Raw genomic sequence first — 115,343 nt, forward strand, 5'->3', positions numbered from 1 at the left:
AATACTCCAAGATCTTGTTAACAAAGGTGTTTTAAAGATTGAGGGAAACGATTATGTATTGACCTTTAAACTAGAAAATCAAAAGATGATTATAAATGGTCAGCCATTCACTCCCGATATGTTGAAATAATTGATACTTATTACCTTAAAGGCCCCTATTATAGGGGTCTTTAGTTACATTACAGGGAGATGTTTCGCAACGGGATATTCTGAAGTATTACGATTAACGTAGGTATCTACAATAGATGTTAACAAACCAATCTTATCTACCATAGGCATATCAGCTGCTAAAACTCCTTGGGTTATACCCTCAAATATTTGAGTCAACTCAGGTGAAGATTGGTTTGAATTTGATTTTTTCTTAGCAAGGTATTCTTTCTGAAAAGCCAGATAAATTCCCTGTATTATGTCGGACACATCTTTTTGAGGTACAAGTTCCATACCCTGTTCGTCTTTTGTTTCCGTATCCTTTAGCCCGTTAAAGGTTATTGCTGTAGGTGTTGTTTTAGGAGCGAAAAAAGTAATGTTCTTATTAGGTCTTACTTGCATTTCAGATTTTTTTTCCTCGCTTCTTTTAAAGTTAACTTCTAACCAGTTGACATAACGAGAAGGATCCTCAACATGAAGGCAAAATTTATTATGAGTACATTCCTTTTTAATATTCTCACCTTTTTCAATGCGAGCCACATGATTTTGAACCACAAAGTATTCTCGAGTTGCTTCAAACGGAGGTAAGATACTACCTGGATATATAACAAAATTATAACCTAAGCTAGCCCCTAACAACATAATAGAAGGACTTTCTTCAGTAAGGTAATGTTGAGAACGGAGAAGGGATGTTTTGGGGTCATTCCCTTCTTGGGAATGACGACTCACAAAATCGGCACTTGTTTTGTCAATGGTTATTTTGAGCCCTTCTACAGTGCTATAAAGAGGCATTATTTCTTCTAATACTTTCTCAAAATTATTTTGTGCAATCCAAGTACGCCAACGCATTATTTCAAAATTTTTGCCTTGCTCCGCTGCTAGCTTATTGATAATTTGAATTTTTTCATCCATTGTAGAACAAGGATAATTATTATTAAAACTTTCTGGAGTCAGCCCTAAAGGTTCTAAAAAAGCACTAAGATTACTTTTTAAATATTGCTCACCCAACTCTATGGCTTTCTTTTTAAGAGTATGTTCATCCTCGCCGAATGGGGATCCCTCCATATTATGCCAATAAATTTCATCAGCTATCAAAAATGTTGCTTTACCTTGAGTACCTGTATAATTAACACCCGTTTGGTGCACAGCAACAGCTTGTTGCACAATGGCTTTTAAATATTCACCCGTACAATACTCGTTTCCTTTAATGCTTAAAAGGATTAAATCTTTTGTAGTCTTTAATGAAGGAAAACGACTTTTACTGTTATCTTTTGAATCAAAACTTGCGGTAATAATTTTGCCGTGTTTTGGACCTTTAATTTTTGGCATCTAAATATTTCCTTAGCGTTATTTCTCACACTTCTGTACGCTAGTACTTCACTCTATTACTTTAAATAATTTAAATCATGATGTTACGTACTTAAATTAATTTTTTTTATTTTTATAATCAAAGTTTTTTACTGATCAATCAAAAAATTATAGACATAGTATAATGCATTTTGAAAAAAAAATAACCAATTTTTTTATAAATAGTTTATAATATCCTCACTAATTACTTATAAGAGCCAGATTATTTGGAGATTACTATACTCTTTAAGAGTGAGTCCATTTAATATACTGTCGCTCAGCAATATTTTACTTAATAATGCAGCTATTTTGATTATTAAGTCATTTTATATGGTGGATAATGGATTCAGAAAAAATAAAAGAATTGTACAAAATTATTAATCAAAAAGACGAAGAAATTCAGAAGTTAACTCGTTCTCTCGAAGATGAAAAACTGAAATTCAAAAATGAATTACAAGCGGTTCACGATTATTATGAAAATATAATTGCATTAATGCCTGGACATGTTTATTGGCTTGATAAAAATAATGTTTTTTTAGGTTGTAATGATCTCCAGGCCAAAAGCGCTCGTTTACAATCCAGGAAAGAAATTGTTGGAAAAACCAATTATGATATGCCATGGAGAGATCAGGCGGAAGAATTGAATAAAGTCAACACCTTAGTTATGGAAACGGGCATACCTCACACCGCAGAAGAATATGCAATTATGGCAAATGGAATGGGCATTTATTATTCCCAAAAAGTTCCTTTACGGAACCAAAAGAATGAGACTGTGGGGGTTTTGGGTATTTCTCTGGACATCACGGAACGCAAAAAAATGGAAGTTGCCCTGCGTCGTGCCAAGGAAAACGCTGAGGTTGCAAATCAGGCGAAAACTGAATTTATTGAAAACATGAGTCATGATATCCATACCCCATTAAGCGGTATTGTTGGGATGTCACGGCTTTTAGAAGAGAAAGCAGAGGATCCTGAAAGAAAACAATATGCGCGTTGGATCCACGAAAGTGGAGAACAATTATTAGACTTATTAAATGGTGTAATGGAAGTTGTTGCGGCTGATAATCTCAGGGAAAGTGACGTCCACGAAGAATTATTTGAACTACGCAAAAGCATTAACGATATCGCATATCTTGTGCAACCCAGTCTGGAAATGAAAAAAATTCAGCTGAATATCGAAATTGATGATACAGCACCAAATAGTTTTATTACTGATGGAACAAAATTACATCGAGTTTTATTAAATTTAGTAGGAAATGCAATTAGGTTCACTGATGCAGGGATTGTTACCATTAAAGTTGAGACACTTACTCATGAAAATAGTTATGCCCAGCTGCGATTCAGTGTAATCGATACCGGAATTGGTATCCCCCATGAATTAAAGGATAAAATCTTTGACCGCTTCTTTCGAGCTATGCCTTCTTATAAAAGTCAGCACGGTGGTTATGGTGTGGGGCTTCATGTTGCCCAAAAATACTTAAGCCTACTCGGCGGAGAGATCCATTTAGAAAGCGAAGTAGGAAAAGGCTCTTCTTTTTATTTTAACCTCACAATGAAAATTGGATATAACGAGATCAATAACCTCACCTATAACGAAACAAAATCACCGCAGAATCAATCTGCATCGGATACCCCGCTTATTCTTCTCGTAGAAGATAACATCATCTCCCTACACATGATTGAAAATGTTGTTGAACAAGCAGGATATCCATTTTATTCGGCAATCGATGGCGAACATGCTTTAGAGTTGTTAGAAACGAACAACTTTGACTTAATAATAACGGATATAGGGATATCCGGTATTTCAGGTAGAAATCTAGTTCAGTGTGTTCGGGATAGGGAACAACGTGATAAAAAAACTCCTTTACCAATTATTGGATTAACTACTTCCGGTGAAACAGGAAATAATCCCGCGTGTGCAGAAATGAAGAAAGTATTAACCAAACCGATTCATTTAAAAATGCTTCAGGAAGTAGTTAATGGACTCAATTTAGTCACTTCAAAAGAAGGAAAATAAGTGGGTCGAGGCTCTTTGATTCTAGCCTGGCTGAAGCCCGCATCTTCTTCCCTATCGCGCAGATTGTCCAGGGATCTATAATCCTCCAATATAATGCTCCCGCAGACAAATCGTGGAACAATAGGTAAGAAATTTAGAGCTTAAACAGTGCGTAACATTTCGTAGCGCTATAAGATTTTTATCGAGTTTCAAAATAATTAGTATCCAATGGGTAACAAATCCAACTCAACGTTGAGCCGATGTAATTTACTTCAAGTGTCGTATGATTCAAGGCAGATAATTCAGGTTGCTTGTCCATATAGCATACCTGCCGTGCTCCATTTAAATTGACATAATAATATGATTTAGTCGATTTATAATCATTAGGTACATAGTAAACATCACCTTGTTTTTCCAAAAAAATAGGAGTACCGGTAATTACAATTTTACTAGCATGGGAAACCACGTTGATCATCGTTAAAGAAAAAATAAATAAGAATAATTTTTTCATAATAATTTCACTCCTTGAAATGAACTTAAATGATCCTGATTAAGTATAGGACAATAAATTCACTTAATATCATTGCATTACGATGACGGAGCGGAATCGAGCTTTATTGGACATCATATCGTTAAAAGCTTTTTCCGCTTGTGCAAGTGAATATGTTTGAATCATGGGACGAATTCCGGTCAATGCACAAAACTGTAATGTTTCTTCTATATCTATTGCACTACCAGATGGCCAGCCTTTAATCGATCGATTATTACCAATAAGCTGAGTTGAAATAACTTCAATTGGATCATTAGAGGCTCCCACAATAATAAGCTCTCCTTTATTTCCTAAAGCATTAATTAAAGGAGTAATTGATTTTCCACTAGGAGCAGTAGCCAGAATAACTCGAGCACCGCCTAATTTTTGTAACTCGAGAACGACATCTTGCTCATCAGAATTTAAATAAATATGAGCACCTAACTTTTTAGCAAGTGTTTCTTTGTCAGCACCTGAAGAAAGAGCAACTGTTTTAAATCCTATTTTATTAGCAAATTGAATTGCTAGGTGCCCAAGGCCCCCTACTCCTTGTATTGCCACTAAATCACCCGCACGAGCAACGCTATGTCGCAGTGCATTAAATGTTGTTATCCCTGCACACATTAATGGTGCCGCTTCAGCAAAAGAAAGCTCATCGGGAATCGATGCCAGGGCTTCCACAGGAGCTATCATATATTGTGCATAGCCACCATCATAATGTAATCCGGTAATCTGATGATGTTCACAGAGAATAAAATCACCATGTCGACAAGGGAGACATTGTCCACAACGTGCTCCAGCCCAACCGACGCCAACCCTTTGGCCTGGTTTCCATTTGGTGCAATTCGGCCCAATTTCGTCGATTATCCCAGCTATTTCATGCCCTGGAATTCTAGGTAATTGAAGATCCGGCCATAAATTTTCTTTCACAAATAGATCTGAATGGCATACCCCACATGCTTCAACTTTAATACGTACTTGATTTGCTTCCGGCTTTACTAAGTTTTTTTCAACAGTTTCCCATTCTCCAGATTGATTCACCTGAACTGCGATCATTCTTTTCATTGCTCATATCCTTATGCCAGTCAAAAATGGATGGCTACCTTGCAGGTTAAAGCCCTACTCTCCTGATTGTAGACAATTCATGCAGAATTTCACGATGAACATCTATTTCGCATATATTTATAGCGAATTATCCCTAAAATCTAAGAAAAATTTGAGCGCGGATTTTTAGATGTTTTACCCCTTGAGAAGGATTATAATGCTTAAATATGCTTGAATGACAATTGCTTACTTCGATACGGGAATATTATGAATACTCTGGATTGGCTAACAAAACTTATCGCTTTTGATACGACCTCACGCAATTCCAATTTATCCCTAATAGAAACGCTAGCTAATGCATTAAATGATTATCATATTAATCCCATTTTAATTCATGACAATAAAGGTCTTAAAGCAAATTTACTTGCAACCCTCCCTGATCGGCATGGTCACCTCGATGGGGGTCTTATTTTGTCTGGCCATACCGACGTAGTACCCGTGGATGGACAATCATGGGATAGCCACCCATTTCAAGCAACGCTCAAAAACGAGAAAATATATGGTAGGGGAGCGTGTGATATGAAAGGATTCATTGCTGTAGTTATGACTCTCATTCCACAGTTGAGGGCGCTTAATCTCGATTTTCCCATACACTTCGCTTTTTCTTACGATGAAGAAATTGGTTGTCTTGGCGCGCCAAGCCTTATTGAGAAAATGACTCATTTAAATTATAAACCCAAAGCATGTATCGTAGGTGAACCAACCTCAATGCAACCGGTGATCGGGCATAAAGGCATACAATGCTATCGCTGCCAAATTCACGGAGTGGCGGCCCACTCTTCACTCACCCCTCAGGGATGTAATGCGATAGAACATGCTGCATCATTCATTACTTATCTTCGCCATATGGCGGATCAGTTCAAAACTCAAGGACATCATGATACCACTTACGATGTACCCTACACTACAATTTCCACCAACCTCATTCAGGGTGGAAATGCTTATAATACAATTCCCAGCCTGTGTGAATTTGTTTTTGAAATTAGAAACTTAGTGGCAGATAACCCAGAACAACTATATCAACAAATCATGAATTACCTAAATGCCCAACTAATTCCTGCTCTACATAAAGATCAAGTGAGCGCACATCTGAGTCTAGAAACACTCGCTAAAGCACCAGGACTGGATACACCCTTATCGGAACCTGTTGTGCGTGTTGCCCAGGCCATTTGTAAGACCGAAGAACAATTAAAAGTCGCTTATGCTACAGAAGCAGGATTATTTCAACAAGCAAAAATACCCACGATTGTTTGTGGCCCCGGTAGTATTGAACAAGCACATCGTGCTAATGAATTCGTGGAACTGGAACAATTAAATCGATGTGAACAATTTATTCTCAAACTGGTACAATCACCTTTTCTTAGACGCTCTGTATAAAAAAATGATAATTCTATATATCCCATTCCATGAACATAATGATCTCGTTTCCAACGCAATCCATTGGCAAAAAACACTTAAAGATCAAAAAATACTCATCTTACAACATGGCAATCCAATCAATTATAAATCCATAAAGCAGGAGCAGCTCACCATTTATATACTTGCACATGGGGTTGATTATTTATTAGAGAATTTTCATTTGGCCAGCACTTATCCTATTAGCAACCAAACATCCTACTTGAGTATTGATAAAATAGCAGATCGTTTTAATTGTGATTTTGTCTATGTACATTCTAAAGTTAATGATATAAAGCTTTATTTTTGCAACAATCAAGGCAATCAGAAAGCTATAGCAAAACAATTTCACAAAAATTTACTCTTATTTGACGCAAATATTAGTTATTATACTGGCACTCTTTTTAGTCCTTCCGAGAATAATAAAAAGTATTCTTTTTATCAGGGTCAATGGTACACCAGTTCAACTGTACGGGAAACTTTATATAAAGAATCTTGTAATGATCCAGACGAAAAAATAAATATAAAAATCCAAACTATGCTCAATTTTTTTTCAGAGGCCAAACAAAAGCGCATTGATTTAATCGTTCAAAGGCGAAAAAAAGCATATCATGAACTATTGATGCAAAAGAGAAACAAAGAGTTGGAAAATCAAAAGCTAAATAATGAAGAAATGAACGATAGAGGAGACCACCTTCTGTCCTTAGGATAGCCTAGGATATTGATAATTTAGCGAAGTTGAGAAATCATTCAACCTAGTGTTTTCAGGGTAAAAATTAACCACGTAATGCCAAACATACAATTGGCATATATGTTCTAACTCTATTAAAATAACATGGATAAACCAAAAGTAAGCGTATTTTCACTGGCCTCCTGCCCTAAACTGTTAAGAATCGTTTTATAAGAACCATAGGCTTGCTCACGCTCAAATTCAACGGTAAGATTTAAACCTGGGGTTAAGCGATAATAAGGTCTGATCACATAGCGCATTTGATTTAATCCGCTTCCAACTGCTCCATCTACCGTTTTAGTGGCTAGAATACTACGGACACCTAAACGCAAAAAGAAATTATTCGTTATTTGTGTATCTCTAGATAATTCCAAATCGAATTTAGCACTTCCCTTGTAGTAATAGTTACGTAGATTGGTCGCAATAAAATAAGGCATAATCCCTTCTACACCAATACCTGGTTGCCAATAAGGTGAAACAGCCGGTCGATTAAAATAATTTGCCCCGCCTTTTATTGCCCAAAATTGACTGATTTGATGCCAGTAAAAAATGTCTATATCTGCATTTTCCACCTCTCCTTCACTAAGTTCCGCATCATTGGCAAATAACTCTAACTTATTATAATCGGGCCCATATAAGCCAAGATAGGTCAACCGTTGGACATTATTGAAAGGATCTTCGCCAATATCAAGTGAACTAGCAAAATAAAATCGTGCATGATGACCTGCAGGATGAGAAATTAAAGACTTGTTTATTGGAACGAGTTCATCGACTCTAACAATCGGTCTATTATAATAACCAGTCTTTGCAATTTCGTATTCGGGCTTTTTAAGTCCTTTTGCTACTTCTAAAATCGTTTCATATTGAAAAGCTCGTGCCATTCCGGCCATCATATGATAGAGATGATGGCAATGAAAAAACCACTGACCACTCGCATCGGTGTCGAAGTCTGCTACCGCAGTAGCGCCGGGTGGAACATTAATGGTATGTAATAAAGGGTCATAAGCCCCATGGCCATTACGCAGTATAAACCAGTGACCATGAATGTGCATGGGATGGCGCATCATAGAATTATTGGTAAAAATAATTCGATAACGCTTCCCAGGTTCAATTAAAATGGGTTTGGCTCTGTATTCAGGCAATCCATTAATAAACCATATAAAACGGTCCATATACCCAAATAATTCCATCCGAATAACCCCATCCACGCTTCGGTTTGGGTTATTGGTTTTTACAGCAGCTTTTAAATCTTGATATTTGGTTCCTAGTGTCTTAGAAGATGTTTTTTTATCTATAGGAGTTATGGCATCTCCAATAATGGTTGACTCTAAAGGCATACTCATGGGTTTATCCATGGCCATCTCCCCTTCCATACCCATTGAGGTCTTATCAATGTCAGAGAAGTTCCTCAGCGGATGCCCCATAGATGACATATCCATAGATGACATATCCATAGATGACATATTCATTGAATGGTCCATCGGCATCCTATTTTTTTCCATTCCCTGCATCTTAGATTCTGTTTGCCCATGCTTCATCCTGGCATGCGATGACATCGAATCATGATTCATCCCTGACATCATCATATTAGCCATCATTTGGCGTGTAGTGGGCTCAGGTTCGGGAAAAGGAGGTATTGCTTTATAATCTATGGCTTGGTTAAATGATGTGACTAAAGCGCCAACCGCTGCTCCTACAGTATCAATAGATTCAGCATAAATAATATGAGGCGTATTTTTTTTAATCGCGACCAGAACATCATATGTTTCTCCAGGAGCAATATCAAAACTTTTCAGCGTAAAAGGCTTAACATCATTGCCTTGCACATGCATCATTTTCATTGTTGTATCATGAATTTTCACCCGAAAAATGGTACTGGCACCAGCACCAATAAATCGAAGACGAACAACATCGCCCACCTTAACCAGCGCCTTCCAGGGATTGGTTTTAGGGTGACCATTCAATAAAAACGCGTCATAGGCTACATCGCTGATGTCATAAATGCTCATACGCATTTGCTGCATCATTTTATAGTCATTCATAAGGGCTTTGCGCTCCTTAACATTAGCTCTACGATAATCGTGAATAAATTTAGCTAAGGAAGGCTGCAGGGGAAGGTTTGGTGAAAAATAATCCCCATCCTTCTTTAAATTAGCAAAAATTTGGTTGGCGGGATAATTGCTCCAATCCGATAAAACAACCACATAATCCCTAGTATAAGAATAAGGAACCGGTGTTTTTGGAGCAATGAGAAACGCCCCATAAAGTCCTTCTTGTTCTTGCACATCTGCATGGGCATGATACCAGTAGGTCCCTGCTTGATGAAGTGTGAAGCGGTAATGGAACACTCCGCCGGGTGGGATCGCTTTTTGACTAATATTTTCCACTCCATCCATTTGCCAAGGTACAAGAAGCCCATGCCAGTGAATTGATGATCCCTGATCTAATTTGTTGTAAACGTTGATCCTAACGTGTTCTCCTTCCTTAAAATGAAGTGTCGGTGCTGGAATTTGATTATTTACAGAAATAGCGCGTCTCATCTTCCCTGCATAGTTCACCATTTTATACTCTATCACTAAATTGATAGTACGCTCTTTATTGACAGCGGGAAGCATAGCCCCATGAATTACTTTTTTTCTTATGTCTTTTTTTATCTTAGAGGGAATATTTGGGGTTGATAAAGTGATGCTGGGTGGTGCATTCGTATGATGTTCATGTTGTGCTAATAAAAAACTAGGAAATAAAAATAGAACAAATGAAACAATGATTAATTTTAAATCTCTTCTTGGCATATCACTGTATCCTTGATGATTATGTTCCATTTTTCTTTTGGTGATAACGTCTTTCACAGATACTCACTTATCTCAGTGATGATATGATAGGCGGTAATTATTTTATTTGATTGAAGATCTTTATCGAACCAATTTTCTATAAAAATCACTTTTTTTACCATAGACTTATGTTTATAAGCAAATGAATATGAATTGGTTGCCAATTCAAGTATATCCTACATGCAAACTCTTCTTGGACTCGCTTCAAACACAGCCCTGACTCGCTTAGGGGATACTAACCCAGATAAAGTGTATGTGCATATGTTAAAAAAAATTGGGGGCGGTGGCTTAGAAACTAAAGTAGTTTAGAAATAAACCATCTTCATTTTCTTACATTGATTTTGGTAGGCCGTATAGGGTTCGAACCTATGACCAAGAGATTAAGAGTCTCCTGCTCTACCAGCTGAGCTAACGGCCCTTATAAATGGAACGGTTAACATTAGATTATTAACTGTTAAAATACTAGCTGATATTGATAAATTTTCCAACTACTTGAGAGACCATATCAAACAACATGTTTCCTAGATCTTATACGAACTCGAAGAGAAGCAAGGGAATCCCGCAGACTTGCCACGGGATGAGGATTAGGGTCCCACACATTAATCAGCAAAGCTCTATTTACGCTTAACTCGGAGACTCTACAGGATAGAGCTTTGGGAGGGAATATTTTTCTCGATACGCAAGGAATAGAAAACCGAGAACACCCATTGCCAGAGTCACAGGGATAACCCCTATTCCATAAACAAAGGCTCCTGCTTCACGAATACCCCCATTTTCATTGACTACAAAACCTATAATCGTGTGGAACGCATAACCAAAAATCATGATTATCATATTCGCGATTGCCGTAGTGAGGCCAGCAAGATGCTCTGGAACATAGGTAGACACCTTATAAATAGCCAGAATCTGATAAGCACAACACATTCCGACCAATATAAAAGACATCGTGATACTGGATACATTTAACATACCTGTAACAAGCGCAGTAAAAATTAGACACATCGTTATTCCTGCTGCGATGATTGTACCTAGGTAATATCCTGATTTTTCGGCAATCAAACTTAAAACTGGGGAGCCAAAACACATTCCTATAAAAATCATTGAAGGTAAATAGTTTGCTTTTGAGGCATCCAAACCATATACCTGTTTTAAAAAACCAGAGCCCCAGACATCAGAAAAACCTTCAAGAGGGCCTAACATAAACCCTGCAAAACAGCACATAAGAATTACTTTTTTGTTGGTAAAAACTGTTTTGATGTTAGCAAGAACGGATGTATGAAAAGTTGGTTTCTCATCAGGGACAATAAAATAAGTTACACAAGCAAGGACGAGGCCAAGAGCAATAAATACTTCAACGACCATTTTATAACCCACAGCATGACACATATAACTAACAGGACCGCCACCATAAACAGCACCTATAAGCCCGATCATTACTGAAAAACTAAGCATTCGAGAAAAGTGCTGCTCTTTAAATGTCATACGTATTATTTTAAATGTTCCCAAAATTGCCGCGGAGGACCCTATACCAATAAGCGCTCTTCCTATAAGTGGATACATCCAATGATCCGCAAAGATAAGCGGCAACAAGCCAATAACTGGAAGCAAAATGCATAAAGTCATTACTTTTCTCGGCCCAAAACGATCCAGCATAATACCGATTGGCAAATGCATTAAAGAGTAGCCAAGATAATAAACCCCAGAAAATTGCCCAAATACTGTCGCATCAATATGGAATTGCGAAGTAATATCATCCATCATAATATTGGGCATAACCCTAAGAACATATTGATATGCATAAAATATTGACGCAATAAGCCAGACAAACCAGGCAACAACTCTTGATGTAGACATATAAATCCTCAAAAAACAAGCAGCTAATAGAAGCACTTTGATTACAACCTATGCATTAGAAAATCATTTTAATGCATTTGTTTTGAAATTTTATTGCAAATATAGGGAATTATTTCGATTATTTGGATTTTAATTTTAAATTATTAACATTTATTGGATAAAAATGCTAATATTTAAAATATTCATGTTATTTTTAAAAAATTTATGGATCGTACTGATAAAAAAATATTAGATATCCTGCAGTCGAATTGTCAAATTAACAATCAAGAGCTTGCCGATATGGTAGCGTTATCCCCCTCTCCTTGCCTTCGTCGCGTCAAATTATTAGAAGATAATGGTTATATTAAGAAAAAGGTTGCTCTTCTTGAGCCCGAAAAATTGGGTTTAAAGTTATCTGTGATTGTGTTAGTTGGATTAAATAGCCACCAACCCGCAGTCATGAGTCAATTTGAGGAAGCAGTTCGTTTTCTACCGGAAGTAGTACAGTGTTATTTAATAACCGGCCAATCTGCAGATTACGTTTTAAAAGTAATCGTACCGGATCTCAACGCATACCAATCGTTCTTATTAGATAAATTGACACGTATCAATGGGGTGACGAGTGTACAATCAAGCTTTATATTAAGAACTATTTGTGAAACAACCACACTTCCACTCGATCATCTCGATTAAATTGTTCCTCTATGCATTTTGGAAGAATTAAAAGAGATATATTCACCAACTTACTTTTTAAAAGTGTTATAGTTTTCTACTTAACCAATTGAAAATTAAAATTTTCTCATAATTAGCTCTCCTCATATTCCCAAGTTATATAATTTAAGGTAATACTTAATTCAAAGCTTCATTGTGTATTTATAAAAAAGAGCAGGTAGCAGGTGTTCGCTGTTTTAAACTGCATACTTGTCATTGGTAAAAGGAAATAAAATGACAAAAACAGTCGACTATCTACTTCTTGGCGGCGGCCTTTCTTCTGCATTTGCAGCCGACACATTAAGAAAAGAAGGCGCTACCGGCAACATTACTATTATCTCGGAGGAACCTTTCCTTCCCTATCTGCGTCCTCAGCTTGCCAGAGGGTTTCTGACTGGAAAACGAAAAAAAGAACAATTTATTATATTCAATGAAAGCCACTATATAAAAAATGATATTGATGTCTTGCTCCATACCAAAGCTTTGTCTGTTGATCCGAAAACCAAAACAGTGAGAACAGATCATGCTGGAACTTTTAGTTTTAAGCATTTACTTATTGCCACAGGCTGTGCCCCTAAAATAGTTGACCTACCAGGAAGCAAGCTCGATAAAATCTATTATTTGAAGACGATCATGGATGCACAGCCACTCATTCATGAAATAGAACAAGCAAAAAATGTAGTGATTGTCGGAGGAAGCTTTATTGGCATCGAGATCGCATCTTTGTTGGTTAAAAACAATGTAAAAGTCACGATTATCGCAGAAGAGTTTCATTTATTTAATGTAAGTTCCTCTGCGGAAGTAGCTGCTTTTATAACTAGCAATGGTGTCGAAGTACTTCTTCATGAAACAATAAAACAATTTAATGGCAAGAACAAAGTTCAGTCAATAGAGACCAATACCGGAAAAAATTTAGCATGTGACTTTGTACTTATTACCGACCAATATTTTCCTTCTATTGAGTTTCTTCAAGACAGTGGAATTCAGATCGATGATGGCATTGTTGTGAATCAATACCTGCAAACCAATAAAGAAGGAATTTACGCTGCCGGTGATGTTGCTAATTTTTTTGATCCTGTATTTAGAAGATATCACCGAAACGGAGGGGTTGATAATGCAATCAAGCAAGGAAAAATTGCAGCATTAAATATGATGGGAATGAGAAAAAGCTATAACAGCGCTTCTTATTTTTATCTCCACGCATTTGATAATTACATTGAGATAATTGGTGATACAGCTGATGCTACGGAGCGCATAGTAAGAGGCTCAATTAAAGAAAGAAACTGTGCCTTGTTTTATCTAAAAGATGGATTATTACAAGGGGCTTTTTTTTCCGGACGTCCAATCGAAGAAATTAAAGCGGCCGAATCCCTGATCATCAATCGAGTTAATATAGAGTCTCATAAGAAAAAGTTATTTGATATTAACTACCCCCTGGAAGAAATTGCAATTCAAACAGTTCTTACCCTACAAGGTGGTGGCGCTCTTGGTGCTTTTGAGTGCGGAGTGGTTAAAGCAATGGAAGAACATGGAATTTACCCAGATATTGTTTCTGGGATTTCTATTGGTGCCTTTAATTCTGCAATTATCGCCGGAAATCCCAAACATGCTACTGAAGCCTTAGAAGGTTTTTGGAATGATCTCGCTCAGGATATGTTCAATGTTTCTGATGAACAAATACGACGTTTTCTCGCTTCCTGGCATACAATAATTTGGGGAGCACCCAACTTTTTCCTCCCAAGATGGTCTATGCCGATTTTTAGCGTGGATCAATTACCCATTCACTGGACAAGTTTTTACGAGACCTCGTACGTTAAGGATCTTTTACGCAAGTACATTGATTTTGACAAGTTAAAAGACAGCCCGGTTCGATTATTGGTAATGGCGGTTAACGTTGAAACATCTGAATTTGAAACTTTTGATAGTTATACAGATGACATTACCCCGGATCATATTTTAGCCAGTGGAAGCTTACCCCCTGGATTTCCATGGACAACCATTAATAATAAACATTACTGGGATGGTGGCATCATAACTAATACCCCTATTGATTCAACACTTGAGGTCTGTGGTCAATCCAACAAAAAAATCTATATTGTAGAACTCTATTCACGAAATCGGTCGCTTCCAAAAAATATGATTGAGGTTCTTTCAAGAAAAGATGAGATTTTATTCTCAGAAAAAATAAGGAAGGACATACATACTACTGATCTTATCAATAATTACAAAAAATTAATTGAGCAAATTTTAAGCTATTGTGAACCTAGTCTAGCAGAAGAGATTCGACACTTCCCCACTTATATTCAAACAATGGGTGATCCAGGGATACAATCCATTACGAGGATTATACGAGAAGTAGGCAGAGAAGATCCCTGTGCATGGGATTCTGATTTTTCAAGGGAAACTATAGAGCAACATAAAAAAAATGGTTATAAGGCTATGAAAAATGTATTAAAAAAAGAGGTCTTAGTCCAGCGTAAACAATAAGGATCATCATGCTCTGGGCCCTAATTTCTTTATTTTTTTTCTGGCTTGTTTTCCGAGAGCTCACGGGTCGCTTACCTATATCTCGAGGTTATCTTATCGTATCGTTGAGCCTGGCTTTGTTGTTTGCATGGCCTCCATTTCACCACTGGCGTTTCGAGCGTTTTTTAACTCATGTAGCCAACCAACTCACTGAAGGGCGTCCTGCAAAAGTTCATTGTAATACCTTATTTGATACACTTTTTGATGAACAACCTAGAGTGTACGGCCATGCTGATCCTAAAACCGGATACATTGTCATCCAATACCCCAAATGCTCCTTATTGATGAGTTATGTAAAGCATCCTCAACGTGCAACACTAGATGAACTGATCAGTTTGAATATTTTAACTCATGAAAGCATGCACGCGCGCGGAGAATATAATGAAGCAAAAACTGAATGTGAAGCAGTACAACGAAATTATCGCACTGCCAAACTGCTGGGAGTACCCGCCAATATTGCGAAACAAAATGCTCTTGATTATTATAAAAATTTTTACCTTGCACGCAATGATGGTTATTTCTCAAAAGAATGTGCTCCGGGTAAAGCAATGGATGATCATTTAAAGGATTCAACTTGGGATGAATCAGTGCCTTAATGTACCAAGATGACCCTCGGCAAACAACCGCGGTAATATCTGTTGCCCCAAAATTGAAGCAAATTGATATCCGCTCGTCTTGAAATGAGCATCTAACCATACCAAATAATCTATCTCATTTCCTGGAATAGGCGTTCTTTCAATACTGACAAAATAAGTTCGCATCACTAACAATGCATCTTCATAAATGGCCTTTGCTTGGAATTCTTCATAAGGCCTAATCGATCGAATACTCACATTTAACTCTTCTGATAATTCCCTTCTCAATGCCTCCTCATCCGTTTCTCCAGGCTCAATCTTACCTCCTGGCACAATATATTCATTGGGTGGTTTTCCTCGTTTATGCACTGCCAATACCCGATGCTGGGCATCAAAAATTAATGCTCCCGCTTTAAAGATCGTTTTTATTAATTGATGCATTTTCTATCCTCCAGTGAACTATTTAATTCGTTTAAAATGGCTGTCGAAGGATTACTAATCGCACGCTCGGATGTAGTAAAAACCGCATCACAGTGTTCACATTGATGTTGTTGGTGTGGAACTACTGCGAGTAGCTCCTTATCAAAATGAGCATGGAAACAACTAGGACAATGGATGCTGGTTAAATAAAGTCGAAGTTCAGGAATTGCTTTTTGTATTTGCAATGTACGGACCATTTCAATATCCAAAAGCATCCCATTTACCCAAACCTCGCTATATGTATTATCAATAACTCGCTTATTTTCACCATTGTAAGCATGAACATGGATAGCGCTTTCTTCCAAGCGTTTTGCAGTCCAAATAATCGAAGGATTAGATCCCCAAATCTGAAATCCACCTGGATATTGGGTATTATCTAAATTTATTTTTCGTTGGGGCATTGTTGAGGGTCTTTTTACTTGATCATCAAGCATCTCTTTGAATCGAATAAGCGGATTTACAACACAACGCGTACTAGACAAGGTTGAATTTCCACAAAAACTACAATAGTGTTCAAAAGAAGGACGAACCGAAGCTAAGTCCTGATCAAGCAATTCCGAACCACAATGAGTACAATTCAAACTTACGGTTTCCACATCAAAAATGGAGCTCATGGTGTAGCTCAAGGCACTCGCTTCGGTAATTATCACATTTTTTTCTTGCCAGACTAGCTCAACTTCAGGGTACGATTGATCAATTATTTTTTTACCCGAATGAGTCATTCTTGCATGAATATGGACCCCACGATCAAATTTCTTACTATGGCAATCGAAAACAGCAGGTAAAGCACCCCACGCCGCTACACCACCGGGAAAATTATCCAGATTTATTGAAATAGGTCGATGTCTTAAAATTGAAGTGTCATTTAGCATATGAGATACCTTAAAAAAAATAAATTAAAGTATCCCTCGCCCTACAAGTTGAATAAAACATTACAAATCGGGAGGAATCGAGAATAGATGTAATCATCAACTTGCGTGGATAAACAGAATATAAGGAAAAGTTTTTTGCCTGTCAATAAAAGACAATTCTAGAATGGGTTGACTAACACTAATCATTTCAAGGAATATAAGGTATTAATATTTCACGATAAAAACCGCAAATAAATAATAATGATAAAAACACCCCCACTCCATACGATGATCAATTCATGTTAAAGAAAATACTGTGTCTTTTGTCATTAGGCGTAGGGTTGTTAAGCTGCAATAAAAATATTGAACAGCAAATCGCTGTACCACCTAAAAAATTTCCTTCCAGCACCAAGGATTATAAACCTGTTGATGATTTGCCTTACATTGCTTGGTGGCAACAATTTCATGATGTAGAATTAAATCAATTGATTGAGGCTGGTTTGAACAATAACATGGACATTCATATTGCCATAGGAAATTTACAACAAGCACAAGGCGAATTACGACAAATCAAACTCAGTTGGATTCCTATCGTACAAATATTTGCAGGCTACTCCACCAACCCCGCCCTTGGAGCGCCTGGTGCATTTTATGGGGTCTGGCCCTATTATTTTCTGAACATTATGAAACTTTATACCCAACAAAAAGAAGCCACATTTAATGTTCAATATCGTGTCGCAGCAATTGAAGGAATGCGTTTGGCATTAATTGGCCAGGTGGCGTCTGCTTATTTCACTTTAATCGCTCAAGTAGAACAATTAAGATTATTAAAACAATTAGACAGAGACTTAAAAACCTTAATTAAATTGGGCAGCGGAGACATCAAAATCGGTTTGGAGAATGAGATTATTTTGGCTCAATTGCAAACTGATGAGCGATTGATTGCGGCTCAAATAAAACCTATTTTGCATAATATTGTATCCAGTGAGAATGCAATTCGATATTTGCTCAATGAAAATCCCGGTAGAATAAAAAATAAAAATAATTTTGCCAAAATAGACTTTTCCCATTTTAAGCCGGGCAGCTTACCCGCTACGGTATTAAATAATCGTCCAGATTTGAAAATGGCGCAATATGCGTTAAATGCCTCGCGAGCAGCCATTAATGTTGCCTATAGTGATTTCTTTCCCGGCTTGCAGTTAGATGCCTTTCTAGGCGAAGTAGATTTGCCCAGCAGTAATTTTGCTGAAACAACCGATGCCTACGTCAATTGGACACTTAGACCCAGTTCTTTAGGAAAAATTGCAGCTCGTAAAGGGGCCTACAATACAAAAATTGCTGAATTTAATAAAACAGTCCGACGTATTTTAAAAGAAGTGGATACCGATTTTTCTGCCAATAAACGAATGAATGAAAAATTTATGGCTTATATACATGCTGAAGAGGATTACCGACGTAAATACAATTTACAAAAAGGATTGCTAAAAACCGGATTAATTTCTTATAAAGAATTAATACAAAGCAAAATCTATTTAGATAACCTGGCCCTCTCAACAAATCAAGTTAAGTTGGAACTCGCAATGTCCTTGGTAATTTTGTATCAAGACTTAGCAGGGGGATATGCTAGCAATAAGTAGGGTATTGAAATTCATTGTAGCTGGAAAAGCTCAGTTGGGATAGGGTTTCGATCCACGATTCCCAGAGGCTTCAGGCTATATAATTAATGGTAATTTGGATTTATGATCAATTTAGTCAGATATCGCGAACGCATGAGAAATGGATTTGTCCGACTGAAACGTTGGAGCACCATAGCGAATGTCATCATTTTTATTGGTATTCTAACCACCATTATTTATATTTTTTCTTTTTTATTTCCTTTTACGGATAATGCATTTGTCGTCAATAATGTACGCCCAGTTGCAGCACTTACTAATGGCTATATTACGAATCTTTATGTGCATAATGGCGATGTAGTCAGAAAAGGTCAAAAGCTTTTTACTGTATTTCAAAAACCCTATATCTATGCAGTGGAACAACTTCAAGCTGATTTAGCTAGTGCAGAGGCCAAATTAGAAGCCGTAAAAACGACTTACGAACGCGATCTAAAACTTAGTGAGAATGAGCAAAAGAATTACATTAAATTCAAGCAAGACGACCAAAAATATAACAAAGGTTATTTATTGAAATCTGTTTCACTCATCACCTTACAAAATTCACAACAAGAAACGAAGGCAGCTAAAGATAAATGGGACGCCGCATTAAAACAATTGGAAATTGATCAGCATCAAATAAAAGCACAAGAAAATGAAATTAAATCCTTGGAGGCACGATTAAAAAACGCTCAGGTGAATTTGGAACAAACCGAAGTTTATGCACAAACAAATGGAATTATTCAAAATTTATTTTTTAGTGTTGGAACCCCCGTGAACATCAATCAGCCTCTATTTTCCTTAGTTGATATGGATAATATTTTCATTCAAGCAAATTTTAATGAAACGGATCTAGGCCATGTCCATAAAGGCGCTGAGGTATGGATATTTCCCCGAATGTATCTGGGAAGAAAAATGTTTCATGGGGTGATTGAGTCAGATTATTGGGCGGCAAATCGACAATTGGTAGATAATCGTACTCAGTTACAAAACGTCATCAATGAAAATCAATGGATCTTATTACCCCAAAGACTCCCTGTGATTATTCGCATCACCGATCCTGATCCTTATTACCCGCTACGCCTAGGAACAAGTGCTTATGTCTATATCAAAGTTTAAGCAATGGCTTGATGAAGTCGATCCCTATGCATTACAACGGATTACCCTTTATAAGTGTCTCTTTGTTGCTACTGTAGAGGTTTATGTTTATTGGTTATTTCAACCCGTCAGTTTCCTTGCTTTTATCTCACCCTTTTTTTTGGTCGCTCTTTATGAGGCACCCGTTCTCTCCACATTTAAAGAAAAAGAAGGTTTACTAATTTTTATCACTGTTGCCGTCATTTTCATCAGTGTTTCCTATTATCTTGTTTACCCCTTTCGTGGTGTTTTTTTCTTTTTTTCAGTATTTGTGTTAGCAGTAACCTATTTTTACGTTTTAAAATATTTTTATGCTTTAAAAAATTTAACTATGCTACTTATCGCGACAGGAGCAGTTGTTTTAAGTACTGAACCCCCTGCTAATCTTGAGGTTGCATACGGTTTGATTTCATCAACGTTATTATCAATGACATTTGCACTGATTAGTTTGAGATGTTTCCCTAATATGTATTTGATCGTATGGAACAAAGGTTTGCAAAAATTCATTCAATACCTTGAAAAAGATATTGAAACGGCGTTCAATCAGGATCAAAAAAGTCCTATAGGGGAAGAAATTCTCCATTTGGGAATGGTGCGAAATTACCGACGAATGCTCCCCAAGAAATATTTAATGCAAAGTTATCGTGTTTCAATAAACATCAGAAATATTCAACATGCATTAGACAATTTATATTATGAGACAAAAAATGAGGTGTTTTGGAACGGTGTAAAGAATAATCTATTTAAGCTGAGAAAAAACATGGGGACCTATACGCCCTGCGGAACCCCATCACTTCCTATAGAACCTCAAACAAAATTACAGCATCATATTGTACGTTGTTTACAGCAAGCGTTTATCCATTGGAATAAATTATGCTCTCTGCGGCAAAACTGAAAAAAAAGCTTGATTATGCACGATTTACGCAATTGGCAATCATGTTTATGGTTGCCATGTGGATTTATTTATTTACAACAATCCCTCATAAATGGTGGGTTTTACTGACAGTCATCGTCATCAGCGCAGGAATTGAACCTGGCTTTATTATCAGACGGGCAATTCATCGCATTGGAGGTACTTTTGCAGCCTTAACGATTTTAATTCCCCTAATTTATCTAATGCAGTTGAATTATCGATTAATTCCTGTCGTATTTATTATCAGTATCATAGGACTTGCGGTTTCTTCATTAAATACCAGACGCTACGACATTAGTGTTTTTTTTATCACTTTAGTAGTCTTTTTACTCTTAGCACAAACCACTGAAGCAAATTCTCCTCAAGGACCATTTGAAATGGTACTAAATCGTGGTATTTGCACATTAATTGGTATCTTTATTGTTTTAGTTGGTGATTATTTTTTATTTCAAGCTTATCGTTACTCTCAAAAACTTTATTTATTTCATCAATTAATGGTATACAATTTTTTTAACGATATGATGCAAGAAATAGTCAAATGTCGGGAACAAAAAATTAATACTTTTCTTTTTGTTGAAAAATTACGTAACGAGGTAATCAAAAATTGTACCCCGATCGCGATAAGCTCTGAAAATTTAAAACTTGAAGTTAAAATAAACCAAGAGACCAAAAAACGAGTGGATATCTTTCAGGAAACAATTTGGGATATACGCAGGCTTTTATTTGCATTGTGTGTTTCGGAGTTTGTTTTACACTCATCCTCAACTACTGAAAAACATTTACAACAGTTTAAAGTCCTAATGGATAAGGCAAAAAAAAATTTTATTTATACGGAAGATACAGAGTGACCATCTCTTTGATTCGAAAAGTTTAGACAAAGTACTTGAGTGTACTACAACAAGTACCTTGCCCACCTCTTTTGTGTACCTTCAAAAAAAATTACTTGCAATCACTAATTGGGTTTACATGCAAACATTGGTTCTATTCTTAAGGCCCGTCTCTTTTCCTCAATAACCTTATTTAAAATTTTTAATTCACTCACGGCAGCAGTTTTCCTTTGCTCCAAATCCGCAATACATTGATTCAAGCCACTTACTCTATCAGAAGTTTGTGCAATTTCAGTGAGTAGAGTCAGTGCATGATGTTCATAAGAAGTCAGGGGAGAAAAACCTGCCGCTTGTCTTCCAAGATATCGGTCAGTTTGATCCGTGTCACAAAGCACTCCCTTAAGGGTTTGTTGAAACCCAGCCTCCGCTTCTACGACCTTTTCAAATGTTAGCTCATGTGCTCGTTGATTCTCTTTAAGCTTTGATAAACGCTCCGATAAAATTTTTATTGTCGCCTTGTGTTGATCAATTCTATCTTCAATCGAAATAAAATGAGGTCCATATTCTCGATTAATTTTGATTAATTGGGGCAAATCTAGGCTCTTAAAATATTGACGAAGCTCAAAAGCTGTTTTATTTGGAAATCTTGCCATAATACATTCCTGATATCTAAAAAAACAAGATAATATCACTTTTTAGCCAGATTAAAACTATTTTATCATTATGGTTATTTAAGAGTCGTATTTTAACAAACTCATACACATTATGACGTTTCGATTAAGGAGTTAGAATGCTCAGTAACCACCAGAGTATGGAGTAAATTAATTTTTATAAGCTCAGCTAGAGTCTTAGTTCCCATTTTACGCATCACGTTCGCACGGTGAACTTCTACTGTAGATATAGAAATATCAAGGGTATGAGCTATTTGTTTATTTAATTTTCCTTCAATTACTAAATCCATCACCTGGCGCTCACGTTTAGTCAAACGTTCTAACCGTTCATAAAAATCAGATTGCGGTTGAAGAGAATGGGAGTGGATTTTTTTAAGGCATTTTTGAGTAATTTCCAGTAAATGCTGATGATTTACAGGCTTAAGAATAAAATCAGTAGCCCCTGCTTTCATCGCTCGTACGGCCATTGGAATGTCCCCATAGCCCGTGATCATGATGATTGAAAGCTGATTTCTGGATGCATTAAGATGCTCGAGCAATTCTAAACCACTCATAAGCGGCATCCGCACGTCGATAATCAAACATCCTTTTTGCATGGAATCATAACTATCAAGAAATGCTTCAGCATTTTCATAAGTGCGTACTGGAATATTTACAGACTCAAATAACCACCGGAATGATTGACAAATTTCTGGATCATCATCCACTACAAAAACAGCCGAATTAGCAAAATCCATCTTTACTTCCTTGAAATAAAAAATATAAATACTGGAGCAAAAATCATCACGTTTCCCACATAGCAAAACAAAATGATTTAAAAGTGATTAAAACTCCTTATTCTATTTCGCTTTCTAATCTAGGGTTTACCCCAGCTTCAGCCAAGGTAAAGGCTAACTAGTCATTTTACGATAAATTTTTGAATAATATCGAACCCACTTAATCTAGCATTAAAAAGAAGTAATATCCAATTCACCAGGAGAATCATGCATGGAGAAAAAGATAGCAGTTGTTACAGGAGGAACCGGAGGAATAGGTACTGCAATTTGTAGACGTCTCGCAACGAATTATAAAGTAGTTGCTTGTTACTTTAAAAATGGTAAACATGATGAAGTATTGCAGTGGCAAACCCTTCAAAAAAAATCCGGACATGATATCGAAATTCTCTTTGCTAATCTGGTTAATTTTACTGATTGTGAATCACTCACCAGTTCAATTATTGAGCGTTTTGGCCGTATTGATATTTTGATCAATAATGCCGGGGCTACCTGTGATGTGAACCTAAAAAAAATGGAACCTCACCATTGGCAACAAGTAATTGATGCGAATTTAACGAGTACGTTCAATATTACACGGAATGTGCTTCCCTTCATGATTGAGAAAAATTATGGGCGTATTGTTTGTATTTCATCAATTAATGGTCGGAAAGGTCAATTTGGTCAATGCAATTATGCTGCTACAAAATCTGCTTTATTTGGGTTTGCCAAGAGCTTGGCTTTGGAAGTTGCAAATAAAGGAATTACAGTAAATACTATTTCTCCTGGCTATATTGAAACATCGATGATTACTACGTTAAAAAAAGAAGTACTCGATAAGATTACAAGCGGTATTCCTGTTGGACGACTAGGTAAACCAGAAGAAATAGCCAATGCAGTTTCTTTTTTAGTCGGTGAGGAAGCAGGATTTATCACTGGGTCGAACTTGGATATTAATGGTGGTCAATACATGGGAGCTTAGTTCTTCATAGCTATCATTTAAATCGCATTCGAGTGAGGATGCGATTGATTTTAAGTATTTTTTTGGGGAGATCAATCATGCCAAAGCTTCCTCATAATATCGAACTCATAGAAGTAAATAAAGAAGAGTTACCCCCTCTAATTGCTTCATCCTTATCCAAGGGGATTACCGAAAAAAAAATATTATCTGACTCATTTGGTGCTTATTATCTAATCAAAAAACCGGATGCCTTAACTGTAAACGATGTATTCAAAGGGTATCTTTCTCATGAAGAACTAAATAATCCTTCTTTTGATGCGATGGAACATATTTTTTCAATAAAGCTTGAAGGTGCTTTCCTCGAAGTTTTGATTCCACGTTTGGCAAAAAAAATGTTTGCCGATATTCTAGTTGTCCCCGAAAACCATCTACATATTGATAAGGACCGATCAATTGGGGTCATCTCCAAATTCATCAAGGGTTTCTCTGAATTTTTATCACAAAAAGAAACAATCAAGACCGCCCCATTATTTGATCGCAATTACTTGCCTACACGAGCAAATTTATCACTCACCTTAGAAGAAGCAAAAATTCTTGGCCAATTATATGCAGTGGCGTTAGTTTTTAACTTATGGGATATATTAAACTCCAAACTACTTAACTCAGGCTATTGTGTGGAAAGTGATGGAAGCAAACGCGCTGCAATTGTGGATTTTGGTTGTGCGGGTATTCTGAGTTACAAAGGGCGTCATGCTGATACGTTGGCGTTGGATGATCCCAGTTTTTCTCCGACTAAGAGCATCAGTTATTCATTTTTTGGACAAAACTATCGTGATCATTATCGCCACGGTTATGCCCTGCCCTTTGATAAATTGGTAGGACCCCTTTTACCGCATACAATAATCCCTGATTTATTCAATATGTCTGGGGAGGATATGATTAGTCGTACTATGCTCGATGGCTTTTGTCAGGCCATTACTGTCGCAGAAAAAAATATGGCACAAAATCCTCATTTATTGGAAGAGGTATTAATGCAATCAGAGAACGCATTCACTCTAGACTCCACCTTACAAGCTCATGAACTAAAAACTCACTTGAATACCGAGTTCTATGGAAAACCGAAACAAAACGCAGATACTCTGATAACCCTGATTCAACAACGTCTTATCAGTACTAAAATGCTTATCGCTCCATTTCGGGCCGGGATACCGGCGCCTTTAATCCAAGAAGAGATCCGAGACTGTTATTATTATGCTCAGTGTTGGTCGAAAAGTTAGCTCTCGTAAACGGATATAAAATAGAAAGATTTGCTATTTTATAATTTTGTGTATATTAATTTAGTATTGCGTTGCACCATCCTAAAATATGCGAGGTACGTACATGTTTTTTAATCCTCTTGATAATCGTTATCTTTACAATATCTATGATTTTAATATGCGCTTACTCCAACCTTATTCAGATTATTTTGACACTGTAGCAAAACGTTTGCGCAGAATTTCTGACAATATTAATTTACCCGTTAACATTCCCTATGCTTCTGTTGATGATCAAAAAGCGTTGAAAAAAATTATAGAGGCAAGTTCCAGCCATTTCCGCAGACTATCGGGCTACTCTTATATTTTTCACATTATTACTAATGTATACGACAAACCCAAATTTGAAATTAATGACGTCAAAATTCAAGATGAGTATTACGATGTTCAAGAGGAACTTATTGATAGGAAAAGTTTTTGTAATCTAATTCGTTTTAAAAAAATTAATGCGGAACATTTGAATTTGCCTAAATTACTTGTGGTTGCGCCCATGTCAGGACACTATGCAACTCTGTTACGCGACACCGTTAGAAATTTACTGCCTTTATACGATGTTTATATTACGGATTGGAAAAATGCTCGTGATGTACCCTTAACTGAAGGTTCGTTTGATTTAGATGATTTCATCAATTACATCATTTCTTATTTTAATTTGCTCGCACCCAATTTAAACGTAATGGCAGTTTGTCAGCCTACAGTTCCTGTTTTAGCTGCCGTGGCACTCATGTCTACTAATAATTCACCCAATCTTCCCCGCACAGCAATATTACTGGGAGGACCAATTGATACGAGTCAATCCCCTACCTTACTAAACGAGTTAGCAGCTTCCCGAGGAGATGACTGGTTTCAACAAAATGTAATCTCGATTGTACCCTCTCGTTTTCCAGGGGCGATGCGACTTGTCTACCCTGGCTTTATGCAACTTGCTGGTTTTATGAGTATGAATTTTCAGCGTCATATGGAATCACTCCAAAAGGCAGTTGATCGCTACGCAGACAATCAAAAAGAAGCCGCCTTTAAGATAATAAAATTTTATCTCGAATATTTTTCAACCATGGATCTGACTGCTGAATTTTACATGCAAACAATAAATACAGTATTTCAAGAAAAACTGCTCACCACGGGTCGCTATAAATCGCGCGGTCATAATGTGCGTTTACACGATATAAAAACCACTTCCATTCTGGCAATAGAGGGTGAGCGAGATGATATAACGGGAGTCGGACAAACAAAATCGGTACTAGGTTTATGTAAAAATTTACCTGACTCCATGAAAAAATATCTTCTTGCGGAAGGAGTGGGACATTATGGATTATTTAACGGCAAGAAATTCCGCAACATTATTATTCCCGAAATCCATAACTTTATTGAGACACATAGTTCTTAAAATTCATAAAAAATATACCCTTTACGTCGAATAGGCTAAAGTACATTTTTGGAAACTAATTGAGGTAAAAGGACACCCGATGAATCATATTCTTATTGTGTATGCGCAAGGGATTGAAGAATACAAGAAGCATTTTATCAGTATGCTTGAAAATTTTTTAATACAAAAAAATTACGAGATTACCCTATGTACTTCATTAAAAGATGCCTACGATGTAAGCAGCTTAAATCCACGAATTGTTACCATTCTTTATGATTGGGATGACTTTGGATTCGATGATTTACATCATTTTTCAAATCATAATAAGTTATTACCTGTTTTTGCCATGACCAATAAGCATGCATCAATTGACATCAATCTCAGTGACTTTGTCCTTAATTTGGATTTTTTGCAATATGATGCTAATTTGGCACATGATGATTTCAAACGCATATTGCTCGCCATTGAAAAATACCGGCATGCAATTTTACCCCCTTTCACTAAAGCACTTATGCATTATGTGCAAGAATTAAATTATGCATTCTGCACTCCAGGACATTTAGGTGGAACTGCATTTCAAAAAAATCCAACCAGTGCTGCATTTTATGATTTTTATGGTAAAAATATTTTTCGCGCCGATCTTTCAGTATCAATAGAAGAACTCGGAAGCTTATTGGAGCATTCCGGCCCTCAACGTGAAGCCGAGCAATTTATAGCAAATGTATTTAAAAGCGATCGTTCATTAATTGTAACCAACGGTACATCAACATCCAATAAAATAGTAGGTATGTATTCGGCAACTTCGGGAGATACCGTCATTGTGGACCGGAATTGTCATAAATCGATTGCCCAGTTCTTAATGATGGTCGATGTCATTCCCATTTATTTGAAACCTACACGAAACACTTATGGAATACTGGGAGGAATTCCCAAATCGGAATATACTGAACAAGCAATTCACGACAAAATTCTAGAACATCCCCAAGCAGTAACCTGGCCTACTTATGCTGTAATCACGAACTCTACTTATGATGGTTTACTTTATAAGGTTGAACAAATTCAAAATGAGCTCAAAGTAAAGCATTTACATTTTGATAGCGCCTGGGTTCCATATACCCATTTCCATCCTATCTATGCTGGAAAATTCGGGCTCAGTTTAATGCCTCAAAAAGATCAGGTCATTTTTGAAACCCAATCAACCCATAAGCTATTAGCCGCTTTTAGCCAATCATCCATGATCCACATTAAAGGGAATTATAATGAACACATTTTGAACACAAATTATATGATGCATATGAGTACTTCTCCTTTCTATCCTCTTGTTTCAAGTTGCGAGGTTTCGGCTGCGATGATGGCAGGAACCCATGGTTATGATTTAATCAATGAAGCAATTGAATTGGCATTAGATTTTCGAACAGAAATAAAACGATTGAAAACACAAAGTCCCGATTGGTTTTTTGATGTATGGCAACCGGCCTTAGAAAACAAAGCATCTTGTTTCCCCTTAAAACCCAACGAAAAATGGCACGGTTTTCATGAAGTCGACGAAGATCATTTATTTTTAGATCCAATTAAGGTGACCGTTCTAGTACCAGGAATCAAGAATGATGAACTCGATGCTTGGGGTATTCCCGCTGCTATTGTGGAAAAGTTTCTTGCATCTCATGGAATCATTGTTGAAAAAACGGGTCCCTACTCGATGTTGTTTTTATTTAGCCTAGGAATCACTCGAGCCAAATCAATGGCTCTATTGGCAGCTTTAAATAAATTCAAACAACTTTATGATGAAAACGCGCCAGTTAAAATCGTTATCCCGCAACTGCATCAAGCACATCCTGATTTTTATGAAACAATGTCCATTCAAAGCCTGGCTAACACCCTTCATAATTTGATGTTAAAGCATCATTTACCCAAGGTGATGTACCATGCTTTTGACACACTACCTAAAGTAGTTATGACCCCTCATCAGGCATATCAAAAGCTTATTCGGCAAGAAACACAACTTATACCTTTAGCACAATTAAAAGATAAAATTTCTGCTGTCATGATCTTGCCCTATCCTCCTGGTATTCCTTTAATTATGCCCGGAGAACAAATCACAGATGATTGCGAATTGATTCTTGATTTTTTACTTATGTTAGATGATATAGGAAAAGTGCTTCCAGGTTTTGCCACTGAAATCCATGGGGTAGTCGTTGGTGAAGATGGAACAAATTATGTGCAAATAATCAAACAGTCCTAAAGTTCCTTACATTTCATGGGTTCTCTTTGAGAAGAAGATCATCAACAGATTTTCTAAGAGATCGTACCTTGGTTTGTTTTTGCTGAGGGTATCCGATTCGACCAAGAAATAAGACGGTATTTTCATGAGAAAGTACACGTAGATTTTTGGAGATTTTAAGAGCTATATTCTGTGAGAATTTTAATTGTGAAAATTCGGTTTGGGCATCAGCATAATATTGAAACATGAGTGGTGCAAAGTTAGGTTGCATGACTAAACCTAATTGAGTAGCAGTTAACCAAAATCGTTGCATAGCAGCACCCACTTTAAGAAAATACTCGTTTTCATCAATTGAGCTTTTGGGAATAAGAAAAAAATGAGCGCTGCAAAATAAGCTTGGAAGGAGGTCTAATTCGAATTGATTGGTTTGTATTGCACCTAATTTATTTAAAGTCGAAATTCGAGACCATGATTTAAGGGCCCATTTCATGATTCGTTGAGTTAAAGGATTAATACCTGTAGCAGCTATCGGTATGCCTTGTTGGGCTCGATTTTCGGGGGAGAATACTTGCTGATGAATGGGAAAAAGTTCTGGCATTGTCATCCGTAATTTTGTAGCCAACATGGTGAGTTTTGCTATAGAAATTTTCTCTCTCAGCGATTCTAGCCATATAATATCAAACTCATTTCCTACTGATTCGATTAAAAGCTTTTTGGCATTACTGGTTAATTTTAATCGCTTATAAATACCCCGATCCACCGATCTTATTTTGATGCAATAAGCTAATGGGTCTGGTTTTATTTTAGATTTCTTATGGAATGTAACTGAAATTTGGTGTTGTGTACTTGAGTGAGATTCGATTTGATACTTAATCTCCAACCCAAATAAACTCGCAGCAATTTTTAATGTCTCAAGCAAGAATCCACCTGAAATTAAGGTAGGTATACCTCCATAATCATAACAATTGGTTGACGTTTCATTATTAATTACCACTCTAATTTGTGAAGGACTAACCAGTATAAATCGCCAGGGCTGTGAATTGTCACCGCTAGGTGCCCAACGAGCAAGCTCTAAAATTTTTTCAACTGTTGTGGAGGTTTCTGATAAAAAATCGCCCTTTTCTAGACTCGAAGAACTTAAGCGTTTTTTCATTAGAGCAATTTTCAATCTTTGTACTGGATTTCGATTTCCCCAAGGCATCCACCCTATACGATGTTTGCATAGATACGGGTCAAATATATGATATCTTGGTAATGCATAAATAGTACCTCGGTGAAGTAATATTTTCAACGCTTCAGCACCCATAACGCCGGCGCATAACTGACAGGCAATTATCGTTGAGGGCCCCCTTTCTAAATCGAAATTAACACGGCTCGGATCAACTAAGTAATGGCGATTAAATAGCTTGGGGTTGAGTCCAACTAAAAATCGTACTGGAAGGTCTTTGAGATGATACCCATTAAATTGAAAGTACTCTTCAAACGTCATTTGACCTGGCATTATCACTAAATAACACGTCCCCATTCCTATAGGCCCCGCAGTAATTGCCGGAATATTCATTTCATAAGCGCGTTTAAATACTTGGGCTCTTATATCTAAAACAAAAAAATCCAAACCATCTACATAGAGATCCACCCCACAGAGAAATTCATTGATATTATGTTGATTAATACCTTCTTTAAAACAGGTAATTTTTACATTGGGGTTGATGTTTTTAGCCATTTCGACAAGTACATCCATTTTTGGCTGGTGAAGAGAATCAACGGTCGCTCCAACTTGTCTATTAAAATTCTGGATTTCAAAAGTATCCATCTCGGCAAGATGAAATTGTTCAATGCCTAGACGAATTAAGGTGAGTAAATGAATTCCACCCACTCCACCAAGTCCTGCGATAGCAATTTTTTTTGTTCTAAGAAAAACTTGCTCTTCTTCAGTAAGCCAACCGATGTTACGAGTAAAAGCGTTCCGATAATCAAACTGCTCATGCTCCATAATTAGTTCCTTGTCATTTCGATATTCCTCATCTTTTTAAATTATATTCCTTTTTTATTTAATTAATTTGATTTTTATCATTGTTATAGTTAAAAGAACAATCGTATAAAGAGGTTTCGTAGCCTTACATTTCATGATTTTGTGATAAAGTTTGGGGTGTTTTATCAAATGGTTATGAAATCCCCGTACTGCAAGATTCACTGTATTTTGGATCGTAATTGGATTTAGGAAAAAAACCTGCTCCCCTTGTTCAGAATGAGGATTAATCTTATTGAAGTACTTATCCATTTTAGAAGAAGAACGTGCTTGTTTGTGAAAGGTAGAATTTATTTTTTCAGATAAGTTGTAGGTGATTACATTCCCATGTTCTAGTCGATATCTGTCAATGTTTAGTTTTTTTAAGGTATCGAGCATTAATTGTATGACATGAGGGGGTGTTTTTTCTTTTGGATTGGGCCATGAGGGAGGGTATTTTAGAGAATATTCCAAGGTACCCGACGATGAAGCCAAACCGCAACAATATTTATTCTTAAAAGGGTATAATAAAAATAATTTTAAAACGTGTTTTGTCATGGCATATGAAATAATACCCGAGTGCTTATAAGAGGTATCAACAACCACGTTTCCAAAATAAACCAGCACATCCTTTTTAAAATGTATTATAGAAACACCTATGGTTGAAACGAGTTTTTTTGTTTTCTTATCGTAAAATAAAAGTACATAATCTCTTGGAGCCACATAATCCAGCAAAGTCTCCTTGTCTAAAAATAAATACTCTTGATGAAGTGTTACATAATCGGATTTTTGCTTACTACTTAAATGGGCGGGCTTTACCACAACCAAATCTATTTTTTTCATAAGACACCAAAACAAATTTTTTCACTAAGTTCTCCTTTCCTTGGGTAAAAATTCTCTGTCCTATTTCATAAATAAGAATATATACTTCAGCCAAGTATCACTTTACAAACCTTAGACTATTATAGTATAATATTTGAGCAATATGATTAATTTATGATGCTATTTTTTTATTCTGGTTTGTTTAAAGATACATTTCAATACCGATTCATGGGCTTATGCAATATAAAATTACCGCCCAATTTGCTCGAGGCGAAGAAAAAGTAATTGCCGAATTTAGTGACTTAAGTGACACACGCATTTTTATCGCAAAGAAAATTGCTCACTCTGAGCTTGGAAAGCAAAGAATTATCTTCAGGCTCTATGATGATTCTGATTTATTACAAGAATTTAATAGGGAAAATATCTCTGTTTCCTATGCAAAATATGCGGAGGGAAATGGGGATCTCAATTTCATTCAGTTTACATTCCACGTACTCATTAAAATAGAGAATGCATTAACAAAGAAAAGAATCGCCAATTTTAATGATAAAAATGATGCGAATTTATTCATGGTGGGTAAATGCGAACTAGATTACACCCTAGGAAATGACGATCTGTTATTTTTATTTAAAGAACAATACTTAATTGATACTTTAAATAAAACGATCGCTACTCATCGGAAAAAAGAAACTACTCGTATTACAGGAAATGAACAAGCAGCAAAATTTCATCCTACCCCCATGCCAAGACGTCCTACACCGCCAGGTGGCCCTAGTGATTATTGGATTGAGGAAGAAGATATTCCTACTTAAAGAAATGGAAAAAATTCAGTAACTTTGCACGTAACCACTTTTTTCAAGCGTGTGCTCCGGGCCTAGTAGCAACTACTTCTTCGTTAATCTCAAGGATAAAAGTCTCTAAAATTTCTTTAACTTCAGCACAAATATTTATTTTACTTTGAGTATTTATATTCTTGATATAGTGTTCTGGATGATTCAAAAGATCCTCCAAAAGCGCAATTTCTCCCGATATGAAATCATGCGATTTCCCATCAATAATAACCTGAATTGAATTAATTACATTAGGATCCTTTTGTTTTCTCAACCGATTGAGTATGGATTCAACGTGGATCTTAAACGTATTGATTTCTATAAAAAATTTATAATTCGATTTAAACATAATAAATATTTAATTAATTAAAATTCTTGCCACAAATATCAAAAAGTTGCAATATTGTATAACAATATATAACTTCATTCCATTTTCATGCAAAGCAAACCTGCTTTTTTCGCACCGTCCAACTCCTATTCTCCAGATCACTTTGATTCCACGTTTCGTAAACTAGTATTGGACGCATATGAAAAACGATTTAATAGCGCAGCAGATGCTAAACTCTACTTAGCTCTTTGCGGTGTAGACTTGGAATCTACAGTTAAAATTCTGTTAACAATGGAAAAAAATAATTTACTCGATATCTCCATAGAACACGCTATTTTTGCCCCTGTTGGCTGTGGTGATATTGCAAATGCATTTTGTACTTTAATGACTGGGGATGCAATGATTATCTCCAAGAACGAAAAAACCACTCTTCAGAGTCTGGACAAAGAGCTCGAGAAGGACTTACCAACCGTTGTTCGCATTGAAATACCAGGACATTCCTATGTCATGCTGGCTTGTGAAAAAACATCTCAAGGAGTTTGGGGGTATGTATATCAATCCAATGTAGCCTATCAGATGGAAGATAACTCGTTTTCTCTTGCGGCATGGTTGAAGGACGCAAAGTCCTTAAAAACAAATCTATCAGAACATTTGCGAAAATTGGCTCGACTGCTTAACCCCAGTGTTCCTAATTTAGAGAAAGAAAGCATCTATATGGAATTATATACCGCCCAACCCATCGTCGAGGTAAAAGTCCCTGCAAACATGGAGGAAATGATCTCATATATTAATAAGAATCCTTTATTCAAATATAAAGTCAACACAGTTTGTGCTCAAGATATGTTATTAATTGCAGAACGCATCAAAAACCTAATTATCCAAAATACAGAAGAACAAGATCTGCCTCTGGATGTCTATATTGCCAAAATGAAAAAGGAACTGGAAGTTTCTTCTGAAGTAGAATATCAAATTATAATGGAACCCATCTAAGTAAGGGATCAAATAAAATCGGTTAATAATAGGGTTTAGGGCTTTCATTTTTTATTGATGTACAATTATGTTACAATGTGGGCAACAATCAATTTGGAACTAACCCGTGTTTTCCTCAGTATCTAACAATTACCAATGGATAGCCAGTCTCTATTTTTTTCAAAGTATACCCTATGTGGTTGTTACCTTGATTGCAACCATTATGTACCAGCAATATGGAATGAATAATACCCAAGCAGCATTTTTAACAAGCTTATTCATGCTACCCTGGACAATTAAGCCTCTTTTTGCTCCTTTTCTTGAGCAGGTTGCTACGAAAAAAAAATTAACATTGTATGCTCAAACCTTTATATCTCTAATTTTTATGCTATTGGCATTTTGTGTCGAAAATCCCTATTTTCTAGTGATTAGTTCAATCGGTTTTGCGGGTCTTGCTTTTATTTCTTCGCTCCATGATATTGTTTCTGACGGTATTTACTTGCTTAATTTAAATGATGAAGAGCAAAAAAAATATGTGGCTTTCCGCAGCTTTTTTTATCAAATGGGTCGATTACTGATTAAAGGTGGATTGTTAGCTCTTATGGGCGGTTTAGCTGTATATTATAAAATTAATGCATGGCAAATATTTTTCTTTACCTTATTCATTATTGGATTTTTACTTACCTTTTTTCATAAAATCCAAATCCCGGAAATCCAGAACAAAGTGGACTTGTTTCATCTGAATTATTGGACAATTTTTAAAACACTTTTTTTCGATACTCAAATTTATTCCATACTGCTCTTTATCTTTTTATACAATTTTTCCGAAGCGCAAATGCAAAAAATTATTCCTTTATATTTGTTAGATAAAGGAGGATTAGGACTCAATATATCTCAAGTTGGCCAGCTCTATGGTATATTTGGCAGTCTATTTCTGATGTTGGGGATCTTTGTTTCAGGCTGGCTTATTACACGTTATGCCCTCAAAAAGTGCCTAAAAAATGTGACATTATTCCTCCTTCTAGGCCATTTGCTTTTTCTTTTATTTCCTTTTTTTCGTGTACATCAAGTACTAATCTATTTAGTCATTTTGTCGAGTCAATTTACAGTAGGCTTAGCTAATGGGACTTATATGGGCTATCTCTTAATGATTGCCAATAGAAGTAATTATCCAATGTCTATGTATACTATCTGTACTTCAATCATGGCTTTAAGTTATGTATTTTTTGGCGCTTTTAGTGGTTGGATAGAACAAAAACTAGGTTATTCCGGTTTTTTTCTCTATATTTTTGCAGCCAATCTAGCGCTCCTTTTTATTACCCATAGAGCGATGAATCGATATGAGTAATTTGCTTGTATTATTAGAAAATGAATTGGTGCAAGCTTCCTCCCTATCTGAATGTGATCATGCCTTGGGTTCTTATTTAAGCAAGAAAGATATAACAACCTTTTCGTTCACTTATTATGCCTATCACCCCAATTCAGCGAATCGTTTAAAATATGATATGTGTTCTGCCAATTTCAAATCCTGGCACCAGCATTATCTTGCGGAGCAATACCAAAATATCGATAGCACACTGAATTTTGTTTATAATAATCACTTGCCTATTTATTGGAATTTAAAGCAACAATTAGCACAGGCAACAACTTTCTCAGAACGAAAAATGCGAGAAGACTCGATCGCCTTCGGTGCGGAATCAGGTTTATCAATTCCAATTCATGGTCCGCATAATAATTTTGCAATCCTATTATTAGTACAAATGCAAAACCAACAATGTCATTTGAAAGACAACCGAGCTCAATATGAATTCTTTGTCGCAGCACATCTTTACTATCACTACATTCAGACGCATCTATTAGATCAGGTGAGCGAAAAAGAATCCTTTCACTTAACTCAACGCGAAATTCAATGCTTGTTGTTAATTGCTGAACAGTGTTCTGTTAAAGAGATGTCGCAACGTCTTGAGATCAGTGAGAGAACGATTAATTTTCATATTCAAAAAATCAATAGAAAACTAGGAACCAAAAATAAATACCAATCTTTGGCAAAGGCATTGGAATTCCAATTATTAACATTATGACCCCTGTCATAATTGACAGTGGTTATTTATTAATCATACGGATTAAAATTTAACTTCCTGTCTCATTGGAGGAAGATAATGACTTTAAAGAAAATTATACAAATAATCACTCTCTCTGTGTTTCTTATTCCCGCTGTAGCAAATGCTGCTTTAACCTTATACACCACCAATTGGTCCATGTATGGGCAAAACCCTTATGAATATGACGGTGCTTATAAAATTGGTCGCCCCTATGGACAATTGGCTTATGTTTCTAATCCTGAAATGGTTGCTCAATTTAATAAGGCTGATGTCATCGCCTGGAGTTTTCTACAAGTTTGGAATAGTAAGGATCCCAATCAAGCCCTTTACCAAATTCCCTCCAGTTGGGATGGTTTAATGCATTTTGCTGATCTCTGGGGTGAGTTGCCTCTTGAGGGTTCATGGATATCACCTTTGCCTCCGGAGACTAAAGATTTTCTTAATTTTTGCACCGCGAATCAAGGAAGTTGTGCTTCGGTACAAATGAATGGCAATACAGGCCAAAAAGAATTATTTAATTACACGGACCAAAAAGGTGTAGGGCAACTTAACAGCTTTGGTGCTTTTATAAATTCCAATAAATATACCGCAAAACGAATTATTGCCATTGGTGGAGCAAATACCCCCGATAATAAAGGAATTAGTACTGCCACATTTGCAGCCATATTTGCTAATCAAAATAAATTCCTAAATCAATTCAAATCATGGATGAATCATTTTAAAAATTTAAAAGGAATTGATTATGATTTCGAACCCCCTATTGATCTACAAACAGGTGGTCAATTACCTCCTGATGCAAATACATTGGCTGACTACAAACACCTTTTTGATTTAGTCAAAGCCAGTCGTCAAACTTTAGGAAAAGATGCTTATATTTCAGTAACCATTACCGTAAATAAAGAGTATTTGGAAAAGATTAACCAATCAGTAGATGGTGGTTGGTTTAAACAAATCGCAAATTATGTTGATAGCGTTAATTTGATGACTTATGATTTACATGGTCCCTGGTCACAAAGCAGTGATCCTTATACCGCAGTTCATGCTTATCTGAAGCAACCCGATACCAGCCGTAAAGATGAATTTGCGATTAACTATGCAACGGACTCCATCACCGAACAAGTTCTCGCATATGGAATGCCCAAAGCCAAATTACAAGTAGGTTTAGCTGCCTACGGACGTGGTTTTTCAGGGGTAAATACAGGCGACAACACCGCCCTTCCAGGTTTTGAACAACCTTGGACAGGTGCCAGTCATTTTGCTTCTGAATATTCAATTCAAGATGGTCTATTGCCTTATAAATCCGTGGATAAATTGGTGAAACAGCTGAATTACAAGATTATTCATATAAATGCCATGGATCAAAACAATAATTCGTTCATTACTGGTTCTTACCTCTACAATTCAACAGCCAAACAATTTGTTGGCTATCAATCACCAGAGGTAGTTAAGTCTGTATGTAGATTTATTAAGAGTAAACAACTTAAAGGCGCCATTATGTGGAGTGCGGATACAGACTTACCTGTTTCCAATCCAAACAGCTTGGTTGCTGCTTATAAAAGTCTATGTAATTAATCCTCGGCAGCCTGGGTGAAGCGTAGCGAAGCCCAGGTTTTCCTAACACAGATTTCTCGGATCATGCCTAGATTACCAGACACCCAGGCTTGAATACTTACTTCCCATTAACTATGATTGAAGATATAAAATTTTAAAATCAGAAACAATGGACCTCTCCAGTCTTACGACTTCAAAATGGAAAATGATTTTGGTTTTCCTATCCCTCGCTGCAATTTCTCTATATATCATAATGAAAATAATGGCTTTTCCTCGAGCAGAAATCCCTTTATTGATTATTATATTCATCGGTGGGATACCCTTATTGTTACAAATTATATTCAAATTGATTCGAGGAAATTTAGGGGCCGACTCCTTGGCAGCAATTGCACTCGTCGCCGGTACTTTTCTGCATGAATATTTAGCGGTGGCGTTGATTATCCTGATGTTGGCTGGCGGACAAACATTAGAACAATATGCGATGCGTAAAGCTTCTTCGGTATTGATGGCTCTTGCACAGCGTATGCCTACTAAAGCTCATCGAAAAGTTAAAGACCAAATTGAAGACATCACATTAGCTGATATTCGGGTTGATGATAATATCGTGGTATATCCTTATGAAATTTGCCCGGTTGATGGTACCGTTCTCGAGGGTCATGGGGTTATGGATGAATCTTATTTGACTGGTGAACCTTATATGATGTCCAAAGCTCCGGGAACCGCTGTAATTTCCGGTGCAATTAATGGGGATTCCCCTCTAACCATTAAAGCGACGAGATTATCTTCTGATTCACGATATGCAGCGATTGTCGAAGTCCTTAAAGAAGCAGAACAAAAAAAACCTTCTTTACGACGATTAGGAGATCAAATTGGAGCAATTTTTGCTCCTTTAGCCTTGATTTTTGCATGTGTTGCTTGGTACTTCTCGGGAGAAGCAATGCGTTTTCTTGCTGTGGTCGTCATTGCTACACCCTGTCCTTTACTCATTGCAATTCCTATTACCTTAATTAGCGCCATTTCAATGGCTGCAAAACAAAGTATTATTATTCGTGATCCCACCGTTCTTGAACAATTGCCTACATGTCAGACTGCAATTTTTGATAAAACCGGCACTCTAACCTATGGGAAACCTACGTTGTCAGAAATTTATCTTGCCAAAAACACACATCTTACTGCCGATATCATTTTACAATCCATAGCAAGTCTTGAGCGTTATTCAAAACATCCCCTAGCTCCCGCCATTCTTAAAGCAGCTCAAGAACGCAAACTACAATTTCTTGAAGCCTCTCATGTTTCCGAAAAACCGGGGCAAGGATTGTCCGGCATCATAGCGAACCATAATATATATGTTACTAGTCGCAATAAATTTCTACTCAAACAGCCTCAATCTGCTAATGAACTTCCACCAGAATTTCCAGGATTAGAATGCCTTGTTCTCTACGATGAGCAATTCGCAGCTTCATTAATTTTTCATGATGCTCCTCGTAAAGAAGGCAAATCCTTTATCAGCCACTTAACCCCGTCACATCAATTTAAAAAAATAATGGTCGTTTCTGGTGATCGGGAATCCGAAGTACGATATTTAGCGGCCCAGTTAAATCTAAAAGAAATTCGTGCCTCACAAAGTCCTGAGCAAAAACTCGCCATTGTTCGAGAGGAACGAAAAAAAGCACCTACAGTATTTATGGGCGATGGCATTAATGACGCACCTGCCCTTACAGCGGCAACCGTAGGTATTGCCTTCGGACAATGCAGCAATATTACCTCTGAAGCAGCAGGTGCCGTAATTATGGAAAATACATTGAAAAAAGTTGATGAATTAATTCATCTGAGTTTGAATGTCCGTAAGATTGCCTTACAAAGTGCTGTTGGGGGTATGCTCCTTAGTATAATTGGGATGAGCTTCGCCGCTCTTGGCTATATTACTCCAGTGGCTGGTGCAATTCTTCAAGAAGTAATTGATGTGCTTGCTATTGCAAATGCGCTAAGACTTGCATGGGGAGGAACTATTAAAATTGATTTACCACCTGTGTCTGTTTAACACAAACCATCCATTCCATTTAGACACAGTCTAAGCTCCTGGAAACAGCTTAACAAAAGAGATTGGAATTTTTCCTAAGTGCCGAAGAAGTTTGCACTATAATGTATATAGTGGGTATGATATTGGAGGTAGGGGAATATGGACTCAGCTAAAGATAGCGATCCTTATGAAGCCAGGATTAAAATTGAGGATACAATTATTTCCTCAACAACTGGAGCAAATATTGAATCTTTAACGATACTTCTGACTGAAAAATGTGATTTAGAGCATTCAGGGGCAGAAGGAGAAATCATTGAGATTGCTACAGGAAAAATTATATATAGATGTCATAAACAAACCATAATAGATAAATAATCTTCTTGAAAATACGTTCAAAATTCATCTGAACTCTTCGTCCGACTAAATTGTTCTTTTCTTTTTATAGATAACCGTGATGCTTTAAGGTCTAATTTCATTAGACTATAATTAGACTAAAATTTCGGGTAGCAAGGAGCCGCCATGAAAATCTATCTCGTGCAGCATGGAGAAAGTCTAAAAAAAGAAATTGATCCGCAACAGTCCCTGAGTAAAACAGGAACTGCTGATATTGAGAACTTAGGTCATTTTATTGCTCGACAAAAAATAGAAATCGCCCATTTATTTCATAGTGGTAAACATAGAGCAGAACAAACTGCAGCAATATTAGCTTCAAATCTTTCCAAAACAATTGAATTGCACCATGGACTATCACCACTTGATGATGTAAACCCTATAGCCAACGAAATAAATCAACAAACTCATGACCTCATGCTGGTCGGGCATATGCCTTTTATGGGCAAATTAATTGGTAAACTAGTACTTCTAGATGAAGAACGGTCTATTATTGCCTTAATACCAGGAACAATCGTCTGTCTTGAAAAAACCAATGAAGGCAAGTGGCTCATCAATTGGGTTAGACGGCCTGACTCATAGAGGGTATAAACACGATATAACTGCAAAAAATTATAAAGAATTAAAGATAAACAAGAGGAATGATTGCAAGCAAGCAAAGCTAATGTATTATTAAATATATAATACTGGTAAGAGTCTCAGATATGTACAAAAAAATTATAGTACCCGTTGATGATTCTAATTCATCCACTCTAGCATTAAAAGAAGCCATTAAACTTGCGAAGAATCAAAATTCCAAGCTATGTGTGGTTCATATCATTGATACTCTGTATGAAGGGGATGTTGATCGGGACTCCTTTGTTGAGTTAACAAAAAAACAAGGACAGGAAGTTTTAAACTCAATGAAAAAAATTCTTAGTCGTTCGAAAATTGAGTTTGAAATGAAACTCACCCAATTAACTCCTTCTAAATCACAAATTGCGGAAAAACTTGTTGAGGAAGCAACTGCGTTCTCTGCTGATTTAATTGTAATAGGCACTCATGGTCGTAGTAGAATTCATCATTTGCTAACCGGAAGTGTTGCAGGGGATGTCATGCGAATTTCCAAAATCCCCGTCTTACTCATTAAACAGTAGCTTTTGATAAGCACCGCAACCTATTGAACCACAATCTTTTTTACCAACTCCTTTAGCCATTGCCTCTACTCCTCGAAAAAGGTCTATATTAATAAAATCTTAATAATATTATGCTAAATTGTTAGTCTATTAATTGCACACGTTGGTAGAATTATGCCGAGAATATACTCAAAGCAACGTATAAACTTCGACTCTTTGACTTCTAGCGACCTCCCGCGATATGAACATCATCGTACTTTACGCAGTGCAATTGGTTTATCTGCTACGAGTTATTCACAGCAAATAAGAGAAGCGATAGTCTACCAATGGGATAATATCGCTCCAGAGGTTGCTCTGGCCATTCTTCAAGATGCTCAAAACCAAAAAATTGATATTCAAAATGAAATAATTCAGAGCATAGGAGAAGATGTATTTCATCAACAGTGTTTACAAAATGCTATTGAGAAATTACAGAATAATCCACGTTATTCCCTTTTTGTACAAAAATTTGCACTACATATAACCCGTAATAAATCGAAAGAACTAAGTCTAGAGCATTTAAAATTGGCAGGAATTATCACTGTTGAGCAATTCGATGAATTATTTACTGAATTCTTATATGTACAAAACAAATTAGACACAAGCTTTCCTGATTTCAACAAAATAACGGAAGAAGATGATTATTATCAGCTCATAACGTACATGGCAAATGAACCATTATATGAATCTTTTCTTCAGTCATTTACCCAATATCTTGCCGCAGAGTACAATAATGGCAGGATAAAAAACCATCACGTTGAAGTACCTAAAGAAATCGAAAGTAAATCCCTAGCAAATTTTTTCCAAGCAATAAGCTATGATCTAAGTTTACAGCCACCGAAAAAACCATTACAAACAAATATATTGTATGTCACCTTACTTTCAAATGAGTTGAGCTATACGGTCGTTGATCTCGCCGGGAATGAACTGACTGCATCAATCCCTTTCAGTGAGTGTCCTTTTACTTTGGACGAACAAACCACTGAGGAAGAACTAAAAAGTCATTTACCGGAGCTGTTGAAAATCACATCTCAAAGGGGTCATACCGGGGCTATTGCACTGAATACTGGATCATTAAAAGAGAAGGGTATCGCTTTTTTAGAAAGTGATGTCGGTACAAGCTTATTTTTATCTCATTTACCCGCGGCCGATTTGGTTAAGGATGAGCGATATAAATTTAATCTTTACCAATGGTTAAATCAAGGAAATTTAGATCGCTTAAAAGATCTCTTGGTCTCAGGAGCATGTCAACGTTATAACCACGCCATGGATAGCTGGATTAAACAATTGACAAAACATGAAGAAATAAATGAGGAATTTAAAAAAGAAATTGAGGATGTTGGTGCTTTAATGAAGGAAATGACAGCACTAATCGCTACCCTTGATGAGAATCCAAATGCAAAAGACCAGGAACTAGATAAAAAAATAGAGCTTTTACAAGTGCATTTAAAAAAGCTTAAAAGTCTTTATAACAGCACGCCGCTTTTAAAACCGGGAGATGATTTCCCTTCGACGGCAGGTAATTTTGAACAGTTCATCAAAAAGATCATACTCAACTCTTCTGGAGAAAAGCTAACTCAATACATTGCCGACAGTAGTGATGGAGAAAAAGTTTGGAAATTGCATTTGATGGAGTTAGTCAGTGGATTAGTTAATGATAGAGATTTTGTTTCAGTCCGCGATATAAAAAATAAAAATGATCGTTCTTTTCTAACCGATAAATCAGGTTTTATTATTCCTGCCCATATTGTTTTTAGAGAGCAGCTTAAAATGCGACTTACAACGTCTCTCAAAAATGATGTTCATCATTATTATACAGTGCGAAGTTATCAAAATGATAAATTATTTATGACTCAAGCCCCTGTGGTGTTTAGAGGAGGTTATTTCTCTGACTCTGTAGAGGAAACGGTTCTTTTTGCAAAAAAAATGACCCGTACTGGTGAATATACCGCTGACAGTCATTTATTATCTGGCCAAGAAAATAATATTAAGAAACATGAAATACGTTCTGGAACAGCTTCAACATTAGCAACTACAGGCGTGGACGGAACACGCTCAGTTACGGATAAATTTGATGTCGCACTTAAATTTGGTGGTATGAACGAGGTAAAGATTCTCTATATTGTTCGTGGTAAGGAATCATTTCATTCACAACCTTTTGCAGAAATTGTAGGAAAGACAAAGTTGGGTGAAATAGCTTACACCCATGTCAATCCTCAAGACTATGTCATGACCATCCTTTATAATCGTAATAACGAAATACTTGATGTTATTCCTGGGAACTTAGATGAAGAAGTTCAAAGAGTTAGTGAGTTTACTCGAGAAATAATTAGCTCCGGCATTAAATTTTATAACAAAAAGCATGATGGATCTTCGTCTAAAACTACAGTGAAATTACCCACTCCGCTTAAACAGGAATATACCACACCTCATTCATCCGAGGAAAAGCCATTACTTGATATTTTGCATTCTCATCAATTGAAATCCGGTTCAGCCGCTCAATTAAACCCTTCAACAAAACTCCCCAGCATAAGAATCACACGACACGTTCGTTCAGGTCATAAAATGCTTTCCTTAGAATCATTAAGACCAGAAGTGGAATCCCCTAAATTATCTGGTGAAAAGCTACAACTTCCTGAGGGTTCATTTAAGTTGGTTCCTGGGCGATTAAGTGAGGTAAGGGAAGCTGCTTTAGCTCACTTCAATATGAGGCATATTTTAACACTGAAGGATTTTAATCGATGGAGCCCTCGGGAAAGAGTGTTGCAGGAAACGTACAATCGTATATTACAACCTCATTTTATGGAAGGTGACATTCAGGAACAATTAAGACATGCTAATATCGCTCATGAAGAGTGGCTGACTGATGTGCTAGTCCCCAGAATGCAAACCGCTTTGATGCTTCATCTTGCTGCGCGATTAATTACCGATTATCGAGTGGATACCGAAGAGGTAAACACCCTCGCACAAAAATTATTTCATGATATCATGGATGCAGACCTAAGCTATTCGCTCATAATCGATTGGTCAAAAATTTCTGAGTCACTTAATGAGAAAGAACTACATCAAAATTGTATTAATAAGGCTCAAAAAAGAATACAACAATTACACCCTACTTTAAGCACGGACAGCATTGAATACGAATCCAAATTCGAATCTTTTTTAATAATGGAAAAAAATAAAGTTCAAAAACAACTGGTCAATAAAAAAATGTCCATGTTTTTGGATAAGAACTTAGACCCTTTTGCGCAAAAGTATAAACTGGAGAAAAAATCCGTTTATTCATTGAGTGATAATCGTGATTTTGTTTTTTTGGGCCCAGCAGCGAGCGGTAAAAGTACTATCTCCAATCTGTATATTACTAAAGAAAACCGAAAGGATTATGTGTCCTTGGCTACAGATGATTATCGAGGTATATTTCTACCATTTACAGAAGATTTTGAAAAACAGGAAACAGAACAGGCCTTTATTCGCACCCAAGACAGCGCCTACTTAATTAGTGAGCTTGTAGAAGAACGTATATTAGCTCAAAAAGACAAACGACCCAATGTAATTATTGATGGCGTGACCTATAAATCCTCACAAAAGGCTTTAGTAGAAAAAAATAATAATTCTGTTGTAGTTTGTGCTTGTTTAGATGATGTTTCCCAAGTTGTTAAACGCTCTTATGATCGAGCAAAACAAGAAGAAAGCGGTTCAGCAGATAAAGGAAGATATGTTAACACAACCAGCTTACTCCATATGCACAAAACCGCAAGTCTCAATTTAGTAATGGGTTGCACCCCCAATTCTACCATTGCTTTTTATAATACTAATGTACCCCGTGGCGTAACTCCTCCTTTGATTGCTACTGTAGATACACATGGAGAAAAGACACTCACAATTCATCATGATCAAGGTTCTTTGATGTATTTAGCTTCTTTTTTCAATAAAGCACGAGTTAACGTTAGAGCTAAAAACGATCAACATCTTTTTTTAGATAGATTAAAACAACCTGAATTTCAGATAGATTCATTATTTGCTGTCATGGATCATGGCTTTAAAATTGTCCTACAAGGTGAAAATAAATTGCCTTGTTTAGTGGTCAAAAAAGAACCCATGGGTCAGATCAGGATGGAAATTCTTGACCCCGAACAACTCAAACATAAAATTGAAGAAAATAAAACCGAGAAAACCTTGTTGCAAATGCTTATATTGTATGGGCAACTTGGAACTTTGAAAACAGTTCAAAAAGAGTGTTTGATTCATGAAAACATTGATTTGATGGTCGAACATATCATCTCTGAATCCGAAACCAAACAGATAAAAACCCATTCAACGGAATTCATTTAATAAACAATTTGCAACTATAATGTATAGAGTGCAAAGTTAATGCGATATAATTCGGTCTTTTTAGATCAGGAGGAACCATGAACACTCGTTTGCTGAAAAAAATCACACGAGAGAGAAATAAAGTAGAACAATTTATCGATCATACGCGGGAACTCTTTGCAAAAACTCCGGATATCTCCGAGAGAACAAATCGTCTTGATGTATTTGATACCTTATTACTCTTAGCAACCTATGCAAAAGCTGAAGAGCTTGAAAATGAATTTCAATGTGTATTGCCCAATAATGAAAATGTAAATTCCATCGTGTACTTGAAAGAACATCTTCGAGAAATCAATGGCTTTTGTCAAAGTACCCATAGCGATGAGCATGAAGTGTATAAAGATTTGTTCACTGACCTTGCTTCAGAAAAAAAACAAGGTGTTCGTGACCTGTTGAGTAAAACAATTACCGAACTTATTTTGGAGAAAACACATACTCCATCCGCGCGATTAACAGTATAAATCTTTCCGTTATACCATTTTGTCCGGAATAATAAGCAATCAATTTTATCTACTTTAATACTGGATTTCTTTCGAAGTTTCCTTCGTTTAAGTACTTGTTTCAACTTGTAAAAAAAAGTTTATTACGTGGAAGCAAACAGTAGCGCCCTAATGAAAAATGGGATAAGATGGGCGCCTGTTGTCCCTCAGGAGAATCATTCTGAGCACTTTTTTTAACGCTACACGAACGGCAGCTGCCGCAATTTATGCGGAATTTAAATTTTATCCTTATTATAATTTAGGTTTTCATCTCGATGCCTTTACAAGCTTTTTCTGTCATGTACTACGCGCTCTATATGACTTCACCGCATTCTTAATCCGTGTGTTAATTACCCCTTTTTTTCTTTTAAATCCCTTTTTTTGGTTCAGTTTACCAGAGCATGTTTTAAATCTAGTTGATGATATAGTCGGTACTGCACTTAGCTTAGTCAGTATTGCCATTCATCCGGTTATTTTTATAATCCGTACCTTGGGTTCCATGTTTCTAGGTTATCATGAAGGAACAGATTATGATTGGGGTGCAGAACCAGAAGAAGAAGCTTTGAACATGGCTATGGCAATCTGGTAACTTTATACTATGCTAAATTATCGTTTAGCAACCTCAACAAAAGTCCCTGTCTTCAAAAAACTCATAATTAATTGTCTTGTTTTTGTGTTATTCATAATAAAAGTATGATTGGAGTTCACGATAACCGGTTCATAGCCTTCTAAACGAGCACACTCAGGGGGAACTTTCGCATCATATCGCCCTGCTATTATTCCTATTTTAATGTTTGGCACAGGCACATGATGAACATATGACGATCGATCTGAACTTAATTCAGATAATGGCTTTATTGGAGAAGTGAGCATGGGAAACATCGTTATAGACAGTTTTGCCAATTTTGATCCTTGATTGGGTGGTGCCAACATAATGAGACTACCTATATTTTTTAATTGTTTTTTGGATAAGGTAGATAATGCTTCTCGGGTAATAATCCCACCAAGACTATGAGTAACAAAATTGATTCGAACACCTGGATTTTTTTCTAATAAGTTTTTAATAAATCGACTTAAATAGCTACCATGTTCTTGAATGCTGTATTTTGGAGAGGGATAACTATAGGAATAAACTTCATAGCCTTGTCGAATTAGATAATTTTTTAGTGGCCACATACTAAGCGAGGTACGCATTAAACCATGGATTAATACAACAATTTCACGATGGGGTTTGAATTGAATAGAAGGAGCTAATGCTCGAGTGGGTTGCTGATGATTAGGTAAAACCGCATATGCTGGAATGATACTCGTCATTCCAATAATAATCATCAGAATAAGTGGAACAAATTGTCGGTTTTTAGAAATGGTCTGTGTCATTATTTCTCTTTATTTATTCTATCCCACACATTCTAATTTAACTTCAGGAGCAGGTTCAAAAAAATTACTGGTTTAAAAGCATTTTATTCATTAAGCGTATGAAGTTTCCTCTCTAATTGCTCTTAAAATTAACTTTTCATTGTTTTTTTCTCTAAATTGATAGATTTTTCACCTATGTTATGGTACATGTTATTTACATTCGTACAGGTATCTTTTAAAAATAAATCATTCTAACAGCCTGTTCAATTTAATAGCTCATCAATAAGTCTCAATTCTATTCAAATTAGGAGTTTTTATGTTGAAAAAAATAATGATGACCAGTCTTTCTCTCATCAACTTATTTGTTTTTCTTCCTGCTTATGCAGATGGAGATATGAGTTGTAAGGTGCAAGTTGCCGTTGCAACACCACCAATACCATTTGATCAAAATGTTGCATTTAATGTAACTTCTAATGAACTTGGATTAAATAAATCGCTTACCCTGATGGGTGGAAAAGGACCTCAATTTATAGACAACATACCTTGTACTCCGGCTCCTTTGACAATCAGTGCAACCGTATACTCGACACCCTATTATGCCTTGCAAACCTCACCCATCGGCCAATGTGTTTTAAAAGCAGGATATGTTGTTTTAAATGGCCCAGAAAACAGTGCTTCTGTGGTTTTTCCCTACGATTTTTATTGCACAAATTAATGAGTGCCTTTTGCCTATATTGTTTGAATATAGGCAAAGCAGTGTGATGCACACCTTTTTGACTAGCTATCATCCCTCTTACAACGCATTCCCCAACTGGCGCCCACACAACTGAATAAAGCACCCAGTAAAAATAACGCGAAGGCAATGTATGCTCCTGAAGCAAGATTTGTCGGAGTTACATTAACCTCTACTATAGCCTCTTTTTGACCATTCTTTGTGGAAGAAGAAATTTTGGTAGTACCTACAGGGGTGGAGATTTGATTCACTGTAATTGGAACTGCCACTACAGTACGAGAAATAGAATTCGTGTAAGTCACTACATATTGACTCAAAAGTCCTATCAAAGCGGCACCCAAGATTAAAGCCATAACCCAAGTAATAAAACCATAAATAATTCCCAAATTATGTTCGGGACAATATAAACGACCTAAATAACCTGCGGCATAACCTGATATCAACGTAGAAATTATCACCCCAATAATGATTCCCAACAAACCGCCGATAACCACTATAACTGAGCCATTACTCATCGTTTTAAAAGCACTTAACCCGATAGCAACTCCTAAAAGATTCAATAAAAAACTAAGGCCTAGGGCGGTTAAGGCCCCAACAAAAACGGCCGTCCAAGAAATCCTTTTATTTGGATGTATAGCCCAGTGTTCTTGATCCGATGTTACTTTGTGTGTCATTTGAAACTCCTTTTCTCTTATCGAATATAGCTTCAGGAATATAGATGAAGTTGTTTTTGGGACTGTTGCGTTCAATTTATATTAAATTGTAACGTATAGGAATTGTTACTATTCAAAAATTAACCTATATATTTTTATTTTTCAAGAGCATAAGTTGAATTCATGTACTCTTATTTTCTGCTATTTGCTCTATATTTCTAGAAATATTTTTGGCAATTGTACTTAAAGGTAAATCATTATCATCTTTTCCAAAAGGATCTTCCAATTCCTCGGATAATATTTCCAAACCCAATAAAATATATACGATCATTACCATCATCGGAATAATCAAAAATCCGAATGTGTCTACCCAACCAAAAGGGAACATGATGGCATAAAAAAGCATTGCTTGTTTCACAAAAAAAGCAAATGCATAAGGTACATGAGTATTGGCAATTCGTTCACAACCTCCAGTCATGTCGATTAAATTAGCTATATGAGTATCTAAAGTCAGGTATTGCTCAAACTGCAGTTTATTTTCTTGACGCAATTGATTCAGGATACGATACATTTTTTGCGTTACTAAAAGAACTGGATTTTTTTCTTCAAATTCATGAATACATAAGGAAATTAGCTCTGTTTGAATCTCTTTACTTTCTTTGCGTAAATGAGCCTTGATAATTAGAGGTAATTTTTTTAACAATTCATAAAACTCAGGATATTCATGTAATCCAATAAAAGCCTCGAACTTTAAACCTAAATTTCTACAATTGTTATTGATTGATCCCCATAAAATACGACCCTCCCACCAACGCGCATAACTCGTATTTACCCTAAAACTAATAATTATCGTTAAGATGAAGCTAAAAATCAGATGAAATTGGCCAACGCTATAACGCGTCGCGTTTTCAAAAAAACAAGCGATTATTACCGCGTATAGGATAACAATTATGGTTATTGGTAATAATTTCTGAAACACTTGTTCTTTATAAAACAAGAAAAGATGAGGTACCCACGTTAAAAGATTATGTGATCTCGGTTTCATCAATGCCCACTCAATGTAAAAAATACAGTGTAACTTGAGTAGGATTCTGAAGCAAAAAGTCTTCCTCTCGTGACTTAAATCATAAAAAGAGTTTATTATGCGCACTCAACTCAAATAAAAGGATGTTCTAACTATGCTTACCTATATTACCGCGCTTTTAGATAGGGGTCTTGAGGGATTTGATGAAACGTTTAAAGACACCCCTGCTCATCAAATTGTTTTCGCTACCGCTGCTCTTTATTTTCTTTGGCAACAATACCCCGCCCTTGCCCAGGCATATCGCTCACGAAATAACACCACATATAAGCAACGAGTGATCGATGTAGCCTATAGTCTGGGTAAAAACTTACCGCAGGTAAAAGCCTATTTGGACAAAGAGCTCAATAAAGATCTCCAGTCAACTAAAGATAAATTAAAAGATTTACGCTCCTCCATGGGATTGCAAGATAAGATTCCTGAAGAACGCACCGATCCAAATTTGATTTTAAAAGAGTTTGATATCAATCCTCAAAAATGTCTTTTTAATTTTTCTGAAGTAAAAGATAAGGATGAGGCTCGAAATTTTACCGTCCAGCAAGGAGATGGCCAGGATTCAGGAGCGCTGTATGCTGTTCATCCTCAAGAACTCACAGAATTGCTGAAAGAAGTATATGCTAAAACTGCCTTAACTAATCCTTTGCATGACAAATGGCCACGCATTACAGCCATGCAAGCAGAAATTATTCGATGGTGCCAAAATTTATTTGGTGGTTCTAAAAACGGTTATGGTTTAATCACACATGGAGGCTCTACCAGTATTATTGAAGCCATGGCCGCATATGTAATTCATGCACGAGCCAAAGGAATTAAATGCCCCGAGATTGTAATTCCTGAAACAGCACACGCAGCTTTTAAAAAAGCAGCGGATCTGACAGGAGCTCGACTCATTACGGTTCCAGTTGATCCTAAAACAGGTGCGGTAACTGCAAGTGAAATGAGAAAATATATTTCGAGCAATACCGCTGTAATCGTTGGCTCTGCACCATCATTCATGAATGGCATCCATGATCCGATTAGTGATTTGGGTCAATTAGCACAAGAAAGAGGAGTTCCATTTCACGTAGATGCCTGTTTAGGAGGTTTTTTAACTGCTTTTCTGGATACATCCAAAAATCCTATGGACTTTCGCGTTAAAGGAGTTACCTCGATTTCCGCCGATTTACATAAATATGGATGTTGTCCTAAAGGAACTTCAGTTTGCTTATTTAGTGAGGACTCCCCAGCTTTATCAGTATATGCGGCTTTAAACTGGTCAGGCGGACTTTATACTACTCCAGGTATTTTGGATGGCTCAACCAGTGGCGCACGGGTTGCAGAAATATATACCACCCTTTCATATTATGGACGTAAGAAATATCAGGAAATTTCCGAAAGCATTGTAGCAATGCGTCAACGGCTGCAAGATCGAGTGGAACAAGTATATAAACCAAATGAAACGGGTAAACGAGATGTTGCTATTTTTGGAAATCCCCAATGGTCAATACTCGGATTTCGTAGCGATACGTTAAACCCACATTTAATTGCTGATCAATTAGAAAAAAAAGGTTGGAAATTAAATTTATTACAAAAACCTGATGGATTTCATTTGTGTTTAACCCATGTTCATACATTAATTGAACACTTTGAAGATAAGTTCATGAGTGACCTCCAGGAGGCGGTAAACAACGTAAAAGAATACCCGGCAGATAAAAAGCCCACGGGTAAAGTAAAAGTTTATGGAACTATAGGAGTACTACCCACCGCAGTACAAGAAATGGTATGCAGGCAATATCAAAAAGCTCGTCTTTATTATGAAGCAACTTGTAGTAAATTGGGAATATTTGCAACAAACAGCAAGCAGGAAAAAGAACCCGAAGAGCAAGAAATTAAAAATGAAATAAGTTGCTAAGGTATGTTTCATTCGGCTTGAACTGCATGAGTAGTTAAATTTTTCCCTCCCCTAAATGGGAGGGAGGGCTAGTCGAAAATTTAATTACGTTACACCCATTGTCTGATTTGATTTTCCACTTCTAAGGCTAAAGCATGATGAGCCATATCGGTTGGGTGGACGGAATCTGCAAAGAGGTAATTATTTGAGGTTTGTTGACATAAAATAGCCAAAGGAGCAGTACACACGGGAGTGGTCACATTCTGGAATAAAAAAGACATCCCGCTAATGACTGTAGGCTCCCCTGCTTGCGCATTGCTGATTAAGTTATCCAAAGCAGTATAAGTATCAAAATATAAAATTTTTACTTTATGCCGTTTAGCAACAGCACCCAATTTTTGATTTAACAGTGAATTAAACATAAAACTAAGATTTTTTATAGCTCCAGGAAGCGAGGGATCCCCGATTGCTACTGCCAGTTGGTTTATGAACGGAGTAACACCAATATTAGGAAGAGATAAGACCACGACTCTTTTAGCACCTCGAGCACTAAGCACTTCAATCTGCTGCACAATCTGAGTAGTAGTCACGTCAATCAATTGCATGAATGCAATTGGATTCAGCTGTGCAGAAATTCCATAAAGCATATCGTTCGCACCAGACCAAATAAAGTACATTGCATTAGGATCCAATTTCTTGGGTGCTGAAGATAGGTAATTTTGAACTTGGCGCTGAACGGATGGAGCCCAATAAAAGTCTATCCCAGGTTCTGCCACTGTTCGACTTCCTCCGCAAGCAAAATTAAACCCATTGGGTAGGGGTACAATCGGAGGCGCAGGAGGTTTAGAGGGATCAACAAAAATAGGAGTTGTATTATTCGTCATCTTATCATTTGTTGTGGGAAATAGAGTACCGGGAGGCAAAAGAGGTGTACCCATAATGTCATGTGCTACATACTGGGCCCAAGTATAACCATTAAACGTTGTAAACGTAGGTGCTTTGTCAGGTATTCCATTTATGAGTGTAAACGTATTATTAAACCCACTATCTGATAAACTATCACCAAAAAAATAAACTTTAGTAATTTTATTCAGTGGAATAGCTAGAGCATTCTGAGGAAGCATCCAGCATAAAGAAAACATGCTCATCAACACAACTAATTGTGTTTTGGCATGAAATATCATTTTTCTTATTTTTGTTACCATTAAACTATCTCCTTATAATGACTTAGCAGCTGTATCGTAATCCCAGCGATACAATATTCTCTGTACCTTTATAGTCGGCACTTACTTGATTGACTTCTAAGGGGGCTGCCAGGCCGGGAATCCCTTCATTGGTTTGAGTAATGTTCACTGATTGTTTACGAATAAAAATATGTGAGTACGCACCATCAACTGAGAAATGATCGTTTATAAAATAGCTCAATCCAAAATTTAACCAATATTGATCGGACTCAGGAATAAGCGGGGTACGATTTTGTAAATTGAATGGAGTCTGATTATAAGCAAATCCTCCCCGTAAAGTAAGGGAAGAGTTATAACGATAATCAGCGCCAAGAGCACCAAAAAATGTGTTATGCCATTTCATGGGCACAATATAAATTGTTTCATAAGCATCTGGAGTTGAAATAACAAGATCGCCTAAATAATCCCAGAAAGTAACCTGAGCTGTTGCTTTAAGGGTCCACTCATTTATATCGTGGGCAAGACCAATAGTTAATACACCTGGTGTCCTAAAATTATTACTCACGGCGGTTTCACTATTAAATAAAAAAGTAGTTGCAGGCGAAGGTACTATATCTCCGATAATCGTATATTGTTCGCCATGGCCGCTTAGATTTGTGGAAATTTCCGAGCGGTAACTTACCCCAAAACGAGTAAATTGGTCCCACTGATATAAAGCGCCAATTGTATAACCATAACCCCATCCATCACTTTTTAAATGGGTAGGCTGTGTGGATGCGATAAAAAGGTCAATAGAAGGAACCCCTGTGTTTACTCCATCAAAATGCGAAAAAATTGTTTTTAGATATTGAGCTTGAAAACCAACCCCTAAAGATAATTTCTCACTAACTTGATATGCGAGAGATGGATTAATATCAACCGAATTTATCTCACTTTTGACCGTTGCATAACGCAATACAGAAGCTTCGGAATATTTATTATATAAATAGAATGGTTCCACAACCGCTAAACCCAGGGTTAACTTATCAAGAGGTGTGCGCCAACCGATATAACCTTGTGGGATAAAAACTGCGTTGCTGATGTTATGTTGGGAAGCTTTCCCTTGAACAGGTCCGGCAATAGTTGATGGCGGCATACCTGGCACATTGAAAGTATGAGCAGCCTCTCCATTAATCATACTAATTTGGGGTATAAACTCACTTGCGCCGACGTAAATCTGGTTTTGCTGTAAAGTTGACAATATTGCTGGATTGTTAAACAAAGCAGAAACATCATTATTTGCTACGGCGGAACCCGCCATTGCAGAACCTTGCAAGCTTGGACTCGTCTCATTGATTTGCAAACCCGCAGCCGATGCTGAAGCTCCAACAAAAAATTGAGAAATTAAAGCAGCAGTTGCAAATTTCTTATTTAAACGTGAATAACTCACCTTAGACTCCTTTCTTCATTTCATTGCACTACATTCTAAAATCCAGCGGTTACCTTGTCAGATTTGGGAGGAAAGTTCAAATCTATTTTTATTTTCTTACCAAATTTACCTAATTTTTAAATATCCAGTTTAGGGGCATTGCGGATCGTAGAAAAGGAAGTCATAAAGTTTTTGGATTGCCCCTTATATTTAAGCCGGTTAAGATAGAAGAATTTAAAAATCTAAAGGAATAGATCCATGAATGATTTTTTTCAAACTCCGCCTCGCTTAGGCAATCAATATGATGCAGATCGAGTTTTAAAAACTTATCTAGAATGGAAACTTCCTACTTCCATGTTGACGGAAATCCAACCTGAATTGTACCGACTAGGTCAACGAGTCATTGAGGATATTTATAAATTAGGTCAAGAAGCAGAAGCATTTCCACCCAAGCATGTTCCCTATGACCCATGGGGTAAACGCATTGACCATATTGAAGTATCTCAAGCATGGAAAGAACTCGATAAAATCTCTGCGGAAGAACAATTAATTGCCATAGGATATGAACGTCGTCATGGTGCATTATCACGCATCCATCAATTTGCCAAATTGTATTTATTTCATCCTTCATCAGCAATCTATACTTGCCCCCTCGCGATGACGGATGGGGCTGCTCGAGCATTGGAACTGTATGCAGATGAATCATTGAAAAAGCACGCCCTCCCCCACTTAATCTCTTCTGATCCAGCTTATTTTTGGACTTCTGGACAATGGATGACCGAACGCACCGGGGGTTCTGATGTGAGTGGCACATCTACGATTGCAAGACCAGGTGGTTCTCATTATCGACTCAGTGGTGTTAAATGGTTTACTTCTGCGACCACATCACAGATTGCAATGACTCTTGCGCGTATCGAAGGCGCCCCTGAGGGCAGTAAAGGGTTAAGTCTATTTTATCTTGAACTTCGAAATCAGATGGGTAAATTGAATGGCATACATATAAATCGCTTAAAAGATAAACTAGGTACCCGTGCTTTACCCACTGCAGAATTGACTCTAAAGGATACTCCTGCATTATTAGTCGGACCCGCGGGAGATGGAGTTAAAAAAATTTCATCATTGTTTAATATTACACGCATTTACAATGCTTGTTGCGCTGTGGGTTACATGCGACGAGGCCTCGCACTGGCTCGTGATTATGCCACAAAACGTGTTGCGTTTGGTCATACCTTATCAAAACATGTACTCCATCTGGAAACGTTAGCAGACATGCACGTCGAATTTACTGGCGCCTTCCATTTGGTTTTTCATGCCATTGAACTGTTAGGAAAAGATGAATTAAATGAAGCCACAGAAATGGAGCGAGCCGTTCTGAGATTGTTAACTCCTCTGATAAAACTTTATACGGCAAAAAAAGCAATTAGTGTAGTTAGCGAGACTTTAGAGGCTTTTGGAGGAGCTGGTTATATTGAAGATACAGGACTTCCACAATTATTAAGAAACGCACAAGTACTCTCCATATGGGAAGGAACGACTAATATTTTAAGTCTTGATGCATTGCGTGCCATTCATAAAGAGAATGCAGCGATATTTTTTCTTGAGGACATCCAAAACCGATTGAGCCAAATTAAAAATAAAGAACTTATTCAACCTCAGATAAAAACACAGCACGACGTCCAAAAACTGAAAAACCATGTCCAATCCATGTCTCAGATGAGTGATGAGGAACAACAGGCTGGAGCAAGACAACTTTCGTTTGCATTAGCACAAACTTTCGCATCCAGTTTGTTATTAGAACATGCCCAATGGACCCTGAAAAATAATAAGGATTCTCTACCTGTAATTACGGCGATCCGTTGGTGTGAAAAAAGGTTACCTGAATTGAAACAGTTTTCGGAACATTATAGAAAGGACTCACACGTTCTGGCTATGGATTATAACGACCTGCACTAGATTCAATTGAAGTAGCCTTCTTGACCACAGAGCCCGGGTTTATGGATAGTCAAATCTTCGCTTACCTGGGTAGCATTTAGTTTGCAACTGAAAGCAATAGCAGATGAGCAATGGTCACAAATAAAGGATAAAAATCCTTCTATTTAAGCCTTTTTTTGACACTCCTTTCCTTTCAAAGCACGGTTTAAACCGTGCTTTTTTGTTACTAAGAACTCTTGCATTTAACTTTAAAGGTCATTATTGTTGATCTCCGATTAATAACTAATTTAATGAAAATTAAGGGAATTTATGAAAAAAATAGGGCTCTTAGTTAGTTTTTTGTTTGTCTTAAATATGGGATGGGCCAAAACGCCAATTGTTGCTCCTCAACCCACTTCTTGTATTACAGGAAGCTTGAGCTCAACGGGTACAAAAAGCTGGCAAACAATTTCATTGAAATTAACTAACAATTGCAATGAGGCTGTAGATTTTCAAAATTCTACAATAACATTCTCTAATAACAGTAATTTAAATACTTCTTTTTGGGGAAATTTTTCGCCTTTATCCTATCCAGTCAATACATTACAAATTACCTCACAGTCCCAAAGTAATGGTACGTATTTATCTTCGCTCTCATTACAATTTCCCACCTATCCAGGAGCCAATAGTAAGCTCCCTAAAGGAAGTTTTTTTACAATAATCTATGGAGCGCCTACTGCAGACTACATAGCCAATAGTGTTCTTGCATATTTAAATTCTCCAGTATCCACAGGAAATATTAATTTAATCAATGCAACTGCAAAACCTGCGAATGTATCGCAAAACTATGCATTAGTGAATTTAACTTTAAATGGACAAAATATAAGTACAGTACAAGTTCCCTGGTCTGGACAACAACTCATTTCGGGTCTAGCTGCCGGAACTTATACTATATCACCAACTGCGGTTACGGATAGCAATGGAGTCATGTATCAAGGAGTCGCAAATCCTGCAAACTTAACCGTTACAGCGGATACCACGGTTTCCTCTACTCTTAGCTATACAGCAGCACCAACAACAGGAAACATCAATATTACACTACCTGCATTGCCCTCTCAGTTATCAGGTTATACGGGTATACCTACTGTAACTTTAACTCGGATGGATAATCAGAGCGCCATCAATGCGCAAGTACATTGGAGTACCACGAACGTAATTAGTCAGTTAGCCAATGGAGTGAATTATACTTTCTCTACTCCTTCAATAGCCTATAACGGATATAATTGTTCTCCAATATTTACACCGACCTCGGCTACAGCAGCAGTTTCCGCCCCCTCAGTGCAACTCACTTATAACTGTGTTCAGGTTGCCCAAGCCAGTGTTCCCATTACAATTACAGGAGCACCATCGTCGGTTTCCTCTATTAATGTAACCTTTACCCCTAATGGTAATGGTGCACCAGTTAATGAAGCAATTCCTTTGGTCAATGGCTCAGGAACAAGTAATGTAAACTTAGCTGATGGAGTTGTTTATACAGTAAGTGCAACAGCAGTTAATGGTTATACAATAAGTTATTCTCCACAACCTTTAACCGCATCGTCTTCTGCGACAGAAACGATAACTTATACCCAGAGCACAACTGCTGGCGGCAGAATTATAGGCTACTTACCAGGCTGGGTAACACCACCCCCTGCTACTGCTTTAGCTAATGCGGGTTATACCCATATTCTGGTTGCTTTTGGGGTCTTTAGCACGACCTCTCCCGGACAAATTACTTCGGCCTTCGATACTGTATCCGCAAGTTACATACAATCCTTGCATGATGCCGGCATTAAAGTATTGCTCTCTCTAGGTGGTGCATCGTCAGGCATCCCTAATACCACAGTGAATTTTCATCAGGTATTAGCCGCAGCCTCTTCACCAACAGCATTTCAGCAAACCTTCATTAGTTCATTGGAACATCTTGTAACCCAATATCATTTTGATGGATTTGATATTGATATAGAAAGTGGATTAAATGCAGGTGGAACATTTACCAATCCTACAGGTGATATAGCTGTTTTAGCGAATATTATTAATACAATGCATACCAATCACCCTAATCTGCTTCTTACCTTAACGCCGCAAACTGCTAATATTGCCGCCACTTCGGGGTTTGACGCTACATGGGGAAACTATGCATCTTTGGTGATGCAAACTCATCAATCTTTAGAATGGGTTGGTATTCAAATGTATAACGCAGGTTGTACTTTTGGCATCGACTTAATTTGTTATGATCCAAACAATACCAGTACTCCTAATGCTTCGGTTGCTATGGCAACGGATTTATTAGAAAATTGGCCTGCAGTGACTAGTTCAGGGCAACAAACTGGATTCCAACCTTACATCAGTTATCTGACTCCATCTCAAGTGGTCCTTGGTTATCCTGCACCCAATGCATCAGGACAAAGTGATGGTTCACCCGCAGCAGTTATTAGTACAATTAAACGCGCCATACAATGTTTACGCACTGGAGTTGCGAGTTCATCAAGTTGCGGTACCTATATCCCCCCACGGACTTATCCAGGATTTGGTGGTGTTTTTGACTGGGAAGTCATTCATGATCAAAATAACAATTATCACTTTGCAACCAGTCTGGTAAACTGCGTCAAAAATAATAATTGTAATTAATTATAGCCTGGACGCAATGCAAAGGCGTTGCCATTAAGATAAGAGGATTCCTGTCATTCCCGCAAGACGGGAATCTCTTCTTAAAGTGGCTCTACTCATCGCTAGAATAGGTTCCCGTCTACGCAGGAATGACAATTCTGCCTCCAAGTTATTCGAGTAAACTATGCAAAATTCTGGATTACTTTTAATCGCGATGGCATTTCTATTAGGTCTTCGCCACGGTTTTGATTTGGATCATCTAGCAACGATTGATTCAGTTACAAGGATTGTCAGTACCCAAAAAACTCTAGCAAAGTGTGTAGGTTTTTTATTTTCTCTAGGGCATGGATTTGTTGTTATTTTAATCAGCTTAATTATTGGCAATGGGGTGAAACCCATAATGGTTCCCCAATGGCTAGACGGACTCGGAAACAGTATATCGATTACTTTTCTATTGATTTTTGGATTTTTAAATCTTTGGAATGTGTTCCGTAGCCCCTCCACTCCTGCTCTACCAACCAGTTTGAAAAATTATTTATCAAAAAAATTAATTCGAAAGAACTTTAATCCTTTTTTTATCCTTTTACTTGGAGCACTCTTTGCCCTGTCCTTTGATACCGTCAGCCAAGTTGTTTTATTTTCTATTTCTGCCCGCGCCATGAATGGATGGATATTTTCAGGATTACTTGGGGTCATTTTTATGTTAGGGATGATGGTTTCTGACGGATTAAATGGGGTATTTATTTCAACATTGATCCATCGTGCTGATTCAGTATCGCTTTTATTGTCTCGGATGGCAGGCCTTTTAATTGCCTCATTTAGTTTGATTATTGGTATGATTAATTTTATTCAAATGTATAATTAGAAATTGGGTCATATAATGCATGAATTGTGGCTGTGTCAAAGTATTCTCGAAATAATTAAGCAGCAAGCGAATACAACACAATGTGCTCGTATAAAAAAAATAGTTTTAGAAATGGGGCAACTTGTTGCTGTGGAGAAAAATGCCCTAATTTTTGGTTTTAGGGTAATTGCTAAAGGAACCGTAGCAGAGGATGCAGAAGTTTCCATTCTTGATATCCCGGGAGAAGCACTCTGCGAATCCTGTGAGAAACAAAATCCTTTGCAAAATTATTTCGATGCATGTCCGGCTTGTGGAAGTCATGCATTAAAGGTTATTCACGGTGAAGAATTACGGATCAAATCAATGGTGATTGAATAATGTGTGGAATCTGTGGTTGTTCTGAGGAACATAACGAAATGGAACATCATGATGGTCATGGGCATAAACACGCACACACTGCTCACGATGAACATTTAATTCATGTGGAACAAAATATTTTAGCTAAGAACCAACAATTTGCCCGCCATAATAAAGGTTTTTTAGCAACAAAAAATATTTTAGCATTAAATATTATGTCCAGTCCTGGATCAGGAAAAACTACCCTCTTGGCAAAAACGATCTTGGATTTAAAACAAGAATTAGATATTACAGTGGTAGTCGGTGATCAGCAAACCCAATACGATGCGGAGCTCATTCAAGCAAGTGGTGGGAATGCCCTACAAATAAATACCGGAAAAATATGCCATTTAGATGCACATATGGTGGGTCATGCCTTAGAAGATCTTACCCTGCAAGAGAATTCGCTCTTATTTATTGAAAATATAGGGAATCTGGTATGCCCTGCATTATTTGATTTAGGTGAACAATTCAAAGTGGTTATTCTCTCCGTAACAGAAGGGGATAATAAACCACTGAAATATCCTGATATGTTTCGTTGTGCTGATCTCATGATCATCACCAAAATGGATCTGCTTCCTTACGTAAATTTTAATCTGGAACTATGCATTAAATATGCGCGTCAAATTAAGCCCGATATTGAAACTCTGACCCTTTCAGCGAGCAATGGTGAGGGTTTAAATAGTTGGTATGAATGGTTAAAACAAAAGCATATGAATAACCGTGTCTAAACAAATCGAACGATTAAGGATAATCATTCAAGGACAAGTTCAGGGTGTTGGTTTTAGACCTTGTGTTTATCGAATCGCTAAACACCTTGATCTCACTGGATGGATCCAAAATAATGCAGACGGTGTGCTAATCGAAGTACAAGGAATTTTGGCCGGTGATTTTATCGCTCATTTACAAGAGAACCTCCCCCCGCTTGCTAAAGTAAATAATATTCGACAGAAAGCCATTCTCTTACAGACCAACGAAACACTTTTTAAAATTATTGAAAGCCAAAAAGGTAGAGTAAATACCATTATTACCCCTGATGTTTCGATCTGCTCCGAATGCTTACATGAACTCTTTGATCCTCAAAACCGCTATTTTCGTTATCCTTTTTTAAATTGTACGCATTGTGGTCCTCGATTTACTATTACTCGCAATCTCCCTTATGATCGCAATCAAACCTCCATGGATTTGTTCCCTTTATGTTTGGATTGCCAAGCAGATTATAACAATCCTGAAGACAGACGTTATCATGCTCAACCGACAGCCTGTATCCATTGCGGCCCTCAACTTTCACATTCGGTGGAAGAAATAGCCAACAGTATTTTACAGGGTAAGATCATCGCTTTAAAAAGTTTAGGAGGTTACCAATTCGTGTGTGATGCACGTAATGAAGGGGCGGTAATCAAGCTACGCTCAAGAAAAAATCGCGACGCAAAGCCCTTTGCGATTATGGTTTTGAACAGTATCAGCGCCAAACGTTTTGTCAAAATCAATAAAGAAGAACAAGATTTATTAGAATGCATTACTCGCCCAATTGTGTTACTCAAAAAAAATGAAGAATTGCAGGAGTTCAATCCCCAAATTGCTCCTGATTTAGACAGCTTGGGAGTCATGCTTCCATACACTCCATTACATTATTTACTCTTTAATGCGCTCATCGGAAATAAAAAAGGCTATGCCTGGCTGAATGAATTTCACGACATCGCATTAGTGGTTACTAGCGCAAACGTAGGCGGTGAACCAATTATTTTCGACGACCAGATTGCCCGCCATGAACTCAAAGATGTCGCAGATAAAATTAGTTCCTATGACCGCCATATTGTAACTCGAGCAGATGATTCTGTACTGCGGATAATTAATCGTAGTCCTGTAGCCATCCGTCGCTCTCGCGGTTTGGCACCTACCCCAATCCAATTACCCTATGAAATCCCACCAACCTTGGCCGTAGGCGGACATTTAAAAAACACCTTCTGCATTACTCGAGGGAATGAAGCCTTTGTTTCTCAACATATTGGGAGTTTGAATAACAGGGCCACCATTGAATTCTTCCATGAATCATTAAACCATTGGTTACGTTTTCTTGATGTAAACCCAGAACGAGTTGCTCATGATTTACATCCTGATTTTTACACGACACACTTTGCCAAGCAATTTGGAGTTCCTGCCTATGCAATACAACATCATCATGCTCATTTAGCCTCTGTAATCGCAGAACACGGCATTACCCAATCAGTCTTAGGATTAGCCCTTGATGGATATGGCTATGGTAGCCACGGAGAGGCCTGGGGTGGCGAACTCTTTTTATGGGATAATACAACGTTTACTCGGGTTGGATCTTTTGTACCTATGTTGCAACCGGGTGGAGAAAGTGCAGCGCGCGAGCCTTGGAGAATGGCTGCAAGCGTATTACACCATCTAGGATACGCCGATAAAATTGCGGAGCGATTCTTTAAGTTTCCAGAAGCACACTTGATTCATCAGATGTTGGATAAAAAAATAAATTGCCCGGCCACAAGCAGTTGTGGCCGTTTGTTTGATGCAGCAAGTGCATTATTAGGGATTCAATTAATCTCGCAGTACGAAGGACATGCAGCGATGCGCTTAGAAAGTCTTGTAACCCAGGTACAAATCCTACCCCATGGATGGCAAATAAAAGACAATTTCTTTGATATGATGCCTACTCTGGAATCGCTAGCGGATTGCCCTGATCCGATAACTGGGGCCAATCTTTTTCATGGAACACTTATTGCGGGTCTTGCAGAATGGTTAAACAAAGTTTGTCGAGAAAGAAAAATTGATATGGTAGTATTAAGTGGAGGTTGTTTTTTAAATCAAATATTGACCGAAGGATTAATTACAGCTCTAAATGAATTCGGCATTACCTCTTTTTTAGCGCGTGCTCTTCCACCCAATGATGGGGGAATTTCTCTCGGACAAGCCTGGATTGCCGGCAAATAATCTTAATAGAGCAAGGGCGCAGCGCTAAAGCCCATATCCAAAATATAAAAAGAACAAAGGATAATTTATGTGTTTGGCGTTACCCGCCCAAATTATACAAATTCTTGATGATGCCAAAGCAATAGTAAATGTAGGGGGTATCACCAAAGAAATCTCAACTGAATTAGTAGATAAAGTCGCATTGGGGGACTATGTGATTATTCATGTTGGGTATGCGTTAACACGACTGGATGAACTCGAGGCACAGAAAACCCTAGATCTATTTGCTCAAATGACTCAGGATGAATCGGCATGAAATACATTGAAGACTTCCGCGATGGTGATTTTGCAAAAACGCTCGCCCGTCAAATTGCTACACAAGTGGATCCGGATCGACACTATCAGTACATGGAATTTTGTGGTGGTCATACTCACGCTATTCATCGTTACGGAATTCCAAGCTTACTACCGAATAATGTAGAAATGATCCATGGCCCGGGCTGCCCTGTTTGTGTATTGCCGATGGCTACGACCGATAAAGCAATGGCTTTGGCCGCATTATCGAATGTGATTCTTTGCAGCTATGCTGATATGTTGCGGGTTCCAGGGACAGGACAAAAAAATTTACTGCACGCCAAAGCACTCGGTGCTGATGTACGGATGATTTATTCAGCAAGCGATGCGTTAAGAATCGCTCAAGAAAATCCACAACAAGAAATTGTATTTTTTGCTATTGGTTTTGAAACCACCACGCCTCCAACTGCACTAGTTATCCGTCAAGCGCATCAACTAAAGCTCAGCAATTTTAGTGTTTTTTGTAACCACGTTTTAACACCAGTGCCTATGGATCACCTACTGCAAGCCAACGAAGTTAAACTCGATGGGTTTGTGGGCCCTGCTCATGTCAGTATTGTCATTGGTAGTCAACCCTATGAAGCGGTATGCAAAAAATACAGCAAACCCATAGTGATTTCCGGCTTCGAACCTTTGGATGTGCTGCATTCTATTTTAATGTTAGTTCACCAGACTAATGAACAACGATGTGAGGTAGAAATTCAATATACTCGGGCGGTAAATCGCTTAGGTAATCTGCTATCGCAACACATTATGGCTGAAGTATTCGAATTACGCGATCAATTTGAATGGAGAGGCTTGGGATTTATTCCTCACAGTGCTTTAAAAATTAGGGCAGAGTATGCGGAGTTCGATGCAGAAAAGCGATTCGATATTCCAGATTTTATCTCCCATGAACACAAACAATGCATTTGCGGGGAGGTTCTTCGAGGCGTAAAAAAACCACTAGAATGTAAATTATTTGCCAAAGCATGTGTTCCGGAAAATCCTCTAGGCTCCTGTATGGTGTCCTCTGAAGGCGCATGTGCTGCGGTATATGCTTATGGGCGGGTGAATGCATGATGACTGAAGCAGTATTATCCAAAAAAATAAAAGCACCAAAACTCAATTTTAAAGAAGGGATTATTAATTTAACCCATGGCGGTGGTGGACGCGCCATGAGCCAATTAATCGAACAAATGTTTTTAGCTGCTTTTGATAACCCCTGGCTTGCTGAAAAAAACGATCAGGCTTGTTTTTCCATATCAGCTGGAAGAATGGTTATGACCACAGATGCTCATGTGATATCACCATTGTTTTTTCCGGGAGGTGATATAGGTTCCTTATCGGTTCATGGAACGGTGAATGACATTGTAATGTCGGGTGCAAAACCATTATACCTGTCTGCCAGTTTCATTTTAGAAGAAGGATTTCCACTGAGTGATTTGCAAAAGATTGTTAAATCGATGGCGGCTGCCGCTAAACAAGCTCGTGTCGCTATTATTACTGGGGATACCAAAGTAGTTGAACGCGGCAAAGGGGATGGAGTGTTCATTACTACAACTGGAATTGGAGTAGTCCCTGAAGGCATCCAGATCTCAGGTAACCGAGCCAAACCGGGTGATTGTATCCTAGTCAACGGGCATATTGGCGATCATGGGGTTGCCATTATGGCCCATCGGAATAATTTGCAATTTCAAACTACCCTCCAGTCCGATACCGCTGCACTAAATGATTTAGTCGCTCATATGATTACTGCAGTACCTGATATTCACTGTTTACGCGACCCTACGCGTGGCGGTCTCGCAACTACATTAAATGAATTTGCTTCGCAATCGAATGTGGGTTTTATTATTGATGAAAGTAGGATACCAATACGTACCGAAGTTGCCAGTGCCTGCGAGCTGTTAGGGCTTGATGCGTTATATGTTGCCAATGAAGGAAAACTGGTAGCCATTTGTGATTCTAACGATGCGAATACTTTATTAGCCGCAATGAAAGCACATCCTCTGGGAAGGCATGCGGAAATTATTGGGGAAGTGATTGAAGACCCACGGAATTTTGTACAACTGAAAACAAAATTTGGTGGTATGCGAATTGTCGATTGGTTAGTAGGAGAACAATTACCGCGGATTTGTTGAATAAAGCCAGTTTAATTGGGAATACTGAAGGAAGCAAAACAATATTATGTCTAGGCGGGAATCCATGCTCAACGCCTGGAAAAACCTTGAACCAATCACGTTGCGTTCGAGCTATAAGGAGTTTTATGTCTATAAAAATAAGCTATTTCATGCCTTATTTAAAATTGCAGAGTTTATTGTCCGCCTTGCAGGACGCAGGATATTGCTGTGTTGGTCCTCAAGTACGTGATGGCGCTATTGTTTATGATGTGCTCAAAAATGTAGATCAATTACCTTGGGGGATCCGAGATCAGCAAACCCCTGGAGGCTATCAACTACAAAAAATTTCAGAACATAAAGCATTTGCCTTTGCAAATGGACCACAAGCAATCAAACCTCTTTTATTTAAACCTCAGGAAACGGTATGGAAAGTAGAGCGAAACAGTGAAGGGAAACTATCGTTCCAACCCCAGCAAGCAGAGGAGCAACCACTGGCAATGATCGGTGCACGCGCTTGCGATTTAGCAGCAATGAAGATTCAAGACAAAGTATTTATTGAGGGGGGCCATCCCGATCCACGTTATAAAAAACGACGTGAAGATTTATTTATTGTAGCAGTGAACTGTTCTTATTCCTCCAACAACTGTTTTTGTGTTTCAGCAGGCACCGGCCCCGAAGTCAAGAACTCTTTTGATATTCTTATGACTGAAGTTGATGATGGTTTTGTAGTCAATTTCGGCAGTGAACGTGGTCAAGAGATTATTGAACGCTTGAACTTGTCTAAAGCAAAATCGAATCAATGCAGCAAAGTCAGTAAAATTATAAAACACACTGCAGATATGCAAACTAAAAGAATTCCTTTGGATAATAAACAAGGTTTACGCGATTTATTATTTGCCAATTTAAATCACCCAAGATGGGAAGAAGTGGCACAAAAATGTTTATCCTGCGGTAACTGCACCTCCGTGTGTCCAACATGTTTTTGCCATAGTGAAGTAGAAAAACCCAGTTTAGATGGCAGCTGTAGCGAGCATCAGCGCGAATGGGATTCTTGCTTTAGCGCAGGTCATAGTTATTTGAGTGGAACAGTACTTCGTGAGGATACTCGAAAACGATATAGACAATGGTTGACTCATAAGGTCGGCAGTTGGTTTGATCAGTTTGATACCAGTGGTTGCGTAGGGTGTGGACGATGCGTTACTTGGTGTCCAGTGGGCATCGATATTACCGAAGAATTAGCAGCTATTTCTGGTGAATCCAACGTAAGGATTAAAGAAAGTGATTAACCCAAAATTCGATCCCTATGTACCACTTGAAGCAATTATTGTGGAGAAAATCGAAGAATCCTCTACCATTTTTACCCTACATTTATGTCTTCTTGATTCGGAACGACAGGAGCAATTTCTCTTTGCCCCAGGACAATTTAATATGCTTTATTTGTATGGAGTGGGTGAGGTCGCGATTTCGATTGTTTCTGATCCAGAAAGAAAAGATATATTAACCCACACTATCCGGGCCATAGGTCGAGTAACTAAAGCATTACAAAAGCTCCAGCCAGGAGATCGAATTGGAGTACGAGGTCCTTATGGACGAGGATGGCCACTTGAACAGACAAAAGGCAAAGATATAGTAGTGCTCACGGGCGGTCTAGGTTGCGCCCCTTCGGTTTCAATTATCCAATATATTTTAGCACGTAGGGAACAGTATGGTCATTTGAGTATCTTACAAGGCGTGAAACACAGTGAAGATTTTATTTTCAGGAAACAATATGCAATTTGGCAAAAATCCCCCAATACTATAATTCATGTTGCCGCAGATCAAGCCGGACCTAAATGGCCGTGGGCTGTAGGTTATGTTACCGATATGATTGATAAGCTCAATCTGAATCCTGAAAACACAATCGTCATGATGTGTGGCCCAGAAATGATGATGAATACCGCGGTTAAGGCACTCTATAAACGTGGTATTTCGGAACACGATATTTATTTGAGTATGGAACGAAATATGGAGTGCGGTATAGCACAATGTGGACACTGCCAATACGGAGGATTTTTTATTTGTAAGGATGGCCCTGTATTTGCTTATTCAGAAATCAAAGAATTGTTTAATGAACGGGGATTTTAACAACCATGAAGCCACGTGTAGCGGTACATAAATTCACGTCATGTGATGGATGTCAATTAGCCTTTTTAAATGCAGGAGAGGACTTACTTACATTATCTGATTTAGTGGACATGGTGCATTTTTCGGAGGCCGGAGCAGTCGAGGTAGATGCACAAGTCGATATTGCCTTTGTTGAAGGCAGCATTTCTACGCCAGACGAAGAGCACCGCATCAAAAAAATTCGCGAGAAAAGCAAATTTATTATAACGATTGGTGCCTGTGCTACCGCCGGTGGTATACAAGCCTTACGTCATTTCGCCAATACAAAAGAATGGGTCAGCAGTATTTATGCTTCTCCAGATTATATACAAAGCTTGAGCACCTCAACTCCAATAGCTTCACATGTCAAAGTGGATTGGGAGTTATGGGGTTGTCCTGTAAATAGCAATCAAGTATTAGAAGCGATTCGTTTTTTATTATCCAATGCGACGCCACATATCAAAAATGACTCTGAATGTATGGAGTGTAAACGTAAAGGTAATGTTTGTGTTTTGGTTACTCAAAAACAACCCTGTATGGGCCCGGTAACCAAATTGGGATGTGGTTCACTATGCCCAACCGTAGGACGTGGATGTTATGCATGTTATGGTCCTAAGGAAAATCCCAATCCTCAATCCTTGGGCAACTGGTTCGAACAGTTAGGTATGACTCGAGAAGCCATTGCACAAAAATTTCTGCATATTAATAATCAAGCACCGGCTTTTAATAAAGCAGGTACCTATTTTAAAGGTATTAAAATAAGCAATGAGTAATACAATTTCCATCAATGTTCCCATCTTGGCGCGAGTAGAGGGCGAAGGAGCACTTGAACTCCACATTCAAAATAATGCAATCACCAAACTCCAATTAAAAATTTACGAACCGCCTAGATTATTCGAAAAATTTCTCGAAGGTAGAAGTTATACTGAGGTTCTGGATCTTGTGGCTCGAATCTGCGGGATATGTCCAGTTGCGTATCAAATGAGCGCAACTCAGGCAATTGAGCATTGTTTTGCCCTACAACCCTCTCCTTGGGTACGAGAAATGCGTCGTCTCTTTTATTGTGGTGAATGGCTGGAAAGCCATAGCATGCATATTCATTTTTTGGCCTTACCTGATTTTTTAGGGTTTCAATCAGCACCTGAAATGGCAAAAACTTATCCTGAAGAAGTACGACGCGGCATCCGTTTACAATCGTTTGGCAACGACTTAATCAAATTATTTGGAGGCCGTTCGGTGCATCCGGTTGGTGCCTGTGTAGGTGGGTTTTATAAAGCCCCTAATCATGTGGCAATCAATACCCTTTTAGAAAAAGCAAAAGCACGAGTCGAAGATTGCGAAATATTGATTCGCTGGCTTGCAAAGCTGTCATTTCCAGATAACTCTCATGACTTTACTTGTGTCTCGCTTTATCATCCCACAGAATATCCATTTAATGAGGGGCGATTGGTCTCTGATCATGGATTAAATATCAGCATTGATGAATTTGATGTTTATTTCAAAGAACATCAAGTTCCCTATTCCACTGCATTGCATTGTTTATTAAAAAATAAACCTTATCTTGTTGGGCCTCTTGCACGCGTCAATAATTGTTTTGGCCATCTTCCGCCCCCTATTCATCTTCTGCTTCAGGATTTAAAAATAAATTTTCCTTCCCATAATATGTACCACAGCATGATGGCCCGCGCGGTTGAAATCTATTTCTGCATTTTGGAATCCATACGTATCATGGAACAGTATGAAATTCCTAAGGAAGCCCATCCTGAGATAACACCACGTGCAGGGACAGGATTTGGATGTACTGAGGCACCCAGAGGAACTCTGTGGCAGCACCTTCAATTAGATGAGCAAGGACAAGTCAAAGCTGCTCGTATTGTGCCGCCAACCAGCCAAAATCAGGCACGTATTGAGCAAGATTTACGTATTTCTTTGGAACAATATGGACTTAATCAAGATGAGGAAGCATTGCGAGCTTACAGTGAAATGATTATTCGCAATTATGATCCGTGTATTTCCTGTTCCACTCATTTTTTAACAATTAAAGTGAATCGAGAATGAATTCTATTAAAGTATTAGGCATCGGTTCACCTTTTGGTGATGATCAAGCCGGTTGGAACGTAGCCTCTGAACTTAAAAAAGAACTTGCAATGTATACCCACATAGCTCCCCACGTGCTCATTGAGAGTCATGATCGTCCCGGTGTTGGTCTCATTGAATTAATACGAGGATATAACACTGTTTTTATTATTGATGCAGTCAAATCGGGCAGTGAAGTGGGGACTGTACACCGGTTTCAAAAAGACGCCCTTCTTGATACAGGACATCGATTCTCAACTCATGACATCGGTATTCTACAAGCCCTGCAATTAGCCAGCGCACTGGATGAATTACCGGCCAATCTTTTATTTTATGGAATCGAAATTGAGACACTGACTTTAGATAAAACACTTTCTTATAATGTAGAAGAAGCCATAGCGAAGGCGACATTTCAACTTTTAAATGAAATTATTATTGCTCATGGATAATCATATTCGCAAAAATACTAGCCTCCTTCTTCTTCGCTTTTTAATGGTTTGCAGTTATATTTTTTGGGTATCTATAAAAAATAAGCGGATTCAAAACCTATTCATCGAATTTTGCTGTCCTAAAGCATTATATTTGAAGTCAACGCATTTACGTCCCTAAACACAATTTAGGGGAACTCGAACAATTATCGTTCGGAGGAACTTCTAAATGAGAGAGGGCTATTTTACCTTCTTTAATTAATTCAGTGTAAAATTCTTTTGGAAGTAAGGATTCAAATAGGGAATAAGGCAATGACTCCTTTCGCTTAGGATTAATATGCCATTTTATTTTTCCAGATCGATTTACATAAAATGCCCCTATAATTTCCTCGGAGGAAATAGTGCCAACGATATTTACTTCCTCTTTATTTTTAGAGAGTTTAGCACAACTCGTTTCACCTCTGGATATAAAAGTACTTTCGAGATCAATCGCTGTTTTTCCTTTAAAATCGATTAGATAAATATAAGATTCTGCCCATATGGGTTTAGTTGCTATAGTCACTTCATTGCGAACGACTAAGGATGGCAAGGCATAACTTCTTGCGACATGAAAGGATTTGGAGGTAGAAACACCAATAGAACCGCTCATATCCCGAACATAATCTTCTAAAAAATCTGATTTAACGCTTTCTTTAATTCCATATTTAAAACAAAAAGAAATATCTTCTGCAGAACCTCTAAATAAAATACCTTGATAATAGCTTATCGGGTTTTTATCAAATACGCTCCATTCTTTTTCCCAATCTTCCTTGGTTTCTATTTTAAAAATTTCATCTAAAAAATAATTATTGAAGGAATAATTATTCCATTTATTATTTTTATCCCTAAAGTGAATTTTAATAATTTCTCTGGCTTCTTCGTCATTAGCTTCTGTTAATTTTTTTTGTAGCTGTTCTAAAGCAGGATAAAGTTTTTGACTGTGCCGAAAACTACTAAAAAAATCTGGTTTATAAATGGGTTTTTCATTGGAATTAAATGAAAAATGAGATCGTTTAGATTGTTTTATATAATTATCAAGCGCCTTTTTAAATACTGGCAAGTATTTATTTTGCATCGTTCGTACAAAAGTAAACAAATTTTCTCTATAGTACAATAACGCTTAAAATAGAAAAATAATTTTCTTTTCTTAAGTGAACCAAAAAGAGTCTCATTTAGTTATATCGCCTTGGACTAAAACATTAATCCTGAAGACGTACTTTAGCTTATTTCATTCAATATTGGAAAGTAATGACCATTCTAAAACCTTAATGATCTCTTAATGTTCATAAAGTATAATTCAGATTATTAATAGCCGCTGGCGAGAGATAATATGTTACCCCTGAATTTTCTAACTCAAGGAAGTCTTGTCGTTCCAGCCAATAGTTCAGTTCCTTTAGTTTTTCCTGGCGTTCGCGGAAAAATAAAACAGATCATTCAATTACCTAATGGACATTCATTAGAAGCAAACAGCTTAGCAATAATACAGCCCTTGAATTTAGATAAACCAGAACAGAAACAGCGATTTAGATTAACTCCTTATGTACCCGTGGGTTCGAGCCGCGATGACTTACCTGAAAATCAAAGAAATATTTCTATTGATGAAAAAAATAGCGGTGAAATCGAACTCAATGATCCTTCTCAGTATTTAGAATATATCGAACAATATCAACCCTCCAAGGCCCCCTTATTTAGCGAAGGCTCTCCCTCCATAGAAGATGTGAGACAAGCCAGAGTACCCGATTGCTTTTTATTGGCGTCTCTCGCGGCCATTTTGAGGCAACCCGATGGAGCAAGCTACATTCGTAGTATGTTGAGACAAAATGATGATGGGACAACGACCGTTCGTTTATTTAATCCTAAAACTTTAGAACCCGTTTATATTCGCGTAGAGAATTCATACATTGTAGATCAAAAAGGTAGTTTAAATAACCATACTGCTTTATGGGTTGATATTCTTGAAAAAGCAGCAGCCTCGGTTCCTGAGTTCTTTGGAAATACGAATGCTTCCATGAGCGGAGCTTTGAAAGGAGGTTCAGAGTCCCTTGCTTTGAAAATATTAACCGGTTGCAATTCAAAAGAAATATATATTAATAATGATAAGTATTTTGCTTGGGATATAGGCAATTTTTTTGCTAGTGAGCTCGAACAATTAAAGGTATTAACCCAACAGAAAAAACTTATAGAAGAATTCGGAGGGGAACACCAATCTGGAACAGATGAAATTATTTCAGAAATGCTCTCGTCAAGATTAAGAGTCTTTAAAGATATTTTTGATGAGAAGGCACAAGAAATCTGTTTAAAATTAATCGATTTTTATTTAGAAAATAAAGATGCATGGGAAAAAATTTACAAGGAATGTGGTAATGGGCAACAGCGTCTTGAAGAAATCATCAAACATTTTTCACAGGATGAGAAGAATAAACAGGCAGTTGATATCTTAAAAGAATTATTTACTTATTATCATAAAGATGTAGAAAAAGATGTACGAAGAGATAATCAAGAACTTTTCAGTGGAATTTATTCACCTGAAGAACTCAAAATTTTTAACGACATTAAAAACAAACTCGCAGGGAACGAATCCTTAACAGCCGGAACCCCTCATAGTTACGATGAGAAAGTACCCGGTTTAAGAGCGATGCATGCTTATACAATTGTTGATGTTGTTGAAACGCGCCGTCCTGTTAAAGATACGGATGTAATGCGTCCAATTAAAATGATACGCATTCGAAATCCATGGGGATTCACAGGCAGAATGTATTTACCCAACATGGAAAATCCGGAGCAAATTGATATTAAAGAGGAACGTGTTGCGGGTACTTTTGATTTAGAACTTAAAGATTTTTGTCGTTATTATGAAAGTTATACCAGCACACTAAAATTCTCCGCGATCCGAGTGCTGGCTGAGAAAAGAGAGCTCCTAGCCTTAAAAATGCAAGAACCTTTAAAAGATGTTGCGTCGGATCAGGATTTAGATGATGAGCGATTATCTAGAATAAGTGCTTTTTTTGAATGCAGAGCGGATTTAGTAGACATACAAATGACCGCTGTGGAATTATTGAATGATTCTATTCATGAGCAAATTGCGGACGTATTCAGTGATAATCTGAGAGATCCCCTAGAAGTCCAGGCTTCATTAGATAAAATTATTGAAGCCAATAAAATGACCATGATGAATTTATTTCAAACTTCAGATTGTGAACTCATTGCTGCATCCATTACCTATTGGTGGAAAAATTCGCACCAGGAACTTTCCGAAAAAGATGACAAAGCTTATCAGCATCAAATACTGGAATCGGTTAATAAAAATGATTTACTTTGGAAAGAATTCATTCAAAACTATCAGGTAGAATCTGCTCTGGCACTTATCCCTTTAAATAAATCGCAAAGATTAATCATTGATTTGTTTGCTAGCATAGAGTACACACAACGATCATTAGAACAAATAAATCCCGAGGGTGAGGGTTATGAAGCATTTTTTCGAGCTCTCGTTCTTCAAAGAGATTTGCTTGAGCAACATTTTAATTATCTTGAAAAATATGAACACCTTTTACAGCAATTTGATATTAAAATAGATACTTTTCGTGAGCAATTAAAAAAAATTAATGCTTACATCGAAGAATTAGAACAAAATCCAATCGCTGCTCAGATAGTAAAAAAACTTAAAGACGAACTACCCGCACAAAGTTTGTATGATTTTACATCTAATGCCGAAAGTCTCTTAGAAAATCTGGCTAAAATGGGTTTAGTTTTAAACGAATATCATGAAGAGGACTCGCCCACTCCTTTACCCACTCACGATGAACGTGAAAAGCAAAATTCGGGACATGCGCCTGAATGGTTAAATTCTTTAAGAGATATATTAGAAAAAGTTCTTAAAGCAATTGGGAATTGGAAAACGTCCGCTAATAACAAACAAATCGTCCAGCCACCTGAATATAATCGAAGCCCTGATGGGTCAAAGTATCCATTGCTGAAAAGGATTGGATTTTTTGGACCCAAATCTGAGGATGACTCCACCGATAAGACAGAAGTATTTCATCCAAATCAACATAATTGATCGCCACAGGTAGCCTACTTTAAAATTGGTGTGCTACCTTACATTCAGTTCTACTGAATTATCTTAAGTTTCTAGGAATCACCGCCGTCTTTAGATCCCATTTGAGAGCAAAGAAAATTTGCTTTTCTTAAAAAAAGAAATATCCTAATTTTATATTCTGCACACTAACTCAAAAGTTTAATGGAGACTCAATATGTCACAGGTTGCACTTATTACCGGGGCAAGCAGTGGTATCGGGCGAGCATTAGCTTTAGAGTTGGTATCTCAAGACCTCACCGTAATTGCTATCGCAAGACATAAGGATGAACTACTTAAATTAAAGGATAAAAACCCGAATAAGATTAAAATAATATCCGCAGATATTACTACGGATAAGGGTTTAAAAAAAATTGAGAATAAAATTAAAGGATTAAAAATCAATTATTTGATTCATAGCGCAGCTATTATTTCTCCCCTTGGTTTATTAAATAAAGCAAAACCTAGGGATATTAAGAAAAGCATTGCAACAAATCTTATTGCGCCCATACTACTCACTCAAATTGTACTTCCATTCTTTTCCAAACAAGGCGGTCGAATTTTAAACATCACTTCCGTAGCTGCAGAAAAAGCAGTTCCAGGTGCAGGTGCTTACTGCATCACCAAGTCTGCACTTGATATGTGGACGCAGGTATTGCAGACTGAATTACCCCCTGGGATCATAGCAACTGATGTTATCCCCGGAGAAGTGGATACCGGTATGCAAAAAAAATTGCGTGAATGCCCTGTTGAACAATTCCCATTAGCTACTGAATTTCAAGACGCGTACCAAGAAAAAACATTGATTCCACCCTCTGCTTGCGCCGAATTTTTAGCCTTTCTCCTATTAAAAACTACAGCAAAAGAGTTCTCTTCTAAAAGATGGAATATTTATAAAGATCACACAAAGGCAGTTCCTCTTCCCTTGAATAAAGAAAAACTCAATGATGGGATAAAAAAACAATAGAAAGAGACAAGCAATCCGTATGTTGTTTGCAATAGTTCTCGTTTATTGCCAATTCTCTAGGCTTATTCAAAAAGCAAAGCCATAAAAATATGATGCTCATATTCTCCATCGATTCGCACAGCATTTTTATGCACTCCTTCTTTCACAAATCCATATTTTTCGTACAATGAAATTGCAGTCTGATTATGCTCACGCACAGTAAGTTCGATCCGAGTTAGCCCCTTTAACTTAGCCATCTGTAATACCGTACTTAATAATGCCTCCCCTATTCCCTGTCCACGGTACGGAGCAGTCACCCCAATACCTAAACAACCCACATGAGCAAAAACAGGCCGATCAAGCGGGCTAATGTCACACCACCCAACTAATTGTTCACCACACATGGCAACAACTTGAGGCCAATTATTTTTAATATGTTCTAAAACAAACTCTTTAGTTGATTCAATTGGCGGTCCTTCTAAAAAAGCTAAAAATTTACGTTCGCGAGCAACACTATCTACAGCGTACCAAAACGCTTCAATATGTTTTTCCTGAATAGGAATAATGGAAAAGTGCATAGAGATCTCAATAAAATGAACATTAATGTAAGTAAAAAGAATATTTATTCTTGAGTCAATAAATGGTTGCCAAAGCAGGCAAAAATCTGAAAAATTCCAGAAAAATTAAAATAAAGATAAAACCAAAAGAACATGTTATAGTTAAATCAACACCTAAACTAATTAAAAAAAATGCAGAAAATTACAATTTATCATAACCCTAGATGTTCAAAATCAAGAAAAACGTTGGAACTGCTACAAAGCAAAGGTTATGAGCCTATTGTTATTGAATATCTAAAAACTCCGCTTACCCTCGAACAACTAAGCAGTTTAAGAGCGCACTTCGACTTGAAGGATTTCGTTCGCACAGAAGAGCCTGTTTTTAAAGAGCATGGTTTGTCCCTGGACAATGAAGCTGAAGTGTTACAAGCAATGCGTACAAACCCGATATTGATGCAACGACCAATAGTTACTTATAAAGATAAAGCAGTTATAGGACGCCCACCTGAAAATGTCCTGAGATTATTTGATTCGTTTAACTGAGGAAACCCGGGAAATTCATACATAGAAATTCCGGGGTTTCGCTAAGATCCCGTCTGCAGGGATAGTTACTATTTAGATGCTAATTGATTTGGACACCCCTCTTGATGGAATGCTACCAGTGCATTATAGATACCAGGATAATCTTCGAATGCATTTCTATTGACTTTAATATCATCAAAAACAGAATCTGTTCGGCCACAAGTTCCGTATTCTGTAATATTCGTGTGATCGCCATTTGATTTTTTGTAAGCCATGAACGTTTCGCCGCAATGAAGGTGAGGTCGCTTGTTTGCATTATTTCCTACAAATTCGGCATTACCACAATAAGTTTTCTTAAAATTAACCTTTAAGAAAGAAGTATTCGCAAATGAATTTGCGGATACTGAAATGATAAGGCAAGCTACTGCTGTAATTGAGAATTTATTCATCATAACGCTCCAAAAAAAATTAGGGCGTTCAATTTAACACATCTCAATACAGCAACCAAGATACAAAAACTCAAAATGCTAATATATTGACTTTATGTCATTTTTGCATCACATATGATCCAGGTGCAGGAGGTAGCTCAGGATCAAGATGAGGGGGGGAAACACGTCGTTGTGAACTGTTATCCCTTAACCAGTCATGCCAAGAAATCCACCAGGATCCTTCTCTTTTTTTGGCTTTGGTCACCCATTTTTTTGGTCCTAGATAAGGCATGCTTTTCTTGCTTTCATGAATATAATAGAAGCGTCCTGGATGATTGGGTTCACTAACAATTCCTGCATTATGCCCCCCATTTGTTAATACAAATGTAATATCCGAGTGCATCATCAAATGTATCTTATACACAGATTCCCAAGGAGCAATGTGGTCATTATCGGTACTTACTGCAAAAATAGGTACACGAACATTTTTAGGAGCTACTACTTCATCCTCAACACGAAAATGACCTTCAGCAAAATCATTTTTCAGGAATAGTTTCTCGAGATATTCGGTATGCATTTTATAAGGCATACGCGTTGCATCAGCATTCCATGCCAGCAAATCGATCATGCCGCGTTTTTTTCCGGTCATATAATCATCAATCATTTTTGACCAGATCAAATCATAGGTCCGTAACATTTGAAAAGAACCAGCCATATGTTTGGGATCAAGATAACCTTTTTCCCACATCATGTTTTTAAGAAATGCAATTTCACTTTCAGTGATAAAGAGCATCAATTCGCCTGCTTTTGTAAAATCTCCTTGTGCTGCAAGAAGTGACAGGCTTTTAAGTCGATTATCTTTATCCCGTGCCATTGCGGCGGCAGTAATCATTGCTAACGTTCCCCCAAGACAATAGCCCATCAAATGAATTTTAGTCTTAGGTATAATAGTGCTTACCGCATCGATTGCTGCCATCGAACCTAAACGATAATAATCATCCATACCTAAATCACGATCTTCTTCCCTCGGATTGCGCCATGAGACCATAAAGACTGTATGTCCTTGTGCAACAAGCCATTTAACTAAAGAATTTCCCGGTGATAAATCCAAAATATAATATTTCATGATCCATGCAGGGAGTATCAGAATAGGTTCTTTAAAAACAGTTTCAGTTTGAGGTTCATATTGAATTAATTCGATCAAATGGGTAGTAAATACAATTTTTCCCGGAGTGATTGCGACATTCTTTCCTGGTTTGAACCTTCCTGCACCTGGAGGTGGCATACCCGCTAATCTCCTCAGCCCATGCTCAATTGCAAGTTCTGTACCTTGAATTAAATTGGCACCCCCGGTATTAATTGTTTCATAAAAAAGATCAGGGTTGGTCATGACAAAATTCGAAGGTGATAACGCATCAAGTAACTGACGGATACAAAAAGAAACCGTGCGTTCTGCTCGGCTGGAAAGACCAGGAACTTTTCGCGTGGCATATTGCCACCATTCTTCAACCTGGATAAAAGCTTCAGCATAAAAACGCCATGGCATCAACTGCCAATTTTCTTTATGAAAACGAACATCCTTTCCTTGCCCTGGTTGTTTATCACACAGTAGATGAGCAAGAAATTCATCGATATGGGTAACTGGATAACAAGCTAATGCCAATAAGTGGCCTGGGGATTGAGCTAATTGCAAAAGCCAATCACAATGGGCAGTTCCTATTACTGCAGGACTCATTCCCATTGTAATCTTCCCAAGATTTGCCTGATACCATTTATTAATGTAATAAAAAAATTCATCCAGTTCATTCATATACATTGAGTATTGAGAGCGATTAACCATCTCAGGAACAACAAATTGTTTTTTTAAGTTTGATCGAGATGAAGCCTTCTTTTTCTCTGTTCCTTTCATGGTCAAGTTTCCTTTTGATTCAATCCAACTAACCCTTGTGGGCAAATTATGCGATGTGCTGCTGTAAATTATAGTATTTTTTTAAATATACTGCGTACGTTAAATAAAGAGAAGTCAGCTTGAGTTGCTCTAATATTGGAGTATGCTTAAAAGAGGAGATAAACCATAAATTGAGGGAAAAATGAAAAATCTATTAACGATTTTATTTAGTGTCATTTGTACTTCAGTACTTGCTGATGATTTGGGGAAAAATACCTATCAAGTCACATGTAAAACGTGTCATGCACCCCAATTTGCAACTGGGATAAAAGCTCCTGCCGCTTTTGATAAAGAAGCTTGGGAGATACGCATTAAAAATGCTGAGCTTGAAGTCCAAAAAAATCCTACAGAATATAAAACGGCGATGGATTATTTATTGTATAGGATGAAACTGGGTAAAGGGTTAATGCCGCATAGTGGATTGTGTAAGGAAGCGGATGTCCCCAAGAAAAACTGTTCGGACGAAGCATTCATTCAGGCAATTCAATACATGGCTCAGAGCAAAAAATAGCCTGGCTATGATGGAGTAGACTCCAAGTTAAAGGAATACCGATCCTATGCCCTAGCTAGGCTACAATGAAAGTTTAACTGAGAGCTTTTTTTAAGGTTTATCATGATACAAAACAATCAGCTCCTTACTTGAGGAACACCCTAAAACCTCCATTGTTTTAGCCAACGTACCTTCTACTGTTCGATAAGAAATATTCAAACTACGTGCAATTTCTTTTGAGCTTTTTCCTTGGGCAAGTAGTTTAAGACACATTGCTTGTTGTTCTGATAAGTGCACGGGAAGATGAGAAATTTTATGAAACAATACGAGATCTTTTTCATTTAATTTGGCTGGTGTGGATTCACTTACTTGATTTCCATCAACATGCTCAAATGCACTTAGTACATGTTGTTCCAATGCATTATCATCTGTATTAATAGAAAGCTGTGCTACCTTTTCAAATAATTGATCGCGCTCGGCGTGCAGCATATCAAAAAAATGTTTAAGATCCGTAGCTAATAAAGGTGAAGGATTCCGTGCTATCCGCTCTATTTGAACTGCAGTACTTACTTGCAAAAATACGACAAACTCTGTAGACAATAAGTCACGAATTGCCTCATTACAAACAATACTCGCTTCAGTAGCAACTACAATATTCTCTTGAGTTTTCAGGACACTCAGAAGATCATATTGGCATTGATAAAAATCTTTTTGACCCTCTGCCCCAAAAATTTTATTTAAGGGACGCCCAATATGATACTCTATTCCAAGATCAGCATCGATAAAATCCCAACCCAATTTTAAAGCCAATCGTTTTGCAAATAAACCTTTGCCGGCTCCGGGTAGGCCAACGATAAAAATACGTTTATATTGATTCATGGTTCTCTCTCCTCCAGGCTTTTTTAAAAGCACTAATTTTTGAATCTACTTATATTATAAAAAATACACTAAAATAGAATCAATAAGTAGAAATACTCATCAAATAATACAATGTTTAAACCGAAAGAGTTTTTAGCAGCTTTTCTCTATTAATAATTTTTTTGCTGTGACTAAATCAAAATATGCTTTTTTCTTATCGGCTGGGTTACGTAAAAGATAGGCTGGATGGTAACTTACTATAAAAGGGATATTATGATAGTAGTGCAATGTATTACGCAATTGTTTTAGGGGAAGTGATTTGTTGAGCAAAACTTGTCCTGCGAAACGCCCCAGAGCCAAGATTAAATGAGGCTGTACAATCTCAATTTGACGAGCCAGATAAGAACTGCACTGAGCAATTTCATCCGCTTGAGGATCCCTATTGTTTGGTGGCCTACATTTCAAAACATTGGCAATGTAAACTTCTTCTTCAATCATCTCAATGCTGTGTAGCATTTGATTTAATAAACCTCCTGCTTTACCCACAAAGGGTTGACCTTGTTGATCCTCATAAAACCCTGGCGCTTCGCCAATTATCATTAATTTGGCCTTAGAACTGCCACGAAAAAAAACCGTTTGCGTACGAGTTTTATGTAAAGTACACCGAGTACATGCAGCGACCTCTCGAGCTAATGTGGATAAATCCTGTTCACAAGAACGATTAGGCTTACGTAACACCCAGAGATCAATCCCCATAGTCTGTAGGTAATAACGATTTAAAGTGTCTGACATAAAGGACTCATTTCAAAGCTGTAATGCTAGAGAACAATTGGAGTGTTATTTTCGTTTTTAATTTTTGATAAATCAATGCTTACTTTTTATTAAAAATAAAATAGGGAAAGTATGGCCGAAAAAATTCCTACCCACGAAGGCGGGAATCTATTTCTAGACTAGCGGCGTGAGATGCAAATTCTTAAGGTGAAAAGTTAAATATCCAAAAATTTAATCGCCTCTGCGAGTATTACTTGACGAGATCGTTCAAATTGTACTTCACTCCAGATAGTTTCTATATGTAATGATCCATTATCAAGACATTCTTCATAAGCAGCTAATGCAATCAAAATATGAGAAAATTTGATTTTTCTAAACTTACTGAACGCTTCAAGTAAAGTCATATATTCAATTGAAGATCCTGATATATCATCACCAAATTCCCCTTCAACTCCATCAAATTTTTTAGCAAACCAATCTTCTAATGGCTCCCCTCTCATAATGAAGCTGTGAGATAGTTGTGATCCCCCAAGGACCCGGGTATCCAGATATTGTTGAATATCAACACAAATTGTATTTCGCTTTATATACTCAAAAGCTTCGGCAAATAAAGGAGTTAATTTAAAAGTTTGTACCTGCACTAGAGCACGTAATTCAATTAATGACTTAAGACTATGGAGATTTTCCACACGTAATTCAGTGTGTTTCTCTAAAGAAACTTCCTTCTTCTGTATTTCTATTTGACGGTCGAGTTCAGTAACTATATTCTTCAAACAAACCGCATTACTTTGTTGCATTAAAATTAATTTATGCAAGCAACCACGAACCTCTGAGGACAATATTTGAGTCTGCTTGCTCGAACACGCATTTGTGAGAGCGTTCTTAAAATCCCCTTGATCTATCTGATCGTATAACTTAGCCGCCTTTATATACAGATTTGCATGTTCCTCTTCTAAATGCTCCTCTAACATTTTGTGCTTTAAATCATCAATTTTGGCAACCTGGGTAATTTCAATCATCCCACCACCAGGGAGAATATAAAATCCGTAATGTTGGGCAAAACGAATACGTCCATGTCCATCAATATTGATTCTATCTACTGCTTCATTCTGAAGTTTACCTCCCATCTGAATTTGTATAGGATAGAGTTGATTCGAAGGAGGATGATATATATCAAGCTGTTCCAGATCAAAAAGAGAGGTTTTGTTGGTTTTATTCAAATGGGCTTTTTGAGCCCTGCGAAATTGCTCCCAAATCTCAGGCGTATATTCACAAAGTGGCTGCTTCAATCTCATTTGACCTGGAGTGGTACCAAACTCAAACCAAGCGCTTAATTCAGCATCCATTTCCATACCATAGAAATCTAATAAAACATCAAAATATTGCTGATTTTCTATACGTTGTATCACGTCCGCATAGTTAATGAATGTTGCAGCATATGCTAAAGTTTTATAATGAAGCTTTGCTTGCTGCTTATGAGAAACTTGTCCGGGAAGCTTTTTGATCTCTGCAATTTTATCCTGCATTAGGGCATATCGACCTTTAGAAGTTGCTTCTCTATATTGAATCAACATTGGACCGACATCAGTAAATAACTGCACCATGATTTCTCCTTATTGGCTTACCATTCACTCGCAGTATCCTACAAGCTCTATTATTCACCCTGTAATCTAGGTATTGCTTGAGTCAATCAATTATTTAAGTTTTTGTTTCATTATAGTTAATGAATTTGAAATATTTTGCTAATATAGCTTTTGCTGTCATTTAGGAAGAAAACACTATGACATTAACAAAGAATCCAAATCCTTATTCTGCAGAAACAGCATTTCATGATGGCAGGTTACGCCAAGCTCAATTGAAAATGCTTACGATGCTTGGAGTGGTGGATTCTATTTGCCTTAAACATGGGTTGGACTACTGGCTTGATGCAGGAACTCTTTTAGGAGCAGTTCGCCATCAAGGTTTTATCCCTTGGGATGATGATGTAGATATTGCCATGCCGCGTGCCAGTTACGAACAATTTCTACGTATAGCACCAACCGAAATTCCAGACTGGATGTGGCTGCAAACAATTCATAGCGATCCTGGTTATTTTAATATGGCTACTCCTTTAAAAATCCGAGACCGCACCAGCCGCTTTATCGAAAAACATGAAAAAGGCAATGAACCCTATATACAGGGTATATTTATTGACGTGTTTGTCTACGACACCATGCCTGTAGATCCCAAACAACGCAAACGATACAAATTCTATGCTAAAAAGCTATCTCGTTTGTTAAGTTCTAAATACAGTAAAGTAAAAATAGGACACTATCCTGGATTTTATAAAGCTATAGCCTCAATCTTACCTAAAAACTTACTTGAGTTTTGTTTGCAAAAAATTATTCAACAAGCAAATACCAGTCCAAGCCCTTATATAGGACGCGGTTATAATTGTGTTGGAAGAAATTTAATTAAGAAAGATGAAATATATCCTTTACAACGCGTTCTCTTTGAAACAATAGAACTTAATATTCCCCAAAACGCTGAAACATTTCTCATCCAGCAATATGGTGATTATTTGCAATTACCCCCTGAGGAACAAAGAGTCATGAGGCATTGCAAAGAGCTTATTCCTCACCTGGAAGAAACCGCCTAAAGCGCCCCACTCTCGAGTGATTCTGAATCCATTGACAGATAATCATGCAATCGGTTACAATTGTACGCAATATCGAACAAGCACATCATATAAGAGGCTTAAACACATCATGGACATTATCTCTTAAGTACGCCCCAAGCGCCGGGCAATGACGAAAGCAGTCGCACTAACTGCCCATTCAACTACTTAAGTGAGTTACATGATGCATCAGCCAATTCAAATTAAACATCTTTGTCTTTCTTTTCCACACAAAACATGTTTTGAGGACTTTAGTGGGCAAATTTCCTTTGGCAACCGGATTGCGATTATTGGACGCAATGGTTGCGGAAAATCAACCTTATTAAAGCTGCTTGCGAAATTACTTGAACCCACAGAGGGGGAAATACGTTTTCCTAAAGAATTTAACATAGGATATGTTCCACAAGTTATTGAAGAATTTGTTTCATTAAGCGGAGGTCAACGTTTTCATAAATTATTAACCCAAGCACTGGCATCGGATCCGGATCTGTTATTGCTCGATGAACCCAGCAACCATCTCGATCGCAACAATCGCCGTTCATTGATGAGAATGCTCGCTGATTATAGAAAAACCTTGATTATAGTGACTCATGATATTGAATTGCTGCAAACCACTGTAGATACAATTTGGCATATCGATCATGCCGTCTTGCATGTTTTTACAGGTTGTTACGACGACTACTTGCGAGAAGTTAATATTCAGCGTAATGCAATTGAGGAGGTAATTGGAGATTTGAGTCGCCAGAAAAAACAAGTACATATGGATTTGATGAGAGAGGAGGCACGAGCCAAGAGCAGTAGAGTTCAAGGTGAAAAACACATTAAGCAGAGAAAGTGGCCTACCATCGTTTCTCAGAGTAAAGCACGAAATGCACAAGAGACTTCAGGCCGCAAAAAAAGCGCGATCAATTACAAAAAACACGAGTTGACTCAGCGTTTATCTGAGCTTTATGTGCCTGAGATTATTTCCCCTAAGTTTTCTATTCATGGAATGAAAACGAATGAGACTCTAGTCACGGTTCGTGATGGAACTGTCGGTTATGAGGAAAACAATCCAATTCTAAGTGAATTGAGTTTCACAATAAAAGCACGAGAACGAATAGCAATTCATGGGGATAATGGCTCAGGTAAATCCAGTATACTTAAAGCCATTTTGGATAATCAGTCTGTAATAAAAAAAGGAACTTGGATCGTACCCCATCACCATGAAATAGGAATCCTAGATCAGCACTACAACACATTAGCTCCAAATAAAACAGTTTTTGAGGTTATAAGTTGTTTATCGAAGGATAAATCCTATTCCGAAATTAGGAAGCATCTGAACGATTTTTTATTTCGTAAAAATGAAGAAGTTGAAGCATTGGTTTCTACTTTATCGGGTGGAGAAAAAGCGCGACTCTCCTTAGCACAAATTGCTGCAATGACGCCCAAATTACTTATTTTGGATGAAATGACCAATAACCTGGACAGAGAAACACGGGCCCATGTAATCCAGGTACTCAAAGCGTATCCGAGCGCAATGATTGTTATTTCCCACGATTCTGATTTTTTAAACGCGATTCAAGTAACAAGCGGGTATGAAATTAAGAATGGTTTATTACATTCCTTATAGTACCTAAAACAGAGTAACCATATGAATAAAAAAGACATTTTATTAAGTAAATTTTTCCTAAATCTGATTAAGCCCTACAGTGCGTATGTTATCGGATTATTATTTACCGCCGTGTATTGGGGAATTAACAACACGCTTTCACCCTATGTGTTAAAACTTATCATTGATAAGGTTGCCGCATTCTCAGGGGATAAATCCGCTGTATTGAGTGCGATAAAACCCTATATAACCGTATATATTACTCTATGGATCCTGATTGCCATTGATATGCGTCTTTCAGACTGGTTCCGATTAAAATTATTTCCCTATATACGTTATGACTTGATAAATAACATGTTTGCCTATTTGAATCAGCATTCACATCGTTTTTTTCAAAATAACTTTGCAGGCAGTTTGTCCAATAAAATCTCTGATATGACTGCAGGGACTATAGCAATTTTTACCACGATTGATGATGCAGCAGCCCAAGTTGTCGGGCTCATCATCGCAATCATCAGCCTACTCCTGGTACATCCTGTATTCGCCTTCATATTATTTATCTGGGCGATTGTGTTTTTGGGAATCGCAATGATTTATTTCAAACCTGTACAGGATCTGTCAAATCTATTTGCCACCAGCAAAACAACACTAGTAGGAAAAATGGTTGATAGCATAAGCAACATCACCAATTTACGATTGTTCTCCAGATCGGCTTTTGAAAATCAATTAATTCGAAATTCTGCCCAAGATACCACAAATAAAGATCAGACCATGCAAAGGACTATTTTGAAAATGCGCTCCTATTGGGACATAAGTATTATCGTGCTGATTGCCACTAATTTATACGTCCTGGTAGATATGTACAGTAAAAATCAAGTCTCAATCGGTGATTTTAGTTTTATTATCTCCTTGTCAATCAGCATTTTTTATAATTTATGGTATCTCGCCAGTCAATTTGTGTTGTTTGCGGAGGAGTTGGGTAAATGCAGACAAGCCCTAACCTTGATTTCAGAGCCACATGAAATTACCGATAAATCCGATGCACAACAACTTACCGTAACTCAAGGTAGAATTGAATTTAAAAATGTGAGCTTTCACTATGATGAAGGCGCCCATCTTTTTAAAAACAAATCCGTGGTGATTGAGCCCGGCCAGAAAATTGGTCTTGTTGGCTTATCTGGTTCAGGAAAAAGTACTTTTGTTAATCTGATTCTTCGTTTGTTTGATGTGGAATCAGGACAAATTTTGATTGATGGAACAAATATTCGCGACGTTACCCAAGAATCATTGCGCGAAAACATTGCGATGATTCCGCAGGATGTGACTTTATTTCATCGCACGCTCATGGAAAATATTCGTTATGGTCGCATTGATGCAACGAATGCAGAAGTCATAGCGGCATCCAAAAAGGCACATTGTCATGAATTTATTTCCTTACTTCCTGAAAAATACAATGCGTTAGTGGGTGAACGCGGAATTAAATTATCAGGGGGGCAACGCCAGCGAATCGCAATTGCTAGAGCGATGCTAAAAAATGCACCCATTTTAATTCTGGATGAAGCAACTTCTGCTCTAGATTCATTGACTGAGAAATTGATTCAGGATGGCTTGCATCTGTTAATGCAAAACAGAACCACTATTGTGATTGCGCACCGCCTCTCTACCTTATCGGAAATGGATCGAATTCTGGTCTTTGATAAAGGTCGAATTATTGAAGATGGTTCGCATGAGGAACTGATTAAGATACCAAGTCATTACAGTCACATGTGGCAAATGCAAGCTGGAGGATTTTTGCCAGATAAGATGTAAACAGTGACAGTAATAGTTGTAAGGTGGATTCTGTCTCAGAAATCCCTAAACCGGTTTTATTGCACTGAGACTACAATAAAGAATAAAACTCGATAAATGGAATTGGAGTGCACTAATTATGGATTGGAATAATCGAAGCAATCACATTAGGAACTATATACCTCGATCCCGCGGACAAGCTGCGGGACGTTGGGAGAGGCGGGATAGCTCGGGACAGGTTCGGAACCGAGCTGGAATGGTTTTCCACGAAGGGTAAAAAATACCAGCCCTGCCCCACTCCGATAATTATGTGTTTAAATTGCAACGGGTTCACTAACTGCAGATTTACTTCGTTCATGCTGCAAGAACAGTTCAGCAAGCGCATCTGGGGAGGCATCTTTTTTAGCATCAATCGCTTTTTCATTCCATTTAGGAATACGAACTGATTTAAAGAAATTATCTTCAGCTTGTTCAAAGCGTTTATCAAAATGGACTGTATAGAGCTTGCCAAATCCAGAGATTTCTCCTTTTTCATTAGTCTCTAACTCGACAATGGCTTTTTGAGTTGCAGTTTTGGCTTCTAATTTTGAACCCTTTACTCCCTCTTCCAAGAGCTTTTTTGCTTCTTCAAGCGTTTCTGAAAAAACGACTTCATGACCTAATGAATAGCCACAAACATGTTCATAAGCCATTGCGTGAAAGGGTGAAACTAAATAAGAGGTCAAATCGGTAAAATTATCCCCTACCTTGGTGTATGCAGGACTAACTATTGCGTATATTTTGCTCATTTTATTCCCTAAAATTTAAAATATATAAAAATAAAAGTCTGGTTGAATTGACTTATTCTCCATAAATGCGTAGAAAAAACCGTTGCAACGTCTAAAAATTCCGATGTTAAATTGACAAGTATTTATAGCCTGCATCAAGCTTTAATCCAAATTACAAATACTTGTCAATTCAGCATTGAAAAAAACATTTGCAGTAAAAGTAACCAGTTTTTTCGGATTAAATATTATCACATTTGTTTTTTTTGTATATAAGATTACTGCTATCTGTTGGCATAATTCCAACATTGGAAGATTGGACATAATCCACAGTGCGGATGAAATTTTTCAGTAAATGCGCCACATAGCACGGGTCTTGGTTAATACAAGACCCCGACTATAACTTAACTTACAAAGGTGAGTTTATCTTTGATTTCTTTAGAGCTTGTGACCGTCAATGCATTACTTGTATCTTTCATGACCTTAAATAAGGTATTAGGTTTCTTAACCTGCACAACTGCAAGATAAGGCTTGCTCTCGGCAATATTTTCTAGCTCGGTCCCAACCACTTTTTTATCAAGATACTTTGACGCCTCTTCTTTATCCTTAAATAGGGTCAAGTTAGACTGGAATGATTTTTTAATTGTTTTAGTACTTGGAGTGATGCGGCGAACATTGGAGGATTTGTACTTAACACATTGTACGTTTTGACCGACTGCAAACAGTCCTTGTACATCTTCATTTACAATACCCAATTTTTTGGAAATTTTTTCATCTTTTAACAGCAGGTTCACTTTTTCTAAGTGCTCCTGGGAAAGGTTACGTAAATTCAGTACTGATTTTAAATCGAGATAGGATACTAATATTTTCAGGACTTCATCCGGTAAAATGGCTAATAAACCATTTAATTTCACTTTTTCCATCGGTTTATTTTTTGATTTCACCAACTTACTCAGCACGTCAATTAATTTCATGTTCACCTCGTAATGTACAAAATAAGTACAATTATATCAAAATTAAATTAAGTTATTATTAAGCAAGTAAAATTGGATTCCAGGACAAAAATTACGTTACTTAATATTGCCTTAAGAAAATTTAATTAAAATACACTTAATCATTATTCAAATATTCATCAGATAATTGTTGCGTGTCTGTACTGAATGGAGGACTGGTAAAACTTATTAACTAAATCAATAGCAGATTTTTATGTTGAGATAGATATTTAAGTGAATCAGTGCTTTTTTTTTGTATCGGCTACTCCGAAATAGCAGTTGCATAAAACCCATAGATACCTACCAATGGCTTCCACTTCCTATTAGCAACTATACGTTGCCATTAGCACTGAGAAACCATAAATCTCATCTCAATTTAATATTTAACCGAATAATTTTTATAAAGGTATTAAAATGGCTATACGTTATTTATCGTTTGATTTTGATGGATGTTTATTTAATTCAAATTATGTTAAAGCAGACCATGGTGGATTTACAAAACATCTTGGGGATGCTGTGCTAATCCACAACAGAGCTTTCCTCGATCAAATTAAACTCGAAAACGCTGATTTTGATGAGGTTTATGCGTTGATTGGCTCCAATAGACAATCCTATGAGTTGGATTACGCCAATATGGGCAGTCGAACCACATTTAAAGGGTCATGTGTTCCTGCGATTAAAACCATATGTGAAGATTTGGATGTTAAGTTTAATCCATTTCTTATTGCTGATGTGACAGCAAATCTTCCTCATGGAACTTCCTATAATTTAATTATGCAAGAAATTAAGGACAACTCCTATTTTGAGGATCCTAAGCAAAGCCATGCTACCTGTGATATGGATGACACCAAAAGAAGCCTTCTATTTGCTCAGGTTCAAAACGCAGCTGCAAAACATCCTCAAGAAGAAATTATTTTTGATTTTTTTGATGACCGAGATGATATTTTATATGGATTGTCTGATCTTTTTAAGAACCACCCCCATTTGCTTCCTAAAAATGTAACTTTACGCCTTAATAAATACACAGGGGCAGATGTTAATCTCTTAACCTCACTCAAGGGAACAGGAGAGCTTTATTCAGATTATTGCGAGCATGTAATTAACATGTTAGAGGCGAGTAGTAATTGGAATGTATTCGATGAATATTTAGCAAAAATACAAACTGGAGTCGGCGAAACATCTTCCATAGACGTTACAGAGGTAACAGCAGAAAATCATTCTAACATCACTGAACTCGCTGAACCTTTAGCATCAGTTGGACCAGAAATGGCCACCGTTGAATTTACGGAAACCATTGACGAAACCGAAGAACTACCTAAAGAAAAAGAAGCCACTGAGATGACCTCTGTAGACTACCTGGATACATACGACCTTTTGGAGAAGTATCTGGAAGGAGCCGAGACAGATTCTTATGATTCTATTAGTGATACTTCCGAGTCTACCTCAGATGACAGCGATATTGAGTTTGACATAGAAAATGGCTCAGAAAAAGAAACTGAAGCGCAATCTTATGCTTTAGGTGATCTCTCTTTTGATGACTCAAATAAAGAGAACAGTCCTGAGTTGGTTGAAGCTCATAGTATAGAAAATCACGCCGGTATAGGTAAACCAATTGTTGCGGCTGAAACTGCCACGAGTCATTCGAATTCAGCAATCGAACAAGCGGGAACGAGCGCGATTAGGACACAGGAGTTAAATCTAAATCCAGCAAGTAATCCTGGACGTAATCAGTATGCTTTTCATAAGCCAGCCCAAATCAATAGAGCGCCAATGAAGCTGCCCACAGACAATTTGTGCAATTCCAGTTCTTGCTTAGTATCTTAAGAGTTAATGGCTCATCTTTCTTAATGATGTTTCACGTTATGGTGAAACATCATTAATTCTCTTGGCAAATCTCAAACGGAAAAAACCAATATTAAAACTACTGGATATACGCCGGCTTACCCATGATATAAGTTGCTTTACCTAAAGCCACAACAATTTAAAAAAATTACTTACTTTTATTTTTGGATCCACATTACTTTAAAAAATACCAACCAAAACAATGAGCATGGAGAGTAATTTTCATTCACTCATCTATACTCAAAATAACCCAGTCATATTTTTATTTGCAGGATGCAATCTGGGCTGACAAAAAAGGAGTTTTTTTATGAAACTTAATTACTTGGTTGCCCCGCTCATCTTAGTACCACTTTGTGTCTTCAGCCAAACTCATGATGATGTTACCACGTTAACCATTTCACAAAATCCGGAGAATAAAAACAGTCAAGTTCTCACCTACTCTAATGAGGCAGATAATTTAAAACAAAATAAGTCGTTCACTCGCAGCATGGATTATCCAACGCAAATTATTCGTATGGAAAAAAATATAGAAAATCAGCAACTCTCCTGCGATGAGGTGAATAATCAAATTGATAAAATCTTAGTACAACATATAGTGAATGAACAATTTACTTATGCTATTTATATTAGTTGTTATTATAACCCACAAACCAAATTGGCGACCCAATTTGTTATCAGCAGTTATTTTGATCCGTTAAGTGATGAAGCCATTGCTTATTTAGAATCCTACCTCAACAAATACAATGGTACTAATTTGTTAGGAACACAATATACGATTGAGTCTGCAAAAGGTCTCATCATTTCCTTAGATATTGCTGCAGGAATGAAAAAAAAACCCAACAGACCTCCTTTTACAGAATATAGAAAAGACCATAGTAACTTTTTTTTCAAAAGCAACTATGAAATGAAAAACAAGCTGTTTGGTGATATTTATCAAAACTTCTTCACTCAAGACCCAGATAAAATACTTCCTTTTCTAGATAAATGGATTTCTTCTCACGCCAGCTCCTTTTATAAAGCGGTCTTAAGAGATTCGAATTATGTTGAATTACAACCTGAAAAAATTTTCCTCATGGAAAATGACGAAATATTTGTATCGAACTTTAAACAATATTTTGCACATTTCTGCGAGCCCTATGAAAATCATAGATGCTTGAATCCAGCAGGAAAAATTAACAATGAGGATAACGACTCCACAGTAGCTTCTTAAATTATGAACCCGGGTTACAACCCGGGCTCCTTATGCTACCCAAGTGACAATAATTTTAACCCAACTCAGGTTCATATGGAGATACTTTTCTGGGTTTTAACTCACCCTGTTCTTCGGCAATTGCTTTATCATTCACAATTTTGGTCACACATGCATCAGACCAAACATTTAACGCAGTTTCCAGCATATCAATTAAACCATAAAAAGGTAAGATAACACCCATAAGGACAATAGGAACATTCATACTCGATAGTAAACTAACGCTCAGAAAGAAACATCCCATGGGTACACCGGCATTACCGATGGCCGCTACTGTAGCAACGAATATCCATAAAACCATAGTGCCATAAGAAATGGGCATACCATGACTCTGCATTAAATAAATTACCGTAGCAAAAATAAAGGCGGCGCATCCGTTCATATTAATACTAGTGCATAAAGGTAAAACAAAACGGCTTACTGAGGGCTTTACTTGCAAATTATTTTCTATAGTATTCATGGTGACCGGCAAGGTCCCTACTGAGGACTTAGAGAAAAATGCTACTGATAATGCAGGAAGCATAGAACGCATTGCTGCAAATGGCTTCACCTTATTCGTTTTTAACCACAGAGGTAATATTACAAAACCTTGAATGAGGTTTGCTAAAACAACAATCAATAAATACTCACCTATCCCTTTAATATCCATTCCTGAGCGCAACTGTACAACTGTGGAAGTAATAAAACCAAATAATCCCAATGGAATAATGGTGATAATCCAACGAGTCATTACCAAAAACATCCCATGAGCACCACGGAAGAATCGCGTAATCGTTTCCCGAGACTCCTCCTCAGGAATTTGACGCACTGCAATACCGATAATAATACTTAAGAACAGTACTCCTATTACTTGCTGTTCGAGAAAAGGAGATAATAAATTGGTAGGAATAATATTTGCCAAATATCCTAAGTAACCCAAACTACTTGCTGATTTGACTGTTTGCGTATCCAAATTAACCTGGACAGTGCTGGGTTGGATTAAAATATAAAGCAAGCAACTAATCATGGCAGCCACTATAGTCGTAGAAAAAGTATACTTAAGTGTTCGCTGCCAAATTTTCTTCATGAATCCATCGGTCTTGTAATTGGCTAGAGTTACAATGATAGAAAGAGAAATAATAGGCAAGCTAATGCATTTAAACAGCTTAATAAATAAATCAGAAATTAATAATCCTACCTCTTTTAAAACAACGATATTGGACATCCCGCTAAAGATACCTAAACCAATCATTAATGCATAAAGCACAGGAGTGCTGAGGAGGAGTTTTTTTTGATGATGTGCTGCACACATGTTAATAATCCTTAAAAATCAATAAAGTAAAAAATGAAAAGATTAAATTAACAGCAACAACAAGAAACGAGTTTGAAGTAAGCAAGAGTTGAGCGATGAGTTGTTTGCTTGGAGTGAGTCACCATAAAAACCTTATATTTTCTGATCAAAAAATGCGCAATTAGAGATATTCTAACACATCATACTTGTTCGTCAAGAGATTTTAGAATCTGCTGATCCATCAGTCAACCAATTCAAGACAATTGATTTGTTGCTTGAAACGGATGATTCGGCGATAAGCATCCTCTATACGTTTGGAAGTTATTTTTTGCTCGAAAACCAAACGTTCAATTATCTCAATTACTGCTGGTGCCGTAATTTTTGCTAATTGGTTTGCAAAGATCAGCATATCAGTCCCCGCATTGATTGTAAGGCATAAGGCATCCTCAAGTGAATAATGATCGGTAATTGCTTGCATTTGCAGGTCATCTGCAATGATTACTCCATCGTAGCCCATTCTTTGGCGCAACAAGCCGGTTAAAATATGGTGAGATAACGTTGCAGGTAACCCCTCATCATCCAACTGCTTATTTATCACATGCGCGGTCATGATCATAGTTGGATGATAAACATCTCGGACAAGCTGATAGTAAGGGACTAACTCATCTTCATGAAAGGTATTGGTAACATCTACAAACCCTTCATGGGTATCACCTAATGCACTGCCATGACCTGGGAAATGCTTATAGCAACATGCAATACCATACTGCTCGAAAACTTCCACAAATGCTCTGGCCAAACGAACTACTTCCTCAGGATCGCCTGAAAAACTACGTTGTAAATTACCAATAATCCCCTGCTGATCTTGCAAATGCAAATCAACAACGGGTGCAAAATTAAGATTAAAACCCAATGATTTTAATGTATATGCCATTTGCGTCAACTCAGCCTTCAAATCCCCAGGGGATAATTGGCCCATGTTGTAGGCATTCATAGTCGGCATGCATCCTTCAACTCGAGACAAGCGATCAATGCTTCCTCCTTCATAATCTATGGCAATTAGTAAAGGCAACCCGTTATTTTTGAAATCGACTTCTGCCGAATGGTAATAATAATTGAGTTGATGAGTTAGACGTTTGATTTGGGTTTGGTTTTTTAAATTCTTACCGTAGGACTTTGTAGAAGCATCCTGATCAAATAATAAAACACCGCCTAATCCATCTGAAGACAGCCATTCCGCTATAGGACTCTTGGCATGTATATCACAACCGTCAAATCCCATAACTAACATCTGACCAATTTTATTTCTTAGAGTAATCATCAGTCGCTCCGTCAACAAATAAGAAAAAAAATTTCTTAAAGAATAGTTGATGTTGTAGTAAGTGAATCATACACAAAGATAAAAATTAATGCCATTTATATCTTTTTTGGCGGTATTGCTGGGATATCATTAAAATCACAACTGCAATTACCTGGGGCATTAGGAGGAAGAGGAACTAATGCAAAATCACTTGAATAACAAACGGTCACGTTCCAAGCTGAATCCCCAGGGTTAATGGTATTAGGTAAGGACCAATAATTTTTGGCAAGATAAGTTTTACCCTCATCACTTTGCCAAAAAATTGGAGAAAAACGAGCTTGATACATTAATTTTTGGCCCGGCTCACAAGGAAATGTTTGGCGTGTCCAGGATTTTCCAACTGGAACAGTAATTGTGGTTAAAATTTTAGCGCTCACGGCATCCATTACATCTACAGATACATCATATTTGATCCAACAATTATCTTTAACGAGAGTGTAATAACAAGTAATCTCCGCCCAAAGCGAGCTTGAAGAGATGAGGCTGGAAATCAAAATAAAAGTTCGTACTAACATAATTCAATCCTTTTACAGAACGTTTCACCGCTTTCTTTTCAAAAGTAAGAAAATCTGCAAACCAAATAGTAAAGTCTTTAGGTGCCTATTTATTCATAGTATATACAATAACGATTATAAGTTACGAATAAGTTACAAATTTAGGTCAATACAGGGTTGATTTTATTATCCGACCTGTATAAGCTTGCCCGAATTGGGAGAGATGGCCGAGCGGTCGAAGGCGCACGCCTGGAAAGTGTGTATACGGCAACGTATCGAGGGTTCGAATCCCTCTCTCTCCGCCAAATTTGATAAAAAGGCGCTTAATTCATCATCGAAGTGTTTGTTGCTTTTTTATATTTAATATTCCCATAGGTGCTTTTGCAGTGATGGAACTGAAAATCCTGATTTGTGGGTATGCAAAAGTATGATTATGAACAATTCATTTAGGGATATGGCATATGAAATTAATTGTAATAGGAATTTTATTATCATTTAATGCGATGGCTGGCGATTATTTCCCTAAACTAACATCACAAGATCAACCATGGTCTGTTACTGCTAGCGCTGGCACAGGTACTTATCAGGTAACATCCTCCAGAGATAAAAATGTCCCCATAGGTCGATTAGCACTGGCCAATGAAATGATGCTGGCTGGCAATATTGCATTAGGCTTGGAACTAGGACTGCAAACGGGTACTCGAATAAAGCTTAATATGCCCCAAGAAGCTTTTCATGCTCTGAAAAGATGGATTCCTATGCAAACCACGCTTGCTCCTACCTTGGATTTATTAATTACATCTAAAAGTGATCCTCTGGGAAATAGTTCTTTTTTTGCTCAACTAAAAGGTGGGCTTGCCTATAGACATTGGCGAGACGAGCGGGTTCCTCTTAATGATATTTCCCAATTAGCAGGTGAAATACAAGCAGGTTTTGGTTATCCAATTAGTGCTTTGGCCAACTTAAGCTTATTATATCAAGGAATCTTCAGTGGCAATGGACCCAATTTTCATTTTGAAACCTACTCCAAAAGAGAACAATTATCTAATATCCCCACCTTACATGCCGTTCTTTTAGGATTGTCTGTTAATCTATAAAGATAGTTGTTCCTAAAGGCAAATGCACCGAAGCTACAATAGACTATAATGTAATCAAAACGGATCTACTTCTCTATCGAAGAGTAGCATGGAGTACTATTATGAAAGAACAACATTACGCCTACAAAATCACTCACGGCACAACCAGTTTAAATTGTCCTCATTCCGCCCTGAAAAACGATAAAATGGTGGACCTATTAAAAGAAATAGAACACCAACATAGTGACGGGATATTTTGGATATTTAAACAATTTGGCGATCAAGCTCAAGAACCCCTGTGCATTATAGACTGTTCAAAAAAACGAATTTACTTTCATTATTCCGGCGAAGTCGAAGACTTAACGGATGCTATAGCAAGTTTGAGCCATTAATTTGCTCTCCAAGATAGACGAGAAACATTTCAAACCAGAGAGTTTAATATTTTTTTATTTTGAATTAATCTGATACAAATCAACTCTAGACAAATGAGAGTTTTTTAGTCACTATTCCAGTCGATTTTATCATGAAAAGAGAATAGTTATGTCTTTAAAAACTAAAATAGTTGTTTTAAATTTGATTCTGTTCAACTTATTGCCCAATGCTTATGCCGTTTCTTCAGCAAGGCATGCGGAAAGTGACACCGCCCTTCAAAATGCTGTTTTATTCTATATTAACAAATACCGGCAGCAACATGGCTTATCCAAACTTACAATGGATAATAATATTGTAATTCAAGCAAAACAACACTCCCAGGATATGGCCAACCATCGTATGCCTTTTGGTCATCAAGATTTTGGAAAACGCATTAAAAAACTACGTTCACAAATTAAAAATACTGGCGGTGGTGCCGAGAATGTTGCGTACAACTATAAAACTGCTGAAATTGTAGTGAGCCAATGGGTCAAAAGTCCAGGCCATAGGAGAAACATTGTAGGAAATTATAACTTGACGGGTATAGGAGTTGCCCGTGATAAACAGGGCAAACTGTACTACACCCAAATTTTCTTACAAACAGGAAAAAACCCTAGAAGTTACACAACAAGAAGACCCTACATAGGCGTTCCCTTCTTTGGCATTAAACGACATAGTTAAGTGAGAAATTAAACCCTGTAGCGCAGCAAAACCGTGTACCCGCGTAATTAAATCTGAGTTTTGCTTCGTTCCACCGCGGTTATTGCTAAAGTCCGCGTTTTATTTTCTACATGAATTCAATAACCTAGTTAAACCGTTTTTAACTTTAACGAAATCTTTGCAAAAAACCAGCAAAATCATGTGGCATTAACACTGAGAGTGGCCTATCATAAAACCATAGACAGTACACATTGTTCAGCCAACATTATTTACTCTGGGAGCCAGATTGAGAGTGCGGTGAGCAAGCTTAGCATGTACTAAGAAGCCTAAAACACTCCAGAGGAGTCCACCTTGGTAAAAGGACTGTACTCAATCTTACTGTCTATCCCAAATTCCAAAAAGGGCGTATTAAAATAATATGCCCTTTTTTATTTACTCCTGAAAACAAACTATGCCCTTATGCCCACAACTCAGAACCGATACCAGATGGTAGGTACTTACAATCTTATAATCATTCATTATCAGTTTGATTGCCTTTTTTCACCTATAATTACTATAATCAAACACTTAAAGCCTGAGTTCGTATTATAATTAATACATACTATAAAATGGACTTAGATTATATGGATCTTTTATTGCTCTTACTTATCCTGTTCTTTTTCACTTTATCCTTTGGATTAATAAGATTTTATGATGATTTATCAAGGAGTGAATTATGAGCTTGTATTTAATCTGTGGAATTATCGCCTTCGGCTTGTTAGTTTTTTTGTTAGTTGTATTATTCAAACCTGAATTATTTTAAGCCATGGATTCAATTAGACATGGGATGGACCCTTATGACAAAGCCTGGTTTGCTACAAATTGCATTTTACCTACTTTTTTTGTTGTTCCTTGTAAAACCCTTGGGTTGGTACATGGCACGAGTGTATCAGGGCCGTCCTTGCTTTTTAGACATTCTATTAAAACCTTTCGAACACTTAATCTATAAGATTTGCGGCATCCATGCTCAAGAAGATATGGGATGGAAAACTTATTTAGCAAACATGCTTTTCTTAAACTTATCAGGATTACTGGTTGTTTACCTCGTGCAACGTCTTCAATTCTATTTGCCATTGAATCCTCAAGGATATCACTCTCCCTCGCCTGATCTCGCATTTAATACTGCCATAAGTTTTACCACCAATACCAACTGGCAAGCTTATAGTGGGGAAACGACAATGAGTTATTTAACTCAGATGTTTGCACTCACAGTACAAAACTTCATTTCGGCCGCCACAGGGATGTCTTTATTAGTTGCATTAATACGGGGCATCATAAAGCACGAGAGTAAGGGGTTAGGAAATTTCTGGGTAGATACCGTCCGCGGAATTCTCTATATCTTATTGCCTTTGTCGCTGATTTTTGCACTTATTCTATGCTCTCAAGGTGTCATTCAAAATTTTAAACCTTTTCAAAAAATTACCCTCAGTCACCCATTTACCTACCAACAGCCTGTAACAAAAGCCATGGGACAAGCATTAGATAGCCAAGGCAATCCCAGAACAATACCGATAACCGTAACTGAGCAAATCATACCCATGGGGCCGGTAGCATCACAAATTGCCATAAAGCAGCTCGGTACCAATGGTGGGGGTTTTTTTAATGTCAATTCGGCTCATCCATTTGAAAATCCCACTCCATTGAGCAATTTTTTGGAGATGGTAGCAATCTTACTAATTCCTGCAGCTTTTTGTTTCACCTTTGGCACCATGGTGCATGATAAAAGACAAGGCTGGGCAATCTTAATAGCCATGTCCATTTTGTTTGTTCCATGTTTACTGTTTGAAATTGTAGTCGAGCAAAAAGGAAATCCTGCATTTCACCATCTGGGGATTGATACTACTCCTCAATCTGAATTTTACCCCGCTGGGAATATGGAGGGCAAAGAGACCCGTTTTGGAGTTGTTAACTCGGCAATTTGGGCAACAGCTACCACCGCAACTTCTAACGGCTCTGCCAACTCCATACTGGATTCATTTACCCCTCTAGGCGGAATGATCCCTTTGTGGATGATGCATTTAGGTGAAGTTAGTTTTGGAGGAGTGGGCTCTGGATTATCTGGAATGCTCATGCTGATCATCCTCACTGTATTTGTTGCCGGGCTAATGGTGGGCAGAACCCCTGAATACCTAGGTAAAAAAATTGAACCTTATGAAATGAAAATGGCTTCAATTGCTGTATTAATTATGCCTCTTATTGTCCTCATAACGACCGCGTATGCTTCTGTAACTCACGTTGGTGTAAACTCCATAACAAATCCCGGCGCCCATGGTTTTACAGAAATACTCTATGGGTTTACTTCGATTGGGAACAATAATGGCAGTTCTTTTGCTGGCTTAAATGCCAATACCCCTTTTTATAATATTGTTGGTGGTATCCTCATGTTAATTAGCAGATATTGGCTGGCTATCCCCGTTCTTGCCCTTGCTGGTTCGCTGGTTAAGAAAAAACGTATTCCAAATAGTTTAGGTACGTTAGCCACTCATACCCCCCTCTTTGTTACTTTATTAGTTTATATTGCGATCGTTCTAGGGGCGTTGTCCTTTTTACCCGCTCTTGCTCTTGGCCCTATCGTGGAGCATTTGATGCTTTGGGGGAAATATGGCTACTAAATCAAAGTCCATTTGGGATTTTAGTATTATACGAGGTGCCTTACTTGACTCTTTTTACAAATTAGCACCCCATGTTCAAATAAAAAATCCGGTAATGTTTACAGTTTATATAAGTTCAATTATTACCACGATTCTCTTTATACAAGCATGCTTAGGCAAAGGTGAAGCACCAACTTTTTTTATTCTCGCCATTAGTTTGTGGCTTTGGTTTACACTCTTATTTGCCAATTTTGCAGAAGCTATGGCAGAGGGTCGTGGCAAAGCTCAAGCGCAAGAGCTACGACGAGCACGTCATGAAATTCAAGCTAAAAAATTGGCAAAGGCATCTAAAAATGCAAAATTTACCATAATTCCCTCCGTGAAATTACGTGCTGGGGATCTGGTCTTGGTTGAAGCAGGTGATTTCATACCGAGTGATGGGGAGATTATAGAAGGAATTGCCTCAGTAAATGAAAGTGCCATCACTGGCGAAAGTGCGCCTGTTATTCGGGAAAGTGGAGGAGATCGTAGTGCAGTAACAGGAGGTACACAAATTATTTCTGATTGGCTTATTATTCGCATCACCTCTAACCCGGGGGAAACATTCTTAGATCGGATGATTACCCTAGTTGAAGGAGCAAAAAGACAAAAAACACCCAATGAACTCGCATTAACTATTTTACTTGCAGCATTAACTATTGTTTTTTTAGTGGTTTGTAGCACTCTACTTTCTTTTTCGATTTATAGTGTCTCTGTAACAAAATCAGGTTCAGCAATTTCAATCACGGTACTTGTTGCTCTTTTTGTTTGCCTTGCTCCCACAACAATTGGAGGATTACTTTCTGCTATTGGCATTTCAGGTATGGATCGAATGATTCAAGCCAATGTCATTGCCTTATCAGGACGAGCAGTTGAGGCTGCAGGTGATGTCGACGTTTTGATACTTGATAAGACAGGAACTATTACTTTAGGTAATCGGCAGGCAACAGAGTTTGTTCCTGCAGAAGGTGTGGATATTAATGATCTAGCCGATGCAGCCCAATTCGCCTCACTTGCTGATGAAACTCCCGAAGGCCGCAGCATTGTTATTCTTGCTAAAAGAAAATATAAGTTACGTGGTAGAACTCTTGCCCCATTACAAGCAACATTTATTCCATTCACCGCACAAACTCGGATGAGTGGCGCAAATATCGGCGATCGACAAATTCGTAAAGGATCATCGGAAGCAATCGAAGAATACATCAACCAGTTAGGAGGATATGTTCCTGACAACGTGAAAAAAAATGTGGAGATTATTTCACGACAAGGAGGAACTGCACTGGTTGTTACAGAAGGCCCAAAAGTTCTAGGCATTATTCGTCTTAAAGACGTTATTAAAGGTGGAATTCGAGAGCGTTTTGCACAACTAAGGCAAATGGGAATTAAAACCATCATGGTAACTGGAGATAATCCTCTAACGGCTGCCTCAATTGCTGGTGAAGCTGGAGTAGATGATTTTCTAGCGAATGCAAAACCAGAAGACAAACTTACATTAATACGTAACCTACAAGCTCAAGGTCATTTAGTTGCAATGACTGGTGATGGAACGAATGATGCACCGGCACTTGCTCAGGCAGATGTTGCTGTGGCAATGAACACGGGAACACAAGCAGCGAAAGAAGCGGGTAATTTGGTCGATCTGGATTCAAACCCCACTAAACTAATTGAAGTAGTAGAAATAGGAAAGCAATTATTGATGACGCGCGGTGCTTTGGCTACGTTTAGTATTGCCAATGATATCGCTAAATATTTTGCCATTTTACCGGCCGCCTTTGTAAGTACTTATCCTGTGCTCAATGCATTCAATATCATGAATCTTGCAACTCCCCAGACGGCAGTGTTATCCGCTGTAATTTTTAATGCAATAATCATTGTTCTTCTTATACCTTTAGCTTTGAGTGGTATTAAATACCGACGTCTTCCTGCCGCAGAACTTCTGCGAAATAACGTATTCATCTATGGATTAGGTGGATTTATAGTTCCTTTTGTTGGAATCAAAATAATCGATCTAATCTTAGTCGCCTTAGGTTTAACAGGATAAAAAATGATTAAAGAAGCTCTAAAACAAATAAAAACAGCTTTAATATTTCTGCTCCTTTTCTCTTTAATAACAGGTTTAATTTATCCTGCAGTAGTTACTGCATTAGCTCAAATATTTTTTCCTTATCAAGCAAATGGCAGTTTATTACTGGTTGACTCCAAACCGATTGGTTCTGCATTAATTGGACAATACTTTGATGCACCCGATTACTTCTGGGGACGCCCTTCTGCCACCGTTCCATTTCCTTATAACGCAGCTTATTCTTCTGGATCAAATATGGGGCCTTCAAACCCAAACTTTTTGGCAATCGTAAAACAACGAGTCTCCAAACTGCAGCAATACAATTTGGAAGATCCAACGATGATGAAAAAGCAACTTGTTCCAGTTGATTTAGTTACTGCATCGGCGAGTGGCCTGGATCCGGAAATAAGTCCGCTAGCAGCCTACTATCAGATACCGCGGATCGCTAAAGCACGTCATATTTCAGAACAAGAAATTCAAAAATTAGTGAATCAATTAATAAAAAAACGTACCCTCCATCTTTTAGGAGAGCCACGAATTAGTGTGTTGGAGCTCAATTTAGCATTGGATCATATAAGGACAAATTAATGACAGATAAACGCCCGGATCCCAATGCATTATTACAACAAGTTATCGAGGAAGAGCAACAAAAGCAACGTGGTAAGCTCAAGATCTACCTTGGCGCGGCCCCAGGAGTAGGAAAAACTTATTCGATGCTTCATGAAGCAATGGGAGAACAAGCTAAAGGATTAGATGTAGTAGTAGGTATTGTCGAATCTCATGGGCGTATTGAAATTGAAGAACTACTTAAAGACTTCATCGTTTTGCCTAAAATAACCATTGAATATCACGGTAAACAATTACAGGAATTTGATCTGGATGCTTCTTTAAAAAGAAATCCAGGATTGATTCTTATCGATGAAATGGCACATACCAATGTAAGCGGTGTACGGCATAAAAAACGCTGGCAAGATATAAAAGAATTACTCCACCGGGGGATTAATGTCTATACCACGCTCAATGTTCAACATATAGAGAGCCTCAATGATGATGTCTCACAAATTATTCATGCACCGATCCAAGAAACTGTTCCTGATGTCATGATAGAACGAGCCAATACCATTGAGTTAGTTGACTTAGCACCGGAAGATTTATTAAAACGTCTTTCTGAGGGCAAAGTTTACCTTCCCAGACAAGCCCGACTTGCTGCTGAATTTTATTTCCGTAAAGGCAATCTAATGGCCTTACGTGAATTAGCATTACGCACTCTGGCAAAACGGGTAAATACACAGGTACTTTTATACAGACAAGGTCAAGGCATTAAACATATCTGGCCAATCATGGAAAAGATCCTCGTTTGCGTGGGGCCTGGTCCGGAGTCGCATAAACTGATTCGAGCAGCAAAAAGAATGGCCTCAAGTTTGCAGGCAGATTGGATTGCCGTATATGTAGATTCGACCCGCACTCAAGTATCGATAACCCAACGAAATCAAGCCTTAAAAAATTTATTTTTTGCAGAGCAGTTGGGAGCTGAGACTCATATTTTAAGGGGTTATGACCTCGTTAAAGAAATTATTAATTTTTCCCGAGAGCAAAATGTCACCTTGATTATGATTTGTAAACAGATTCGTACTCGTTGGAGAAATTTTTTCTTTCGTAGTTTGGCAGATGAAATTTTACGTTACAGTGGTGAAATAGATGTTTATACCATGACCGAAAGGGCAAAAAAATCAAGAAAGAAATCGTTGGCCACACCCATGACCTCCTGGCTCTATTACGTTTTATCGACCTGTATTGTTGCAGTCACAACACTCATTAATTATTTAATTTATCCTTTAGTTAATGATACAAGTTTAACCCTAACTTATTTAATTGGAATGACGTGTATTGCTTTATTAGGACGCGCTGGTCCTGCAGTTTCAGGAATTTTTCTCAGTATTTTAGCGTATAGTTATTTCTTTATTCCACCCTATTATAGTTTCTTAATTCTCCAGTCAGATTATTTTTTCACCCTCGTTATGATGCTTATTATGGCATTAATTATTTGTCAATTAACCTTAGTTACTCGTCGTCAATCAGAAGTTGCACGTCTTGCAGAATATCAAACTTCAGCTCTGTATACTTTAAGTCGAAGATTATCCAGAACGCGAGGGATCGTCCGCTTGCTTCGTACTGGGATTAATTATATTTCAGAAATTCTTCACTGCGAAATCATCGCCCTATTACCAAAAAATGGCCGTCTTGTTGTTCGTGCAAGAGCAAAATCGCATCAAGAGTTGGATGAAAAAGAATACAGTATTGCTCAGTGGGTATTCGAGTTAGGGCAAAAAGCTGGATGGGGAACTGATACCCTCTCGTTTTCTAATGCACTTTTTATTCCATTACTCGGCGCACGAGGCACCATGGGCGTTTTAAGAGTCCAACCGTCTAAGGATAATGATTTCACTACACCGGAAAAAATACAACTCTTAGAATCATGTGCCAATCAAATTGCTTTAGCTTTAGAAGTGGATAGTTTGCAAGAGGAGCAAAATAAACCCACTACTTCCTCACTATGAGGTTCTAATAGTTATAAGTGAAGCCTGAATTCAGCGACACCCGGAAATTCTACAACACTAGGTTCTGCTATGCTGCACTGACTACAATTTCTGTGTTACTCATTATAACTCTGGAAAATCATTCTAAATTACAATAGGATAAAGAATATTTAGGTAAAAAGGATTTACCATGATGATCGCAACTCTATTGGCCCCAGACAATGAAACTCGGGTAGCCATTACTCCTAATTCAGCAAAGCACTTAATTAAATTAGGCTTTGATGTTGCCATAGAACAAAACGCAGGGCTTGCTGCCGGTTTCAAAGATCAGGATTACGAAGAGCTTGGTGCCAAGATTTGTGATAAAAAAACCATACTCAAACAAGCCAATATCCTTTTTTGTATTAATGAGCCGGATTCCAAGAACTTAGAAGGCTTATCACCAAACGCATTGATAATAGGTCATATTGATAATGATCCCGAAAGCAAATTAATAACATGGTGCAAGGAAAAACATGTCACATTACTTTCAATGAATCTTATTCCGCGCATCAGTCGAGCGCAAAGTATGGATAGCCTCTCGTCGCAAGCAAATTTAGCGGGTTATAGAGCGGTTTTAGAAGCATGCGCTGAATTTCATCGGGTTATTCCCATGATGATGACGGCTGCAGGGATGATTCAACCCGCTAAGGTACTTATTCTTGGTGCGGGGGTCGCGGGTCTACAAGCCATCGCAACGGCCAAACGTTTAGGTGCTGTCGTGTACGCATTCGATGTACGGCGAGCAGCGAAAGAACAAGTAGAAAGTTTAGGCGCTGAATTTATCGAAGTAAGCCAAGATCAAGACAGTGAAACGAAAGGAGGCTATGCTTCGGAAGTTAGTGAGGAGTATAAAAAACTCCAAGCAGAACTTATTGATCAATATGCCAAATTATCAGATATCGTCATTTCCACTGCCTTAATTCCTGGTAGAAAAGCCCCAATATTAGTGTTTAAAAAAACTGTAGAACAAATGAAACCTGGATCAGTAATAGTGGATCTCGCGACTGCACGAGGAGGAAATTGTGAAGTCAGCGTTCTTGATAAAACTATAAAACATGGGGAAGTTACCATTATAGGTCTCAGTAACCTTGCCGGACTTGTTCCAGCTACTGCCAGCGAACTTTATGCGAATAATCTGGTACATCTTATCAATCTTTTAGCGCCGACTCCTCCGGAAATCACATTAAATCACAATGATGAAATTATTCAACAAGCAGTACTTTGTCATCAAAATCAATATTTACCATTTCAGGCAAAAAAGGAGATACAAAATGCATGAGATTAATACATTAGGTGATCCATACATTACCATCCTCACTATTTTCGTTTTGGCCTGCTTTGTTGGGTATTATGTGGTGTGGAAGGTCACTCCAGCCTTGCATACACCCTTAATGTCGGTAACCAATGCGATATCCAGTATTATTGTTTTAGGGGCCCTAATTGCTGCTGGAAGCGAGTTCATTGGAGACATCACCTGGATCGGTGGTTTAGCAATATTTATTACCTCAATTAATATTTTTGGTGGATTTGTGGTAACCCAACGCATGTTACGTATGTATAAAAAATAGGTAATCGCTCCTCAAGGTGTCAACTAGAGAGATTTATTCAGCACGGGGCTTGTTACCGGACTGGTGCAGCTAAGTCCTGGGATTCAAGACTGCATTTTCTTAAGTTGATTTAATAGGGTCATTACACATAAATAGTTAAGGATGATTTCTCATGACAACCCTGGTTCCTTTATTTTATCTCTTATCGGCTGTGTGTTTTATACTCGCGTTAAAAGGCTTAGCCAGTCCTGCGTCTGCAAGACGAGGAAATCTGTTAGGGATTGCAGGAATGATTCTTGCGGTAGGTTCCACTTTAATGATGCCAACGACTTATCATCAGCCCTTACTCATTAGTTTAATGATTGCAGGAGGCATTATTGGAACTTTTATTGCCTATAAAATTAATATGACTGCAATCCCTCAGCTCGTTGCAGCATTTCACTCTTTGGTGGGAATGGCAGCAGTTCTAGTAGCTTTTTGTGCCTTTTTGTCCCCTACCTCGTTTCATATTGGCGTCCCAGGCGCAATTGCCAAGGCAAGTCTAATCGAAATGAGTCTGGGTTTGATAATAGGAGCTATTACTTTTTCAGGCTCTGTGATCGCCTTTCTCAAATTGCAAGGAATCATGTCGGGCAAACCCATCAAACTTATAGGTCATAACGCGATTAATCTTCTTATAGCCTTAGCCATCCTTGGTTTATTAGTCTTATTTTTTATTAACCAAACTCTCACACTGTTTAGTATCATGGCAGGGTTGGCTTTTTTAATTGGTGTATTACTTATTATTCCTATTGGAGGCGCCGATATGCCCGTAGTTATATCCATGCTGAATTCCTATTCAGGATGGGCTGCAGCAGGTATCGGATTTACACTCAGCAATCATTTACTGGTTATTACCGGTGCTCTAGTGGGGGCAAGTGGGGCGATTCTAAGTTATATTATGTGTGTTGGAATGAACCGTTCGATATTTAATGTTATCTTTGGAGGCATTCAGTCATCAGCAGCTAATTCACAAATAAACACAGGAAATGAATCACGAACGGTACGTCAAGGTAATGGTGAAGACGCAGCATTCCTCTTAAGTAATGCTAAAGATGTAATTATTGTTCCGGGGTATGGTATGGCGGTAGCACATGCTCAACATGCGGTCAAAGAATTAGTTGATGCGCTAGAACACCGCAACATTAAAGTTCGCTTTGCAATTCATCCAGTGGCTGGCCGAATGCCTGGCCATATGAATGTATTGCTTGCAGAAGCCAATATTCCCTATGACAGAGTTTTTGAACAAAGTGAAATTAACCGAGAGTTTGCAAGCTGTGATGTAGCTTATGTAATAGGAGCAAATGATATAACGAACCCTGCAGCAAAAACAGATCCTAGTTCACCCATTTATGGAATGCCCGTTTTAGAAGTAGAAAAAGCTAGAAACGTATTATTTGTTAAACGAAGCTTAGCACCCGGCTATGCGGGGGTAGAAAATGATCTATTCTATCATGATAATACCTACATGCTTTTTGGAGATGCCAAAGCAATGACTGAATCTATTGCCAAATCTTTAGAAACGTTATAAATCGATATAAAGAGTTGCCTGGGAAACCTAGTTGAGTTATATGATCTGAGGCATTACAGCGCCATCCCTCAGGTCATTTTACCCCCCAAAAAATCTAAATTTTCTACGGAGTAGGTTAAATGTCCAACCTATTTGCTCCTAGCTCTTTACATTTGAATATGAAAATTTAAAATCTATTATTTTGAAAATAAAACTATTTATTAAATAATATCATACCCAGATTTTTTTTTAATTTTGGAGAGGAAGTTGTGAAAAGTAACATTCTAAATAAACCTGGTTTTAGTTATTGGTTAAGCAGTCTTGCTTGTCTTACATTTCTGACGTTAGTAAGCCATACTGCTGAAGCAGCAAACCCCGTAGTGTCTTTAGGGGAAATGGCAGAAACAATTACTGGATCGTTTACAAATCTGGCTAAATTGATTACTGCCGGGGCTTATTTGGCTGGTTTGGGATTTTCTATCGGTGCGATTATGAAGTTTAAACAACACAAAGATAACCCGACTCAAATTCCAATTGGAACGCCAATTGCTCTAGTTTTTATCTCAGCCGCTTTATTGTTTCTCCCTTCATTTTTAGGTGTCACAGGAACAACTATGTTTGGATCTTCTGGCGGACAAACTGCAGGACCTAATGGGGTTGTTTTTGGAAACAATCAAGTTGTAAGCAATCAATAAAGATTATGCTGGCGCTAAATGCCCTATCCCGGATTCTCCTATTCCTAGGATTAGCATGTTTTCACGCGATTTGTCATTCCCGCGCAAGCGGGAATCAATCCCTCAAATTATTTCCCGTACTGGTTTTGTGAGATGGATTCTTGCCTGCGCTACAAAAGTAGCGTGTCTAAAAAAAAGTGACTCAGGTAATACTTACTATTTTTATATTGGTAAATGAATATGGATTAACTTATCGGATGCAAAAACTACCCGATGAACCGATTTTTTAAAATAAGAATATTTCTACAAAATTGATATCACCACACAAAAGATTACATAAAGTCACTTAATTTCAAAAATTTGATCTATATTAACAAGAGGTAACATAAAGATTTCATTTAAGGAACTATCGTGAAAAATTTCAATTGGATTTGGCAAGGTGCAATAGCAGGTATTATTGCGGGAATTGTTTTTGCTTTTTTTTTAGCTCATGCGGGAATGCTTGAAACATTAGGAATGATCATTAACATGCCAACAATTGCAGGTGGTCTAGTAGTTCATGCTGTAGTGAGCATAGGAAGCGGTATCGCTTTTGCCCTGATATTAGGATGGTTAATTAATTCCTGGATAATAGCTGTAGTACTTGGTTTATTATTTGGTGTTGCGATGTGGGTGGGTGGACCTATGACTTTATTACCTGTTCTTTCCTCTGGCACTCCATTATTTGCCAAATGGACTATTGAAGGTATAAAACACAATATACCTGCCTTAGTAGGCCATATTGTATACGGTGTTGTGTTAGGGATTAGCTACTTTATATTGAAGCGAAAAATGCCGTAGATATACTGAATTAGTCGAGGATTATAAGCCAAAGAGCTTATTTCCAATTCAGACAGAAATGGATTAAGGATAAACTAAAATGAGTAAAGAACCACATCATATTGTAGTTGTGGGTGGAGGAGCCGGTGGAATTGAGTTAGTTACTCGTTTGGGTAAAGATTTGGGAAAGAAGAAATTAGCTAAGATTACTCTTCTGGATAAACAAGAAATCCATATATGGAAACCTTTATTACACGAGGTTGCTGCCGGCTCTCTCGATTCAAATATGGATCAGCTCAATTTCTACTCTCACGCGATATCACACTATTATAATTACCAACCCGGAACGATGGTTGGCATAAATCGCAAAGAAAAGATCATCCATATTGCTGCTATCAAAGATGAAGAACAAAATCTTATAGTTCCAGAACGGACTTTAAAATACGACACATTAATTATTGCTATTGGAAGTCAAAGTAACGATTTCAATACTCCAGGAGTTAAGGAGCATTGTTTGAGTATTGATAATCTTGAGCAAGCAAATCATTTTCAAAAAAAATATGTCGATAAGCTTTTATGCCTGCAATATGCACTTGAGGCAGCACATCAGAACTTTAATATTGTAATCGTTGGAGGTGGAGCTACAGGAATCGAACTGGGCGCAGAATTACTCCACACCCTTAATCAGACCGAAAAATACCAATTTAATCATGCAATTAAAAAATTGGCTAAAATTACAATAATTGAAGGAGCTCCTCGTATATTACCTATTCTTCCTGAATTACTTTCCACTTTAACTGCTAAAAAATTACAAGAATTAGGAATCGAAATTTTAACCAATGAAATTGTAAGTCAAATTGACAGTGCAGGAGTTCATACTAAAAGCGGAAAAGTTCTGCCTGCAAGTATGTGTATATGGGCAGCAGGGGTAAAAGCTCCAGATTTTTTGTCAACACTTGATGGATTAACTGTAGATAATTTAAATCGATTAATGGTTAATTCAAAATTACAGACTATCAATGATGAACATATTTTTGCTCTAGGTGATTGTGCAAATGTGATGGATTTAGCTACAGGAAAACCTGTTCCTCCCCGGGCACAATCAGCTCACCAGCAAGCATATTTATTAGCAAAATCATTAAAAAATAGATTAAATAATAAAGAACTGCTTGATTTTAAATATGAAGATAAAGGATCTTTAATCGCAATAAGTTGCTACGGTACCTATGGAGATATTACGGGGATAGGCAAAATGCGTTATTTTGTTGGAGGCAAAGTGGCTCAATTAGCCTATCGTTCTTTATATTTTATGCATTTATCTGTATTGTATGGCGTATGGTGTTCTTTCTTACTTCGTGTTGCCAATAAAATGTTGGGACGCACCCGTCCAAAAATTAAGTTGCATATTAATAGACATTGATAAACCAAACATACTACCCACTTATACATTAAAGTTTTTCAAACCGTCATACCTTAAGTATTAACTGTTTTCAAAGAGACACTCCCTTGCTATTTACCGCACTTAACCTCTCCATAAGAATTAAGTTCGCAACTTTCACCTTCCCCTCCGCAAACAACCTCACCACTTCTGTCTTTAACACATTTTCCTGCGCCACATATCACATCACCGTATTGATTCTTAGCACAACCACCTTCTGGAAAGGTGGAACAAACAACAGTGCCGTCACGATTTCGTAAACATTGCCCAGGACCACAAATAACTTTCCCATAACTATCTTTTTCACATTCGCCATTTTTATATGGTGAGCAAACCACCTTGAGATTATTGTCCATAAGACAAGCCCCCTTCCCACAAACCACTTCCCCATACTGGTCTTGGATGCATTGTGCGGAAACGGCAGTAGAACAAGTCATAAAAACGAAAATTGCTAAACTTTGATGATGCATTAAGTAACCAATAAAAATAGGTCCATTAATGATAGTATAGGACTTAAATTATTAAGATCGAAAAGGTATTGGTCATAACCGGAATATCCATAAATATGCACCTGTATTATAACTAAAATTATGTAAAAGCAATTGCCCCCAATAGAGTCACTTTGTATAATTATTTATTTTTATATTAACATTGGAGAGGTGTATGCCGCTTACAAATACTCATTCAGGAATGAAAGTTTCTACATTTAAACCTGATTATAAACAATCACTAGCGAATCAAAAATTTCCAGGTGATGAAATCCCTTTAAATGGTGCCGGCATAATTACTATTATTAAAGTCAAAAACAACGATAAATTACTGGTATTGGCTTCCGGGAAATTAAATCCTGCAACTAATAATTTTGAAAACTCCCTAGCATTAGGTGGTGGGTTTAAGTTTTTAAAAGATGGTATTAATAGCAGTTTTTTTACTGCAGTTAATGCAGCTATTCAATTTAAAGCCCCTGCTTATCCTTTATTAGATGAGAATGATTCTAATTTATCTTCTGTTGGATTAGTTGGATATTGTGAACAATGGGGCAATATGCAATACGCGACATTGTATCGAGTAATTGAGATGGGAACCAAAGAGGAGGCTATCAAATTAGTTGAATCTATAAATCAAAAAAACGAAGAATTAGGAAAAAATGATCGATTTGGCATCTATTCTCTCGATGATATTTTTAGAGTAGCTTATGTTACTTATGAGATGGAAGAAGACAATGAATTGAAGGGACAAAAAATTAAAGAAGCAGGTATTCTCATCAAGAATTTAGCCACTGGTCAAAAACATGATAAATTTGTTATTTTCGACGATTTAGCCACGGCAGCACTCAACAAGTTAATTTTAAATCGTGAATTAAACTCAAAAAATGGCCTATTTTCACAAACCAGTGCACAGAACAATCCAGCAACCGAAATCTCCAATCTAAATGTACTTCAATAGGTTGATTTTTTTACCGCTTACAACTTTTAAGATGAAAGCAATGCATGGTAAAACTAGTGAATTGAGGTGAATATCGTGGTGGTGGAGAACTAAAAATTCCATAGTCCATACTATGGATAATTTTCACCACTACCATTTCCCACATACAAATGCTACTTATTTAAGGCAAAAAAGTTACATACTCTTATATTACAATTAATACTGATAAATAATTATACTATAATGGATAAATAGGATTATTCACTATAAGGAGATTTCTATGAAAAGATTAATTATTTACGGTTTTGCAAGTCTTCTATTTTTACCTGTTATAGGAAATTGTGATTCTGCAAATACAGGTACAGGAAGCACCACAAACACAGGTACTGATACCACACCAAGCACAGGTACCGATACCACTACAAGCACAGGTACCGATACCACTACAAACACAGGTACCGATACCACTACAAACACAGGTACCGATACCACTACAAACACAGGTACTGATACCACTACAAACACAGGTACTGATACCACTACAACCACAGGTACTGATACAACAGGAACTCCTCCTGGTTTAGAAAACAAAGAGCCAGCTGGTTTACAAAATAAAACACCTCAGGGTTGGGATAAAGGAAATAAAGAAGGATGGGATAAATCTCAACAAAATAATACTAACAATACTAATGGAAGTTCTGATACTTCAGATTAATCCAATCTTCTCTTATTTAAAACAAAAGCAATGCACCTAAAGTCCAACATAATTTTCTCAAGGGAAATTATGTTGGATCAATTTTTAATAACTCTAGAAAAAGGTCGAGTAATAACAAAATATTAAACCTTATTTTTCAAGTAGAATTGCATATTTTGATAGCTCAGGTATGTATTCGAGGGTTATTTTCACTGTGACTAGAAGTGGCACAGAAATAAGAGCCCCAGCAGCGCCCCATAACCAAGTCCAAATAAGAATATTTAAAAAAATTAGAAGAGGGTTTAATTTTAAACGTTTTCCTAAAAAAATAGGAGTTATTAGTTGACCTTCTAGTGCAGTAATTAAAAAATACAAAGCAGGAGGCGCAAAAATATGCAGATACGAATCAAATGTAATCAGAGAAACAAATAAAACAATAATTATTCCAATCATATGTCCGAGATAAGGGATAAACGTGAGAAACATTGCCATTACACCCCATAAAAGCGGATTAGGTAGATTTAATAACCAGAATACTACCGACATAACCGCTCCGAGAACAAAGCATATCATTAAAAAAGTGAACAAATATTTCGATACTTCATTTTTCAGACTGAGAAGAAAAGGGTTTTCTGGTAAAGATTTTCTCTTATTATATAAAACTCTCTCTATTTTCTGAATAAATGACTGAAAATATATCAAATAGAAAAAAAGTAAAATAAGTACTGTGCCAATAGAAATAACTATATTAGTCGTTAGATTAAATATAGAGGGGGCTAGACTTAGGTTTGAAGTCACCACCATATTTTTTTTCTGATCCATGCCAGTCATTGATTGGGCTTTTTCAGCAGCTTTATTAATTTCTCCTAAAGAATCTTTAACAGTTCTGAATTTATCTTCAATAATTTTAAAATTACGAGGAGCATTTTCTATCCAATTGGAAGCAGGAGGAACTAAAAAGGTAATTCCTAAAGAAATAACTCCGAAAATGGCTATAGAAATGAGTGCAGAAGCTAAAATTCTAGGCATTTTAATGAAGGAAAGCCATTCCATAAGTGGGCTAACTAGTAAATATAAAAAGAATGAAAGTAAGATAGGAAACAAAATGTATTGCGAAAGTGCAATTACAACTCCAGTAGCCAAAACAACTAGTATTTTTAACTCCACTGATGATTTCATCGTTTAGCCTTTATAGGATTTTATTGGTTTATAATTACGTTTGGCTGAACGTGAAAAAGTTATTTAAATTAAAACTTTGTATCATTGTTCTTAAGCCACTTTTTTATTTCCCAAGGGGTACCCTATAGTAATAAACTAACTCATTAAAAAATACAAATTGCTATAACCCATAAGATTATCAAGCATAAATTGACAGTAAAAAGTAATATCGAATTTGCGAACGCTTTATCCATCTATGAATTCGATAGTCACAAAAACTGTTTCCATTTCAGTCACTCAGGTTAAGAGCCTTATTTGATATCGCTAAAACGAACAAGTTGTTGGTTTCATGGACTCATAACAACACGATTTATAACAAAAAAGATATTGATTTTTATGAAATCGTGTATATTAATTAAATATATAGTCCAGAGGCTGCTTTAGATTGGATAACTTTTTTCGGTTTCCACAAACTATGCCAAAAAACAAGAAAAATGATCTGAATTTATTGTTTGCACTATATAAAATGTTAGCTACACTTAAATTGATTTTTCATAAACTAAATGGAGATAGTTATGTTTAAAAAAATGTTAGCCGCATGCGTAATAGTTGGTAGCTTTTCTTCAGCTTTTGCTGATACAACAACCACAACAGTAACTTGGAAAGATCCTATCACTTACGATCAACAAAAGTTTGAAGCTTGGTATGCAGAGCCTGCAAATCAAAAATTATGGACTGAGTGGTATACTACATATCATACAGAACCAGATTTTGTTACATTTTGTAAACAAACATGGGCTGGTACCTATTGTAAATAACAACTTACCCACTAAGACTTTATGGGAGTCTTAGTGGGTATGTTATGCCTTTTCCTGTGAACAATATAGACTCCTATACAATCACTCCAATCCCTTGCCCAAACGTCTGTTTGCATTATTATATTGGATTATTTTTTTAGGATCCTGCGAGTACCTCTAAATTTAGATAATCTAAGCCCATAAATCATCTCCAATAACTCGCTAAGTCCTCCCAGGTTATATGATTGATTACTTAATGAATCTAGGAAAATTGTGCATTTCAGTTTACTAATTGATGCATAATAAGTTCTGGTTTGCTTTTGAGCTTTGTTCGGACTTTGTCGATAACCTACTTGTGTGATCATTAAAAACATGAATGATATTAATTTGCCATACCTATAAAATAAATGTATCTTAGCTCGGTTATTATCATTATGGAGTTATATAATGTTACGAAAATTTGGCCTTGGCTTATTATGTATTGCTGCATCTTTAAGTACAAGCGCGTATTCTACGCAAAGTCATTTGCTCCAACGCGGAGTCACGATTGAATATGATTTGCCTAGTAATGATCCGCAAATATTTCTTAATTACCTTTTCTGGCCAGTAGAAGCCAATTGTAAAATTACTACCGAAGATGAAGGAGATGAACTTTTAGTTGTCGCATTAGCTAAAAAAGGAAAAGTTAATGACATCAACTTATCAGCAGGAGAATCTTTACGAATCACTGTTCACCCAAATGAAAATCTGAAGTTAAGCGCTGAATCGGGCGCAAAAGTCGAAATTACTAATTTCGGTACCCACACCGTAAAAGCAACGTGCACTGCTTAATATAAGCTTTTTAATGCATATCCTAGCCTGGGTGCAGCATAGCAAACCCGGGTTTATTGAATAATCCCAGGTTAGACGCCTTATTTCCTAATGTTCTCTCGTTGCATGAAATTGAATTTTGGGATATCGCTCTTCAGCCATTGTTAAATTAACACGGGTTGGAGCAAGATACATTAAGGCATCACTTCCATCTAAAGCTAAATAGTCATACGCTTTGGTGCGAAAGTCACTCATTGCTTTATCATCCTCAGAATAAACCCAACGCGCACAAGCAACATTTACTGTTTCATAAATACAATCTACTTTATATTCA

General features: G+C 37.4%; 103 protein-coding genes and 2 tRNA genes (2 of these 105 only partly in view). 72 read left to right on the top strand and 33 right to left on the bottom strand.

The window, feature by feature from the left end:
• A protein-coding gene (locus HBNCFIEN_RS11185; protein ID WP_182391164.1) for a YdgA family protein crosses the window boundary here: on the top strand, window positions 1–130 show its final stretch. 1,286 nt of this gene lie to the left of the window's left edge; only the last 130 of its 1,416 coding nucleotides appear in the window; its start codon lies off the left edge, out of view; it ends in the stop codon at window positions 128–130.
• Between the two features lie 44 nt (window positions 131–174).
• Here HBNCFIEN_RS11185 and HBNCFIEN_RS11190 read toward each other — a convergent pair whose 3' ends face one another.
• On the bottom strand, window positions 175–1,476 hold the full coding sequence (locus tag HBNCFIEN_RS11190) for a hypothetical protein (protein ID WP_182391165.1): 1,302 nt from the start codon (window positions 1,474–1,476) through the stop codon (window positions 175–177).
• 358 nt (window positions 1,477–1,834) lie between these two features.
• On the opposite strand from HBNCFIEN_RS11190, the gene HBNCFIEN_RS11195 reads away from it, so the two are divergent.
• A complete protein-coding gene (locus HBNCFIEN_RS11195; RefSeq protein WP_182391166.1) occupies window positions 1,835–3,508 on the top strand; it encodes an ATP-binding protein in 1,674 nt (557 codons plus the stop codon).
• 178 nt (window positions 3,509–3,686) lie between these two features.
• On the opposite strand, the gene HBNCFIEN_RS11200 is transcribed toward HBNCFIEN_RS11195, so the two are convergent.
• Window positions 3,687–3,998, bottom strand: a complete 312-nt coding sequence (locus HBNCFIEN_RS11200) for a hypothetical protein (protein ID WP_182391167.1) — start codon at window positions 3,996–3,998, stop codon at window positions 3,687–3,689.
• A gap of 69 nt (window positions 3,999–4,067) precedes the next feature.
• Window positions 4,068–5,081 (bottom strand): alcohol dehydrogenase, encoded by a 1,014-nt coding sequence (locus HBNCFIEN_RS11205; RefSeq protein ID WP_182391168.1) that lies wholly within the window; start codon window positions 5,079–5,081, stop codon window positions 4,068–4,070.
• A gap of 246 nt (window positions 5,082–5,327) precedes the next feature.
• Between HBNCFIEN_RS11205 and argE the strand changes: the two genes are divergently transcribed.
• Window positions 5,328–6,497 carry an acetylornithine deacetylase gene (gene argE, locus HBNCFIEN_RS11210; protein ID WP_182391169.1) on the top strand — a complete coding sequence of 390 codons (1,170 nt, stop codon included), beginning with the start codon at window positions 5,328–5,330 and terminating at the stop codon, window positions 6,495–6,497.
• A gap of 4 nt (window positions 6,498–6,501) precedes the next feature.
• Window positions 6,502–7,227, top strand: coding sequence for a hypothetical protein (locus HBNCFIEN_RS11215; protein WP_182391170.1), 726 nt, complete (start codon window positions 6,502–6,504; stop codon window positions 7,225–7,227).
• Between the two features lie 113 nt (window positions 7,228–7,340).
• Here HBNCFIEN_RS11215 and HBNCFIEN_RS11220 read toward each other — a convergent pair whose 3' ends face one another.
• Window positions 7,341–10,037 (bottom strand): multicopper oxidase domain-containing protein, encoded by a 2,697-nt coding sequence (locus HBNCFIEN_RS11220; RefSeq protein WP_182393686.1) that lies wholly within the window; start codon window positions 10,035–10,037, stop codon window positions 7,341–7,343.
• A gap of 219 nt (window positions 10,038–10,256) precedes the next feature.
• Here HBNCFIEN_RS11220 and HBNCFIEN_RS17730 point away from each other — a divergent pair, with 219 nt between their 5' ends.
• Complete coding sequence (locus HBNCFIEN_RS17730) at window positions 10,257–10,385, top strand: hypothetical protein (RefSeq protein ID WP_255464197.1); 129 nt, start codon at window positions 10,257–10,259, stop codon at window positions 10,383–10,385.
• Window positions 10,386–10,418: 33 nt separating this feature from the next.
• Here the strand turns inward: HBNCFIEN_RS17730 and HBNCFIEN_RS11225 are convergent.
• Window positions 10,419–10,494, bottom strand: a tRNA-Lys gene (locus tag HBNCFIEN_RS11225).
• A gap of 206 nt (window positions 10,495–10,700) precedes the next feature.
• The gene (locus tag HBNCFIEN_RS11230; protein ID WP_182391171.1) at window positions 10,701–11,930 is read right to left on the bottom strand and encodes an MFS transporter; all 1,230 of its coding nucleotides are present in this window, start codon (window positions 11,928–11,930) and stop codon (window positions 10,701–10,703) included.
• A 204-nt stretch (window positions 11,931–12,134) separates the two neighbouring features.
• Here HBNCFIEN_RS11230 and HBNCFIEN_RS11235 point away from each other — a divergent pair, with 204 nt between their 5' ends.
• The 3 genes from HBNCFIEN_RS11235 to HBNCFIEN_RS11245 all read left to right on the top strand — a co-directional run bounded on the left by HBNCFIEN_RS11235 (window position 12,135) and on the right by HBNCFIEN_RS11245 (window position 15,742).
• Window positions 12,135–12,602 (top strand): Lrp/AsnC family transcriptional regulator, encoded by a 468-nt coding sequence (locus HBNCFIEN_RS11235; RefSeq protein ID WP_182391172.1) that lies wholly within the window; start codon window positions 12,135–12,137, stop codon window positions 12,600–12,602.
• A gap of 252 nt (window positions 12,603–12,854) precedes the next feature.
• Window positions 12,855–15,107 carry an FAD-dependent oxidoreductase gene (locus HBNCFIEN_RS11240; protein ID WP_182391173.1) on the top strand — a complete coding sequence of 751 codons (2,253 nt, stop codon included), beginning with the start codon at window positions 12,855–12,857 and terminating at the stop codon, window positions 15,105–15,107.
• Window positions 15,108–15,115: 8 nt separating this feature from the next.
• Window positions 15,116–15,742: a hypothetical protein gene (locus HBNCFIEN_RS11245; RefSeq protein WP_182391174.1), complete on the top strand. Its 627-nt coding sequence runs from the start codon at window positions 15,116–15,118 to the stop codon at window positions 15,740–15,742.
• On the opposite strand, the gene HBNCFIEN_RS11250 is transcribed toward HBNCFIEN_RS11245, so the two are convergent.
• Window positions 15,731–16,162 carry an NUDIX domain-containing protein gene (locus tag HBNCFIEN_RS11250; protein WP_182391175.1) on the bottom strand — a complete coding sequence of 144 codons (432 nt, stop codon included), beginning with the start codon at window positions 16,160–16,162 and terminating at the stop codon, window positions 15,731–15,733. The genes HBNCFIEN_RS11245 and HBNCFIEN_RS11250 overlap by 12 nt on opposite strands.
• Entirely contained in the window at window positions 16,150–17,073 is a 924-nt protein-coding gene (locus HBNCFIEN_RS11255; protein WP_182391176.1) for a hypothetical protein, read from the bottom strand. The genes HBNCFIEN_RS11250 and HBNCFIEN_RS11255 overlap by 13 nt, the downstream gene beginning before the upstream one ends.
• Before the next feature lie 278 nt (window positions 17,074–17,351).
• Here HBNCFIEN_RS11255 and HBNCFIEN_RS11260 point away from each other — a divergent pair, with 278 nt between their 5' ends.
• The 4 genes from HBNCFIEN_RS11260 (at window position 17,352) to HBNCFIEN_RS11275 (ending at window position 21,599) form a co-directional block, all read left to right on the top strand.
• The gene (locus HBNCFIEN_RS11260) at window positions 17,352–18,689 is read left to right on the top strand and encodes a TolC family protein (RefSeq protein WP_182391177.1); all 1,338 of its coding nucleotides are present in this window, start codon (window positions 17,352–17,354) and stop codon (window positions 18,687–18,689) included.
• 102 nt (window positions 18,690–18,791) lie between these two features.
• Window positions 18,792–19,820 (top strand): HlyD family secretion protein, encoded by a 1,029-nt coding sequence (locus tag HBNCFIEN_RS11265; RefSeq protein WP_182391178.1) that lies wholly within the window; start codon window positions 18,792–18,794, stop codon window positions 19,818–19,820.
• Window positions 19,801–20,733, top strand: coding sequence for a hypothetical protein (locus HBNCFIEN_RS11270; RefSeq protein WP_182391179.1), 933 nt, complete (start codon window positions 19,801–19,803; stop codon window positions 20,731–20,733). Before HBNCFIEN_RS11265 ends, HBNCFIEN_RS11270 begins: the two co-directional genes overlap by 20 nt.
• On the top strand, window positions 20,712–21,599 hold the full coding sequence (locus HBNCFIEN_RS11275) for an FUSC family protein (RefSeq protein WP_182391180.1): 888 nt from the start codon (window positions 20,712–20,714) through the stop codon (window positions 21,597–21,599). Before HBNCFIEN_RS11270 ends, HBNCFIEN_RS11275 begins: the two co-directional genes overlap by 22 nt.
• 104 nt (window positions 21,600–21,703) lie before the next feature.
• Here the strand turns inward: HBNCFIEN_RS11275 and HBNCFIEN_RS11280 are convergent, their stop codons facing one another.
• Window positions 21,704–22,231 (bottom strand): hypothetical protein, encoded by a 528-nt coding sequence (locus HBNCFIEN_RS11280; RefSeq protein WP_182391181.1) that lies wholly within the window; start codon window positions 22,229–22,231, stop codon window positions 21,704–21,706.
• Window positions 22,232–22,341: 110 nt separating this feature from the next.
• Window positions 22,342–22,986 carry a response regulator transcription factor gene (locus HBNCFIEN_RS11285; RefSeq protein WP_182391182.1) on the bottom strand — a complete coding sequence of 215 codons (645 nt, stop codon included), beginning with the start codon at window positions 22,984–22,986 and terminating at the stop codon, window positions 22,342–22,344.
• Between the two features lie 250 nt (window positions 22,987–23,236).
• Here HBNCFIEN_RS11285 and phbB point away from each other — a divergent pair, with 250 nt between their 5' ends.
• The 4 genes from phbB to ldcC all read left to right on the top strand — a co-directional run bounded on the left by phbB (window position 23,237) and on the right by ldcC (window position 28,883).
• A complete protein-coding gene (phbB, locus tag HBNCFIEN_RS11290; protein WP_182391183.1) occupies window positions 23,237–23,983 on the top strand; it encodes an acetoacetyl-CoA reductase in 747 nt (248 codons plus the stop codon).
• 77 nt (window positions 23,984–24,060) lie between these two features.
• Complete coding sequence (locus HBNCFIEN_RS11295; RefSeq protein ID WP_182391184.1) at window positions 24,061–25,239, top strand: hypothetical protein; 1,179 nt, start codon at window positions 24,061–24,063, stop codon at window positions 25,237–25,239.
• A 103-nt stretch (window positions 25,240–25,342) separates the two neighbouring features.
• Window positions 25,343–26,662, top strand: a complete 1,320-nt coding sequence (gene phaZ / locus HBNCFIEN_RS11300) for a polyhydroxyalkanoate depolymerase (protein WP_182391185.1) — start codon at window positions 25,343–25,345, stop codon at window positions 26,660–26,662.
• Between the two features lie 79 nt (window positions 26,663–26,741).
• The gene (gene ldcC, locus HBNCFIEN_RS11305) at window positions 26,742–28,883 is read left to right on the top strand and encodes a lysine decarboxylase LdcC (RefSeq protein ID WP_182391186.1); all 2,142 of its coding nucleotides are present in this window, start codon (window positions 26,742–26,744) and stop codon (window positions 28,881–28,883) included.
• Between the two features lie 13 nt (window positions 28,884–28,896).
• On the opposite strand, the gene HBNCFIEN_RS11310 is transcribed toward ldcC, so the two are convergent.
• Together HBNCFIEN_RS11310 and HBNCFIEN_RS11315 are read right to left on the bottom strand one after the other, a co-directional pair.
• On the bottom strand, window positions 28,897–30,855 hold the full coding sequence (locus HBNCFIEN_RS11310; protein ID WP_182391187.1) for a ThiF family adenylyltransferase: 1,959 nt from the start codon (window positions 30,853–30,855) through the stop codon (window positions 28,897–28,899).
• 54 nt (window positions 30,856–30,909) lie between these two features.
• Window positions 30,910–31,713: a hypothetical protein gene (locus HBNCFIEN_RS11315; RefSeq protein ID WP_182391188.1), complete on the bottom strand. Its 804-nt coding sequence runs from the start codon at window positions 31,711–31,713 to the stop codon at window positions 30,910–30,912.
• A gap of 215 nt (window positions 31,714–31,928) precedes the next feature.
• On the opposite strand from HBNCFIEN_RS11315, the gene HBNCFIEN_RS11320 reads away from it, so the two are divergent.
• Window positions 31,929–32,504, top strand: a complete 576-nt coding sequence (locus HBNCFIEN_RS11320) for a hypothetical protein (protein WP_182391189.1) — start codon at window positions 31,929–31,931, stop codon at window positions 32,502–32,504.
• A 43-nt stretch (window positions 32,505–32,547) separates the two neighbouring features.
• On the opposite strand, the gene HBNCFIEN_RS11325 is transcribed toward HBNCFIEN_RS11320, so the two are convergent.
• On the bottom strand, window positions 32,548–32,871 hold the full coding sequence (locus tag HBNCFIEN_RS11325) for a hypothetical protein (protein WP_182391190.1): 324 nt from the start codon (window positions 32,869–32,871) through the stop codon (window positions 32,548–32,550).
• 87 nt (window positions 32,872–32,958) lie between these two features.
• Here HBNCFIEN_RS11325 and HBNCFIEN_RS11330 point away from each other — a divergent pair, with 87 nt between their 5' ends.
• The 11 genes from HBNCFIEN_RS11330 to HBNCFIEN_RS11380 all read left to right on the top strand — a co-directional run bounded on the left by HBNCFIEN_RS11330 (window position 32,959) and on the right by HBNCFIEN_RS11380 (window position 46,475).
• A complete protein-coding gene (locus HBNCFIEN_RS11330) occupies window positions 32,959–33,840 on the top strand; it encodes a hypothetical protein (protein ID WP_182391191.1) in 882 nt (293 codons plus the stop codon).
• Between the two features lie 106 nt (window positions 33,841–33,946).
• Window positions 33,947–35,167, top strand: coding sequence for an MFS transporter (locus HBNCFIEN_RS11335; RefSeq protein WP_182391192.1), 1,221 nt, complete (start codon window positions 33,947–33,949; stop codon window positions 35,165–35,167).
• Window positions 35,160–35,900: a LuxR family transcriptional regulator gene (locus HBNCFIEN_RS11340; protein WP_182391193.1), complete on the top strand. Its 741-nt coding sequence runs from the start codon at window positions 35,160–35,162 to the stop codon at window positions 35,898–35,900. Before HBNCFIEN_RS11335 ends, HBNCFIEN_RS11340 begins: the two co-directional genes overlap by 8 nt.
• Window positions 35,901–35,978: 78 nt before the next feature.
• On the top strand, window positions 35,979–37,493 hold the full coding sequence (locus HBNCFIEN_RS11345; RefSeq protein ID WP_255464198.1) for a glycoside hydrolase family 18 protein: 1,515 nt from the start codon (window positions 35,979–35,981) through the stop codon (window positions 37,491–37,493).
• Between the two features lie 148 nt (window positions 37,494–37,641).
• Window positions 37,642–39,513, top strand: coding sequence for a heavy metal translocating P-type ATPase (locus HBNCFIEN_RS11350; RefSeq protein ID WP_182391194.1), 1,872 nt, complete (start codon window positions 37,642–37,644; stop codon window positions 39,511–39,513).
• A gap of 138 nt (window positions 39,514–39,651) precedes the next feature.
• Window positions 39,652–39,867, top strand: coding sequence for a hypothetical protein (locus tag HBNCFIEN_RS11355; protein ID WP_182391195.1), 216 nt, complete (start codon window positions 39,652–39,654; stop codon window positions 39,865–39,867).
• A 144-nt stretch (window positions 39,868–40,011) separates the two neighbouring features.
• Window positions 40,012–40,464: a phosphohistidine phosphatase SixA gene (gene sixA, locus HBNCFIEN_RS11360; RefSeq protein ID WP_182391196.1), complete on the top strand. Its 453-nt coding sequence runs from the start codon at window positions 40,012–40,014 to the stop codon at window positions 40,462–40,464.
• A 122-nt stretch (window positions 40,465–40,586) separates the two neighbouring features.
• Complete coding sequence (locus HBNCFIEN_RS11365) at window positions 40,587–41,018, top strand: universal stress protein (protein ID WP_182391197.1); 432 nt, start codon at window positions 40,587–40,589, stop codon at window positions 41,016–41,018.
• Between the two features lie 153 nt (window positions 41,019–41,171).
• On the top strand, window positions 41,172–45,368 hold the full coding sequence (locus HBNCFIEN_RS11370; RefSeq protein ID WP_182391198.1) for a zeta toxin family protein: 4,197 nt from the start codon (window positions 41,172–41,174) through the stop codon (window positions 45,366–45,368).
• A 77-nt stretch (window positions 45,369–45,445) separates the two neighbouring features.
• The gene (locus HBNCFIEN_RS11375; RefSeq protein ID WP_182391199.1) at window positions 45,446–45,868 is read left to right on the top strand and encodes a hypothetical protein; all 423 of its coding nucleotides are present in this window, start codon (window positions 45,446–45,448) and stop codon (window positions 45,866–45,868) included.
• 178 nt (window positions 45,869–46,046) lie between these two features.
• A complete protein-coding gene (locus HBNCFIEN_RS11380) occupies window positions 46,047–46,475 on the top strand; it encodes a hypothetical protein (protein ID WP_255464199.1) in 429 nt (142 codons plus the stop codon).
• Window positions 46,476–46,492: 17 nt separating this feature from the next.
• Here the strand turns inward: HBNCFIEN_RS11380 and HBNCFIEN_RS11385 are convergent, their stop codons facing one another.
• The gene (locus HBNCFIEN_RS11385) at window positions 46,493–47,263 is read right to left on the bottom strand and encodes a triacylglycerol lipase (RefSeq protein WP_182391200.1); all 771 of its coding nucleotides are present in this window, start codon (window positions 47,261–47,263) and stop codon (window positions 46,493–46,495) included.
• A 295-nt stretch (window positions 47,264–47,558) separates the two neighbouring features.
• Here HBNCFIEN_RS11385 and HBNCFIEN_RS11390 point away from each other — a divergent pair, with 295 nt between their 5' ends.
• The gene (locus HBNCFIEN_RS11390) at window positions 47,559–47,957 is read left to right on the top strand and encodes a hypothetical protein (RefSeq protein ID WP_182391201.1); all 399 of its coding nucleotides are present in this window, start codon (window positions 47,559–47,561) and stop codon (window positions 47,955–47,957) included.
• 62 nt (window positions 47,958–48,019) lie between these two features.
• Here the strand turns inward: HBNCFIEN_RS11390 and HBNCFIEN_RS11395 are convergent, their stop codons facing one another.
• Both HBNCFIEN_RS11395 and HBNCFIEN_RS11400 read right to left on the bottom strand, forming a co-directional pair.
• A complete protein-coding gene (locus tag HBNCFIEN_RS11395) occupies window positions 48,020–48,649 on the bottom strand; it encodes a hypothetical protein (protein WP_182391202.1) in 630 nt (209 codons plus the stop codon).
• 160 nt (window positions 48,650–48,809) lie between these two features.
• Window positions 48,810–49,673 (bottom strand): bestrophin family protein, encoded by an 864-nt coding sequence (locus HBNCFIEN_RS11400; protein ID WP_182391203.1) that lies wholly within the window; start codon window positions 49,671–49,673, stop codon window positions 48,810–48,812.
• A 133-nt stretch (window positions 49,674–49,806) separates the two neighbouring features.
• Here HBNCFIEN_RS11400 and HBNCFIEN_RS11405 point away from each other — a divergent pair, with 133 nt between their 5' ends.
• Window positions 49,807–51,600 (top strand): aminotransferase class V-fold PLP-dependent enzyme, encoded by a 1,794-nt coding sequence (locus HBNCFIEN_RS11405; protein WP_182391204.1) that lies wholly within the window; start codon window positions 49,807–49,809, stop codon window positions 51,598–51,600.
• An 89-nt stretch (window positions 51,601–51,689) separates the two neighbouring features.
• Here the strand turns inward: HBNCFIEN_RS11405 and HBNCFIEN_RS11410 are convergent, their stop codons facing one another.
• Together HBNCFIEN_RS11410 and HBNCFIEN_RS11415 are read right to left on the bottom strand one after the other, a co-directional pair.
• Window positions 51,690–52,784: an SGNH/GDSL hydrolase family protein gene (locus HBNCFIEN_RS11410; protein WP_182391205.1), complete on the bottom strand. Its 1,095-nt coding sequence runs from the start codon at window positions 52,782–52,784 to the stop codon at window positions 51,690–51,692.
• 22 nt (window positions 52,785–52,806) lie between these two features.
• Window positions 52,807–54,192, bottom strand: a complete 1,386-nt coding sequence (locus HBNCFIEN_RS11415) for an OmpP1/FadL family transporter (protein ID WP_182391206.1) — start codon at window positions 54,190–54,192, stop codon at window positions 52,807–52,809.
• Between the two features lie 237 nt (window positions 54,193–54,429).
• On the opposite strand from HBNCFIEN_RS11415, the gene HBNCFIEN_RS11420 reads away from it, so the two are divergent.
• The 14 genes from HBNCFIEN_RS11420 (at window position 54,430) to HBNCFIEN_RS11485 (ending at window position 70,025) form a co-directional block, all read left to right on the top strand.
• Complete coding sequence (locus HBNCFIEN_RS11420; RefSeq protein WP_182391207.1) at window positions 54,430–56,124, top strand: acyl-CoA dehydrogenase family protein; 1,695 nt, start codon at window positions 54,430–54,432, stop codon at window positions 56,122–56,124.
• A gap of 288 nt (window positions 56,125–56,412) precedes the next feature.
• On the top strand, window positions 56,413–58,752 hold the full coding sequence (locus tag HBNCFIEN_RS11425) for a glycosyl hydrolase family 18 protein (RefSeq protein WP_182391208.1): 2,340 nt from the start codon (window positions 56,413–56,415) through the stop codon (window positions 58,750–58,752).
• 163 nt (window positions 58,753–58,915) lie between these two features.
• A complete protein-coding gene (locus HBNCFIEN_RS11430) occupies window positions 58,916–59,596 on the top strand; it encodes a DNA repair protein (protein WP_182391209.1) in 681 nt (226 codons plus the stop codon).
• Between the two features lie 15 nt (window positions 59,597–59,611).
• On the top strand, window positions 59,612–59,953 hold the full coding sequence (gene hypA / locus HBNCFIEN_RS11435; protein ID WP_182391210.1) for a hydrogenase maturation nickel metallochaperone HypA: 342 nt from the start codon (window positions 59,612–59,614) through the stop codon (window positions 59,951–59,953).
• On the top strand, window positions 59,953–60,702 hold the full coding sequence (gene hypB / locus HBNCFIEN_RS11440) for a hydrogenase nickel incorporation protein HypB (protein ID WP_182391211.1): 750 nt from the start codon (window positions 59,953–59,955) through the stop codon (window positions 60,700–60,702). The genes hypA and hypB overlap by 1 nt, the downstream gene beginning before the upstream one ends.
• The gene (hypF, locus tag HBNCFIEN_RS11445) at window positions 60,695–62,926 is read left to right on the top strand and encodes a carbamoyltransferase HypF (RefSeq protein ID WP_255464200.1); all 2,232 of its coding nucleotides are present in this window, start codon (window positions 60,695–60,697) and stop codon (window positions 62,924–62,926) included. The genes hypB and hypF overlap by 8 nt, the downstream gene beginning before the upstream one ends.
• A 67-nt stretch (window positions 62,927–62,993) precedes the next feature.
• Window positions 62,994–63,221, top strand: a complete 228-nt coding sequence (locus tag HBNCFIEN_RS11450) for a HypC/HybG/HupF family hydrogenase formation chaperone (protein ID WP_182391212.1) — start codon at window positions 62,994–62,996, stop codon at window positions 63,219–63,221.
• Entirely contained in the window at window positions 63,218–64,321 is a 1,104-nt protein-coding gene (gene hypD / locus HBNCFIEN_RS11455; RefSeq protein ID WP_182391213.1) for a hydrogenase formation protein HypD, read from the top strand. The genes HBNCFIEN_RS11450 and hypD overlap by 4 nt, the downstream gene beginning before the upstream one ends.
• The gene (hypE, locus tag HBNCFIEN_RS11460) at window positions 64,318–65,379 is read left to right on the top strand and encodes a hydrogenase expression/formation protein HypE (RefSeq protein ID WP_370530102.1); all 1,062 of its coding nucleotides are present in this window, start codon (window positions 64,318–64,320) and stop codon (window positions 65,377–65,379) included. The genes hypD and hypE overlap by 4 nt, the downstream gene beginning before the upstream one ends.
• A gap of 149 nt (window positions 65,380–65,528) precedes the next feature.
• On the top strand, window positions 65,529–66,644 hold the full coding sequence (locus HBNCFIEN_RS11465) for a 4Fe-4S dicluster domain-containing protein (RefSeq protein WP_370530123.1): 1,116 nt from the start codon (window positions 65,529–65,531) through the stop codon (window positions 66,642–66,644).
• Window positions 66,637–67,482, top strand: a complete 846-nt coding sequence (locus HBNCFIEN_RS11470) for an FAD/NAD(P)-binding protein (RefSeq protein WP_182391215.1) — start codon at window positions 66,637–66,639, stop codon at window positions 67,480–67,482. The genes HBNCFIEN_RS11465 and HBNCFIEN_RS11470 overlap by 8 nt, the downstream gene beginning before the upstream one ends.
• Before the next feature lie 5 nt (window positions 67,483–67,487).
• Window positions 67,488–68,273 carry a sulfhydrogenase subunit delta gene (locus HBNCFIEN_RS11475; protein WP_182391216.1) on the top strand — a complete coding sequence of 262 codons (786 nt, stop codon included), beginning with the start codon at window positions 67,488–67,490 and terminating at the stop codon, window positions 68,271–68,273.
• Window positions 68,266–69,558: a Ni/Fe hydrogenase subunit alpha gene (locus tag HBNCFIEN_RS11480; RefSeq protein WP_182391217.1), complete on the top strand. Its 1,293-nt coding sequence runs from the start codon at window positions 68,266–68,268 to the stop codon at window positions 69,556–69,558. The genes HBNCFIEN_RS11475 and HBNCFIEN_RS11480 overlap by 8 nt, the downstream gene beginning before the upstream one ends.
• Window positions 69,555–70,025: a hydrogenase maturation protease gene (locus HBNCFIEN_RS11485; protein WP_182391218.1), complete on the top strand. Its 471-nt coding sequence runs from the start codon at window positions 69,555–69,557 to the stop codon at window positions 70,023–70,025. Before HBNCFIEN_RS11480 ends, HBNCFIEN_RS11485 begins: the two co-directional genes overlap by 4 nt.
• Window positions 70,026–70,173: 148 nt before the next feature.
• Here HBNCFIEN_RS11485 and HBNCFIEN_RS11490 read toward each other — a convergent pair whose 3' ends face one another.
• The gene (locus HBNCFIEN_RS11490) at window positions 70,174–71,139 is read right to left on the bottom strand and encodes a hypothetical protein (protein WP_182391219.1); all 966 of its coding nucleotides are present in this window, start codon (window positions 71,137–71,139) and stop codon (window positions 70,174–70,176) included.
• Window positions 71,140–71,373: 234 nt separating this feature from the next.
• On the opposite strand from HBNCFIEN_RS11490, the gene HBNCFIEN_RS11495 reads away from it, so the two are divergent.
• Both HBNCFIEN_RS11495 and HBNCFIEN_RS11500 read left to right on the top strand, forming a co-directional pair.
• A complete protein-coding gene (locus HBNCFIEN_RS11495) occupies window positions 71,374–74,100 on the top strand; it encodes a C2 family cysteine protease (protein ID WP_182391220.1) in 2,727 nt (908 codons plus the stop codon).
• 193 nt (window positions 74,101–74,293) lie between these two features.
• Entirely contained in the window at window positions 74,294–75,082 is a 789-nt protein-coding gene (locus tag HBNCFIEN_RS11500) for an SDR family NAD(P)-dependent oxidoreductase (protein WP_182391221.1), read from the top strand.
• A gap of 62 nt (window positions 75,083–75,144) precedes the next feature.
• Here HBNCFIEN_RS11500 and HBNCFIEN_RS11505 read toward each other — a convergent pair whose 3' ends face one another.
• Window positions 75,145–75,639: a GNAT family N-acetyltransferase gene (locus HBNCFIEN_RS11505; RefSeq protein WP_182391222.1), complete on the bottom strand. Its 495-nt coding sequence runs from the start codon at window positions 75,637–75,639 to the stop codon at window positions 75,145–75,147.
• A gap of 171 nt (window positions 75,640–75,810) precedes the next feature.
• On the opposite strand from HBNCFIEN_RS11505, the gene arsC reads away from it, so the two are divergent.
• Window positions 75,811–76,161, top strand: a complete 351-nt coding sequence (arsC, locus tag HBNCFIEN_RS11510) for an arsenate reductase (glutaredoxin) (protein WP_182391223.1) — start codon at window positions 75,811–75,813, stop codon at window positions 76,159–76,161.
• Window positions 76,162–76,229: 68 nt separating this feature from the next.
• On the opposite strand, the gene HBNCFIEN_RS11515 is transcribed toward arsC, so the two are convergent.
• Complete coding sequence (locus HBNCFIEN_RS11515) at window positions 76,230–76,592, bottom strand: hypothetical protein (RefSeq protein WP_255464201.1); 363 nt, start codon at window positions 76,590–76,592, stop codon at window positions 76,230–76,232.
• Window positions 76,593–76,686: 94 nt separating this feature from the next.
• Window positions 76,687–78,477, bottom strand: coding sequence for an alpha/beta hydrolase (locus HBNCFIEN_RS11520; RefSeq protein WP_182391224.1), 1,791 nt, complete (start codon window positions 78,475–78,477; stop codon window positions 76,687–76,689).
• Between the two features lie 181 nt (window positions 78,478–78,658).
• Between HBNCFIEN_RS11520 and HBNCFIEN_RS11525 the strand changes: the two genes are divergently transcribed.
• Window positions 78,659–79,027: a cytochrome c5 family protein gene (locus HBNCFIEN_RS11525; RefSeq protein WP_182391225.1), complete on the top strand. Its 369-nt coding sequence runs from the start codon at window positions 78,659–78,661 to the stop codon at window positions 79,025–79,027.
• Between the two features lie 90 nt (window positions 79,028–79,117).
• On the opposite strand, the gene HBNCFIEN_RS11530 is transcribed toward HBNCFIEN_RS11525, so the two are convergent.
• The 3 genes from HBNCFIEN_RS11530 to HBNCFIEN_RS11540 form a co-directional block, all read right to left on the bottom strand.
• Window positions 79,118–79,885, bottom strand: coding sequence for a shikimate kinase (locus HBNCFIEN_RS11530; RefSeq protein WP_182391226.1), 768 nt, complete (start codon window positions 79,883–79,885; stop codon window positions 79,118–79,120).
• A 132-nt stretch (window positions 79,886–80,017) separates the two neighbouring features.
• Entirely contained in the window at window positions 80,018–80,656 is a 639-nt protein-coding gene (locus tag HBNCFIEN_RS11535; protein ID WP_182391227.1) for a uracil-DNA glycosylase family protein, read from the bottom strand.
• A 194-nt stretch (window positions 80,657–80,850) separates the two neighbouring features.
• Complete coding sequence (locus HBNCFIEN_RS11540; RefSeq protein WP_182391228.1) at window positions 80,851–82,239, bottom strand: hypothetical protein; 1,389 nt, start codon at window positions 82,237–82,239, stop codon at window positions 80,851–80,853.
• Window positions 82,240–82,415: 176 nt separating this feature from the next.
• Here HBNCFIEN_RS11540 and HBNCFIEN_RS11545 point away from each other — a divergent pair, with 176 nt between their 5' ends.
• The 3 genes from HBNCFIEN_RS11545 (at window position 82,416) to HBNCFIEN_RS11555 (ending at window position 86,691) form a co-directional block, all read left to right on the top strand.
• On the top strand, window positions 82,416–83,273 hold the full coding sequence (locus HBNCFIEN_RS11545; RefSeq protein WP_182391229.1) for a phosphorylcholine transferase LicD: 858 nt from the start codon (window positions 82,416–82,418) through the stop codon (window positions 83,271–83,273).
• 199 nt (window positions 83,274–83,472) lie between these two features.
• Window positions 83,473–84,903, top strand: a complete 1,431-nt coding sequence (locus tag HBNCFIEN_RS11550) for an ATP-binding cassette domain-containing protein (RefSeq protein WP_182391230.1) — start codon at window positions 83,473–83,475, stop codon at window positions 84,901–84,903.
• Between the two features lie 21 nt (window positions 84,904–84,924).
• On the top strand, window positions 84,925–86,691 hold the full coding sequence (locus tag HBNCFIEN_RS11555) for an ABC transporter ATP-binding protein (protein WP_182391231.1): 1,767 nt from the start codon (window positions 84,925–84,927) through the stop codon (window positions 86,689–86,691).
• A 293-nt stretch (window positions 86,692–86,984) separates the two neighbouring features.
• Here HBNCFIEN_RS11555 and HBNCFIEN_RS11560 read toward each other — a convergent pair whose 3' ends face one another.
• Both HBNCFIEN_RS11560 and HBNCFIEN_RS11565 read right to left on the bottom strand, forming a co-directional pair.
• Window positions 86,985–87,458, bottom strand: coding sequence for a hypothetical protein (locus HBNCFIEN_RS11560; RefSeq protein ID WP_182391232.1), 474 nt, complete (start codon window positions 87,456–87,458; stop codon window positions 86,985–86,987).
• 380 nt (window positions 87,459–87,838) lie between these two features.
• Complete coding sequence (locus HBNCFIEN_RS11565) at window positions 87,839–88,408, bottom strand: hypothetical protein (RefSeq protein WP_182391233.1); 570 nt, start codon at window positions 88,406–88,408, stop codon at window positions 87,839–87,841.
• 432 nt (window positions 88,409–88,840) lie between these two features.
• Here HBNCFIEN_RS11565 and HBNCFIEN_RS11570 point away from each other — a divergent pair, with 432 nt between their 5' ends.
• Both HBNCFIEN_RS11570 and HBNCFIEN_RS11575 read left to right on the top strand, forming a co-directional pair.
• Window positions 88,841–90,250 carry a hypothetical protein gene (locus tag HBNCFIEN_RS11570; protein ID WP_182391234.1) on the top strand — a complete coding sequence of 470 codons (1,410 nt, stop codon included), beginning with the start codon at window positions 88,841–88,843 and terminating at the stop codon, window positions 90,248–90,250.
• A 325-nt stretch (window positions 90,251–90,575) separates the two neighbouring features.
• Window positions 90,576–91,478, top strand: a complete 903-nt coding sequence (locus tag HBNCFIEN_RS11575) for an Lpg0189 family type II secretion system effector (RefSeq protein ID WP_182391235.1) — start codon at window positions 90,576–90,578, stop codon at window positions 91,476–91,478.
• A 55-nt stretch (window positions 91,479–91,533) separates the two neighbouring features.
• On the opposite strand, the gene HBNCFIEN_RS11580 is transcribed toward HBNCFIEN_RS11575, so the two are convergent.
• The 3 genes from HBNCFIEN_RS11580 to HBNCFIEN_RS11590 form a co-directional block, all read right to left on the bottom strand.
• Window positions 91,534–92,808: a dicarboxylate/amino acid:cation symporter gene (locus HBNCFIEN_RS11580; protein ID WP_182391236.1), complete on the bottom strand. Its 1,275-nt coding sequence runs from the start codon at window positions 92,806–92,808 to the stop codon at window positions 91,534–91,536.
• A 220-nt stretch (window positions 92,809–93,028) separates the two neighbouring features.
• Entirely contained in the window at window positions 93,029–94,108 is a 1,080-nt protein-coding gene (locus HBNCFIEN_RS11585; protein ID WP_182391237.1) for a glycoside hydrolase family 3 protein, read from the bottom strand.
• 95 nt (window positions 94,109–94,203) lie between these two features.
• The gene (locus tag HBNCFIEN_RS11590) at window positions 94,204–94,662 is read right to left on the bottom strand and encodes a hypothetical protein (RefSeq protein ID WP_182391238.1); all 459 of its coding nucleotides are present in this window, start codon (window positions 94,660–94,662) and stop codon (window positions 94,204–94,206) included.
• Window positions 94,663–94,858: 196 nt separating this feature from the next.
• Between HBNCFIEN_RS11590 and HBNCFIEN_RS11595 the strand changes: the two genes are divergently transcribed.
• The 15 genes from HBNCFIEN_RS11595 to HBNCFIEN_RS11665 all read left to right on the top strand — a co-directional run bounded on the left by HBNCFIEN_RS11595 (window position 94,859) and on the right by HBNCFIEN_RS11665 (window position 110,107).
• A tRNA-Ser gene (locus HBNCFIEN_RS11595) sits at window positions 94,859–94,946 on the top strand.
• A gap of 156 nt (window positions 94,947–95,102) precedes the next feature.
• Window positions 95,103–95,738 (top strand): hypothetical protein, encoded by a 636-nt coding sequence (locus HBNCFIEN_RS11600; protein WP_182391239.1) that lies wholly within the window; start codon window positions 95,103–95,105, stop codon window positions 95,736–95,738.
• A gap of 101 nt (window positions 95,739–95,839) precedes the next feature.
• Window positions 95,840–96,109 (top strand): hypothetical protein, encoded by a 270-nt coding sequence (locus HBNCFIEN_RS11605; protein ID WP_182391240.1) that lies wholly within the window; start codon window positions 95,840–95,842, stop codon window positions 96,107–96,109.
• A gap of 148 nt (window positions 96,110–96,257) precedes the next feature.
• Complete coding sequence (locus tag HBNCFIEN_RS11610) at window positions 96,258–96,809, top strand: CAP domain-containing protein (protein WP_182391241.1); 552 nt, start codon at window positions 96,258–96,260, stop codon at window positions 96,807–96,809.
• A gap of 694 nt (window positions 96,810–97,503) precedes the next feature.
• Complete coding sequence (locus tag HBNCFIEN_RS17860; RefSeq protein WP_220471025.1) at window positions 97,504–97,590, top strand: potassium-transporting ATPase subunit F; 87 nt, start codon at window positions 97,504–97,506, stop codon at window positions 97,588–97,590.
• A gap of 34 nt (window positions 97,591–97,624) precedes the next feature.
• Window positions 97,625–99,439 carry a potassium-transporting ATPase subunit KdpA gene (gene kdpA / locus HBNCFIEN_RS11620; RefSeq protein WP_182391242.1) on the top strand — a complete coding sequence of 605 codons (1,815 nt, stop codon included), beginning with the start codon at window positions 97,625–97,627 and terminating at the stop codon, window positions 99,437–99,439.
• Complete coding sequence (gene kdpB / locus HBNCFIEN_RS11625; RefSeq protein WP_182391243.1) at window positions 99,429–101,498, top strand: potassium-transporting ATPase subunit KdpB; 2,070 nt, start codon at window positions 99,429–99,431, stop codon at window positions 101,496–101,498. The genes kdpA and kdpB overlap by 11 nt, the downstream gene beginning before the upstream one ends.
• A gap of 3 nt (window positions 101,499–101,501) precedes the next feature.
• The gene (gene kdpC, locus HBNCFIEN_RS11630) at window positions 101,502–102,107 is read left to right on the top strand and encodes a potassium-transporting ATPase subunit KdpC (RefSeq protein WP_182391244.1); all 606 of its coding nucleotides are present in this window, start codon (window positions 101,502–101,504) and stop codon (window positions 102,105–102,107) included.
• The gene (locus HBNCFIEN_RS11635) at window positions 102,107–104,077 is read left to right on the top strand and encodes a DUF4118 domain-containing protein (protein WP_182391245.1); all 1,971 of its coding nucleotides are present in this window, start codon (window positions 102,107–102,109) and stop codon (window positions 104,075–104,077) included. Before kdpC ends, HBNCFIEN_RS11635 begins: the two co-directional genes overlap by 1 nt.
• A 169-nt stretch (window positions 104,078–104,246) precedes the next feature.
• On the top strand, window positions 104,247–105,377 hold the full coding sequence (locus tag HBNCFIEN_RS11640; RefSeq protein WP_182391246.1) for a Re/Si-specific NAD(P)(+) transhydrogenase subunit alpha: 1,131 nt from the start codon (window positions 104,247–104,249) through the stop codon (window positions 105,375–105,377).
• Window positions 105,370–105,666, top strand: coding sequence for a proton-translocating transhydrogenase family protein (locus HBNCFIEN_RS11645; protein ID WP_182391247.1), 297 nt, complete (start codon window positions 105,370–105,372; stop codon window positions 105,664–105,666). Before HBNCFIEN_RS11640 ends, HBNCFIEN_RS11645 begins: the two co-directional genes overlap by 8 nt.
• A gap of 151 nt (window positions 105,667–105,817) precedes the next feature.
• Window positions 105,818–107,215 (top strand): NAD(P)(+) transhydrogenase (Re/Si-specific) subunit beta, encoded by a 1,398-nt coding sequence (locus HBNCFIEN_RS11650; RefSeq protein WP_182391248.1) that lies wholly within the window; start codon window positions 105,818–105,820, stop codon window positions 107,213–107,215.
• Between the two features lie 248 nt (window positions 107,216–107,463).
• Window positions 107,464–107,889, top strand: coding sequence for a type IV secretion protein IcmD (locus HBNCFIEN_RS11655; RefSeq protein WP_182391249.1), 426 nt, complete (start codon window positions 107,464–107,466; stop codon window positions 107,887–107,889).
• Between the two features lie 390 nt (window positions 107,890–108,279).
• Window positions 108,280–108,708 (top strand): hypothetical protein, encoded by a 429-nt coding sequence (locus HBNCFIEN_RS11660; protein ID WP_182391250.1) that lies wholly within the window; start codon window positions 108,280–108,282, stop codon window positions 108,706–108,708.
• Between the two features lie 79 nt (window positions 108,709–108,787).
• Window positions 108,788–110,107, top strand: coding sequence for an NAD(P)/FAD-dependent oxidoreductase (locus HBNCFIEN_RS11665; protein ID WP_182391251.1), 1,320 nt, complete (start codon window positions 108,788–108,790; stop codon window positions 110,105–110,107).
• 89 nt (window positions 110,108–110,196) lie between these two features.
• Here the strand turns inward: HBNCFIEN_RS11665 and HBNCFIEN_RS11670 are convergent, their stop codons facing one another.
• The gene (locus tag HBNCFIEN_RS11670; RefSeq protein WP_182391252.1) at window positions 110,197–110,595 is read right to left on the bottom strand and encodes a hypothetical protein; all 399 of its coding nucleotides are present in this window, start codon (window positions 110,593–110,595) and stop codon (window positions 110,197–110,199) included.
• 193 nt (window positions 110,596–110,788) lie between these two features.
• Here HBNCFIEN_RS11670 and HBNCFIEN_RS11675 point away from each other — a divergent pair, with 193 nt between their 5' ends.
• Both HBNCFIEN_RS11675 and HBNCFIEN_RS17735 read left to right on the top strand, forming a co-directional pair.
• A complete protein-coding gene (locus HBNCFIEN_RS11675) occupies window positions 110,789–111,571 on the top strand; it encodes a hypothetical protein (protein ID WP_182391253.1) in 783 nt (260 codons plus the stop codon).
• A gap of 259 nt (window positions 111,572–111,830) precedes the next feature.
• Window positions 111,831–112,265 (top strand): hypothetical protein, encoded by a 435-nt coding sequence (locus HBNCFIEN_RS17735; protein ID WP_255464202.1) that lies wholly within the window; start codon window positions 111,831–111,833, stop codon window positions 112,263–112,265.
• Window positions 112,266–112,394: 129 nt separating this feature from the next.
• On the opposite strand, the gene HBNCFIEN_RS11685 is transcribed toward HBNCFIEN_RS17735, so the two are convergent.
• Window positions 112,395–113,423 carry an AI-2E family transporter gene (locus HBNCFIEN_RS11685; RefSeq protein WP_182391255.1) on the bottom strand — a complete coding sequence of 343 codons (1,029 nt, stop codon included), beginning with the start codon at window positions 113,421–113,423 and terminating at the stop codon, window positions 112,395–112,397.
• Between the two features lie 554 nt (window positions 113,424–113,977).
• Here HBNCFIEN_RS11685 and HBNCFIEN_RS11690 point away from each other — a divergent pair.
• Together HBNCFIEN_RS11690 and HBNCFIEN_RS11695 are read left to right on the top strand one after the other, a co-directional pair.
• Entirely contained in the window at window positions 113,978–114,220 is a 243-nt protein-coding gene (locus HBNCFIEN_RS11690; RefSeq protein ID WP_182391256.1) for a hypothetical protein, read from the top strand.
• Between the two features lie 426 nt (window positions 114,221–114,646).
• Window positions 114,647–115,030, top strand: a complete 384-nt coding sequence (locus HBNCFIEN_RS11695) for a hypothetical protein (protein ID WP_182391257.1) — start codon at window positions 114,647–114,649, stop codon at window positions 115,028–115,030.
• 87 nt (window positions 115,031–115,117) lie between these two features.
• On the opposite strand, the gene HBNCFIEN_RS11700 is transcribed toward HBNCFIEN_RS11695, so the two are convergent.
• Window positions 115,118–115,343, bottom strand: the final stretch of a protein-coding gene (locus HBNCFIEN_RS11700) for a peptide chain release factor 3 (protein ID WP_182391258.1). The gene runs 1,355 nt beyond the window's last position; 226 of the gene's 1,581 nt are visible here — the last part of the coding sequence; its start codon lies beyond the right edge, outside the window; the stop codon is at window positions 115,118–115,120.

Origin of the sequence: Legionella sp. PC997 (genome assembly GCF_014109825.1) — a bacterium.
Classification (GTDB): Bacteria; Pseudomonadota; Gammaproteobacteria; order Legionellales; family Legionellaceae; genus Legionella.

Bases quoted from the DNA above. Each gene is read 5' to 3' on its own strand.
- HBNCFIEN_RS11565 (WP_182391233.1), bottom strand. From the start codon at position 88,408: ATGAAATTAATTGACGTGCTGAGTAAGTTGGTGAAATCAAAAAATAAA.
- HBNCFIEN_RS11310 (WP_182391187.1), bottom strand. From the start codon at position 30,855: ATGGAGCATGAGCAGTTTGATTATCGGAACGCTTTTACTCGTAACATC.
- HBNCFIEN_RS11345 (WP_255464198.1), top strand. From the start codon at position 35,979: ATGACTTTAAAGAAAATTATACAAATAATCACTCTCTCTGTGTTTCTT.
- HBNCFIEN_RS11505 (WP_182391222.1), bottom strand. From the start codon at position 75,639: ATGCACTTTTCCATTATTCCTATTCAGGAAAAACATATTGAAGCGTTT.
- HBNCFIEN_RS17730 (WP_255464197.1), top strand. From the start codon at position 10,257: ATGCAAACTCTTCTTGGACTCGCTTCAAACACAGCCCTGACTCGCTTA.
- HBNCFIEN_RS11265 (WP_182391178.1), top strand. From the start codon at position 18,792: ATGATCAATTTAGTCAGATATCGCGAACGCATGAGAAATGGATTTGTC.
- HBNCFIEN_RS11270 (WP_182391179.1), top strand. From the start codon at position 19,801: ATGTCTATATCAAAGTTTAAGCAATGGCTTGATGAAGTCGATCCCTAT.
- HBNCFIEN_RS11575 (WP_182391235.1), top strand. From the start codon at position 90,576: ATGAAACTTAATTACTTGGTTGCCCCGCTCATCTTAGTACCACTTTGT.
- HBNCFIEN_RS11395 (WP_182391202.1), bottom strand. From the start codon at position 48,649: ATGACACACAAAGTAACATCGGATCAAGAACACTGGGCTATACATCCA.
- HBNCFIEN_RS11320 (WP_182391189.1), top strand. From the start codon at position 31,929: ATGCAATATAAAATTACCGCCCAATTTGCTCGAGGCGAAGAAAAAGTA.
- HBNCFIEN_RS11650 (WP_182391248.1), top strand. From the start codon at position 105,818: ATGACAACCCTGGTTCCTTTATTTTATCTCTTATCGGCTGTGTGTTTT.
- hypD (WP_182391213.1), top strand. From the start codon at position 63,218: ATGAAATACATTGAAGACTTCCGCGATGGTGATTTTGCAAAAACGCTC.
- HBNCFIEN_RS11350 (WP_182391194.1), top strand. From the start codon at position 37,642: ATGGACCTCTCCAGTCTTACGACTTCAAAATGGAAAATGATTTTGGTT.
- HBNCFIEN_RS11280 (WP_182391181.1), bottom strand. From the start codon at position 22,231: ATGGCAAGATTTCCAAATAAAACAGCTTTTGAGCTTCGTCAATATTTT.
- HBNCFIEN_RS11465 (WP_370530123.1), top strand. From the start codon at position 65,529: ATGCCTTATTTAAAATTGCAGAGTTTATTGTCCGCCTTGCAGGACGCA.
- HBNCFIEN_RS11480 (WP_182391217.1), top strand. From the start codon at position 68,266: ATGAGTAATACAATTTCCATCAATGTTCCCATCTTGGCGCGAGTAGAG.
- HBNCFIEN_RS11295 (WP_182391184.1), top strand. From the start codon at position 24,061: ATGCCAAAGCTTCCTCATAATATCGAACTCATAGAAGTAAATAAAGAA.
- HBNCFIEN_RS11425 (WP_182391208.1), top strand. From the start codon at position 56,413: ATGAAAAAAATAGGGCTCTTAGTTAGTTTTTTGTTTGTCTTAAATATG.
- HBNCFIEN_RS11610 (WP_182391241.1), top strand. From the start codon at position 96,258: ATGTCTTTAAAAACTAAAATAGTTGTTTTAAATTTGATTCTGTTCAAC.
- HBNCFIEN_RS11200 (WP_182391167.1), bottom strand. From the start codon at position 3,998: ATGAAAAAATTATTCTTATTTATTTTTTCTTTAACGATGATCAACGTG.
- HBNCFIEN_RS11410 (WP_182391205.1), bottom strand. From the start codon at position 52,784: ATGGTAACAAAAATAAGAAAAATGATATTTCATGCCAAAACACAATTA.
- HBNCFIEN_RS11260 (WP_182391177.1), top strand. From the start codon at position 17,352: ATGTTAAAGAAAATACTGTGTCTTTTGTCATTAGGCGTAGGGTTGTTA.
- HBNCFIEN_RS11590 (WP_182391238.1), bottom strand. From the start codon at position 94,662: ATGTTAGTACGAACTTTTATTTTGATTTCCAGCCTCATCTCTTCAAGC.
- HBNCFIEN_RS11500 (WP_182391221.1), top strand. From the start codon at position 74,294: ATGTCACAGGTTGCACTTATTACCGGGGCAAGCAGTGGTATCGGGCGA.
- HBNCFIEN_RS11670 (WP_182391252.1), bottom strand. From the start codon at position 110,595: ATGCATCATCAAAGTTTAGCAATTTTCGTTTTTATGACTTGTTCTACT.
- HBNCFIEN_RS11315 (WP_182391188.1), bottom strand. From the start codon at position 31,713: ATGAAAAAAATAGATTTGGTTGTGGTAAAGCCCGCCCATTTAAGTAGT.
- HBNCFIEN_RS11220 (WP_182393686.1), bottom strand. From the start codon at position 10,037: ATGCCAAGAAGAGATTTAAAATTAATCATTGTTTCATTTGTTCTATTT.
- phbB (WP_182391183.1), top strand. From the start codon at position 23,237: ATGGAGAAAAAGATAGCAGTTGTTACAGGAGGAACCGGAGGAATAGGT.
- HBNCFIEN_RS11685 (WP_182391255.1), bottom strand. From the start codon at position 113,423: ATGAAATCATCAGTGGAGTTAAAAATACTAGTTGTTTTGGCTACTGGA.
- HBNCFIEN_RS11535 (WP_182391227.1), bottom strand. From the start codon at position 80,656: ATGTCAGACACTTTAAATCGTTATTACCTACAGACTATGGGGATTGAT.
- HBNCFIEN_RS11235 (WP_182391172.1), top strand. From the start codon at position 12,135: ATGGATCGTACTGATAAAAAAATATTAGATATCCTGCAGTCGAATTGT.
- HBNCFIEN_RS11385 (WP_182391200.1), bottom strand. From the start codon at position 47,263: ATGACACAGACCATTTCTAAAAACCGACAATTTGTTCCACTTATTCTG.
- HBNCFIEN_RS11635 (WP_182391245.1), top strand. From the start codon at position 102,107: ATGACAGATAAACGCCCGGATCCCAATGCATTATTACAACAAGTTATC.
- HBNCFIEN_RS11370 (WP_182391198.1), top strand. From the start codon at position 41,172: ATGCCGAGAATATACTCAAAGCAACGTATAAACTTCGACTCTTTGACT.
- HBNCFIEN_RS11530 (WP_182391226.1), bottom strand. From the start codon at position 79,885: ATGAATCAATATAAACGTATTTTTATCGTTGGCCTACCCGGAGCCGGC.
- HBNCFIEN_RS11580 (WP_182391236.1), bottom strand. From the start codon at position 92,808: ATGTGTGCAGCACATCATCAAAAAAAACTCCTCCTCAGCACTCCTGTG.
- HBNCFIEN_RS11640 (WP_182391246.1), top strand. From the start codon at position 104,247: ATGATGATCGCAACTCTATTGGCCCCAGACAATGAAACTCGGGTAGCC.
- hypB (WP_182391211.1), top strand. From the start codon at position 59,953: ATGTGTGGAATCTGTGGTTGTTCTGAGGAACATAACGAAATGGAACAT.
- HBNCFIEN_RS11190 (WP_182391165.1), bottom strand. From the start codon at position 1,476: ATGCCAAAAATTAAAGGTCCAAAACACGGCAAAATTATTACCGCAAGT.
- HBNCFIEN_RS11550 (WP_182391230.1), top strand. From the start codon at position 83,473: ATGATGCATCAGCCAATTCAAATTAAACATCTTTGTCTTTCTTTTCCA.
- HBNCFIEN_RS11520 (WP_182391224.1), bottom strand. From the start codon at position 78,477: ATGAAAGGAACAGAGAAAAAGAAGGCTTCATCTCGATCAAACTTAAAA.
- HBNCFIEN_RS11250 (WP_182391175.1), bottom strand. From the start codon at position 16,162: ATGCATCAATTAATAAAAACGATCTTTAAAGCGGGAGCATTAATTTTT.
- HBNCFIEN_RS11420 (WP_182391207.1), top strand. From the start codon at position 54,430: ATGAATGATTTTTTTCAAACTCCGCCTCGCTTAGGCAATCAATATGAT.
- phaZ (WP_182391185.1), top strand. From the start codon at position 25,343: ATGTTTTTTAATCCTCTTGATAATCGTTATCTTTACAATATCTATGAT.
- HBNCFIEN_RS11245 (WP_182391174.1), top strand. From the start codon at position 15,116: ATGCTCTGGGCCCTAATTTCTTTATTTTTTTTCTGGCTTGTTTTCCGA.
- arsC (WP_182391223.1), top strand. From the start codon at position 75,811: ATGCAGAAAATTACAATTTATCATAACCCTAGATGTTCAAAATCAAGA.
- HBNCFIEN_RS11665 (WP_182391251.1), top strand. From the start codon at position 108,788: ATGAGTAAAGAACCACATCATATTGTAGTTGTGGGTGGAGGAGCCGGT.
- HBNCFIEN_RS11475 (WP_182391216.1), top strand. From the start codon at position 67,488: ATGAAGCCACGTGTAGCGGTACATAAATTCACGTCATGTGATGGATGT.
- HBNCFIEN_RS11560 (WP_182391232.1), bottom strand. From the start codon at position 87,458: ATGAGCAAAATATACGCAATAGTTAGTCCTGCATACACCAAGGTAGGG.
- HBNCFIEN_RS11485 (WP_182391218.1), top strand. From the start codon at position 69,555: ATGAATTCTATTAAAGTATTAGGCATCGGTTCACCTTTTGGTGATGAT.
- HBNCFIEN_RS11285 (WP_182391182.1), bottom strand. From the start codon at position 22,986: ATGGATTTTGCTAATTCGGCTGTTTTTGTAGTGGATGATGATCCAGAA.
- HBNCFIEN_RS11525 (WP_182391225.1), top strand. From the start codon at position 78,659: ATGAAAAATCTATTAACGATTTTATTTAGTGTCATTTGTACTTCAGTA.
- HBNCFIEN_RS11205 (WP_182391168.1), bottom strand. From the start codon at position 5,081: ATGAAAAGAATGATCGCAGTTCAGGTGAATCAATCTGGAGAATGGGAA.
- HBNCFIEN_RS11605 (WP_182391240.1), top strand. From the start codon at position 95,840: ATGAAAGAACAACATTACGCCTACAAAATCACTCACGGCACAACCAGT.
- HBNCFIEN_RS11695 (WP_182391257.1), top strand. From the start codon at position 114,647: ATGTTACGAAAATTTGGCCTTGGCTTATTATGTATTGCTGCATCTTTA.
- HBNCFIEN_RS11275 (WP_182391180.1), top strand. From the start codon at position 20,712: ATGCTCTCTGCGGCAAAACTGAAAAAAAAGCTTGATTATGCACGATTT.
- hypE (WP_370530102.1), top strand. From the start codon at position 64,318: ATGATGACTGAAGCAGTATTATCCAAAAAAATAAAAGCACCAAAACTC.
- kdpB (WP_182391243.1), top strand. From the start codon at position 99,429: ATGGCTACTAAATCAAAGTCCATTTGGGATTTTAGTATTATACGAGGT.
- sixA (WP_182391196.1), top strand. From the start codon at position 40,012: ATGAAAATCTATCTCGTGCAGCATGGAGAAAGTCTAAAAAAAGAAATT.
- HBNCFIEN_RS17860 (WP_220471025.1), top strand. From the start codon at position 97,504: ATGAGCTTGTATTTAATCTGTGGAATTATCGCCTTCGGCTTGTTAGTT.
- HBNCFIEN_RS11430 (WP_182391209.1), top strand. From the start codon at position 58,916: ATGCAAAATTCTGGATTACTTTTAATCGCGATGGCATTTCTATTAGGT.
- HBNCFIEN_RS11355 (WP_182391195.1), top strand. From the start codon at position 39,652: ATGGACTCAGCTAAAGATAGCGATCCTTATGAAGCCAGGATTAAAATT.
- kdpA (WP_182391242.1), top strand. From the start codon at position 97,625: ATGACAAAGCCTGGTTTGCTACAAATTGCATTTTACCTACTTTTTTTG.
- kdpC (WP_182391244.1), top strand. From the start codon at position 101,502: ATGATTAAAGAAGCTCTAAAACAAATAAAAACAGCTTTAATATTTCTG.
- argE (WP_182391169.1), top strand. From the start codon at position 5,328: ATGAATACTCTGGATTGGCTAACAAAACTTATCGCTTTTGATACGACC.
- HBNCFIEN_RS11330 (WP_182391191.1), top strand. From the start codon at position 32,959: ATGCAAAGCAAACCTGCTTTTTTCGCACCGTCCAACTCCTATTCTCCA.
- HBNCFIEN_RS11365 (WP_182391197.1), top strand. From the start codon at position 40,587: ATGTACAAAAAAATTATAGTACCCGTTGATGATTCTAATTCATCCACT.
- HBNCFIEN_RS11325 (WP_182391190.1), bottom strand. From the start codon at position 32,871: ATGTTTAAATCGAATTATAAATTTTTTATAGAAATCAATACGTTTAAG.
- HBNCFIEN_RS11240 (WP_182391173.1), top strand. From the start codon at position 12,855: ATGACAAAAACAGTCGACTATCTACTTCTTGGCGGCGGCCTTTCTTCT.
- HBNCFIEN_RS11515 (WP_255464201.1), bottom strand. From the start codon at position 76,592: ATGATGAATAAATTCTCAATTACAGCAGTAGCTTGCCTTATCATTTCA.
- HBNCFIEN_RS11645 (WP_182391247.1), top strand. From the start codon at position 105,370: ATGCATGAGATTAATACATTAGGTGATCCATACATTACCATCCTCACT.
- HBNCFIEN_RS11400 (WP_182391203.1), bottom strand. From the start codon at position 49,673: ATGAAACCGAGATCACATAATCTTTTAACGTGGGTACCTCATCTTTTC.
- HBNCFIEN_RS11600 (WP_182391239.1), top strand. From the start codon at position 95,103: ATGAAATTAATTGTAATAGGAATTTTATTATCATTTAATGCGATGGCT.
- HBNCFIEN_RS11195 (WP_182391166.1), top strand. From the start codon at position 1,835: ATGGATTCAGAAAAAATAAAAGAATTGTACAAAATTATTAATCAAAAA.
- HBNCFIEN_RS11340 (WP_182391193.1), top strand. From the start codon at position 35,160: ATGAGTAATTTGCTTGTATTATTAGAAAATGAATTGGTGCAAGCTTCC.
- HBNCFIEN_RS11585 (WP_182391237.1), bottom strand. From the start codon at position 94,108: ATGATTACTCTAAGAAATAAAATTGGTCAGATGTTAGTTATGGGATTT.
- ldcC (WP_182391186.1), top strand. From the start codon at position 26,742: ATGAATCATATTCTTATTGTGTATGCGCAAGGGATTGAAGAATACAAG.
- HBNCFIEN_RS11495 (WP_182391220.1), top strand. From the start codon at position 71,374: ATGTTACCCCTGAATTTTCTAACTCAAGGAAGTCTTGTCGTTCCAGCC.
- hypA (WP_182391210.1), top strand. From the start codon at position 59,612: ATGCATGAATTGTGGCTGTGTCAAAGTATTCTCGAAATAATTAAGCAG.
- HBNCFIEN_RS11570 (WP_182391234.1), top strand. From the start codon at position 88,841: ATGGCTATACGTTATTTATCGTTTGATTTTGATGGATGTTTATTTAAT.
- HBNCFIEN_RS11215 (WP_182391170.1), top strand. From the start codon at position 6,502: ATGATAATTCTATATATCCCATTCCATGAACATAATGATCTCGTTTCC.
- HBNCFIEN_RS11390 (WP_182391201.1), top strand. From the start codon at position 47,559: ATGTTGAAAAAAATAATGATGACCAGTCTTTCTCTCATCAACTTATTT.
- HBNCFIEN_RS11255 (WP_182391176.1), bottom strand. From the start codon at position 17,073: ATGCTAAATGACACTTCAATTTTAAGACATCGACCTATTTCAATAAAT.
- HBNCFIEN_RS11405 (WP_182391204.1), top strand. From the start codon at position 49,807: ATGCTTACCTATATTACCGCGCTTTTAGATAGGGGTCTTGAGGGATTT.
- HBNCFIEN_RS11230 (WP_182391171.1), bottom strand. From the start codon at position 11,930: ATGTCTACATCAAGAGTTGTTGCCTGGTTTGTCTGGCTTATTGCGTCA.
- HBNCFIEN_RS17735 (WP_255464202.1), top strand. From the start codon at position 111,831: ATGAAAAGATTAATTATTTACGGTTTTGCAAGTCTTCTATTTTTACCT.
- HBNCFIEN_RS11675 (WP_182391253.1), top strand. From the start codon at position 110,789: ATGCCGCTTACAAATACTCATTCAGGAATGAAAGTTTCTACATTTAAA.
- HBNCFIEN_RS11450 (WP_182391212.1), top strand. From the start codon at position 62,994: ATGTGTTTGGCGTTACCCGCCCAAATTATACAAATTCTTGATGATGCC.
- HBNCFIEN_RS11375 (WP_182391199.1), top strand. From the start codon at position 45,446: ATGAACACTCGTTTGCTGAAAAAAATCACACGAGAGAGAAATAAAGTA.
- HBNCFIEN_RS11690 (WP_182391256.1), top strand. From the start codon at position 113,978: ATGTTTAAAAAAATGTTAGCCGCATGCGTAATAGTTGGTAGCTTTTCT.
- HBNCFIEN_RS11555 (WP_182391231.1), top strand. From the start codon at position 84,925: ATGAATAAAAAAGACATTTTATTAAGTAAATTTTTCCTAAATCTGATT.
- HBNCFIEN_RS11540 (WP_182391228.1), bottom strand. From the start codon at position 82,239: ATGGTGCAGTTATTTACTGATGTCGGTCCAATGTTGATTCAATATAGA.
- HBNCFIEN_RS11545 (WP_182391229.1), top strand. From the start codon at position 82,416: ATGACATTAACAAAGAATCCAAATCCTTATTCTGCAGAAACAGCATTT.